The sequence below is a fragment of the Pseudomonadales bacterium genome, assembly GCA_024234215.1.
Classification (GTDB): Bacteria; Pseudomonadota; Gammaproteobacteria; order Pseudomonadales; family UBA5862; genus JACKOQ01.
Genome location: JACKOQ010000001.1, coordinates 737,014 through 852,356, shown reverse-complemented (window position 1 = coordinate 852,356; position 115,343 = coordinate 737,014). Strand labels below are relative to the sequence as shown.

The 115,343-nt window shown below is 62.9% G+C and carries 95 protein-coding genes, 4 tRNA genes and 3 pseudogenes (2 of these 102 only partly in view); 56 read left to right on the top strand and 46 right to left on the bottom strand.

Annotated features, from left to right (window positions below; translation table 11 throughout):
• The 8 genes from H7A13_04135 to H7A13_04100 form a co-directional block, all read right to left on the bottom strand.
• A protein-coding gene (locus H7A13_04135; GenBank protein MCP5332529.1) for a glycosyltransferase family 2 protein crosses the window boundary here: on the bottom strand, positions 1 to 657 show its 5' portion. The gene continues 411 nt to the left of window position 1, outside the view; 657 of the gene's 1,068 nt are visible here — the first part of the coding sequence; it begins with the start codon at positions 655 to 657; its stop codon lies beyond the left edge, outside the window.
• 6 nt (positions 658 to 663) lie between these two features.
• The gene (locus H7A13_04130; protein MCP5332528.1) at positions 664 to 1,911 is read right to left on the bottom strand and encodes a glycoside hydrolase family 99-like domain-containing protein; all 1,248 of its coding nucleotides are present in this window, start codon (positions 1,909 to 1,911) and stop codon (positions 664 to 666) included.
• Positions 1,912 to 1,959: 48 nt separating this feature from the next.
• Positions 1,960 to 3,168 carry a glycosyltransferase gene (locus H7A13_04125; GenBank protein ID MCP5332527.1) on the bottom strand — a complete coding sequence of 403 codons (1,209 nt, stop codon included), beginning with the start codon at positions 3,166 to 3,168 and terminating at the stop codon, positions 1,960 to 1,962.
• A 43-nt stretch (positions 3,169 to 3,211) separates the two neighbouring features.
• Positions 3,212 to 4,459 carry a glycoside hydrolase family 99-like domain-containing protein gene (locus H7A13_04120; GenBank protein MCP5332526.1) on the bottom strand — a complete coding sequence of 416 codons (1,248 nt, stop codon included), beginning with the start codon at positions 4,457 to 4,459 and terminating at the stop codon, positions 3,212 to 3,214.
• Positions 4,460 to 4,686: 227 nt separating this feature from the next.
• A complete protein-coding gene (locus H7A13_04115) occupies positions 4,687 to 5,529 on the bottom strand; it encodes an FkbM family methyltransferase (GenBank protein ID MCP5332525.1) in 843 nt (280 codons plus the stop codon).
• Positions 5,530 to 5,560: 31 nt separating this feature from the next.
• Positions 5,561 to 6,826 (bottom strand): ABC transporter ATP-binding protein, encoded by a 1,266-nt coding sequence (locus H7A13_04110; GenBank protein MCP5332524.1) that lies wholly within the window; start codon positions 6,824 to 6,826, stop codon positions 5,561 to 5,563.
• A gap of 12 nt (positions 6,827 to 6,838) precedes the next feature.
• The gene (locus H7A13_04105) at positions 6,839 to 7,657 is read right to left on the bottom strand and encodes an ABC transporter permease (GenBank protein MCP5332523.1); all 819 of its coding nucleotides are present in this window, start codon (positions 7,655 to 7,657) and stop codon (positions 6,839 to 6,841) included.
• Between the two features lie 150 nt (positions 7,658 to 7,807).
• Positions 7,808 to 9,073 (bottom strand): DEAD/DEAH box helicase, encoded by a 1,266-nt coding sequence (locus H7A13_04100; GenBank protein MCP5332522.1) that lies wholly within the window; start codon positions 9,071 to 9,073, stop codon positions 7,808 to 7,810.
• 224 nt (positions 9,074 to 9,297) lie between these two features.
• Here H7A13_04100 and H7A13_04095 point away from each other — a divergent pair, with 224 nt between their 5' ends.
• Positions 9,298 to 10,077, top strand: a complete 780-nt coding sequence (locus H7A13_04095) for an enoyl-CoA hydratase/isomerase family protein (GenBank protein MCP5332521.1) — start codon at positions 9,298 to 9,300, stop codon at positions 10,075 to 10,077.
• A gap of 11 nt (positions 10,078 to 10,088) precedes the next feature.
• On the opposite strand, the gene H7A13_04090 is transcribed toward H7A13_04095, so the two are convergent.
• Together H7A13_04090 and H7A13_04085 are read right to left on the bottom strand one after the other, a co-directional pair.
• Positions 10,089 to 10,781, bottom strand: a complete 693-nt coding sequence (locus H7A13_04090) for a DUF2470 domain-containing protein (GenBank protein MCP5332520.1) — start codon at positions 10,779 to 10,781, stop codon at positions 10,089 to 10,091.
• 49 nt (positions 10,782 to 10,830) lie between these two features.
• Complete coding sequence (locus H7A13_04085; protein ID MCP5332519.1) at positions 10,831 to 11,796, bottom strand: alpha/beta hydrolase; 966 nt, start codon at positions 11,794 to 11,796, stop codon at positions 10,831 to 10,833.
• A 230-nt stretch (positions 11,797 to 12,026) separates the two neighbouring features.
• On the opposite strand from H7A13_04085, the gene H7A13_04080 reads away from it, so the two are divergent.
• Entirely contained in the window at positions 12,027 to 13,925 is a 1,899-nt protein-coding gene (locus H7A13_04080) for an amidohydrolase family protein (protein ID MCP5332518.1), read from the top strand.
• A 55-nt stretch (positions 13,926 to 13,980) separates the two neighbouring features.
• Here H7A13_04080 and H7A13_04075 read toward each other — a convergent pair whose 3' ends face one another.
• From H7A13_04075 to H7A13_04060, 4 genes are all read right to left on the bottom strand, one after another.
• The gene (locus tag H7A13_04075) at positions 13,981 to 17,088 is read right to left on the bottom strand and encodes an efflux RND transporter permease subunit (GenBank protein ID MCP5332517.1); all 3,108 of its coding nucleotides are present in this window, start codon (positions 17,086 to 17,088) and stop codon (positions 13,981 to 13,983) included.
• Positions 17,085 to 18,188 carry an efflux RND transporter periplasmic adaptor subunit gene (locus H7A13_04070; GenBank protein MCP5332516.1) on the bottom strand — a complete coding sequence of 368 codons (1,104 nt, stop codon included), beginning with the start codon at positions 18,186 to 18,188 and terminating at the stop codon, positions 17,085 to 17,087. The genes H7A13_04075 and H7A13_04070 overlap by 4 nt, the downstream gene beginning before the upstream one ends.
• Positions 18,188 to 18,856: a TetR/AcrR family transcriptional regulator gene (locus tag H7A13_04065; protein ID MCP5332515.1), complete on the bottom strand. Its 669-nt coding sequence runs from the start codon at positions 18,854 to 18,856 to the stop codon at positions 18,188 to 18,190. The genes H7A13_04070 and H7A13_04065 overlap by 1 nt, the downstream gene beginning before the upstream one ends.
• A 212-nt stretch (positions 18,857 to 19,068) precedes the next feature.
• The gene (locus tag H7A13_04060; GenBank protein ID MCP5332514.1) at positions 19,069 to 21,075 is read right to left on the bottom strand and encodes a VWA domain-containing protein; all 2,007 of its coding nucleotides are present in this window, start codon (positions 21,073 to 21,075) and stop codon (positions 19,069 to 19,071) included.
• Between the two features lie 260 nt (positions 21,076 to 21,335).
• On the opposite strand from H7A13_04060, the gene H7A13_04055 reads away from it, so the two are divergent.
• The 3 genes from H7A13_04055 to H7A13_04045 all read left to right on the top strand — a co-directional run bounded on the left by H7A13_04055 (position 21,336) and on the right by H7A13_04045 (position 25,549).
• Positions 21,336 to 21,542, top strand: a complete 207-nt coding sequence (locus tag H7A13_04055) for a hypothetical protein (protein MCP5332513.1) — start codon at positions 21,336 to 21,338, stop codon at positions 21,540 to 21,542.
• A gap of 197 nt (positions 21,543 to 21,739) precedes the next feature.
• Positions 21,740 to 23,554 carry an EAL and GGDEF domain-containing protein gene (locus H7A13_04050; protein ID MCP5332512.1) on the top strand — a complete coding sequence of 605 codons (1,815 nt, stop codon included), beginning with the start codon at positions 21,740 to 21,742 and terminating at the stop codon, positions 23,552 to 23,554.
• A gap of 90 nt (positions 23,555 to 23,644) precedes the next feature.
• Entirely contained in the window at positions 23,645 to 25,549 is a 1,905-nt protein-coding gene (locus H7A13_04045) for an ATP-binding cassette domain-containing protein (GenBank protein MCP5332511.1), read from the top strand.
• A 36-nt stretch (positions 25,550 to 25,585) separates the two neighbouring features.
• Here H7A13_04045 and glgP read toward each other — a convergent pair whose 3' ends face one another.
• Entirely contained in the window at positions 25,586 to 27,292 is a 1,707-nt protein-coding gene (glgP, locus tag H7A13_04040) for an alpha-glucan family phosphorylase (GenBank protein ID MCP5332510.1), read from the bottom strand.
• A gap of 125 nt (positions 27,293 to 27,417) precedes the next feature.
• Here glgP and H7A13_04035 point away from each other — a divergent pair, with 125 nt between their 5' ends.
• The 5 genes and pseudogenes from H7A13_04035 (at position 27,418) to H7A13_04015 (ending at position 32,223) form a co-directional block, all read left to right on the top strand.
• Complete coding sequence (locus tag H7A13_04035) at positions 27,418 to 28,398, top strand: cation transporter (GenBank protein MCP5332509.1); 981 nt, start codon at positions 27,418 to 27,420, stop codon at positions 28,396 to 28,398.
• A 187-nt stretch (positions 28,399 to 28,585) separates the two neighbouring features.
• On the top strand, positions 28,586 to 30,253 hold the full coding sequence (ettA, locus tag H7A13_04030) for an energy-dependent translational throttle protein EttA (protein MCP5332508.1): 1,668 nt from the start codon (positions 28,586 to 28,588) through the stop codon (positions 30,251 to 30,253).
• A gap of 88 nt (positions 30,254 to 30,341) precedes the next feature.
• Entirely contained in the window at positions 30,342 to 30,980 is a 639-nt protein-coding gene (locus H7A13_04025) for a DedA family protein (GenBank protein MCP5332507.1), read from the top strand.
• A 114-nt stretch (positions 30,981 to 31,094) separates the two neighbouring features.
• Entirely contained in the window at positions 31,095 to 31,733 is a 639-nt protein-coding gene (locus H7A13_04020) for a glutathione S-transferase family protein (GenBank protein ID MCP5332506.1), read from the top strand.
• Positions 31,734 to 31,843: 110 nt separating this feature from the next.
• Positions 31,844 to 32,223 (top strand): annotated as a pseudogene (locus tag H7A13_04015) (TIGR02391 family protein).
• A 19-nt stretch (positions 32,224 to 32,242) separates the two neighbouring features.
• Here the strand turns inward: H7A13_04015 and H7A13_04010 are convergent.
• The 6 genes from H7A13_04010 to H7A13_03985 all read right to left on the bottom strand — a co-directional run bounded on the left by H7A13_04010 (position 32,243) and on the right by H7A13_03985 (position 38,678).
• Positions 32,243 to 33,802 carry a hypothetical protein gene (locus tag H7A13_04010; protein MCP5332505.1) on the bottom strand — a complete coding sequence of 520 codons (1,560 nt, stop codon included), beginning with the start codon at positions 33,800 to 33,802 and terminating at the stop codon, positions 32,243 to 32,245.
• A 272-nt stretch (positions 33,803 to 34,074) separates the two neighbouring features.
• A tRNA-Leu gene (locus H7A13_04005) sits at positions 34,075 to 34,161 on the bottom strand.
• 55 nt (positions 34,162 to 34,216) lie between these two features.
• Positions 34,217 to 34,290: transfer RNA gene (locus H7A13_04000), tRNA-Cys, on the bottom strand.
• Positions 34,291 to 34,391: 101 nt separating this feature from the next.
• Complete coding sequence (gene serB / locus H7A13_03995; GenBank protein ID MCP5332504.1) at positions 34,392 to 35,633, bottom strand: phosphoserine phosphatase SerB; 1,242 nt, start codon at positions 35,631 to 35,633, stop codon at positions 34,392 to 34,394.
• Positions 35,634 to 35,685: 52 nt separating this feature from the next.
• Positions 35,686 to 37,947, bottom strand: a complete 2,262-nt coding sequence (gene parC / locus H7A13_03990) for a DNA topoisomerase IV subunit A (protein MCP5332503.1) — start codon at positions 37,945 to 37,947, stop codon at positions 35,686 to 35,688.
• Positions 37,948 to 38,234: 287 nt separating this feature from the next.
• On the bottom strand, positions 38,235 to 38,678 hold the full coding sequence (locus H7A13_03985; protein ID MCP5332502.1) for a host attachment protein: 444 nt from the start codon (positions 38,676 to 38,678) through the stop codon (positions 38,235 to 38,237).
• A 229-nt stretch (positions 38,679 to 38,907) separates the two neighbouring features.
• Between H7A13_03985 and H7A13_03980 the strand changes: the two genes are divergently transcribed.
• The 11 genes from H7A13_03980 to H7A13_03930 all read left to right on the top strand — a co-directional run bounded on the left by H7A13_03980 (position 38,908) and on the right by H7A13_03930 (position 50,607).
• The gene (locus H7A13_03980) at positions 38,908 to 39,144 is read left to right on the top strand and encodes a BolA family transcriptional regulator (GenBank protein ID MCP5332501.1); all 237 of its coding nucleotides are present in this window, start codon (positions 38,908 to 38,910) and stop codon (positions 39,142 to 39,144) included.
• 48 nt (positions 39,145 to 39,192) lie between these two features.
• A complete protein-coding gene (gene murA / locus H7A13_03975; protein ID MCP5332500.1) occupies positions 39,193 to 40,455 on the top strand; it encodes a UDP-N-acetylglucosamine 1-carboxyvinyltransferase in 1,263 nt (420 codons plus the stop codon).
• A gap of 28 nt (positions 40,456 to 40,483) precedes the next feature.
• Positions 40,484 to 41,140 carry an ATP phosphoribosyltransferase gene (locus H7A13_03970; protein ID MCP5332499.1) on the top strand — a complete coding sequence of 219 codons (657 nt, stop codon included), beginning with the start codon at positions 40,484 to 40,486 and terminating at the stop codon, positions 41,138 to 41,140.
• Positions 41,137 to 42,465 (top strand): histidinol dehydrogenase, encoded by a 1,329-nt coding sequence (gene hisD / locus H7A13_03965; protein MCP5332498.1) that lies wholly within the window; start codon positions 41,137 to 41,139, stop codon positions 42,463 to 42,465. Before H7A13_03970 ends, hisD begins: the two co-directional genes overlap by 4 nt.
• Positions 42,466 to 42,491: 26 nt before the next feature.
• Positions 42,492 to 43,589, top strand: coding sequence for a histidinol-phosphate transaminase (locus H7A13_03960; protein ID MCP5332497.1), 1,098 nt, complete (start codon positions 42,492 to 42,494; stop codon positions 43,587 to 43,589).
• Positions 43,590 to 43,601: 12 nt separating this feature from the next.
• Positions 43,602 to 44,138, top strand: coding sequence for a DUF2058 domain-containing protein (locus H7A13_03955; GenBank protein ID MCP5332496.1), 537 nt, complete (start codon positions 43,602 to 43,604; stop codon positions 44,136 to 44,138).
• Positions 44,139 to 44,289: 151 nt separating this feature from the next.
• On the top strand, positions 44,290 to 45,918 hold the full coding sequence (locus H7A13_03950) for an NAD(P)/FAD-dependent oxidoreductase (protein ID MCP5332495.1): 1,629 nt from the start codon (positions 44,290 to 44,292) through the stop codon (positions 45,916 to 45,918).
• A 293-nt stretch (positions 45,919 to 46,211) separates the two neighbouring features.
• Complete coding sequence (locus H7A13_03945; protein ID MCP5332494.1) at positions 46,212 to 46,685, top strand: MarR family transcriptional regulator; 474 nt, start codon at positions 46,212 to 46,214, stop codon at positions 46,683 to 46,685.
• A complete protein-coding gene (locus H7A13_03940) occupies positions 46,678 to 47,784 on the top strand; it encodes an HlyD family secretion protein (protein ID MCP5332493.1) in 1,107 nt (368 codons plus the stop codon). Before H7A13_03945 ends, H7A13_03940 begins: the two co-directional genes overlap by 8 nt.
• A gap of 28 nt (positions 47,785 to 47,812) precedes the next feature.
• Positions 47,813 to 49,375, top strand: coding sequence for a DHA2 family efflux MFS transporter permease subunit (locus H7A13_03935; GenBank protein ID MCP5332492.1), 1,563 nt, complete (start codon positions 47,813 to 47,815; stop codon positions 49,373 to 49,375).
• A 38-nt stretch (positions 49,376 to 49,413) separates the two neighbouring features.
• Complete coding sequence (locus tag H7A13_03930; GenBank protein ID MCP5332491.1) at positions 49,414 to 50,607, top strand: NnrS family protein; 1,194 nt, start codon at positions 49,414 to 49,416, stop codon at positions 50,605 to 50,607.
• A 10-nt stretch (positions 50,608 to 50,617) separates the two neighbouring features.
• Here H7A13_03930 and murI read toward each other — a convergent pair whose 3' ends face one another.
• The 3 genes from murI to H7A13_03915 form a co-directional block, all read right to left on the bottom strand.
• Positions 50,618 to 51,481, bottom strand: coding sequence for a glutamate racemase (gene murI, locus H7A13_03925; protein ID MCP5332490.1), 864 nt, complete (start codon positions 51,479 to 51,481; stop codon positions 50,618 to 50,620).
• An 85-nt stretch (positions 51,482 to 51,566) separates the two neighbouring features.
• Entirely contained in the window at positions 51,567 to 52,652 is a 1,086-nt protein-coding gene (locus H7A13_03920; GenBank protein ID MCP5332489.1) for a Zn-dependent alcohol dehydrogenase, read from the bottom strand.
• A gap of 194 nt (positions 52,653 to 52,846) precedes the next feature.
• On the bottom strand, positions 52,847 to 53,473 hold the full coding sequence (locus H7A13_03915) for an outer membrane beta-barrel protein (GenBank protein MCP5332488.1): 627 nt from the start codon (positions 53,471 to 53,473) through the stop codon (positions 52,847 to 52,849).
• 419 nt (positions 53,474 to 53,892) lie between these two features.
• On the opposite strand from H7A13_03915, the gene H7A13_03910 reads away from it, so the two are divergent.
• From H7A13_03910 to H7A13_03900, 3 genes are all read left to right on the top strand, one after another.
• Complete coding sequence (locus H7A13_03910) at positions 53,893 to 54,693, top strand: UDP-2,3-diacylglucosamine diphosphatase (protein MCP5332487.1); 801 nt, start codon at positions 53,893 to 53,895, stop codon at positions 54,691 to 54,693.
• Positions 54,690 to 55,739 carry a glycosyltransferase family 1 protein gene (locus H7A13_03905; GenBank protein MCP5332486.1) on the top strand — a complete coding sequence of 350 codons (1,050 nt, stop codon included), beginning with the start codon at positions 54,690 to 54,692 and terminating at the stop codon, positions 55,737 to 55,739. Before H7A13_03910 ends, H7A13_03905 begins: the two co-directional genes overlap by 4 nt.
• An 84-nt stretch (positions 55,740 to 55,823) precedes the next feature.
• Positions 55,824 to 57,554: a proline--tRNA ligase gene (locus H7A13_03900; protein ID MCP5332485.1), complete on the top strand. Its 1,731-nt coding sequence runs from the start codon at positions 55,824 to 55,826 to the stop codon at positions 57,552 to 57,554.
• Positions 57,555 to 57,586: 32 nt separating this feature from the next.
• Here the strand turns inward: H7A13_03900 and H7A13_03895 are convergent.
• Positions 57,587 to 57,810: pseudogene (locus tag H7A13_03895) on the bottom strand (transposase family protein).
• Between the two features lie 44 nt (positions 57,811 to 57,854).
• Between H7A13_03895 and H7A13_03890 the strand changes: the two are divergent.
• Positions 57,855 to 58,517 carry a nitroreductase gene (locus tag H7A13_03890; GenBank protein ID MCP5332484.1) on the top strand — a complete coding sequence of 221 codons (663 nt, stop codon included), beginning with the start codon at positions 57,855 to 57,857 and terminating at the stop codon, positions 58,515 to 58,517.
• 37 nt (positions 58,518 to 58,554) lie between these two features.
• Complete coding sequence (locus H7A13_03885; protein MCP5332483.1) at positions 58,555 to 58,854, top strand: hypothetical protein; 300 nt, start codon at positions 58,555 to 58,557, stop codon at positions 58,852 to 58,854.
• A 7-nt stretch (positions 58,855 to 58,861) separates the two neighbouring features.
• Here H7A13_03885 and H7A13_03880 read toward each other — a convergent pair whose 3' ends face one another.
• Positions 58,862 to 60,541, bottom strand: coding sequence for a glutamine--tRNA ligase/YqeY domain fusion protein (locus tag H7A13_03880; GenBank protein ID MCP5332482.1), 1,680 nt, complete (start codon positions 60,539 to 60,541; stop codon positions 58,862 to 58,864).
• A gap of 217 nt (positions 60,542 to 60,758) precedes the next feature.
• Between H7A13_03880 and H7A13_03875 the strand changes: the two genes are divergently transcribed.
• Genes H7A13_03875 through H7A13_03865 form a run of 3 tightly spaced genes read left to right on the top strand, consistent with a single transcriptional unit; the run spans position 60,759 to position 63,941 of the window.
• The gene (locus H7A13_03875; GenBank protein MCP5332481.1) at positions 60,759 to 61,205 is read left to right on the top strand and encodes a MarR family transcriptional regulator; all 447 of its coding nucleotides are present in this window, start codon (positions 60,759 to 60,761) and stop codon (positions 61,203 to 61,205) included.
• Positions 61,202 to 62,344 carry an HlyD family secretion protein gene (locus tag H7A13_03870; GenBank protein ID MCP5332480.1) on the top strand — a complete coding sequence of 381 codons (1,143 nt, stop codon included), beginning with the start codon at positions 61,202 to 61,204 and terminating at the stop codon, positions 62,342 to 62,344. The genes H7A13_03875 and H7A13_03870 overlap by 4 nt, the downstream gene beginning before the upstream one ends.
• Positions 62,328 to 63,941, top strand: coding sequence for a DHA2 family efflux MFS transporter permease subunit (locus tag H7A13_03865; GenBank protein ID MCP5332479.1), 1,614 nt, complete (start codon positions 62,328 to 62,330; stop codon positions 63,939 to 63,941). The genes H7A13_03870 and H7A13_03865 overlap by 17 nt, the downstream gene beginning before the upstream one ends.
• Here H7A13_03865 and H7A13_03860 read toward each other — a convergent pair.
• The 5 genes from H7A13_03860 to H7A13_03840 all read right to left on the bottom strand — a co-directional run bounded on the left by H7A13_03860 (position 63,938) and on the right by H7A13_03840 (position 69,761).
• On the bottom strand, positions 63,938 to 66,289 hold the full coding sequence (locus H7A13_03860; protein ID MCP5332478.1) for a heavy metal translocating P-type ATPase: 2,352 nt from the start codon (positions 66,287 to 66,289) through the stop codon (positions 63,938 to 63,940). The two genes, H7A13_03865 and H7A13_03860, sit on opposite strands and share 4 nt — an antisense overlap.
• Before the next feature lie 32 nt (positions 66,290 to 66,321).
• Positions 66,322 to 67,278 carry a copper resistance protein B gene (locus tag H7A13_03855; protein MCP5332477.1) on the bottom strand — a complete coding sequence of 319 codons (957 nt, stop codon included), beginning with the start codon at positions 67,276 to 67,278 and terminating at the stop codon, positions 66,322 to 66,324.
• Entirely contained in the window at positions 67,275 to 68,975 is a 1,701-nt protein-coding gene (locus tag H7A13_03850) for a copper resistance system multicopper oxidase (GenBank protein ID MCP5332476.1), read from the bottom strand. The genes H7A13_03855 and H7A13_03850 overlap by 4 nt, the downstream gene beginning before the upstream one ends.
• A gap of 74 nt (positions 68,976 to 69,049) precedes the next feature.
• A complete protein-coding gene (locus H7A13_03845) occupies positions 69,050 to 69,451 on the bottom strand; it encodes a hypothetical protein (GenBank protein ID MCP5332475.1) in 402 nt (133 codons plus the stop codon).
• Between the two features lie 31 nt (positions 69,452 to 69,482).
• Positions 69,483 to 69,761, bottom strand: a complete 279-nt coding sequence (locus H7A13_03840) for a hypothetical protein (GenBank protein MCP5332474.1) — start codon at positions 69,759 to 69,761, stop codon at positions 69,483 to 69,485.
• 137 nt (positions 69,762 to 69,898) lie between these two features.
• On the opposite strand from H7A13_03840, the gene H7A13_03835 reads away from it, so the two are divergent.
• A complete protein-coding gene (locus H7A13_03835) occupies positions 69,899 to 70,888 on the top strand; it encodes a ribose-phosphate pyrophosphokinase (protein MCP5332473.1) in 990 nt (329 codons plus the stop codon).
• Between the two features lie 42 nt (positions 70,889 to 70,930).
• On the opposite strand, the gene H7A13_03830 is transcribed toward H7A13_03835, so the two are convergent.
• The 3 genes from H7A13_03830 to H7A13_03820 all read right to left on the bottom strand — a co-directional run bounded on the left by H7A13_03830 (position 70,931) and on the right by H7A13_03820 (position 73,467).
• Positions 70,931 to 71,965, bottom strand: coding sequence for a hypothetical protein (locus H7A13_03830; protein ID MCP5332472.1), 1,035 nt, complete (start codon positions 71,963 to 71,965; stop codon positions 70,931 to 70,933).
• A gap of 71 nt (positions 71,966 to 72,036) precedes the next feature.
• Positions 72,037 to 72,684, bottom strand: a complete 648-nt coding sequence (locus tag H7A13_03825) for a phosphoribosyl transferase (protein MCP5332471.1) — start codon at positions 72,682 to 72,684, stop codon at positions 72,037 to 72,039.
• A 288-nt stretch (positions 72,685 to 72,972) separates the two neighbouring features.
• Positions 72,973 to 73,467 carry a hypothetical protein gene (locus tag H7A13_03820; GenBank protein MCP5332470.1) on the bottom strand — a complete coding sequence of 165 codons (495 nt, stop codon included), beginning with the start codon at positions 73,465 to 73,467 and terminating at the stop codon, positions 72,973 to 72,975.
• 347 nt (positions 73,468 to 73,814) lie between these two features.
• Here H7A13_03820 and H7A13_03815 point away from each other — a divergent pair, with 347 nt between their 5' ends.
• From H7A13_03815 to pepN, 6 genes are all read left to right on the top strand, one after another.
• Entirely contained in the window at positions 73,815 to 75,059 is a 1,245-nt protein-coding gene (locus H7A13_03815; protein MCP5332469.1) for a hypothetical protein, read from the top strand.
• A gap of 111 nt (positions 75,060 to 75,170) precedes the next feature.
• A complete protein-coding gene (locus H7A13_03810) occupies positions 75,171 to 76,055 on the top strand; it encodes an NAD(+) kinase (protein ID MCP5332468.1) in 885 nt (294 codons plus the stop codon).
• Between the two features lie 15 nt (positions 76,056 to 76,070).
• Positions 76,071 to 77,048 carry a metallophosphoesterase gene (locus tag H7A13_03805; protein MCP5332467.1) on the top strand — a complete coding sequence of 326 codons (978 nt, stop codon included), beginning with the start codon at positions 76,071 to 76,073 and terminating at the stop codon, positions 77,046 to 77,048.
• Positions 77,041 to 77,907 carry a rhomboid family intramembrane serine protease gene (locus H7A13_03800; protein ID MCP5332466.1) on the top strand — a complete coding sequence of 289 codons (867 nt, stop codon included), beginning with the start codon at positions 77,041 to 77,043 and terminating at the stop codon, positions 77,905 to 77,907. The genes H7A13_03805 and H7A13_03800 overlap by 8 nt, the downstream gene beginning before the upstream one ends.
• 3 nt (positions 77,908 to 77,910) lie before the next feature.
• A complete protein-coding gene (locus H7A13_03795) occupies positions 77,911 to 78,183 on the top strand; it encodes a DUF1315 family protein (protein MCP5332465.1) in 273 nt (90 codons plus the stop codon).
• On the top strand, positions 78,180 to 80,849 hold the full coding sequence (gene pepN, locus H7A13_03790) for an aminopeptidase N (protein MCP5332464.1): 2,670 nt from the start codon (positions 78,180 to 78,182) through the stop codon (positions 80,847 to 80,849). Before H7A13_03795 ends, pepN begins: the two co-directional genes overlap by 4 nt.
• Before the next feature lie 5 nt (positions 80,850 to 80,854).
• Here the strand turns inward: pepN and H7A13_03785 are convergent, their stop codons facing one another.
• The 3 genes from H7A13_03785 to H7A13_03775 form a co-directional block, all read right to left on the bottom strand.
• Complete coding sequence (locus H7A13_03785) at positions 80,855 to 82,114, bottom strand: HDOD domain-containing protein (protein MCP5332463.1); 1,260 nt, start codon at positions 82,112 to 82,114, stop codon at positions 80,855 to 80,857.
• Positions 82,115 to 82,192: 78 nt separating this feature from the next.
• A complete protein-coding gene (locus tag H7A13_03780; GenBank protein MCP5332462.1) occupies positions 82,193 to 82,522 on the bottom strand; it encodes a PilZ domain-containing protein in 330 nt (109 codons plus the stop codon).
• Between the two features lie 56 nt (positions 82,523 to 82,578).
• Complete coding sequence (locus H7A13_03775; GenBank protein MCP5332461.1) at positions 82,579 to 84,999, bottom strand: DUF1631 domain-containing protein; 2,421 nt, start codon at positions 84,997 to 84,999, stop codon at positions 82,579 to 82,581.
• 187 nt (positions 85,000 to 85,186) lie between these two features.
• Between H7A13_03775 and H7A13_03770 the strand changes: the two genes are divergently transcribed.
• A complete protein-coding gene (locus H7A13_03770) occupies positions 85,187 to 85,666 on the top strand; it encodes an RDD family protein (GenBank protein MCP5332460.1) in 480 nt (159 codons plus the stop codon).
• Between the two features lie 3 nt (positions 85,667 to 85,669).
• Here the strand turns inward: H7A13_03770 and lptG are convergent, their stop codons facing one another.
• Together lptG and lptF are read right to left on the bottom strand one after the other, a co-directional pair.
• Positions 85,670 to 86,737 carry an LPS export ABC transporter permease LptG gene (gene lptG / locus H7A13_03765; GenBank protein MCP5332459.1) on the bottom strand — a complete coding sequence of 356 codons (1,068 nt, stop codon included), beginning with the start codon at positions 86,735 to 86,737 and terminating at the stop codon, positions 85,670 to 85,672.
• A complete protein-coding gene (gene lptF, locus H7A13_03760; GenBank protein ID MCP5332458.1) occupies positions 86,734 to 87,852 on the bottom strand; it encodes an LPS export ABC transporter permease LptF in 1,119 nt (372 codons plus the stop codon). The genes lptG and lptF overlap by 4 nt, the downstream gene beginning before the upstream one ends.
• Positions 87,853 to 87,999: 147 nt before the next feature.
• Between lptF and H7A13_03755 the strand changes: the two genes are divergently transcribed.
• Positions 88,000 to 89,505 carry a leucyl aminopeptidase gene (locus tag H7A13_03755; protein ID MCP5332457.1) on the top strand — a complete coding sequence of 502 codons (1,506 nt, stop codon included), beginning with the start codon at positions 88,000 to 88,002 and terminating at the stop codon, positions 89,503 to 89,505.
• Positions 89,502 to 89,957, top strand: coding sequence for a DNA polymerase III subunit chi (locus tag H7A13_03750; GenBank protein ID MCP5332456.1), 456 nt, complete (start codon positions 89,502 to 89,504; stop codon positions 89,955 to 89,957). Before H7A13_03755 ends, H7A13_03750 begins: the two co-directional genes overlap by 4 nt.
• Before the next feature lies 1 nt (position 89,958).
• On the opposite strand, the gene queD is transcribed toward H7A13_03750, so the two are convergent.
• Positions 89,959 to 90,315, bottom strand: coding sequence for a 6-carboxytetrahydropterin synthase QueD (gene queD, locus H7A13_03745; protein ID MCP5332455.1), 357 nt, complete (start codon positions 90,313 to 90,315; stop codon positions 89,959 to 89,961).
• A 160-nt stretch (positions 90,316 to 90,475) separates the two neighbouring features.
• On the opposite strand from queD, the gene H7A13_03740 reads away from it, so the two are divergent.
• The 4 genes from H7A13_03740 (at position 90,476) to H7A13_03725 (ending at position 91,381) form a co-directional block, all read left to right on the top strand.
• Positions 90,476 to 90,551 (top strand) — tRNA-Val (locus H7A13_03740).
• 15 nt (positions 90,552 to 90,566) lie between these two features.
• Positions 90,567 to 90,643, top strand: a tRNA-Asp gene (locus H7A13_03735).
• Positions 90,644 to 90,812: 169 nt separating this feature from the next.
• Positions 90,813 to 91,097, top strand: a complete 285-nt coding sequence (locus H7A13_03730) for a hypothetical protein (protein MCP5332454.1) — start codon at positions 90,813 to 90,815, stop codon at positions 91,095 to 91,097.
• Positions 91,085 to 91,381 carry a type II toxin-antitoxin system RelE/ParE family toxin gene (locus tag H7A13_03725; protein MCP5332453.1) on the top strand — a complete coding sequence of 99 codons (297 nt, stop codon included), beginning with the start codon at positions 91,085 to 91,087 and terminating at the stop codon, positions 91,379 to 91,381. Before H7A13_03730 ends, H7A13_03725 begins: the two co-directional genes overlap by 13 nt.
• Positions 91,382 to 91,505: 124 nt before the next feature.
• On the opposite strand, the gene tadA is transcribed toward H7A13_03725, so the two are convergent.
• On the bottom strand, positions 91,506 to 93,302 hold the full coding sequence (tadA, locus tag H7A13_03720; protein ID MCP5332452.1) for a Flp pilus assembly complex ATPase component TadA: 1,797 nt from the start codon (positions 93,300 to 93,302) through the stop codon (positions 91,506 to 91,508).
• A 137-nt stretch (positions 93,303 to 93,439) separates the two neighbouring features.
• Between tadA and argE the strand changes: the two genes are divergently transcribed.
• The 8 genes and pseudogenes from argE to H7A13_03680 all read left to right on the top strand — a co-directional run bounded on the left by argE (position 93,440) and on the right by H7A13_03680 (position 103,209).
• Positions 93,440 to 94,621 (top strand): acetylornithine deacetylase, encoded by a 1,182-nt coding sequence (gene argE / locus H7A13_03715; GenBank protein MCP5332451.1) that lies wholly within the window; start codon positions 93,440 to 93,442, stop codon positions 94,619 to 94,621.
• Positions 94,622 to 94,647: 26 nt separating this feature from the next.
• Positions 94,648 to 95,928, top strand: coding sequence for an amino-acid N-acetyltransferase (gene argA, locus H7A13_03710; protein ID MCP5332450.1), 1,281 nt, complete (start codon positions 94,648 to 94,650; stop codon positions 95,926 to 95,928).
• Positions 95,929 to 96,964: 1,036 nt separating this feature from the next.
• Positions 96,965 to 97,045: pseudogene (locus H7A13_03705) on the top strand (PEP-CTERM sorting domain-containing protein).
• A 151-nt stretch (positions 97,046 to 97,196) separates the two neighbouring features.
• Positions 97,197 to 98,846, top strand: a complete 1,650-nt coding sequence (locus H7A13_03700; GenBank protein MCP5332449.1) for a peptide ABC transporter substrate-binding protein — start codon at positions 97,197 to 97,199, stop codon at positions 98,844 to 98,846.
• Positions 98,847 to 98,902: 56 nt separating this feature from the next.
• Positions 98,903 to 99,835: an ABC transporter permease gene (locus H7A13_03695; GenBank protein ID MCP5332448.1), complete on the top strand. Its 933-nt coding sequence runs from the start codon at positions 98,903 to 98,905 to the stop codon at positions 99,833 to 99,835.
• A 3-nt stretch (positions 99,836 to 99,838) separates the two neighbouring features.
• Positions 99,839 to 101,230 (top strand): ABC transporter permease, encoded by a 1,392-nt coding sequence (locus H7A13_03690; GenBank protein MCP5332447.1) that lies wholly within the window; start codon positions 99,839 to 99,841, stop codon positions 101,228 to 101,230.
• 3 nt (positions 101,231 to 101,233) lie between these two features.
• Complete coding sequence (locus H7A13_03685) at positions 101,234 to 102,259, top strand: ABC transporter ATP-binding protein (protein MCP5332446.1); 1,026 nt, start codon at positions 101,234 to 101,236, stop codon at positions 102,257 to 102,259.
• Positions 102,259 to 103,209 carry an ATP-binding cassette domain-containing protein gene (locus H7A13_03680; GenBank protein ID MCP5332445.1) on the top strand — a complete coding sequence of 317 codons (951 nt, stop codon included), beginning with the start codon at positions 102,259 to 102,261 and terminating at the stop codon, positions 103,207 to 103,209. The genes H7A13_03685 and H7A13_03680 overlap by 1 nt, the downstream gene beginning before the upstream one ends.
• 3 nt (positions 103,210 to 103,212) lie before the next feature.
• Here the strand turns inward: H7A13_03680 and cmoB are convergent, their stop codons facing one another.
• Complete coding sequence (cmoB, locus tag H7A13_03675; protein ID MCP5332444.1) at positions 103,213 to 104,184, bottom strand: tRNA 5-methoxyuridine(34)/uridine 5-oxyacetic acid(34) synthase CmoB; 972 nt, start codon at positions 104,182 to 104,184, stop codon at positions 103,213 to 103,215.
• Between the two features lie 163 nt (positions 104,185 to 104,347).
• Between cmoB and H7A13_03670 the strand changes: the two genes are divergently transcribed.
• Positions 104,348 to 104,650, top strand: coding sequence for an EF-hand domain-containing protein (locus tag H7A13_03670; protein ID MCP5332443.1), 303 nt, complete (start codon positions 104,348 to 104,350; stop codon positions 104,648 to 104,650).
• 55 nt (positions 104,651 to 104,705) lie between these two features.
• On the opposite strand, the gene glgA is transcribed toward H7A13_03670, so the two are convergent.
• Positions 104,706 to 106,199 (bottom strand): glycogen synthase GlgA, encoded by a 1,494-nt coding sequence (gene glgA / locus H7A13_03665; GenBank protein ID MCP5332442.1) that lies wholly within the window; start codon positions 106,197 to 106,199, stop codon positions 104,706 to 104,708.
• A gap of 19 nt (positions 106,200 to 106,218) precedes the next feature.
• On the bottom strand, positions 106,219 to 108,384 hold the full coding sequence (gene glgB / locus H7A13_03660) for a 1,4-alpha-glucan branching protein GlgB (GenBank protein ID MCP5332441.1): 2,166 nt from the start codon (positions 108,382 to 108,384) through the stop codon (positions 106,219 to 106,221).
• On the opposite strand from glgB, the gene H7A13_03655 reads away from it, so the two are divergent.
• The 4 genes from H7A13_03655 (at position 108,283) to malQ (ending at position 113,146) form a co-directional block, all read left to right on the top strand.
• Entirely contained in the window at positions 108,283 to 108,528 is a 246-nt protein-coding gene (locus H7A13_03655; protein ID MCP5332440.1) for a hypothetical protein, read from the top strand. The two genes, glgB and H7A13_03655, sit on opposite strands and share 102 nt — an antisense overlap.
• 124 nt (positions 108,529 to 108,652) lie before the next feature.
• Positions 108,653 to 109,966, top strand: a complete 1,314-nt coding sequence (gene glgC / locus H7A13_03650; GenBank protein ID MCP5332439.1) for a glucose-1-phosphate adenylyltransferase — start codon at positions 108,653 to 108,655, stop codon at positions 109,964 to 109,966.
• Positions 109,956 to 111,671 carry a glycoside hydrolase gene (locus tag H7A13_03645; protein MCP5332438.1) on the top strand — a complete coding sequence of 572 codons (1,716 nt, stop codon included), beginning with the start codon at positions 109,956 to 109,958 and terminating at the stop codon, positions 111,669 to 111,671. The genes glgC and H7A13_03645 overlap by 11 nt, the downstream gene beginning before the upstream one ends.
• A gap of 11 nt (positions 111,672 to 111,682) precedes the next feature.
• Positions 111,683 to 113,146: a 4-alpha-glucanotransferase gene (gene malQ / locus H7A13_03640; protein ID MCP5332437.1), complete on the top strand. Its 1,464-nt coding sequence runs from the start codon at positions 111,683 to 111,685 to the stop codon at positions 113,144 to 113,146.
• Here malQ and H7A13_03635 read toward each other — a convergent pair whose 3' ends face one another.
• On the bottom strand, positions 113,147 to 114,436 hold the full coding sequence (locus H7A13_03635) for a hypothetical protein (GenBank protein ID MCP5332436.1): 1,290 nt from the start codon (positions 114,434 to 114,436) through the stop codon (positions 113,147 to 113,149). It lies immediately after the preceding gene.
• A 56-nt stretch (positions 114,437 to 114,492) separates the two neighbouring features.
• Positions 114,493 to 115,343: the 3' portion of a phosphoglycerate dehydrogenase gene (locus H7A13_03630; GenBank protein ID MCP5332435.1), read on the bottom strand. The gene runs 325 nt beyond the window's last position; 851 of the gene's 1,176 nt are visible here — the last part of the coding sequence; its start codon lies beyond the right edge, outside the window; the stop codon is at positions 114,493 to 114,495.

Here is a 115,343-nt window from a genome sequence, read left to right as displayed (position 1 = left end):
GGCACACAAAAAGCCGGCACGCTTGGCCCGACTGCAAAAATCGATCTCTTCATTGTTGAGAAAGAATCTTGGTTCGAGCAGGCCAACCTTCCTGAACACTTCGGCGCGGATGAACATGGCACAACCAATCACCCACTCGGTTTCGGTCAGCACATCGTACTGCCCACGGTCAATCTCACCGGCGCCATATTCATTGAAACTCAACGTCCGGCTATCCCAATATCCACCGGCATACCACAACCTGCGGCTGTCGGCATGATGGTAAATCTTTGCCCCGAAAACTCCGGCTTGCGGCATCTGTTGCGCAGCCCGGACAAATTCCGTAACAACGCCCGGATCAACGACAGTATCGTTATTGAGCAAAAAAATGAAATCTGCACCTGTTTCGAGCGCATGACGAATGGCGCCATTGTTGCCTTCTGCAAAACCAAGATTGGCATGGTTCTCGATTATTTTAACTTCTGGATGATATCGACCGATGGCTTCGACAGAACCATCGGTCGATCCGTTGTCTGCCACAACGACCTCAAAATTCGGATAGTCGACCCTTGCAATGGACTCCAAGCATTCCAGCGTATCATTTCGGCCATTCCAATTCAGAACGATGATGCAAACCAACGGTTGCATGACTTGCTGATCGCCTCTTGCCTGATCCATTGATGATCAGCTCACTCGAATTCTGAAAATCATCTTGATGATCTCGATCAAGCTTCGCAATTTTTGCAGCACTCCCCAATAAAACCGACGAAAAGCAGATTTTTTTTCTTCGCTCACGTCAGACTTGAGCGTGACAGATTCCTGACTGGACAGAGAAGCGGAAGGAGTTGCTTCCGTCAGCGCCTGCCGGGTTGCCTCCAGATAGGCACGTCCATGCTTGACATCGGGTTCGAGGTGGCAACCCTCTGCCCACTCATTCCATGCATTGATGAAAAGAACTCTCTCATCACCTTCGAATCTGGTCTTCGTCTGTCGCACCATGGTGCTCAGCCAATTCTTGTAGAGCTGAGGTGTTGATCCGATCAAGATACGCCCATCTTTTTTTCGTCTCGCCGTGTTGTCCCACATCGGGGTGACGCAACGGAATCGTTTGTATACAGGGCTGGCTCTCTTCATGCGTGATGCAGCAATGATCGGATAGCGCAACACCGTATGCTGATGAAAAGCTCTTGGAAGAATTCCCCATCTGCTCATCTTTCTGAAGATTGAACCAGAAAAAACAGCCTGTCCCACCTCTCGATTGTCCGGAGAAAACTCCATGGCGGCATCGAAACCGATATTCTTTGGATCAATATCAGCAACGAAATTTTCAACCCGGACCAGATACAACTCTCCAACTCCGGAGCGCCTTGCAACCTCCCGCCAAATTTCCGCTGTTCTGGCAGGGTTCGGCAAAAGCTCTGTTCGATAAACGAGAAGCAATGGCCGCCCATCGATCCGAATATAACGAGAATCGATAAGCGCTGGGATGAGACTTTCTATATGGGCACGGTCATCCTCTTCTGAATAGCGCTGCTCAAGGAGAATCTTTTTCGTTCCTCCATCCCACGCGCGCGACCAGTTCTCATTCGCCCAGCAGAGACAAAAAGGAAAGTCCGGCTTGCCACTTTGCAGCACTTCATTGAAAGGCCGTTCCAGAATGCGACGACCATTGAACCAGTAGTGATAGTAACAGAAGCCATGAATGCCATACTCTCTGGCCAAATCCGCCTGAGCCTGACGCGCCTCTGACAAGCGAAGATCATAAAAACCCAGATCGGCCGGGACATGTGGTTGATAGTGACCCGGGAAAAGCGGGTTTGCCTTGGCCACATTGGTCCATTCGGTGAATCCCCTGCCCCACCATTCGTCATTCTCTGGAATCGGGTGAAATTGTGGCAAATAGAGCGCTATTGCCCTGACATCACTGTTCATGAAACTCCAACTCTTTGCAGTCGAATCGGATTTTTCGAAAACCCGTGATCAAACATCTTTACTCCTGCTCAACTCCAGAAGTGCATCCTGCATCCCTTGGACATACTGACGCTCGGTGAAGCGCATCGACACCCGAATCCTTCCAGCTTCGCCGAACGCACTCCGCATGGCTGGATCGGCAAGCAACTTCAGCACAGCATTCGCCATGGCCGGTGGATCCTTGACATCGACGAGAAACCCATCTGAACCATCTTCAATGATCTCGGCGGGTCCGCCGCAACGCGTCGCAACCACTGGAGTTTCAACCGCCAGTGACTCGATTGCGGTCAAGCCAAAAGACTCCTGTTCCGAAGAGATCACCAACACATCGATTGCCGCAAGAAAAATGGCAATGTCGCCCTCCCATCTCCCGGCCAAGGTGACCCTGCCCGTCAGAGCCAGCGTCTCGATCTGATTGCGCAACGCCTGCACCAAGTGCTCTGCGCCAGTCCCGACAATGATGAAATGCACATCATCTCGATACTTCAGAACATTCGTCGCCGCCGCCAGAAATGTACGGTGATCCTTGCGTGGCTGGATGGCCCCCACGACGGCAACCCAGTGCTGCAAAGGATCGACTTTCAACCTCTGGGCAACTTCATCGCGAGCCCGCATCCGATTCTGTTTCGGTGGCAATTTGATGCCGTTGTAGACGATCGATGCCATCTCACGCAACCGTGGATAATCTGCTGCCACCGCACGGGAAGGAAACACCACATGGGTCGACAACCGCGCGATGATGGGCGCGTAGAAAGATACCGGCAACACCGGCAGCAATTCGCTGTTACCCGTGACCGGCTCATGAATATGCCAGAGATGGGGTTTTTTCATCATTCGCGCCGCAACCGCCCCTTCGATGCAAGTGACAGTGTTGGTGTAGATCAAATCAATGCCATGGCGCTCGATCAACCGCGCAATGGCCCAGGATCTCGCACGAAGACCACGCAGCATATGTGCGAGATACGACAAACGACCACGGCCTTTCATCATGTTGATACAGGGTGCCCAATGTTCCAGATGCTTTTCAAAAACGGGGATGCCCAGGTCGTGTACGGCATCGACCAAATCTCCTTTTCCAGGCACCAGCAGATAAGGTGAAAAATGCACCCGATCCAACCCTTGCAGCAGGGCCAGCAACATGCGCTGCGCTCCAAACAACGCAGCATCATGCGAAATAAAAAGAATATGTACTGGACTGCCGAATGAGATGGATTTCATGAATAAATCACCTTGCAGCGAAAATGGAGCCTGCAAAAAAAATTCATCTGCGCCATCGCCACAACAGAAGACGCAGAAGCTCCTTCTTCCTGACCCAACGCCTGCCAAGACGGGCTCGCCATTTCCAATACCCACTCTTCAACCACTCAGAGAAATCAGGAGTGGTGGACGCATTCGATTCGACAGGAGAAAAATGAACTGTCTGGCCAGCCTCAGTCAGTGCACGTCGCGTTGCCTTCAGATACTCATGGCCCCATTTCAGGTCAGGCTCCAAATGATTTCCTTCAGCCCACTCATTCCAGGCGTTGATGAAAACAACCCTTTCATCGCCTTTGAATCTCTTGGATGTTTGATTGCAAATAACTCTCAGCCAGCTTTCATAAAGCTCCGGAGTGGAATCAATCACGATCCGTGCGTTTTTCTTTCGACGAGCGCTGTTGTCCCACATCGGCGTTACGCAACGAAACCGCGTGAACTCAGCGACAGGACGAGATGCCATTCCTCTGGCGAGCGCCGGATAACTGACAATCCGTTGCTCCGCGTAGGCATGTGGAATGACCCCCATGCGACTCAGAATGCCAGCAGCGCCATGGTGAAAGATCCACTCTCCCATGTCATTCCCATCAGGCGCGAACTCCACGGCAGCATCAAATCCAATGGACGCCGGTGAAATGTTTTGAGAAAAACTTTCTACACGCACCAGGTATGGATCTCCGACCCCGGCCTTGATCGCAACTTCACGCCAGATTTCAGCAGTACGCGCTGGATCAGGCAACAATTCTGTGCGATATACCAAGAAAAGCGGTCGACCATTGATTCGGATATATCTTGGATCACGGAATGCGGGAATAAGGCTCTGAATATGCAGAAAATCATCTTCATGATTGTAATTCTGTCCGAGCAGGACATCGCGCTCTCCACCATCCCATACACGAGTCCAATTTTCATTGGCCCAGCAAAGACAGAAAGGAAAATCCGGCCTGCCACTTTGCAACACTTCATTGAAAGGCCGCTCCAGGATTCGACGACCATTGAACCAGTAGTGGTAGTAGCAGAAGCCATGAATGCCATATTCTCTGGCTAAATCTGCCTGCGCCTGGCGAGCCTCCGATAAGCGAAGATCATAAAAACCCAGATCAGCCGGAATATGCGGCTGATAATGACCAGGAAAGAGTGGTCTTGCCTTGGCTGTATTGGTCCATTCAGTGAACCCCTTCCCCCACCATTCGTCATTCTCTTTTACTGGATGGTATTGCGGTAAATAGAAGGCAATCGCTCTGATGTCACTGATCACGGCAATCTTTCTAGCCCCCGCATAAAAAATTACACTCCAAAATTATTTTAATAAACCACTGAAAAAAGGAAACACTGATTGACTCTTGCCCGCCATTCATGCGAAGACGAGAATCCAGCAACAACAATCGCCTGAATGCCCTCCTTTACGGGGACGACTAAATCAATGCCTCCTCAAACCATATTCTGAAGCATCCTGTCAGGCAGATATTTTCAAGAAAAAAATCATGAAAAAAACATGAATGCCTTGTAAGCCACTTTTCCGAAAAAAGAACCTCTGAATTTTTCATTCTCATCCATGGATTTCATTGCCGAATTCAAGCGCTCTCTCAACCTTGACATCTCTTTTTTCATAACCTCAATCCGGAAAATGACAAACTCATCAAACACATTCGGCGGAGCATAAAACGCCTCTCGAAAATGCAGATCCTCTTCACGCAAATAAAAACGATTAAGCCCATCAAAATAGACAAAAACATAGCCATTTTCCAAAAGCGCTGGTTCCCATTCGGAGAATGATGCAACAGGTGAGTTTGGTATCACTGATTCGACAAGAACCACACGGGGCCGATATAACCGCCAATCTCCACTTCTGATTACATCAACTTCAGCGCCTTCAACATCGATCTTGAGAAAATCAATGACGACCCCAACCGCATGATCGTCACAGATTTCTTTCAAGGTTTTGGTCGGAACAACAAGCTCAGAGACTTCAAACCCCTTCTCCGCATGCATTCGTGCATAGTCATCTCTGCTGGTGGAAAGCCCTGTGTTGTGAACATGATGAAATGCAAGTGACCCAGGACAACTGGAAATGGCCACGTTCAGATTGATGTCACGCGGTCTCTCGGCAAGAATTTTCCGATAATTATCTGGCAACGGCTCAACATTGATACCGCGCCAACCTTGATCGTAGAAATGGCGCGTCACCGAATCGATCGTTGCGTCCCAAACGCCGATGTCGATATAGAAGCCGCTACTCTGCCCTTTGAAAACCCTCTGCAGCATGACATCTTCGAAATTTTGCGCATAGCTGATCATCGGCGACATACATTCTTCACTTGACATTCCAGAAATCCTCTTGCAAAGACTTGCAACTTCATGCGCAAGCCTCTTCAGAATCATGCAGAACTGCCCAGTCACCACCCAGAGAAAGAAATCCCTGCCCAACCGTCCGACTCTGATTATATGCCCCTGTCACGACCTGAAAATGGCACAGATTTTCACCATAAAAGAGCGGTCGGTCAGCATCGGCCGTGGCAGCTCCGATTCTGAGCGCGTATGTCCCTGCGTACAAAGGAAAGCAAGCAATTCGATAAATGATCTGAAACAAGCCAGCAGGCACAGAGAGCGGACCCAATTTACTTGAACTGCTGTCATCATTGGCTATATAGAGAAGATCTGGTGTGTGCACACCCACACCAACCGCGAGATTTTCGATGACACTCTTTGCAGCGAATGAGAGCGTGATCGTGACTGCTTCTCCGTAGACCACCGCATCGGTTTCTTCTCCGTCGGCATTGGTGATCGACACTCGCTGCAGTTCGAGCTCTCCAGAGGAGAAGGTCGAACTCATGCCGCCACCCCGTGAGACCCGTCTGGCAGCTTCTTCCTTGACCTTCCTGTCGTTTTGCTCATAGAACAGGTTGCAGGCAACTTCCGGATCGCCATCATGGATCGCTCTGCCGTGGTCCATCAGGATCACCCGGGAACAGAGCCGCTCGACCTGACGAATATTGTGGCTGACCAGCAGCACCGTTCTGCCCTGGTTCTTGATCAGCTCTTCCATCCGGTCGAAGCATTTGCGCTGGAAGGCCAGATCACCCACCGCCAGCACCTCATCGACGATCAGAATTTCGGATTCGATGCTGGTGGCCACGGCAAAGGCCAGTTTGACCTGCATGCCGGAGCTGTAGCGCTTGACCGGGGTGTCGATGAAGGCTTCGATCTCGGCAAATTCGACGATCTCATCGAACTTCTGCGCAATCTCCTGTTTTGACATGCCCAGGATCGCGCCATTGAGGTAGACATTCTCGCGACCGGTGAAGTCGGGGACGAAACCGGCACCCACCTCGATCAGCGGCGCAATGCGCCCATTGATCTTGACCTCGCCATGGGTGGGTGTGCTGATTTTCGCCAGCATTTTCAATAGCGTGGACTTGCCGGCGCCGTTGTGACCGATGATGCCGACCACTTCACCCTGTTCGATCGAGAAGCTGACGTCATCCAGCGCCTTGAACAGTGGCCGCTCCGCCACCGGTCGGCCGATCAGGCGTGCGCCGGTGTTGAGCAGGGTCTGCTTGAGCCCCTCGACGGCGCCGAGACGGAACTCCTTGGTGAGATGATTGACTTCAATGGCTGGCATAGGGAGGAGCGCTCAGATCACGTCGGCGAAATGGCTTTCGGCGCGCTTGAAGTAAAGGTAGCTCAGCGGCAGCAGCAGGACGACCAGGATGGCGCCGGGGGTCATCGCGCCCAGATCCGGTGGCAACCCACGCAGCACGACATTCTGAAACGCATCGATGATGCCGGAGAGCGGGTTGAGGGTGTAGAGGGTGTAGAACGCGTCGGACCAGTCGCCGGCGGCCCGCTCTACCAGCAGCTTCTCCTTGACCAGGTGCAGTGGATAGATCACCGGTGAGCCATACATCAGCAGCGAGAGCAGCACCGGCAATGCCTGACCGACATCCCGGTAGTAGACGTTGATCGCAGCCCCGACGAAGGCGATGGTCAGTGCGGCCAGCATGGTATAGAAGATAATCAGCGGCGCCCACAGCAGATGGATGCTCGGCGTCATCTGATACCAGAGCATCAACCCGGCCAGGATGCAGAGGTTGATGCCCAATTCGACCAGCTTGGTGAGCACGGCGATGATCGGAAAGACCTCGCGCGGAAAGTAGATCTTTCTGATCAGCACGGTATTGCCAACGACACTGTTGACCCCTTCGGAGGCGGACTCCTGAAAGAAGGTCCAGGGAATCAGCGCGGCAAACACCAGGATCGGATAGGGAGTGCTGCCGCTGTCGATGCCGACGAAGCTTCTGACCAGCGTGAAGATCAGCATCAGCGTCACCGGCTTCAGCACCGCCCAGGCGATGCCGAGATAGGCCTGCTTGTAGCGCAGCGCGATGTTCTTCCACGCCAGCGTGGTCATCAATTCGCGGTAGTCGTAGAGGTTTTTGACGATGGCGAGCATAGCGCGTGCTTGAAATCCATGCGTAAAGCGGTGCCGACCATTCGGCAGCAACTTCAAGAATAGTCGAAAATTGCTTGCGGTTGCGTGAAACCGCGCTGGGCGCCAGTTGGGCCTGTGGCCTGCCACAGGCCCTTGGCCCAACCCGCCCGATCAGTCGGTGGCGGTCCGGTTGCGCTGCGCCTGGGGCCGCACTGGCTGCAGCAAGGCCTCTTCAGGCTGATGTGCATCGATCTTCAGGCCAAGCAGCTGTTCGATCTTGGGCAGTTCGAAGGCGTCATGCTCGCTGGCGAAGCTGATGGAGTGGCCGGTGGCGCCGGCCCGTCCGGTACGGCCGACGCGGTGGACGTAGTCCTCGGCCTCTTCGGGCAGATCGTAGTTGATGACCAGCGCGATGTCGTCGATGTGAATGCCGCGTCCAGCCACATCGGTGGCCACCATCACGTCGAGCTTGCCGGCCCGGAAGGCTTCGAGCGTCTTCAGCCGCTTGACCTGCGGCACATCGCCCGACAGCATCCCCACCTTCAGGCCGTGGCGTGCCAGCTTCTCCTCCAGATGGCGGGTGCGGTCACGCCGGTTGGCGAAGACGATGACGCGCTGCCCGGCAAAGCGGTGCAGCAGGTTGATCAGCACGGTGCTCTTCTGATGGTCGGCCAGCAGGTAGATCTCCTGCTTGACCGCACCCGCGTTCTGCGGACTGCGCACGGCCTCGATCCAGCGGGCATCGACCATCCACTGCTCGGCAAGCTGCATGATGTCGGCGTTCAGGGTGGCGCTGAACAGCAGCGTCTGGCGATGCTCCTTGCGTGGCGTCTGGCGGATGACGCGGCGAATCTGCGGCAGAAAGCCCATGTCGAGCATGCGGTCGGCCTCATCGAGCACCAGGATCTCGATCTGATCGAGAAAGATCTCCCGATTCTCGATGAAGTCGATCAACCGTCCCGGGGTGGCCACCACCAGATCGATCAGCCCCTGCTGCAGGGCAGCGCGCTGTCGCTGGTAATCCATTCCACCCACCAGCGCGGCGGTCCGAAGTCCAAGGTATCTGCCCAGTTGCTCGGCATCCTTGGCAATCTGCAACGCCAGCTCTCGCGTCGGCGCCAACACCAGTGCGCGCGGCTCGCCGCTGTAGCGCTCTTCATCGAGCGGATGGTTGATCAACCCGGCAAAGATGGTGATCAGAAAGGCCGCCGTCTTGCCGGTGCCGGTCTGGGCCTGACCGGCCACATCCAGTCCATGCAGGGTGTGGATCAGCGACTGCGCCTGAATCGGCGTGCAGTATTCAAAACCCGCCTCATCGATGGCACGCAGCAGTTGGGGTGGAATCAGCTCGAACTCGCTGAACCGGGTTTTTTCGGCACCATCGGCCGAGGATGGGGGCTGGGTGGATGATTCCGGGGGAGATGCCATGGATGTCAAAGGTCGATGCTCGATGCGATCAAACGGAAAAGAAAAAAGCAATGTGCGCCGATTGTAGCAAACCCTGTCGTCATTCCGCAGAGATGTGGTGGCGATGAGACAGGCCGTGGGCCGGTTTCGATTTGTTCGATATCGGGCTATTCTGCAACGGCCGGCACCGATCCACTGTGCATTCTGACCGGCAGGATCGCTCACAACATAAAAACAGGGAGATCGAATTCGCCATGGATTCCGCCGCCGTTCTGTTTTCCTTCGACGATGGGGTGGCCGAGATCACCCTGAACCGCCCCGACAACCGCAACAGCATGACCCCCGATCTGATTGCCGGTTTCGCTGATGCCATGGCACGACTGCTGGAGATCGAAGCCCAGGTGCGCTGCCTGATCATCACCGGGCGCGGCAGCAGTTTCTGTGCTGGGGGCGACTTCAGCGGCGACCGGGTGCAGCAGCAGTTGCCACATGAGCGGCTGCTGGCAACCTACCGCTCCTTTTTGCAGATTGCCGAACTGAAGATGCCGGTGATCGGCGCACTCAATGGCCACGCCATTGGCGGCGGCTTCGGGGTCGCGCTGATCTGCGATCTGCGCATTGCCAACCGCGATGCACTCTATGGCGCCAACTTTGCGCGGCTCGGCCTGCATTCGGGCATGTCGATCAGCTACATGCTGCCGAGAATCGTCGGCCTGCCCCGCGCGGCGGAACTGCTCTTCACCGGCAGGCGGATCAATGGCGCCGAGGCCGAACGGATCGGCCTGGTCAATGCCGCCGTCGAGGCCGAGCAGGTGCTGCCGCGCGCCCGTGCGCTGGCCCGTGAGATCGCCGTCTGTGCGCCGGTCGCGGTACGGATGATGAAGCGGTCGCTCTATCTGAACGCCCCCTGGGATCCGCAACGGGCCGCCGATTTCGAGGCCCACTGCCAGTCACGCACCTTTGAGACCGAAGATTCCAGGGAGGGCATCACCGCGCTGCTCGAGAAGCGCGAACCGCGCTTTCAGGGGCGCTGAGCGGCAGCGACTCAACCGGCGGTGGCCGCGCCATGGTCAGGTCCGGCCCCGGCTTCGGCCGACAGTCGCACTGTCTCCATCGCCACTTCACGGGTGCCGTCGCAGCATCTGGCGAACGGCAGATAGTGGACCTGCCCATCGGCACGCAGATGCATGCCCTCTGAGTCGAGCGCGATCAGTGCCACCTGTTGCGGCGCCACAGCGAAGAAGTGGCGGCACATGGCCTGCATCTGCTCGATGTGGTCTTCGTTCATGTGGTCGGTGATGTATTGCCGGTCGCCCTGCCAGCCTGCCATCGGCAGCAGCCACCGCTCGGCGGTGCCAGACACCTCGCCATCCAGCTCCACCGCCTGGGGCTCGAGCCGCCAGAGCCGACTGGCGGCATTCAACCGACCCGGAAAGAACGCTTCGAAGCGGACATGCAGTTCGGCATCACTCTGCGCAACCGGCGAGGCATTGCCCAGCAACCTGAGCAGTGTCGACCCTGTCTGACCCTGCAACGACACCGACCAACTGGCCGGTTGCGGATCGCCACCCCAATCGATCGTTGCATCCACCGCAAAGAGCGGCGATCCATCCTCCGCAAGGGCGCTGAAGCAGTGAAGGGTCTGCTCCCGTGCCGTAAAGACGACATCGGCTGCATCGTGCTGGCGTGCGCGCTGGCGCAACGAACGAAAGGTGGAATCACGCTCATGGCCATTCATTGGTGTGCTCCTTGTGAAGGGGTGAGCATCGGAGTGGGACAGGCACGACTCACAGCTGCGCCAGAAACTGGCTGACCCGCGCCATGGCCGACTTCGACTGGGGCAGTTCGGGGAACAGAATCTGGAAGTCATGCATCATCTGTGGCCAGAGTTCGAGCTCGACCTCACCCCCGGCATCGCGCAGATGCTGGGCAAAGCGGATGATCTGGTCGCGAAAAATCTCGGCCTCGCCACCGATGATCAACATCGGCGCCAGCGCCCTGAGGTCAGCATGCACTGGTGCCACCAGGGGATGGTCGGCATCCAGCTCTCCCATCGACAGGCGAATGGCGTCACGCAGCCAGTCGGCTTCGAGGATGTCGTAATCGAGATTGGTGATCATGCTACCGCCGGTGGCCAACGGGTGGACCCAAGGCGAGAACAGCAGTGCCGCGCGCGGCTGGGGTTGGGCCAGTTGCTTCAGTTGCAGCAGCAGTGCGCAGCTGAGCCCACCGCCGGCCGAATCGCCGGCAATGATGATCTGCTCCGGCTCATGGCCTTGATCGAGCAGCCACTGATAGGCGGCCAGGGCATCCTGCTGTGCTGCGGGAAAACGGTGCTCCGGCGCCAGACGGTAATCGACCGCCAACACCCGAATGCCATTTTCGACCGCGAGACGGGAAAGAAAAGGGCGAAACCCCTGCACCGAACCAAACAGATAGGCACCACCATGCAGGTAGAGCAGCACCCGCTGCGGCTGCCTGAGCCGATGCGGTTCGAACCATTCGGCGGCCATGTCACCGATCTGCTCGGCGCGGCGCTCCAGTTGGTCAGCCAGCGCAATCGGCTGGCTTCGGCGCGACTCCAGTTGCCGCCACTGTTGCGGATGGGCGGCGGCATAGCGCATCGCCTGCCGCAACACCGCCACCGTCATCTCGGTCCGCAGTGACCAGTCCGGCTGCGCCGCCCCCCGCAGTGGCCGCCGCAGCAGCACGCCCAATGCCGTGCCCAACAGTCGCAGAATCAGATACGGCATCGCGTTTCTCCGGTTTTTATTCTTCAAGCCCAAAGGATGCAGCCTATCGAACAGCGGGCCCTGTGGCCAGTGAACAGAACGGCCGCTTTGTCTGGCGGCACCTGCACCAGCGGCGTGGCTGCACACCCCGAAACACTTGGATGGCAACCTCCGCTCCGCTATGCTCCAACTCGGCCGAAAATGCGAATGCAGTCTTTCCTTCCACAATAACAACCCTGCAAGGAATGGCCATGGACACTCAACCCATCTGGGACACCCTGATCAGCGGTGCGCTGATCTTCGATGGCACCGGCACCCCGCCGCAGCGGATCGATCTGGCGATCAAGAATGGGCAAATCGCCGCCAAGGGCATCGATCTGCCCAGGACAGCGGCCGCGACCGTGATCGATGGCCAGGGCAAGTGGCTGATGCCGGGGCTGCTCGACATCCACACCCACTTCGACCTCGAAGTCGAGGTGGAGCCGGCGCTGACCGAGGCCGTCCGCCACGGCACCACCACCGTGGTGATGAGCAATTGCAGCCTTGGCCTGGCCTTCGGTGCCCTGACCAGCCCCGAGCGACCCGAGGAAAATCCGCTGATCGACTGCTTCGCCCGGGTCGAGAACATGCCCAAGCGGGTGCTCGAAAAGTGTCTGGATGGCGCCATCGACTGGCATGACAGTGGCAGCTATCTGCACCATCTCGAACAGTTGCCACTGGGGCCCAATGTCGCGCCGATGGTGCCGCACAGCATGCTGCGCATCGCGGTGATGGGGCTGGAGGGTTCGATCAGCCGGGAGCCGACCGCGGCCGAACTGCAACAGATGTGCGCCCTGGTCGAACAGGCGATGCAGCAGGGTTATGTCGGCTTTTCATCCGATGGCCTGCCGCTGCACTATCTGGCCAACGACCCGCACCGCAACGAAAAGATTCCGGCCCAGCACGCCACCTTGAAGGAGATCCGTGCATTGGCCGAGGTGGTGCGGCGCCACGATCGGGTCTGGCAGGCCACCCCCGACCCGGAGGATGGCCTCAAGACACTGGGCATCTTCGGTCTGACCTGCGGCCGCCTGCATGGCCGACCGCTGACGATGACCGCGACCGCGGCCATGGACATCGACTGCAACCAGTTCGCGCACCGCGGACTGCGCCTCTTCAGCCGGTTGCTCAACTCCAGACTGCTGCGCGGCGACTTCACCTTTCAGGCGCTGTCGGTCCCCTTCAAGGTCTTTGCCGACGGCGTCAGTTCGCCACTGCTGGAAGAGAAGCCCGCCTTTCGCGAGCTGATGGCGATCGATATCGAGGATGTCGAGCATCGCCAGCGGCTGCTGAACGACGCCGGCTATGTCGCGCGCTTCCGCCGCGACTGGCGCGCCGGCAAGGAGGGTTTCAACCTGAACCGGTTGCGCCACTGGCTGAAGATGGAGTCGACCACCTTCAGCCGCGAACTGGATGACATGGTCGTCGAGCGTGCGCCCATTGCGCTCTGGAGCGGGCAGCGACTGGGCGAGGTCTACCGCCGGTTGCGCAGCTATCAGCAGGGTGACCGACGCAGCGCAGCCAGCAGCGAAGAGGCCGGGTTCTTTGCCGCTGCGCCACCGATCAACGACGACGCCGACTTCATGCTGCACCTGCTGCGGCAGTTCGACCGCGCCCTGCGCTGGTATGTCATCACTGCCAACCAACGACCAGAGGTGCTGCGTGAGCTGCTGTTCGATCCGCAGACATTGCCCGGCTTCAACGACAGCGGCGCCCATCTGACCAACATGGCCTACTTCGATGGCAACCTCAGCACGCTGAAGATGGCCGCGCAGGAGTCACTCGACCAGGTGAGTCTGGCGGTCAAACGGCTGACGCGGGATCCGGCCCGACTGTTCCGCATGGAGGTTGGCACGCTGGAGATGGCCGCCCAGGCCGACCTGATACTGGTCGACCCGCAGGCACTGCTCGACTATGACAGCGATGCCGGGCTGACGATGATCCACCGCGAGGTCTTCGACCATCCGCAACTGGTCAACCGCTCCGATGGTGTGGTCGACAAGGTGTGGATCGCCGGAAAACTGGCGTGGGACGGGGCAACCTTCACCCCGGAGGTGGGCAAGGAGCGCTTCGGCCGGCTGATGACCGCCCGCGCTCAGGCGGCCGCCTGACGATCACAGCGGGCGGGTTGAAACCAGCCCGCCCGTTTTCTGCCGCCGGCTTCGGTCAGTGGCCTGCATCCAGCTCCTGCTTCTTCGGCACGGCGGCATAGGCACGCTGCATCCGCTGGTCACGGAACCGCAACCTGAAGTTCTCGACCAGCGAATACATCGCGGGCACCACCACCAGCGTCAGCAGCGTGGAGCTGATCATGCCGCCGATCACCGTCAGTGCCAGCGGCACGTTGGTTTCGGCGCCAACCCCACGGCTCACCGCTGCCGGCAACATCGCCAGAATCAGCGTCAGCGAGGTCATCACCACCGGCCGCATCCGGATCGGGCAGGCCATCCGCAGCGCCTCATCAACCCCCATGCCCCGATTCTCGCGGTACTGGTTGGTCAGATCGACCAGCAGGATCGAGTTCTTGGCCACCAGCCCGATCAGCAACACCATGCCGATCATCGAGTACATCACCAGTTCCGAATCGAACAGCCACAGCGCAAACAGCCCACCGACGATCGCCAGCGGCTGCGCCAACATCACGATCAGCGGCTGGATGAAGCCATTGAACTGGCTGGCCAGCACCATGTAGAGCAGCACCAGCGCCAGGACCAGCGCAAAACCAACCGCGTTGATGGCCTCGCCAAAGCTGCGCGCCTGTCCCTTCACATCGGTGCTGAAGCCCAGTGGCAGGGCGTCGGTTTCAACCTCGATCATCTCCAATGCCTGTGCCAGCGGCACCTTGGGTGTGATGTAGTAGGTGGCCGCGTATTTCAGGTTGAACTTGGAGAGCTTGGCGGGTCCAAGATTGGGCACGAACTCGGCAACGGTATCGGCCCTGACCAACTGGCCCGAACTGGTCCGCAGATAGAGCTTCTTCAGGTCGAGCGGTTGACCGATCTCCGACTCATTGGCCTTGATGCGGATGTCGTAACGCTCACCAGTACCGGCTGAGTCGTTGTAGAAAGCGATGTCCGCACCACCCAGCATCAGGTTGATGCTGGTGGCCACGTCACGCGCACTCAAGCCGAGACTGGTTGCACGCAGACGATCAACTTCCAGATTCATTTCGGGCAGGTCGTTTTGAAGATCCATGTCGACATTGCCCAGTTCCGGTTTCTGCTGCAGACGTTCATAGAGCGACGTGCCTTCGCGCACCAGGTCAGCGTAGTTGTTGGCACGCAGGACGATCTGAATCGGATCACTGCGCCCGCCGGGCATCGGGTTGGGAGGCACCACGAACGCCCGGATGCCGGCGATGGCAGCGAGATCTTTCTGCACCAGATTCTGCACTTCGAGTTGAGACAACTTGCGCTCATTCTTGGGCACCAGTCGAACCATTGCCATGCCTTCACTGCCCTGCATGCCAGTCATCAGACCAACACCGGAAAAGTGGTTCATCACCTCGGGATGTGAATCGAGCACCCTCCAGATCTCGGCCAATTTGCTCTCTGTGAATGAGACCGATGAACCGATCGGCGCCTTGAAGAAGACCATGAAACGACTCTCATCGACTTCCGGGTTGAACCCCTTGCCGATGTTCTTGAAGAAATAACCGCTCGAGGCCACCACCAAGGTGGCGATGCCCAACACCATCCAGCGGTGGTTCAGCGAGAAATCCAGCAACCGCTCGTAGCCGCGCTCACTCTTCTGAATCCAGCCCTCGTTGAAACGGGCAATGGGTCCCAGCTTGTGCTCGGCTTTCAGAAAGCGGGAGCAGAGCACTGGCGTCAGGGTCAGTGAAACAAAGAACGACGCCAGCACGCCGATCGTGGTCACCACGGCAAAGGACTGGAAGAACTTGCCGACCAGACCACTCATGAAGATCACCGGGCCAAAAATGCAGACCAGCGACAGACTGGCTGCCAGCACGGCAAAAAACACCTCATTGCTGCCTGAGATCGCCGAGGTGATCGGGTTCTTGTCGAGGGTGCTGCGGTGACGGTGGATGTTCTCCAGCACCACGATGGCGTCATCGACCACCACACCGATCAGCAGCAGCAGCGCCAACATCGTGAAGCTGTTGAAGGTGAAGTCGAAGAAGTACATCACCGCCACGGCCCCGAACAGGGAGACCGGAATGGCCAGCGATACGATCAGCGTCGAACGCCAGTCATGCAGGAAAACCAGCACCACCAGCGCGGCCAGCAAGGTGCCGTAAAAAATATGCTCGTTCAGGCTGCTGATGAGGCCACGCACGAAGAGTGAATCGTCGGTGGCGATGGTCACCTTCATGCCAGGCGGCAGCAGTGGCTCGACCTGCTCCTTGACCACCTTCTGCACCCTGTCGATGACCGCCACCATGTTGGCGTTGCTGACCTTGACGATGCCAAGTCCAGCCGTCTTCTGACCAATGAAGAAGCCCGACGAGCGCCGGTCAGCCACCCCATCGACGATGGTGGCCACATCCTTCAGCAGAATCGGCGCATCATTGCGGTAGCCGATCACCAGCTCATTCAACTCACGGAGGCTGTGGTACTCCTGATCGAGCTTGATCAGAAACTCCCGGTTCTCACCGACCATGAAACCACCCGGCGCCTGCAGGTGCTCATTGTTGAAGGCGCGGGTCAGATCCTGAGCGGTCACCCCCAGTGCCGCCATCCGCTCCAGATCGACGTTGACGCGGATGGTCCGCTCGTTGGAACCACCCAACTGAATGTTGCCAACGCCTTCGATGCCTTCGAGCTGCTTCTTGACCACATTCAGCGCATAGTCACCCAGCTGCTCCTGGGTCCGGTCACCCGACAGCACCACCCACATGATCGGGAAGGCGCCAAACTCGATCTTGCGCACAATTGGAATGTCCGCCTCACTTGGAAGCTGGTTGAGCACGGTGTTGACCTTGCTCTGCACTTCATTGAAGGCGACCTCCATGTCCTTGCTGGACTTGAAGAAGATCACCACGTTGGAGACGCTGGGGGTCGAGGAGGCCTCGATATAGTCGATGCCGGTCACACTGTTGACCGCCCCTTCGATGATCTTGCTGACACTGCTGTCGATGACGGTCGGATTGGCTCCCTTGAGGGTGGTGGTCACCGAAATGATCGGAAAATCGACATTCGGCCAGCGGTCGATGCCGATGCGGGTCAGACCGATGACGCCCACCAGTACGATGACCAGATTGAGCATGTAGGCCATCGCATAGCGTTTGATCGACAGTTCAGGCAGTGTCATGGCTTCGACTCCTTGATTCGTACCTTGGCCCCGTTGGTCAGGTAGTAGGCGCCCTCTTCCGCAACGGTATCACCCTCTTCGATGCCCGTGCGGATCTCGATGCGTCCCTTCTGCCAGACGCCAGTGGTCACCTGCCGCTGCTCGGCCACCCCATCCTTGATGACATAGACCACGGTGCCAGCGGGTCTTTGCACCACCGCCAGGTCGGAAACCATCAATGTCTGACGCTCCTCCAGCACCAGCACGCCATCGACACTGGCGCCGGGTCGCCAGTCGCCGGGATTGTCGACCTCGACAATCACATCGGCCGAGAGGTTCTGGGTGGCGATGTCGGGTCTGACTTCGGTCACCACACCGACCAGTTCACCATGCGCCTGAACACCCCCCTCCTCGACATTCAGGCTCAGCTTGACCTCGAGGCCCGGCTTCAGCCGGCTGGCGGTCTTTTCGGGAAATGGCAGGACGATCTGCAATTTCTGATGGGTCGTCAACTCGAAAAGCGGAGCGCCCGGCGCAACGAAATCACCCGGCGACACCAGCCGTCGCTGCACCTCGCCGGCAACCGGCGCAAACACCCGGGTCTTGTCGAGGTTGCGCTGCACGATGGCCAATCGCGCCGAAACCCCCTCGAGTTGCTGGGTCAGCACGCGCTTCTGTGCCTCGGCATCATCGAGCTGCGTCTTGGAGACGAAATTCTGCTTGCTCAGATCCTGCAGCCGCTTGACCTGGCGCTCCTGATTCTCGAGCTGGGCCTGCACCCGACGCACCTCGGCACTGCTGGCACGCAACTCGTTCTGATAGGCGGTGTCATCGATCTGCGCCAGCAGATCGCCCTTTTTGACACTGCGACCCACGTCGACATGCAAACGAACGACCTGTCCGGCCACCTCCGCAGCCACTTTCGGTTTGGCAGCAGTCTCGATGCGACCGAGTGACTTCTCGGTCACCTGAAGCATGCTCTTCTGAACTTTTGCCACCGTGATCAAGGTGGCCGGACGCTCGGTCTGTTCCGCCTTTTTCTCGGCCTCCTTGTTGGCGCAACCGGTGATCAGCAGCGGCAGGCTTGCCAGCGCAAGCGATAGCAGAATGGCTTTTTTCATTACGAGTTAAGTCCTTGACCCACATCAGAAGAGTTTGCCCCGGCAACAGCGGGGCGGTTGAGAATACCATTGAGCAGCACATCGACCACCATGGCGGAAAACATCTCCGGTTTTTTCGGATAGACGATGTCAGGCAGTCTGCTCAGAACGTCGCTGCCTTTCATGAACAGGATGTTGGCGCCGATGATCAACACCGCCAGCACCGATGGGTTGAGTTCGGCGCGAAACTCGCCGGTTTGCTGCCCCTCGCGCAACAGCGTCACCAGACGGGCGAAGTTGCAGTCGATCTCCTGCGCCGGAATCGCTTCACAATTCAGCTCGGACTGGAGGTTCTTTCCTGCCTCGAACAGCTCGCGGATCATCAGCTTGGAGTCGGCGGGGTTGTTCAGCAGATTGACCAGATGGCGAAGCACGAACCTGTGCAACATCTCCCGGTAGGAGCCCGCCTCTTCACAGCACCATTGCATGGCCTGGGTCGCATCGGCACAGGCCAGCTTCAGCACCTGGTAATAGAGCTGACTCTTTGAACTGAAATGGTGATAGATGTTGGCCTTGCTCACGCCGGCCTCATCCGCAATGGCGCTGATCGAGACGCTGGCATAGTCCTGTTCGGAAAAGAGCTTCCGCGCCGCATCGAGCACCCTGCGCTCGCCGCTTGGTTCACTCATCTGCAATCCGGAACCAAGGAGCGCTCAGACGAGCCAGACACTGCCAACGCCATCGATTTGACCTTCCTTGACCGAAGAAACAATCGCACAGAACAAGACACTGACCGATCGATCGGTCCGGATTATAGTGGCGGCAAGATCGCTTTTCCAACTCTTTTGAAATTCATCGCCGGGCGGAACGCGGGAAACTTCCAGCCAGCGCGCCGGAACAGTCAAGTGGATGGACGCTCTTCGTCGGCCAGAATCTCATCAACCAGCCTGTCGAGTTCATCCGCGTCGACCTGCTCCTTACCGGACTCCGCCACCTCCTCTGCTGCGTCCATCTCGGCATCGGCCTCGACCTCCACGGCAGACTCAGCACACCTGGCCGAAGACGCTTCGCGCGTGGCTTGGGCTTTGCGTCGCTCCTCGCGCTGTTTGACCGCGTCGGAAACCTCCTGCTGCGCGTCAGCGACACTCTTGCGATAACGCCGCCAGAAAAAGTAACCCACACCGCCGACAGCCAGAAAAAATACCCCTGCAGCAACTCCCATCTGCACCCGATTCGAGTGCGCTTCCTCAGCCGAGGCATCATCGGCCTCTGCAACCTCTTTTTCAGCATCCGCCTCGCCTGCCGAGCTCGCCGCCTCGATGAAAACGATCTCATCGGGATAGAGATTGAAAGGCGCACCCTGTCGGGTCTTGCCGCGCAGTTGCAGGGCGAGACGGTACTGACCGGCTTCGGGCAGTTCGGCGGGCAGCAGCTCGAGCTGCCAGCGACCCGTCCCCTGCTTGGGCAAATCGCGCACTTTGCCCTGATTGTGCGGCGGATGAACCATCACCTTGGCCTCGACCGTCCCCAGGTCGATCTCCGGATGACGCGCGGTCACCTCCAATCGGTAACCGCCCTTGGCATCCTTGGACTGCTCGAAGCGCACGCCGAAGGCATCGGCCGGCAGTTGCACCTCGGTCACATGATCGAGCCCCGGCGGTGCGAACTGGATTCGTTGCCGATATTGGCGGACAAAGCTTTTTCCATCGATCTTGAGCAGAAACTCGTAACTTCCAGGCAGATCAACACCGGTGACGCTGACCCCATAGATGCCGTCGGCCGGCGGCTGACCTGCACTCGCCAGTTGCCCGCTGTTCAGCAGGCGCTCGTTCTGGGAGAGTTGGGCAGTGATGGTCAGCAGGCGCAACAGATCGGCATCGGTCAGCGGTTTGCCCGCCTCTTCGAGCCAGAATCGGCCGTTGATCGGTGCCGCCTCGGCCAAGCTGCCCGGGATGCCATCGACCTTCAGTTGCAGATTGCTGACCACCCGCACCCGGTTGCCCGGGTCAGGATCGGACTGCAACACCCACTCCCCGGCCGCGGGCTTGCGCACCGTCACCAGGTCGTAGCCCCGGTCACGGTGCCAACTGACCGTCACCGGGTATTGTTGCGCCTCGTAGGCCGTGCCATCCGGCGCCAGCAGCCGCACCTGCGCATCGGCCTGCGCCGGATGCAGCGCCAGCAGCGTGAACTCCTCGATGGCACCGTCGACACTGAAACGGTTGTCGGCCAGTGGCAGCTCGGTGGCGGGTGCCGCCTGCTCCAGCGCCTGCAGAAACAGCTTCAACAACTCATCGGCGTGGTTGGCCGTGGCGCTGATGCCGCCGGTTGTCCGCGCCATCTGCTTGAGCAGCGCATGGTCAGCCTCGGCCGACAGGGCAATGGTGTGAATCGTCACGCCCGCCTGTTGATAGCGCGGCAGGATCTTCTCGATGATGCGTTGCCGCTCGGCCTGATTGCGTGCCGGATCCTTGCTGACATCGACGAGGCCATCGGTCAGAAAGATCAGATGAACCCGTCCCTTGGCGGTCGGTTGCTTCAGATCGTAACCCGCCTGCTCCAGCGCGGCGCCGATGTGGGTGAAGAGCCCGGATGAGTCGATCTTGCCGACTTGACGGCGCGCCAGTTCGCGCCAGGCACTGTCGACCTGCGCGTGCCTGACCAGCAGGTTGACCTGCTCGCCAAACAGCCAGATGCCGGCACGGCTGTTGGCCGGCAGCAGATCGATCAACAGGTTCGCCGCCGGAATGCGCAGAGTGTGCGGATCGTTCTTTTTCATGCTGCCCGAGATGTCGATGACCACCCGCACATCGACTGGCGGCTCCTGCGCTGCCAGCAGAAATGGTGGCAGCGTCAGCAGCAGTGCCGCCAGCAACCAGGCGGCTGTCCGACGACAGAAACCGATCATCCGTTCACTCTCCGTTGCACACCGTGATGGCACGAACAGTCGGCCACGCACTGTAAAAAGCACTCTTCTCAAGCCTAGCAGACTCTTTTCATTCTGCTTTCCAACCCGAAAACCGGAAAAAATCTGCAACAGCGCACAGTTCGGCTACGCTTGAGCTGAAGAATTTCTGTTGTTGTGGCTGGCAAGCGCAGCACCCTCACGCCCCAAGGCGGCGCCGCTGTTGCCTGTAGACATTGACCCGACATCGCGGAGGAGAAGAGATGCCGTCAACGACCGGACCCCGAAAGCTCTCCCTCAAGGAGGTGGAAGCGATCCGCCGCGTGGAGTCGCGCGGCATCCAGGTCGATTACCAGGCGATCACCGACCAGTTGCTGCGCAACCAGCATCTCGGCCAGCCGGAACAGCCGGTCTTTTCGGTGATCTACCGTGACTATTACCCTCGACTGCAACCCCTGAGAGGCGTCTGAACCACTCTCAATCGCACGCGGTTTCAACCCGTCACTCCTTGTCCGGATGCCCGCTTCGCCTTCCGGACACTCCACGCTCGCCCTGCTTCCTCCTGAAGCAATCGAGGGGTGCCAATCAACAGCCATCATGGAAATAAAAACGTCATAATTACTGCATAACATTCTGATTTTTATCGGTTAAGCAGTTCTCATTCCCGATGTCACCCTGGCCCCCCGAAGATATCCGCCGTCTCTGCCTCGAACTCGACAGCGTCCTGGCACAGCAGCGGCTCAACATTCTGTTTCAACCGATCGCATCGCTACGCGGTCGCACGGTCATGGGTTACGAGGCCTTGGTCCGTGGTCCTGCCGACAGCCCGCTGCACAATCCGCTGGTCCTGTTTGGCACTGCTGAACGGTGCGAGCGACTCTCCGAGCTGGATTTGCTGTGCCAACGGCTTGCCGCCAGCCGGTTTCTGGCCATGGGCCTTCCCGGCCAACTGTTCCTGAACATGGTGCCGAGCCTGTTGCTGGAGTCTCGGCATGATTCACGACATGCCATCGAGCAGTTGCGGGCCACCGGCCTGTCACCACAACGGGTGGTGCTGGAGCTGAGCGAGCGCTATCCGCTGGAGGATTCGGAAAGTCTGCGTCTGGCCCTGACCCCCTATCTGCAGGCGGGTTATCGGGTCGCCATCGACGATCTCGGGGCGGGCTATGCGAGCCTGCGTCTGTGGTCCGAGCTGCGTCCAGCCTATGTCAAGATCGATCAGCACTTCATCCGTGGTCTGGACGATGACCCGATCAAACGTGAATTCGTGCGCTCGATGGGCGAGATGGCGCGCAGCGCCGGCGCCCAAGTGGTGGCCGAAGGGGTGGAAACCGCCGGCGAATTCGGCGCATTGACCGAGCTTGGCATCGAACTGGCACAGGGCTACCACCTGGCGCGCCCGGTTGCCGAGCCACCGCTGACGCTGGCAGCCGGTCTGTTCGAGCGCGACCTGCCCCTGTTGCGTGACGCCTGGCGCTGGCAACGCGGCCAGACGGTGGGTGAGCTGGCTCGACCGAACCCGAGCATCACTCCCGACACCAGCATGGACGCCGTGGAGCTGATGTTCCGTCAGCGTCCCGATCTGAACACGCTGCCGGTGGTGGCTGACGGCAGGGTGGTGGGCATGATCCAGCGCATCACGTTCAACCATCTCTACTTCAGCCGCTACGGGCGCGAACTCTATGGCCGCAAGCCAGTCGCCTGGTTCATGCAGGGTGAACCCTTGACGGTCGAGCACGACCTGCAACTGGCCGATGTCAGCCGCCTGCTGACCGATGTGGTCGCTGACCAGGTCGAGCAGGAGTTCATCGTCGTCCATGAAGGCCACTACCTGGGCATGGTGCGCGTGCTCGATCTGCTGCGGCGCATCACCGACCTGCAGATGCGTGCCGCCCGCCACGCCAATCCGCTGACGCTGCTGCCCGGCAACGTCCCGGTCTACGAATGTGTCGCCGATCTGCTGCGCAGACAGACCTCCTTCGCCGTGGCCTATTGTGACATCGATCACTTCAAACCCTTCAATGACCTCCATGGCTACAGCCGTGGCGACGAGGTCATCAAGCGCCTGGCCGAACTGGCAGTGCAGCACTGCGACAGCGAACGTGACCTGATCGGCCATATCGGTGGCGATGATTTCGTCCTGGTGCTTTGCAGCGCAGATTGGCATGAACGCTGTGAACGACTGCTGAGCGCATTCAAAGAGGCCGCCCTGGAGTTCAGCAGCAGCGAAGAGCAGGCCGCGGGCGGCATCTGGAGCGAAGACCGGCGCGGTCAGAAACAGTTCTTTCCACTGCTCGGGCTGTCGATCGGCGTCGTGCTGCCCGATCCGGCCCGCTGCCACTCGCACCATGATGTCGCCGCACTGGCGGCCAAGGCCAAGCATCAGGCCAAACGGCGTCGCGGCGCTGCCGCAGACGGCGCCCTCTATGTCGATCGTCGGCGGGGTCCGGACAGCGTGCAGACAACTGCATCGCCCATGTGAAATCTGCCCTCTGACGACTGTTCGTGCTGTTGCAGTGGCGAGCGATTAGAATTGCCGCCCCACTCACCCGAGCAGACCGACACTCCCCGCATGGCCGAACTCCTGCTGCAACTGAGCAATGTCCAACTGACGGTCGGCCATCCGCCGCTGATCGACGGAGTCGACCTCGACATCCAGAACGGCGAGCGCATTGCGCTGATCGGGCGCAACGGTGCTGGAAAATCGACACTGATGAAGCTGGTGGCGGGGCTGATTCCACCCGACGATGGCCGCATCATCCAGGGCGACAACCTCAATCTCTCCTGGCTGGCCCAGGAGGTGCCGACCCGGTTGCAGGGCAGCGTCGCCGAGGTGGTGGCGCAGGGGTTCGGCGAGGTCAACCAGTGGTTCGACGCCCATCATCTTCTGCTGGCCAAACCGCGAATCACCGCCACCGAGCAGCAGGAGCTGGAGCGGCTGCAGGGGCTGCTCGATGCCCACGATGGCTGGCGGCTGGCGCAGCGCCTCGATGCGCTGCTCGATCGCATGGATCTGCGGGCCGATGCACAGATCGAAAACCTCTCTGGCGGCTTCAAGCGGCGGGTGCTGCTGGCGCGGGCGCTGATCAATGAGCCCAACCTGCTGCTGCTCGATGAGCCGACCAACCATCTGGACATCCGGCAGATCGACTGGCTGGAGCGGTTTCTGCTCGACTTCGCCGGCAGCGTGCTCTTCATCTCGCACGACCGTTCGCTGGTGCGCCGCCTCGCCACCCGCATCGTCGAGCTGGAGCGGGGCCGGCTCAGCAACTGGCCGGGCGACTACGACCGCTACCTGACCGGCCGCATGGCCGCCCTCGAAGAGGAGGAGCGGCGCAATGCCCTGTTCGACAAACGGCTGGCCGCCGAAGAGGTGTGGATTCGCCAGGGCATCAAGGCGCGGCGCACCCGCAACGAGGGCCGGGTGCGGGCGCTCGAGGCGATGCGCCGTGAGCGCGCGGCGCGGCGCAACCGCGATGGCACGGTCAACCTCAGGGTCGATGGCAGCCAGCGCTCTGGCCAACTGGTGATCGAGGCGCGCAATCTCAGCCATGGCTTTGCCGGCACGCCGCTGATACAGGGCTTTTCGACCCTGATCCAGCGTGGCGACAAGGTCGGCATCCTCGGGCCGAACGGCTGTGGCAAGAGCACGCTGATCAACCTGCTGCTCGGCCAGATCAGCCCCGATTCCGGCGAGGTTCGCCATGGCAGCCGGCTCGAGATCGCCTACTTCGACCAGTTGCGCGAAACACTCGACGAAGAGAGCAGCCTGATCGACGTGGTGGCACAGGGGCGCAGCAGCATCACCATCAACGGGCAGGAGAAGTCGGTGATGGGCTACCTGGGTGATTTTCTCTTTTCGCCGCGTCAGGTGCGTGCGCCGGTCAAGGCGCTGTCGGGCGGCGAGCGCAACCGGCTGCTGCTGGCGCGCCTGTTCACCCAACCGGCCAATGTGCTGGTGCTGGATGAACCCACCAACGACCTCGACACCGAAACATTGGAGATTCTGGAGAGCCTGCTGATCAACTACCCCGGCACGCTGCTGCTGGTGAGCCACGACCGGACCTTTCTCGACAATGTGGTGACCAGCCTGATCGCATTCGATGCCGATGGCGAACTCAGGGAGTATGTCGGCGGTTACAGCGACTATCTGCGCCAGTGTCCTGCCCTGCCGCCACAGCGGCAGGAGCGGGTCAAAGCCGCACCGGCACGGCAGCCTTCCGTCGCTGCGGCGGCCACCAGCCCTGCCAAGCTGAGCTACAAGGAGCAGCGGGAACTCGATGCATTGCCGGCACAGATCGACACGCTCGAAACCGAGCAGCGACAACTGCTGGCGTCGATGAACCAGCCCGGTTTCTATGCGCAGGACCCAGCCCTGATCACATCGACCAGCCAGCGCATCGAGCAGATAGCGCAGGCCCTGGAAGCCTGCTTCAGCCGCTGGGAGGCGCTCGAGCAGCGCAGCACGGGTCGCTGAAGCGGTGGCTGATCGACTCCCGGGAGTGAGGCAACCCTAGAGCACGTAGGCCTCCGAGGCATAGCGGCGCATCATGCGGTGACTGTTGAAATAGGCCGCATTCTTGCTGATCGCCCCCTTCATCACGGCGATCCAGGCGCTCTGCTCGCCTTCATAGCCGTAATAGAGCGGCAACACCACCTCCTCCAGCTTCTGATAGAGCGCCTCACTGTCGAAGCCGTTGGCTGGCTGCTCGGCACTGTCACCGATGCGCCAACCGGTCACCCCCTCGACACAGCCTTCGATCCACCAGCCATCGAGCACACTCAACTGTGGCACGCCGTTGAAGGCCGCCTTCATGCCACTGGTGCCGGAGGCCTCCAGCGGCCGCAGCGGGGTGTTGAGCCAGAGGTCACTGCCGGAGGTCAGCAGTTGTCCCAGCTCCATGTCGTAGTTGGGCAGAAAGGCGATCGGAATCTCATCCTCCAGCGCCTTGATCCATCCATGCAGCGCCTGAATCAGCCCTTTGCCCTCCTGATCGTGCGGATGCGCCTTGCCGGCCAGCACGATCTGCAACGGATAACTGCCGGCGATGGCACGCAGACGGGCGAGGTCGGAGAACAGCAGCGCCGGCCGCTTGTAGGCGGTCATGCGGCGGGCAAAGCCGATGATCGGCAGCTTGGGGTGAAACCTGACGCCGGTGAGCTGTACGATCCGGGCGATCAGCGCCGCCTTGGCCTCCTCATGCGCCGCCCAGATCTCGGCATCGGTGATCTGATCGGCGCGTGACAGCAGCTCGGGTTCATGACACCAGCCGGGCAGATGGTGGTCGTAGAGCCGCTGGAAGCTGGGTGCGGTCCAGGTCGCCGGATGCACGCCATTGGTCACCGCATGAATGCGATAGCCAGGAAAGTTCTGCCGCGACACCTCGGCATGGCGCTTGGCCACCCCGTTCACATACTCGCTGAGGTTGAGCGCCAGCCGGGTCATGTTGAGCTGCTGCTCGCCGGCCAGCTGCCTGAGCGTCGGCAGGTCGACCAGTGACCCCATGGTTGCCTCGACCAGGCCATAGTCGAACTTGTCGTGGCCGGCCTCGACCGGGGTGTGGGTGGTGAAGATGCAGAGATCGCGCACCTTGGGCAGGTCGTAACGCGGCTCGCCCGGACGCAGCTCCTCGGGCAGGTAGGCATCGCGCAGCATCAGCTCCAGCGCCAGAAAGGCCGAGTGGCCCTCGTTCATGTGGTGCTGGCGAATCTCGAAACCGAGCGCACGCAACATGCGCACGCCACCAAAGCCGAGCACCATCTCCTGCTTCAGACGGTAGGTCTCGTCGCCGCCATACAGATGGTCGGTGATCGCCCGGTCATCCGGGTGGTTCTCATCAAGCCGGGTGTCGAGCAGGATCACCGGCAGCCGGCCATCGATGCAGCCACCCAGCACATGGAGCCAGCCGCTGATCCACACCTGGCGGCCGGCGATGGTCAGTGCCACCTTGCTGTCGAGGCGACTGGCGAACCGCTCCGGCTCCCAGCCATCATCGCTTTCGCTCTGCCACCCCTCGGCATCGAGCTGCTGGCGGAAGTAGCCGTGACGACTCACCAGTGTCACCCCGACCATCGGCACCGACAGGTCGGCGGCCGAACGCAGGGTGTCGCCTGCCAGGATGCCCAAGCCCCCACTGTAGGTCTGTATGCCCTGCCCCAGCGCGATCTCCATCGAAAAATAGGCAGTGCGTGGGCGACGGGTGAATTCATGGTGCGGCATTGCGAGAGATCCTTTCGATCGAAGTCTGGTTGACTCTTTACTGTAGCGGTCGATGCGACCTTGCCATCATAAACGGCCGCACCGATCATATTGATGACAGCAACACCACTGCCGGAGTTCCGCCCATCAGCAGCGCGCACCACCATGGCCATGATCATGGCCACCACCATGCCCATCAGGATGTCCACAACCTGAAGCTGGCCTTCTTTCTCAACCTCGGCTTCGCCCTGCTGGAGCTGATCGGCGCGTTGCTGACCAACAGTCTGGCCGTTGCCTCCGACGCGCTGCACGATCTGGGCGACAGCCTTGCCCTGGGGCTGGCCTGGTTTCTCGGCCACCATGCCGAGCGCCGTCCCGACCAGCGCTACTCCTATGGCTACCGACGCTTTTCGCTGATGGGCGCCCTGATCAACTCCGCCATCCTGCTTGGCGGCTCGCTCTATCTTCTGTTGCAGGCGGTGCCACGACTGCTCGATCCACAGCCGGTGCATGCGCCGGGGATGATCCTGCTGGCGCTGCTCGGCATCGCCGTCAACGGCGCCGTGGCACTGCGGCTGCGCGGCGGCCGCGGGCTCAACAGCCAGGTGATCTCCTGGCACTTCATCGAAGATCTGCTCGGCTGGCTCGCCGTGCTGTGCGTCAGCATCCTGTTGCTTTTCAAGGAGTGGCCGATCCTCGATCCACTGTTGTCGATCGGCTTCACCCTGTTCATTCTGTACAACGTCCATGGCCTGTTCAAAAAGAGCGTCGCGCTGTTCCTGCAGGGTGTGCCCGACGAGATTTCGCTCGATGAAGTGCTCGATGCAATCCGCGCCATCGATCAGGTGGCTGATTGCCATCACACCCATGTCTGGTCGATGGATGGTGAACACCATGTCTTCAGCAGCCATCTGGTGCTGGAGAAAGACCTCAGCATCGACCAGGTGCTGGCACTGAAGGAGCAGGTGCGCACACTGGTGCTGCGCTTCGGCTTCAGCCACAGCACGGTGGAGCTGGAATATCCCGCCGAACAGTGCCGCATGGAACCGCTCGACCATGACCTCGCGCATCTGCCCGAGCATGGCCACAGCCACGCCCATGACCAGACGGCACCCAATCCATCCTGAATCAGCCTGCCACTGACCGACCGACCCGGTCGGTCGATCTGGGCAATCGGCAGCGCGCTGGATACACTGCGCAGCCAATCCCGCCGTGAACGGCGCCCTGCCGCAGCCACCATGCTGATCCGGTTCGGCACCGTCCCGGCCTGCCGCACCCCGGCCTTGTCAATTCAGCTCGGAGAACCGCCGCCCCATGGCCCAATACATCTACACCATGCAGCGCGTCAGCAAGGTCGTGCCGCCCAAGCGCGAGATTCTGCGCAACATCTCGCTGTCGTTCTTTCCGGGCGCCAAGATCGGCGTGCTGGGACTCAACGGCTCGGGCAAGTCGACACTGCTGCGGATCATGGCGGGCGTCGACAAGGAGTTCGACGGCGAGGCACGGCCGTTGGCCGGCACCCGGATCGGCTTTTTGCCGCAGGAGCCGGAACTCGACCCGGCCAAGGATGTGCGCGGCAATGTCGAGGAGGGCGTGAAGGAGACCAAGGCCCTGCTCGATCGCTTCAACGAGATCAGCAACGCCTTTGCCGACCCCGATGCCGACTTCGATACCCTGCTGGCCGAGCAGGCCGAGTTGCAGGACAAGATCGACGCCGCCGGCGCCTGGGAGCTCGACCGCACCCTGGACGTGGCCGCCGACGCACTGCGCCTGCCGCCATGGGAGGCCGATGTGACCAGGCTCTCCGGTGGCGAGAAGCGCCGCGTGGCGCTGTGCCGGCTGCTGCTCTCCAAACCGGACATGCTGCTGCTCGATGAGCCCACCAACCACCTCGACGCCGAATCGGTGGCCTGGCTCGAACGCTTTCTGCACGACTACCCCGGCACCGTCATTGCCGTCACCCACGACCGCTACTTTCTCGACAACGTCGCCAGCTGGATTCTGGAGCTCGACCGCGGTCACGGCATCCCCTGGGAAGGCAACTACTCCAGTTGGCTGGCGCAGAAAGAGAAGCGGCTGGAGCAGGAAGAAAAGCAGGAGTCAGCCCACCGCAAGGCGATGCAGGCCGAGCTCGAATGGGTGCGCAGCAATCCCAAGGGGCGCACCGCCAAGAGCAAGGCGCGGCTGGCCCGCTTCGACGAACTGGCCTCACAGGAGTTCCAGAAGCGCAACGAAACCCAGGATCTCTACATCCCGCCCGGACCCCGCCTTGGCGACCTGGTGATCAAGGGCGAAGGGCTGCGCAAGGCCTTTGGCGACCGGCTGCTGTTCGATGACCTGAACTTTCAACTGCCGCCGGGCGGCATCGTCGGCATCATCGGCCCCAACGGCGCCGGCAAGACCACGCTGTTCCGCATCCTGGCCGGTCAGGAGCAGCCCGACGCCGGCACGCTGAGGTTCGGTGAGACCCTGCAGCTCGCCTATGTCGACCAGAGCCGGCAGAGCCTCGATGACAAACATACAGTGTGGGAGGAGATCTCCGGCGGCCATGACATCCTGCGCGTCGGCAGCTACGAAACGCCATCACGCGCCTATGTCGGCCGCTTCAACTTCAAGGGCACCGACCAGCAGAAGCGGATCGGCGAACTGTCGGGCGGCGAGCGCAACCGGGTCCATCTGGCCAAGGTGCTCAAGAGCGGCGGCAACGTGCTGCTGCTCGACGAACCGACCAACGACCTCGACGTCGAGACCCTGCGGGCGCTCGAAGAGGCGCTGCTGACCTTTCCCGGCTGCGCCGTGGTCATCTCCCACGACCGCTGGTTCCTCGACCGCATCGCCACCCACATCCTCGCCTTCGAGGGCGACAGCAAGGTGGTCTGGTTCGAGGGCAACTACGCCGACTACGAGGCCGACCGCAAGCGCCGTCTCGGTGTCGACGCCGACCAGCCGCACCGCCTCAAATACCGGCCATTGAGCGCCTGATCACTGTCCGGCTGTCGCAGTCGACCGACCAGCGGCAGCCGGCCGTGCCAGCCACACCCCATTCACTTGCGTTGAGCAGCACCCCATGATCGAGCTGATCGATTTCATCCTGCATGTCGACCGTCACCTGATCGAATTCGTCCAGCAGTACGGCGCCTGGATCTACCTGCTGCTGTTCATGATCATCTTCGTCGAGACCGGACTCGTCATCATGCCGTTTCTGCCCGGTGACAGCCTGCTGTTCGCCGCCGGCGCGCTCAGCGCCACCGGCGCGCTGCACCCGGGGCTGCTCACCGGACTGCTGTTCGTCGCCGCGGTGCTCGGCGACAACCTCAACTACCTGATTGGCCGCCGCGCCGGCAAGGCGGTCTTCGAACGCGACTCGCGCTGGATTCGACGCGACTATCTGGAGCGAACCCAGCTTTTTTTCGACAAGCATGGCGGCAAGTCGGTGATCCTGGCCCGCTTCGTCCCGATCGTGCGCACCTTCACCCCCTTTCTGGCCGGTGTCGGCAAGATGCCCTACGGCGAGTTTCTCGCCTACAACCTGCTGGGCGGCGCATTGTGGGTCGCCGGCTTCGTGCTGCTCGGTTACTACTTCGGCAACCTGCCGATCATCCGCAGCAACTTCAGCCTGGTGATCTTTCTGATCATCGGCATCAGCCTGCTGCCCGCGCTGATCGAGGTGTGGCGCCAGCGCCGACCAGGCAAGCGCGCCAATCCATAGCACCCTTGCGCGCCTGCCGGAACCACACAGCATCCGTTACAATCGGGCGGTCGCCTGTCGGCAGTGAAATGGCTCACTGACCGACGGCGGCTCCACCCATAAGGAGAATCTCCCATGCTCAAGCTCTACGGCTTTGCGGTCAGCAACTACTACAACATCGTCAAACACTACCTGCTTGAAAAAGAGATTCCCTTCGAAGCCGTGACGGTCGCCCCGAGCCAGGAGCCTGCGCTGCTGGCCAAGAGCCCGATGGGCAAAGTGCCCTTCATCGAGACCGAACGGGGCATTCTCACCGAGACCAGCGTCATTCTCGACTACCTCGAAGCCTGCCATCCGCAGCCGGCGCTCTACCCCGCCGACCCCTTCGCGCGGGCCAGGATGCAGCAGATCATCAAGACCATCGAGCTCTACATCGAAGACCCGGCCCACCGCATGATCGGCGCGCTCTTCGGTCGCGAGGTGCCCGAATCGGTCAAGGAGAGCTCCACCGCACTGCTGCGCCGCGGCCTGCCGGCACTCGGACGCATCGCCTCACTCTCGCCCTACCTCTGCGGCAGCGAACTGACCGCCGCCGACATCTTTGCCTTCTACGCCCTGAAGCTGAGCGAAACCGCCTGCCGCCGCGTGCTCGATTGGGACATCATCGCCGAAGTGCCGGGCCTGGCCACGATGATGGAGAAGGTCGCCGAGCGCGACGTGACCAAGCGCGTGCTGGCCGACAACATCGCGGCGCTCAAGGCGATGAGCGGCTGAGCGCGCATTCGACAGACCATGGTCAGCGCCCTGGCCATGGTTTCTGTCCGCGTCATCCACATCCGAGGCATGATCTTCGGCTTCTGAACGGGCGCGTCATCCATGCGGAAATGCTGAACTACTGCCGCGCCGAGTTGCTGGACGAAAACTATTTCCATGCCGTGTTCGGGGCAATAGAAGGCATTGCGGAGCGGATTCGCCTGCTGTCGGGCTTGAACGGTGATGACGCTGATCTGGTGAACAAGGCATTCGCGGGCCAGCAGCCCGTTCTGGCCTTGGGATCACTCACCACCGCGTCCGAGAAGAGCGTGCAGAAAGGCTTTGCCAACTTGCTGATTGGGCTATTCGGTGCGGTGCGCAATCCGCTGGTCCATGCTCCAAAGACAGACTGGCCTATGTCCGAGCAGGATGCGCCGGACATCTTGACGCTGTATCGCTGATTCACCGGAAGCTGGATGGCGCCATGAGAGCTGGCGCTGTACCGCCATAAAGGAGAAGACACGATCGGTTTAATTCCTGTCGCCTCGTCCACGAATCCAGTCGTGATCGGGGACGATCAGCGGCCTAGCAAGGCCGCCTGTCCTCTGTGCCATACTTTGTTCATGCTGAGAAATCGAAAGCACAAGCATTTGGATGGCCGACCTGGCAACACGTAAAGCGCGTAATACTTCTTGGGTAAATGGTTCCCTTCGGTGATGTTCGATTCCAGGCGCTTGCCTGCTGTGCGCTGGGTCGCCAATGTCATGCAGTACCACGAATCGGTGCGTACCCGCATTACGGAGGTCCTTTTGAGAACGCAAGATGCCCGTGCTACCACCACAGTCCTCAGCAAGCTCTACCAAACCATAGAGGGCGCTGGCTCCCCCACGAATCGCCTTCTCCACCTTTTCGGCAAGTGGGTGCACGCCGGTGGTCTTGTCAGGTTTTCCCCGCCACAATTCCCCGAAGTAGACCTTGCCTGGTGGTTGCCCAAGCTCGAAGTAATGGTTCACCGTTACGGCGATCTTGTCGAGCAGATCGAGAGCCGTGCGTTGTGCCAAGATAAGTGCAGACGCATCTGGGCCGTAGGTAGCGTAATCAAGGGTGTCTCCAAATCGCCCCGTCGCTGGCCACGCATCTTCATCGGTAGCCCGCCATAGCAAGTCACGCGCGAGGATGAAATCGCTCTTCAGCATGTTGAACATGGCGAACACAGGCGGTGGCATACCGCCTGCACCCGATTCACGCTCCAGAATCCCAGGGAGCATTAGCCAGTCCAACTTGCCCACGGCGGGGTCGATGAGTTCGACGACTGGCGAAAGCGTCAGTCGTTCACGCTCGACCCAACTGATGAATGGATCTTGGTGCGGTGATCGCGATGGCAGATCTTCCATTTCGCTTGCGAACGCAGCGATCTGTTCCGCGGCCTGTGCGCCAGCGTATTGGATGACTCGATCCCGATGCTGATCCGCAATCTTGGCCAACATGATCGCCTCGATACGCGTAAGGTCTGAACAGCCACCTCGCTCATAAAGCCAAAGCAAATTACGGGCTGCTGAGCTTGCGGCTACTCCGTTCTGCGGATCAATTTCTAGTGCGGCAAGCCATCCATCATGGGCTTCACCAAGCCGAAAGCTACTGCTGAATTGGTTGGCGAGGTTCGTCCAAGCTTGAGTTCGCAGTGTTGGGTCTGCATCCACGTCCTGAGCCACTTTCCAAAAGCATCGTCGTGCTTCAGCACGGCGCTCTCTAGAGAACTCCTGATGATTCAACCAATTTTCATCGCGAGGCGGGAAACCTGTCGCAGCGACCAGTCCGTTGGCGAGGTTGTAGGTGATGTCAGCAGTTGGAAACAGGCCGTGAAGTTCACGAAACAGTGCGAGCCCTTCTTCAATCACATCCTGCTGTTGAGTCAATGTGCCACCATCTACCAAGATGGCTGCACGAAGACCCATTAGATTGAATCGCTCCTCTGTATCGAGATCGAGATTGATCTCGCGGGCCTGCTTCACCGCCTCGGCAGGATTGCTATTCAGCAAGGTATTCAGATGCGCGGATCGCTCGTGGAACCTGTCTAGCATTGTTGGCATAAAAGGGCTCCGCTGGCGCCATACGGCAGGGCATGGTTCCTAGTGGGGTCGGGTGAATCCAGCAACAGGGGTTTTCACTGCCGAAGAAATGCGCCTCGACGTGCGCTCCCAGCTCTCCATTGCTCGCCTGAAAGACCCGACTGCATCGGATACGCCAGCTCCGACAAAGCAGTCTATGAACGCATGCTGGGTGGGTTCGTATCAAGAGATCAAAGACTCAAGCACCGCGTGCAGGACGCGCAATCATCCAAAGGAAAGAGCGGCCTCCAATTTGGTGCCCGGGGCCGGGGTCGAACCGGCACGGCCTTGCGGCCGAGGGATTTTAAGTCCCTTGCGTCTACCTGTTTCGCCACCCGGGCGAGCTGCGGGCAGGCCGGCAACGGCCTGAAGGGAGCGGGGATGAACGGCAGAAATTGGAGGCTGGGGTCGGAATTGAACCGGCGTACGCGGAGTTGCAGTCCGCTGCATGACCACTCTGCCACCCAGCCAGAGGGGCGCCATTGTAATGACTTTTGGCTGGCTTGGGGAGTTTTGTCAGCCGGCGAATGGCATAAAAGTCCTGGTCCGGTAAACGAAGGCCGCCGCTCCCTCAATGCGGCGGTTGAGGCTGCTGCCAGAGCCGGTCGGTGTCGCGGTCACGAAAGCCGATCAGATAGAGGATGCCATCGAGGCCGAGTGTCGAGATCGACTGCTTGGCCGACTCCTTGACCATCGGCTTGGCACGAAAGGCGATGCCGAGGCCGGCCAGGTTCAGCATCGGCAGGTCGTTGGCGCCATCGCCGACGGCGATCACCTGATCGAGGCTGATCCGCTCCTGCGCGGCGATCTGCCGCAGCAGTTCGGCCTTGCGCAGCCCGTCGACCACCGGCGGCAGCACCCGGCCGGTGACCCGGCCATTTTCGATCTCCAGCTCATTGGCATGGACATGGTCGATGCCGAGCCGCTGCTGCAGCCAGCGACCGAAGTAGGTGAAGCCGCCGGAGAGGATCGCCGTCTTGTAGCCGAGTCGACGCAGGGTGTCGATCAGCCGCTGCGCTCCTTCGGTCAGCGGCAGTTGATCGGCCACTTCGGCCAGCACCGACTCCGGCAGCCCCTTGAGCAGCGCCACCCGGCGGGTGAAGCTGTCGGTGAAGTCGAGCTCGCCGCGCATCGCCCGCTCGGTGATCGCGGCCACCTCGGCCCCCACCCCGGCCCGTTTGGCCAGTTCGTCGATCACCTCGGCCTCGATCAGCGTCGAGTCCATGTCGAAGGCGACCAGCCGGCGGTTGCGGCGAAAGACGTTGTCCTCCTGAAAGGCGATGTCGACATCGAGCTCGTTGGCGATGGCCAGAAACTGCGCGCGCAGCCCCGGCAGATCGACCGCTTCGCCGCGCAGGGAGAGTTCGACGCAGGCCTGGGTGCGAGCGGGGTCGGCATCGAGTGCGATCCGTCCGGAGAGCCGGTTGATGCCGACGATGTTGAGCTCGTGGTCGCGGACGATGCGGGTGACCCGTGCCAGATGCAGGGCGCTGATCTTGCGCGCCAGCAACGTGACGATGTAGCGCGAGCGTGCCTGGTGCTCGACCCAGCGGCGGTAGTTGTCGAGCGAGACCGGCGTGAAGCGCACCTGCACGCCCAGTTCGTGCGCGCAGAACAGCACATCCTTCAGCACCGGCGACGATTCGGCGGCGGTGGGCAGCTCGATCAGCAGACCGAGCGACAGGGTGTCATGGATCACCGCCTGACCGATGTCGAGCAGTTGCACATCATAGGGGGCCAGCACCGCGGTGATCGCCGCGGTGATGCCGGGCTGGTCACTGCCCGAGAGGGTAATCAGCAGAATCTTTGCCACGTCTGACCGTCACTCCATGCAATTTGAAAAAGGCGCCGCAAACAGTCGCGGTTCAGCCACCGCGTGCCAGCCGTTCGATGCGCTCCACCCGTTGCAGACCGCGCGGCAGCTTCAGCCCACGCCGGCCGCGCTCGCCCTGATAGTGGATCAGATCCGCCGGGTTCAGCGTCAGATGGCGCTTGCCGGCATGGATCACCAGCCCATCCTGCGCGCCCAGCACTTCGGCCGCCAACAGGTACTCCTCGCGCTCCTGCGCCCGCTGTGCCGGAATCGCGATGAGTCGATTGCCCTTGCCGCGTGCCAGTCGCGGCAGCTCGGCCAGCGCGCAGATCAGCAGCCGGCCATCGTTGGTGACCAGCGCCAGCCGGTCGCTCTCCAGATCAGCCACCCGCCGCGGTGGCAACACCTGGGCGCCGGCCGGCAGCGTCAGCAGTGCCTTGCCGGCCCGGTTGCGGCTCAGCAGATCCTCATGACGGACGATGAAGCCGTAGCCGGCATCGGAAGCGATCAGCCATGTCTGCCCGGCTTCGCCCATCAACAGCGCGACGAACCGGCTGTTGGCGGGCGGCGCGAGTCGGCCGGTCAGCGGTTCACCCTGGCCCCGTGCCGAGGGCAGGCCATGGCTGGAGATGGCATAGACCCGACCGGTCGAATCGAGCAGGATCGACTCCTGCTGACTGCGTCCACGCACCGCTTGCAACAACCCGTCACCAGTACGGAACGACAATGCGGCCGGATCGATCTCATGCCCCTTGGCCGCGCGAATCCAGCCATTGCTGGAAAGAATCACCGTGATCGGCTCATTCGGCAGCAGCGCCTCTTCATCGAGCTGGCGGGCCGCCCCACGGGCCACGAGCGGCGAACGGCGGGCATCGCCGTAGCGCTCGGCATCGCGCTCGATCTCGTCACGAATCAACCGGGTCAGCAGCGTCTCGGAACCGAGCAGGGCCTGCAGGTGGTCGCGCTCTTCGGCCAGCGCGGCCTGTTCGCCGCGGATCTTCATCTCTTCGAGCCTGGCCAGGTGGCGCAGCCGCAGCTCCAGAATCGCCTCGGCCTGCCGCTCACTGAGCGCAAAACGGGCGATCAGTGCCGGTTTGGGCTCATCCTCGTTGCGGATGATGCGGATCACCTCATCGATGTTGAGGAAAGCGATCAAAAGCCCCTCGAGCACATGCAGCCGCTCCAGCACCCGCTCCAACCGGTGGTTGAGCCGACGCCGCACGGTGTCGCGACGGAACTGCAGCCAGTCACCGAGCAGCTGCCTGATGTCCATCACCTGCGGCCGGCCATCCAGGCCGATCAGGTTGAAGTTGACCCGAACGCTGCGCTCCAGATCGGTGGTGGCAAACAGGTGGTTCATCAGCGCATCGACCTCGACCCGCCCAGAACGCAGCACCAGCACCAGCCGGGTCGGGTTTTCATGGTCCGATTCATCGCGCAGATCGACCACCATCGGCAGCTTGCGCGCCTGCATCTGCTCGGCAATCTGCTCCATCACCCGGCTGCCCGACACTTGATGGGGCAATGCCTTGATGATGACCTCGCCCTCCTCCTGTTCGTAACGGCTGCGCAGGCGCACGCTGCCGCGCCCTTCGCTGTAGATTTTGCGCAGCTCATCGGGCGGAGTGATGATCTCCGCCTCGGTGGGGAAATCCGGCCCGGGAATCAGCTCGCAGAGCGTCTCGATGGCGGTATCGGGTTCATCGAGCAGCCGCACGCAGGCCGCAGCCACCTCGCGCAGGTTGTGCGGCGGAATGTCGGTGGTCATCCCCACCGCAATGCCACTGGCACCATTGAGCAGCAGGTTGGGCAGCCGGGCCGGCAATCGCGCCGGCTCCTCCAGCGTGCCATCGAAATTGGGCAACCAGTCGACCGTGCCCTGCTCCAGCTCACCCAGCAGCAGCTCGGCATAGGCGGTCAGGCGTGCCTCGGTGTAGCGCATCGCGGCGAACGACTTGGGGTCATCGGTCGAGCCCCAGTTGCCCTGCCCATCGACCAGCGGATAGCGGTAGGCAAAGGGCTGCGCCATCAGCACCATCGCCTCGTAACAGGCGCTGTCGCCATGGGGATGGAACTTGCCGATCACATCGCCGATCGTGCGCGCCGACTTCTTGAACTTGGCGCCACTGGCCAGCCCCAGTTCCGACATCGCATAGATGATGCGCCGCTGCACCGGCTTCATGCCATCACACAGATGCGGCAGGGCACGGTCGAGAATCACATACATCGAATAGTCGAGGTAGGCGCGCTCGGTATAGAGGCGCAAATCGACCTGCTCGCTGCCATCCTCGCTGAAGGTGGTGGTGAAATCCATCGGGTCAGAGGCCTCGTCGCCGGTCAGGCGGAATCGGTTGAACTGCACTGCATCGCTTCGGACATCTCAGACGCTGTCGGCACCTCGTGAGCGCATCCAGGGTCCGAAAAGATCACAAAGCAGGCAATTCTCGCCGTTTGCGCCACGGCAGGTCAAAGGCCGGGGCGCCACCGCTGGCAAAGGATCGGATTGAACAGACAAACCAGGCAGATGCCCGCGGGCGTCACCAGCGAAACAATGGAGGGTGCCACCCCGGCCTGCACCAGGGCGGCTGCAACACGATGCCTTTACTGAGCGAGGCGCTCTGACAGGTGGCTGCGAATCTGTTCGGCGGAGGCCGTCGCCAGATTCTTGTCCAGCTCGGCCACGACCAGTGCCCGCAGGGCCGCGCCCATCTGCTGACGCAGCAGACCGAGAAAATCCGGTGCCGCAATGACCACCAGCCGCTCCAGCTGCTGCTGTGCCCGGCCCTGTTCCAGCCGTTGGCAGAGCTGCCGGGCAAACAGCTCGGCCTCCTTCTCCTTGGCACTGGTGGCTGACGGCGCGGCATGGGTGCCGGGCTGTCCCTTGTCACTGAGCTTGCCGGCATGGTCGCTGACCAGCTCGCTCTCCTTGAGGCGGGACTGTGGATGCACCAGACTCTCCAGCTCCTGCAGTGGCGCCACTCGGTTCTGCAGCGTGAAAATGCGGGCGCGGCTGCGCTCGGCAACCAGAATCCAGGTGGTGGTCATAACTCGCTCTCCTGTTCGGCAGGCTTGATGTCGGATTCGCGGCAGGTCAGCGCCGCTCTTTCATGGTATGTCCGATGGGTGGACCTGAACAGCGCAAAAACCGCGCTGCCATTGCCCCGCGTCAATCCGGCACGAAATCGGCCGCTGGAGCGCGCCGGCCGCTCGCCTTCGACACCCGCTTTCTATACCATTCCACCCCCATTCTTCACTTTCGATCGGTGACAGCGCGATGCAACTGGACGAGATCAAGGCACTCATCGAGACCGGGCTTCCCGGCAGCCAGGCACAGGTCGATGGCGACGGCTACCACTTTCAGGTGGTGGTGACCTGGGATCGGTTCAGCGGCATGAGCCCGGTCAAGCGGCAGCAGCAGGTCTATGGCTGCCTGCAGGCCAACATCGCCTCGGGTGCGCTGCATGCGATCAGCATGAAAACCTACACCCCGGATGAACAGCAGCGCGCCTGAAACCGCCGCCCGATCCATTCAGATTTCCGCAATGAAACAAGAGGCATCGTGGACAAGTTGATCATTACCGGCGGGGTGCGCCTCGACGGAGAAATCCGCATTTCCGGCGCCAAGAACTCGGCGCTGCCGATTCTGGCCGCGACCCTGCTGTGTGACGAGAAGATGGAGATCGGCAATCTGCCCCATCTGCACGACATCACCACGATGATCGAGCTGCTCGGCTGCATGGGGGTCGAGGTGATGCTCGATGAGCAGATGCGGGTCGAGATCAACACCCGCACCCTGCACACCCCCAGTGCCCCCTATGAACTGGTCAAGACCATGCGCGCCTCGATTCTGGTGCTGGGGCCGCTGCTGGCCCGCCATGGGCAGGCCGAGGTGTCACTGCCCGGTGGTTGCGCCATCGGCAGCCGTCCGGTCGACATGCACATCCGTGGCCTCGAGACGATGGGCGCGCAGATCGACCTCGAAGGGGGCTACATCAAGGCCCGGGTCGACGGACGCCTTAAAGGTGCCCACATCTTCATGGACATGGTCACGGTCACCGGCACCGAAAACGTGCTGATGGCGGCGGTGCTCGCCGAGGGGCGAACAGTGATCGAAAACGCCGCCCGCGAGCCCGAAGTGGTCGATCTGGCAAACTGCCTGAATGCGATGGGGGCCAAAGTCAGCGGCCAGGGCAGTGACACCCTGGTCATCGAAGGGGTGGAGCGGTTGCACGGCTGCCGCTTCGATGTCATGCCCGATCGGATCGAGACCGGCACCTATCTGGTGGCCGCCGCAGCAACCGGTGGGCGGATCCGACTGAAAGACACCGCACCGGTGATTCTCGAAGCGGTTCTGCACAAGCTCGAAGAGGCCGGTGCGGCCATCGAGACCGGGCCGAACTGGATCCAGCTCGACATGAAGGGGGAGCGGCCACGGGCGGTCAATCTGCGCACCGCCCCCTATCCGGCCTTCCCGACCGACATGCAGGCGCAGTTCACGGTGCTCAATTCAATCGCCCGCGGCACCGGCACCATCATCGAGACCGTCTTCGAGAACCGCTTCATGCATGTGCATGAGCTGAACCGGCTGGGCGCCAACATCGCACTCGAAGGCAATACCGCCATCGTCAGTGGGGTCGACCACCTGCGCGCGGCGCCGGTGATGGCGACCGACCTGCGCGCCTCGGCCTCACTGGTGCTGGCGGGTCTGGTGGCGAGCGGGCAGACCGAGGTCGAACGCATCTACCACATCGACCGCGGCTATGAGTGCATCGAAGAGAAACTGCTTCAGCTCGGCGCCCAGATCAGGCGCGTCGCCGCCTGAGACCCGTTTGCCGTATTCGAGCCATCACATGAGCCCACTGACCATCGCCCTCACCAAGGGCCGCATCCTCGACGAATGCCTGCCGCTGTTGCGGGCCGCCGGCATCGAGCCGCTCGACTCGATCGCCGAGAGCCGCAAGCTGATCTTCGCCACCAACCAGCCCGGCGTGCGGCTGCTGGTGATGCGCGGTACCGATGTGCCGACCTATGTGCGGCATGGCGCGGCCGACCTCGGCGTGGCCGGCAAGGACATGCTGCTCGAACAGGGCAGCAGCGGACTCTACGAACCACTCGACCTCGGCATTGCCCGCTGCCGGCTGATGACGGCCGGCCCGGTGGTCGCGCCCCCCCGGCGTGGCCGGCTGCGGGTGGCCACCAAGTTCGTCAACGTGGCCAAGCGCTTCTATGGCGAACGCGGTGAACAGGTCGAGCTGATCAAACTCTACGGCGGCATGGAGCTGGCGCCGCTGGTCGGACTGGCCGACCAGATCGTCGACATCGTCGACACCGGCAAGACGTTGCAGGCCAACGGGCTGGCACCGCTGGAACTGATCGCCGACATCAGCTCGCGGCTGATCGTCAACAAGGCGTCGATGAAGGTCAAGCACCGCGCGGTCAGCGCGCTGATCGAGCAGCTTTCCGCCGCGGTGGCCGATCGCAACCGCCTCCAGGCGGGTCAGCCATGACGAACCCGACGCTGATCACCCGGATCGACAGCCGCGCCACCGACTTCATGCAGCAGCTCGACAGCCGGCTCGGCTTCGAGATGGAGGAGGATCTGCTCCACACCAATCAGGTGCGCAGCCTGATCGAGCAGGTGCGACGCGAAGGCGATGCGGCTCTGCTGGCGCTGACCCAGCGCTTCGATCGCCACCCCGCGCAAACGATGGCTGCACTGGAGCTCGACTGCGGCAGGCTCGATGCCCAGCTGCAAAACCTGCCCGCCGCGGGCGTGGCGGCACTGCAACATGCCGCCCAACGCATTCGCGCCTTTCACGCGCTGCAACGGCAGCCGAGCTGGCGCATCGAGGATGAAGCCGGCTTCACGCTGGGGCAGGAGGTGCGCCCGCTCGATCGGGTCGGGGTCTACGTCCCGGGTGGCCGGGCCGCCTACCCCTCCTCGGTGCTGATGAATGTGATTCCGGCCAAGGTGGCTGGCGTCGGCGAGATCATCATGGTCAGCCCGACGCCCGATGGCACCCTCAACCCCTGGGTGCTGGCCGCGGCCGCGATCGCCGGCGTCGACCGGCTCTTCACCATCGGTGGCGCCCAGGCGGTCGCCGCGCTGGCCTACGGCACGGCCAGCGTGCCGCGGGTCGACAAGATCGTCGGTCCCGGCAACCGCTATGTCGCCACCGCCAAACGGCTGCTCTATGGCCAGGTCGGCATCGACATGATCGCCGGTCCTTCCGAAGTGCTGATTCTCTGCGATGGCAAGACCCCAGCGGAGTGGGTGGTGATGGACCTGTTCGCCCAGGCCGAACATGACGAAGAGGCGCAATCGATCCTGATCTGCCCCGATGCGGCCTACCTCGATCGGGTCACCGACACCATGGCCCGACTGCTGCCGGCACAGCCACGCGCCGCCATCATCGCCGCCGCACTGCAAAAACGCGGCCTGCTGCTGCAGGTGACCGACCTGCAACAGGGGGTCGAGCTGATCAACCACATTGCACCGGAACATCTGGAGCTGTCGGTCGCCGACCCCGAAGCACTGCTGCCATCGATTCGCCATGCCGGCGCCATCTTTCTTGGCCGCCATGCCTGCGAATCGCTCGGCGACTACTGCGCCGGCCCCAACCATGTGCTGCCCACCTCCGGCACCGCCCGCTTCTCCTCGCCGCTCGGGGTCTACGACTTCCAGAAGCGCAGCTCGATCATCGGCTGCTCCTCGCAGGCCGCCGCGCGGCTCGCCGACACCGCCATCACCCTGGCCCGTCTCGAAGGGCTGGAAGCCCACGCCGCCGCTGCCGAATGCCGGCTGCGCGAACCGGGGAGCACGACGCCATGACCGAGCCGTCGCCACCACCTGAAGAACTGCACACCCGCATCGAACAGTGGATCCGGCCCGAACTGCGCTCGCTCGCCCCCTATCATGTCGCCGATGCCAGCGGCTGCATCAAGCTCGATGCGATGGAGAACCCCTACCCCTGGCCCGGCACACTCACCACGGCCTGGCTCGAACGGCTGCGCAGCGTCGAACTCAACCGCTACCCCGATCCGCAGGGCAGCGCCGTCAAGCAGGCGCTGCGGCGGCACTTCGCCATTGCCGAGCACCATGCGCTGCTGCTGGGCAATGGCTCCGATGAGCTGATCCTGCTGCTGGCACTGCTGTTCGGTGGCACCGGTCACTGCCTGCTGGCACCCGAGCCGGGCTTCGTGATGTACAGCCTGATCGCCCGTCAGGCCGGCATGGCCTATTGCGGCGTTGCATTGACCGAGCAGTTCGAACTCGACCGCACCGCGATGCTGGCGGCGATTGCCGAGCGCCAGCCGGCAGTGATCTTCATCGCCCAGCCGAACAACCCGACCGGCAACCTCTTCGACCCGGCCACGCTGCGGGCCGTCATCGAGGCGGCACCCGGCGTCGTGGTGATCGACGAGGCCTACTGCGCCTTCACCGACACCCAGCATCTGCCACTGCTCGATGAGTTTCCGCACCTGCTGGTGATGCGCACCCTCTCCAAGATCGGTCTGGCCGGACTGCGGCTTGGATTGCTGATCGGCGCTCCGGCGCTGATCGAACGGCTCGACAGCCTGCGGCTGCCCTACAACATCAACAGCCTGACCCAGGCCAGCGCCTGCTTTGCCCTCGAACATGCGTCGCTGCTGACCGAACAGAGCCAACAGTTGCGCCGCGAACGCAGCCGCCTGTTCGCCGCGCTGCAGAGCCTGCCCGGCATCACCCCCTATGCCAGCGAGGCCAACTTCATCCTGCTGCGGGTGCCGGCTGGCGAGGCGCCCCGGTTGCAGCGGCTGCTGAAGGCGCGTCACCGCATCCTGATCAAATGTCTGGATGGCGGCCATCCCCTGCTGCGCGACTGCCTGCGCATCACCGTCGGCACACCTGCCGAGAATGACGCCCTGCTGGACGCGCTGACCCAACTGCTCTGCGAACCACCCTCCAACGCCTGAGGCACGCACACGATGGTCAGCCCACTGCAAGAACAGCTGCTCAAGGCGGGACTGGTCAACAGCAACCAGGTCAAGAAGGCCGCCAAGGAGAAGTACCAGGCCAGCCAGCAGCCGGGCAACGCCGACCCGACGGCGGAACAGATCCGGCAGGCACAGCAGCAGAAGGCCGAAAGCGACCGGCAACGCAACCTCGAACAGCAGCAGGCGCGCGAGCAGAAGGCTCTGGCCGCCCAGATTCGCCAGTTGATCGAGACCCAGAGGATCGACCGCAGCGGTGGCACGGTCAGTCACCAGTTCGTCGACCATGGCAAGATCAAGAAGATCGTGCTGCACGCGCAGCAGCGCGAGCAGTTGATTCGCGGCACGCTGGCCGTGGTCCGGCTCGACGAGCGCCATGAGCTGGTGCCGGTCGGCACGGCGCAGAAAATCGCCCAGCGCGATCCGGGCGTTGTCGTGGTGCTGAACGCGCCGCCCAGCAGCGCTGCGGAGGACGCGAATGAGACCGACCCCTACGCCGACCACCCGATTCCCGATGACCTGATGTGGTGACCGGTCGCGTCAGACGGCTGGCTGCCCTGTCGCTTTGGTGGTAGTTTGCGCCTGCTTGACATGGATCAAATGCCGACATCCCGCCTGGCAGCTAGCCTGTCCGGCGGGCCGTCTGCCCACTCAATAATAATCATGAACGGAGTCGAATCTCATGGCCACCGCCGTCAAACTTGAACCTGCCGAACAGTATGACGCCATCGTCATCGGCGCCGGTATTGCCGGCATGTACCAACTGATCAAACTGCGCGAGCTGGGCTGCTCGGTGCGGGTGTTCGAGACCGGCGATGGTGTCGGCGGCACCTGGTACTGGAACCGCTATCCTGGCGCACGCTTCGACTCCGAGAGCTACAGCTACGGCTACTCATTTTCCGAAGAGCTGCTGCAGGAGTGGGAATGGAGTGAGCACTTCTCGCCCCAGTCAGAGACGCTGCGCTATCTCAACCATGTCGCCGACAAGTTCGATCTGCGCCGGGACATCCGGTTCAACACCCGGGTCACCGCGGCCCACTACAGCGAAGCGGACAGCTGCTGGACCGTCACCACCGACACCGGCACCCAGGCCCGTGCACGCTTTCTGATCACCGCGGTCGGTCCGCTCTCGGCAGCGACCCTGCCAGCGATCGAGGGCATCGACAGCTTCAAGGGCGAATCCTGCCACACCGCAAACTGGCCGCACCACGAGGTCGACTTCACCGGCAAGCGGGTGGCGGTGATCGGCACCGGCGCCACCGGCGTGCAGGTGATCCAGGAGGTGGCCAAGAGCGCGAAGCAGCTCACCGTCTTCCAGCGCCGTCCCAACTGGTGCACGCCACTCAACAACCGTCCGATCACGCCCGAGGAGCAGCGCCAGATCAAGGCGAGCTACCCGCAAATCTTCCAGCAGTGCCGTGAGACCAACGGCTGCTTCCTGCACAAGTCCGATCCGCGCAGCGCGCTCGAAGTGTCACCCGAGGAGCGTGAAGCCTTTTTCGAGCACCTCTACCAGCAGCCCGGCTTCGCCATCTGGATCGGCAACTTCATGGACATCCTGATGACGCCCGAGGCCAACAGGACCATCAGCGACTTCATCGCCAAAAAGATTCGCCAGCGGGTCAAGGATCCAAAGACCGCCGAAAAACTGATTCCGACCGACCATGGCTTCGGCACCCGCCGGGTGCCGCAGGAGACCCACTACTACGAGGTCTACAACCAGCCGAACGTCGAACTGGTCTCGCTGATCGAAACACCGATCGAGCGCATCACCCCCCAGGGCATCAAGACCAGCGACCGCGAGCGTGAATTCGACATCATCATCTACGCCACCGGCTTCGATGCGATCACCGGCGCGCTCGACCGCATCGACATCCGCGGCGTCGGCGGTCTCAAACTGAAGGACAAATGGCAGGATGGCCCGCGCACCTACCTCGGGTTGCAGAGCGTCGGCTTCCCCAATCTGTTCACGCTGGTCGGACCGCACAACACCGCCACCCTCTGCAACATCCCGCGCTGCATCGAACAGAATGTCGAGTGGGTCTCCGGAGTGATTGGCCACCTGCGCAGCCACCAGTTGCAGAGCGTCGTCCCCAGCGAAGAGGCCGAGCGGAGCTGGACCCAGCATGTCAACGAGATTGCCGAATACACGCTGTTCACCAAGGTCAACTCCTGGTTCACCGGCGTCAACACCAATGTGCCGGGCAAGGACAAGCCACGCATCGTCGTCTATGTCGGCGGCGCCCCGGCCTACCGCGAGCGGTGCGACCAGGAGAGTGCCAACGGCTATCCGGGCTTTGTGCTGCAATAGCCGGGTGGGCTGAGCGCTCCTTGGCGCTTTGCATGGCACGGCCACCGCACGGGGCGCAGTGCTGCCCCTGCCCGGCCGCTCTCCGGCAGCCTCCGCATCGGCCAGAACGGACTGCATGGCCGACGGGCGCCCGAGGCTCGCTGGGCTGGCGTCACACGACATTCAGTTCCATCCACCTTGCGGATGAAATTGCATATTGACACCTTCGGCTGCGGTTTCCAGAATTAGCACGCTACTAATTTGCTTGCTATCTGTCTGGATCTGCAAGCACATGGATGGTCAGAACAATAACAATGCAAGAAAGCTCCTCGGCCCGTGAACTGTTCGGATTCAAGCTGGTACATCTGGCCCGCTGCTGGCGCATGCGGCTCGATCAGCAGTTGAAGCACACCGGCCTGACCCAGTCGAAGTGGAACGCGCTGGTCTACCTGACCCGCGGCGGCGATGGCCTGTTGCAGAAGGATCTCGCCCGCTACATCGGCATCGAGGGTCCAACCTTGGTCAGACTGCTCGATGACCTGCAACGACAGGGGCTGATCGAACGTCGCTCCACCCACCGCGACCGCCGCGGCAAGACCATCCACCTCACCGATGCCGCCTATCCGGTGCTCACCGAATTCCATCAAGCCGCCGAAGCGTTGCGCGCGCAACTGCTCGATGGCGTTTCGGAACAGGAGATGGCGCTGTGCATCGACCTGTTCGAGCGTCTGCTGCACAACCTGAACACCATCAAACCCGCCAAGGAGCAATCCAACCATCATGAATGACGCCAGCTCCGCCACGCTCACGCCAACCCAGGGTCGACGCACCCTGCTGCTGGGACTCTTTGCCGTCGCCTGTCTGATCGGAGCCGGTTACTGGCTCTACCAGCGCTACACCCATGTCTACATCTCCGATGCACGCATCGGTGCCAGCATGGTGTCGGTTTCGAGCCGTGCTCCGGGTTGGGTCACCGATCTGATGGTCAGTGCCAGCGACCGGGTGAAGAAGGATCAGCCGCTGCTCACGCTGGATGCCCGTGACACCACACTGCGTCTGCGCGAGATCGAAGCGCAGATCGCCATCGCCGAAACCGACCTCGCCCGGCAGAAACTGGAGCACGACCTGCTCGATCGGCAAACCACCAACCGTCTGGATGCGGCCCGCTCCCGACAGGAGGCGGTGCAGACCACGCTGGCCACCGCCCAATCCAACTACAACTTCGCCAAGAGCGAGCTGGAGCGTGCCCGCACACTGCGCCAGCAGCGGCTGCTGGCCGAACGCGAGTGGGACAGCAAGCAGACCGCGCTCGACACCGCCCGCCAGGCCGTCGAGCGCAGTCGGGCCGAACTGGCCGCTGCCCATTCGACTCTGCTGGAGGCCGAGGCCAGCCGCGACCAGTTGCGGCAACTGGAGCAGACCATCCTCCGAACCCAGCACCAACTGGAGCAGTTGCAGGCCAACCGCCAGCGCCAGCAGATCGACCTCGATGACCGCACCGTTCTGAGCCCGATCGACGGGGTGATCGACGAGACCTTCACCCACGATGGGGAGTTCATCGGCACCGGACAGCGCATCCTGCTGATGCATGCCCCTGATCAGATCTGGGTCGATGCCAACATCAAGGAGACCGACCTCGACCACCTCAAGCTCGGCCAGCAGGCGCGCATCACCGTCGATGGCTATCCGGAGCTGGCGCCCGAAGGCAAGGTGGTCCGCATCGGCAATGCCGCCATCAGCCAGTTTGCGCTGCTGCCCAACGCCAACCCCAGCGGCAACTTCACCAAGATCACCCAGCGCATTCCGATCCGCATCGCCGTCGATCAGGTCGAAGGTGATCTGCTGCGCCCCGGCATGATGGTGGAGGTTGCGATTGAAGTCCGCTGAGGGTCGCCACCCGGTCCCGACCGGCCTGATGGCCGGCCCCAGGATATTGGCGCTGTTTGCCGAATATGGCCCCAGCTACCGCTGGTATGCCGTCTTCACGGTGATGCTCGCCTCCTTCACCACGCTGCTGACCGGCACCATCATCAATGTCGCGATCCCCGACATCATGGGGACCTTCGGCATGAGCAGTGATCAGGCGCAGTGGGTCTCGACCGGCTATCTGGCGGCCACCACCGGCTTCATGCTGCTGACTGCCTGGGCGGTCGAAGCCTATGGGATGCGCTTCACCTATCTGGCGGCGATGGGCATCTTCCTGGTCGGGTCACTGATGGGCGGCTTTGCGCCCACTGCGGAGGTGATGATCGTCTCCCGAATCGTGCAGGGCATCGCCGGCGGCCTGATGGGACCGCTGTCGATGCTGCTGATCACCCAGGTGTTCCCGCTCGACAAGCGCGGCATGGCGATGGGCATCTTCAGTGTCGGCGTGGTATTGGCCCCGGCCATGGGGCCGACGATCGGTGGACTGCTGGTCGACACCTTCAGTTGGCATTACGTCTTCCACATCCAGGTGCCGCTGTCACTGCTGTCGTTTCCGCTCGGCATTCTCTTCATGCCGGCACGCGAGGGCAGCGGGCCGCGCACTCCGTTCGACTGGAACGGACTGGTGTTGCTGGCGATCTTCGTCTTCACGCTGCTGACCGCACTGGCCAACGGTCAGCGTTATGGCTGGAACTCCGACTACATTCTGACCCTGCTGGCGGTTTCGCTGGTCTCGGGCGTTGCCTTCATCGCCTGGGAGCACCACTCCCCCCATCCGATGCTCAATCTGGAGATTTTTCGCGAACCCCGTTTTGCCGCTGCGGCCGGCATCTCCTTCATCCTTGGCGCCGGGCTGTTTGGCTCGACCTATCTGGTGCCACTGTTCCTGCAGACCGTGGCCGGGGTCACGCCAACCACCTCCGGACTGCTGCTGATGCCGGCTGGCCTCGCCATGGCCGCGCTCAACCCGGTCAGTGGTTTCCTCAGCGACAAGATCGATGCGCGGCTGATGATCTGGTTCGGCCTCTTCACCTTCTCGGTTTCGTCGCTGCTGCTCGCCAACATCGACATCAACACCTCCTTCTTCACGCTGATCTGGTGGGTGCTGATCGGCCGGGTCGGTCTGGCGGCGATCTTTCCCAGCCTCAACTCCGGCGCACTGCGGGTGCTGCCGTTCCGGTTGATGAGCCAGGGTTCAGGAGCAACCAACTTCATCCGCCAACTGGGTGGCGCCTTTGGCGTCAACCTGCTGACCGTCGCCCTGCAGGATCGCATCAGCTTTTACTATGACGCCTTTGCCACCACCCAGACCAGCGGCAATGTGGTCACCCTCGAACTGCTGAACAAGGTGCGTGCGCTGCTGGCCGCCAACGGCCTCCCCGAGGCACAGCAGTTGCCTGCGGCGATCGGATACCTCGGCCAGATGATCGGCAGCCAGGCGGCCACCTTCGCCTACCGCGACACCTTCCTCGGCATCACCCTGATCTTTCTGCTGACCATGCTGCCCACTGCACTGCTCAAGCTTGACATGCCCGGCCGCGTGGCGCGATAACGACTGCACACCGCTGTTCTCCCACCCAGGGGGTGTCGATGAAAATCGCACTGCAAGAGGCTCCAGCACCACAGCCACCGCGCCTGGCACTGTTCGAGCTGGGTTTTCGCCCCTTTTTCGCCTTGGCCGGCATCGCCGCGGTGGTGCAACTGCTGCTGTGGCTGACCATGCTGCAATTCCACTGGCCCGCCAGCGCTGGCTACTACCCAACCCTCGGCTGGCATGTCCATGAGATGCTGTTCGGCTATGCCGTGGCGGTGGTGGCCGGCTTTCTGCTGACCGCGGTGCGCAACTGGACCGGTCGCCCGACCCCGGTCCGCTGGCCACTGGCCGCGCTGGCGCTGCTGTGGCTGGCAGGCCGACTGCTGCCCTGGTGCGACACCCTGCTGCCACACTGGCTGATCGCGCTGACCGATCTGGCCTTTCTGCCGCTGCTGGCCACTGTCATCGCCATTCCGCTGCTGCAGGACCGCAAGCCGCACAACCTGGTGTTTCCACCGCTGTTGCTGCTGATGGCCGCTGCCAACCTGCTGATCCATGGCGAGCGGCTGGCCGACTGGCCAGGCAGCAGCCTGATCGGCCAGCGGCTGATGGTCGATCTGCTGGTGCTGCTGCTGGTGATCTTTGGCGGACGGGTGATTCCGCTCTTCAGCCGCAACGCCCTGCCCGGCATGCAGCCAGTGCATCGGGAGTGGGTCGAACGCGGCGCCCTCTGGAGCAGTTGGCTCTTCGCCCTGCTGCATCCGCTGCCGCTGCCCTCGTGGCTGCTGGCGACGCTGGCCGGCAGCGCGGCACTGCTGCATGGCATGCGGCTGGCCGGTTGGCATGACCGCCGCATCTGGCGGCAACCGATGCTCTGGGTGCTGCATCTGGGCTACGGCGCGATCAGCATCGGCTATCTGCTCAGTGCGGTCAGCCTGCTCGGCGGCCTCTCCAGTTCCGCCGCCAGCCACACGCTGACCGTGGGCGCCATCGGCCTGCTGACACTGGGCATGATGAGCCGGGTCGCGCTCGGCCACAGCGGACGCCTGATCGCCGCCGCGCCGTTGACCCAGGTCGCCTTCATGCTGCTGGCCAGCGCCGCCCTGTTGCGGGTCATCGTGGCCGCCTGTGGGCTCGACTCCCGCTGGCTGCTGCTTTCCGGTCTGCTGTGGAGCAGCGCCTTCGCGGCATTTGTCGTGGTCTATCTGCCGATTCTGCTGCGGCCACGCATCGATGGCCGTCCCGGCTGAGGTGTGCCGCTCAGAGGCTGCGGGTGATCGGCGACCGATCGGCCGGCAGATCGAGGGAGGCTGACTCCAAAACCATGGCATCGCCCAGATCGGCCATCCAGTGCCGCAACTGCTGCTGCAACCGCAGCGGATCACCACTGGTGTGCAGCGCCAATTCGCCGCTGTCGCGGGCATCGACCCGCAACAACCGTTCCTGCGACAGACGGCGCTCCAGCTCCCGCGCAACGGCTTCGGCCGTGTCCAGCAACACCACGTCGGGCCCGACCAGCGCGCGAATCTCTTCGGCCACCAGCGGATAGTGGGTGCAGCCGAGCACCAGGGTGTCGATGCCGGCATCGAGCAGTGGCGCGATCCGCTCGGCCAGCAGTGCCCGGATCAGCGCGCGCGACTGGTTGGACTCGATCGCCTCGACCAGACCCGGACAGGGCTGCACCAGCACCCGGTGACCCTGTGCGTGCTGTGCGATCAGCCCGGCCAGGCGCGTCCCTTCCGCCGTGGCTGGCGTGGCCAGCACCCCGATGACGCCGCTGCGGGTCAGCGCGGCCGCCGGCTTGATGGCCGGCTCGAGCGCGATGATCGGCACCGCGAAACGCTGGCGCAGCGTCACGGCCGCCGCGCTGGTGGCGGTGTTGCAGGCCACGACGATCGCCTTGGCCCCCTGCGCCAGCAGCAGTTCGCACAGCGCCAGCGAACGCGCCACGATCCAGTCGGCGGATTTCTCACCGTAGGGCATGTGCAGGGTGTCGGCCAGATAGAGCAGCGACTCGGCCGGCAGCCGCCGGCGCACCGCCTGCAACACCGTCAGGCCACCGATGCCGGAATCGAACAGGGCGATCGGCGCCGGAGCGGGTGGGTGTGCAGGGTCAATGGACATGGCAAAAACGGTTCAGGGTCACCTCAACGCAGATGGGCCGGATCACCGGCCCATCTTGCGCATGCTGCATCCAGCGATGCGACACTCAATGGTCGAACACGATCACATTGCGCGCCGTTTCACCGGTCTTAAGTGCGGCCAGCGATTCGTTCACCTCGCTGAGCTTGACCCGCCGCGCCACCATCTCGTCGAGGTGGAGCTTGCCGGCCATGTAGAAGTCGATGAAGCGCGGCATGTCGATGCGGAAGCGGTTGGAGCCCATGATGGAGCCCTGGATCTTCTTCTCGGTCAGCAGCTCGGCGCCATGCAGCTCGATCATCACCCCGACCGGGATCATGCCGATGATGGTGGCGGCACCGCCACGACGCAGCATCTTGAACGCCTGCTCGGCAGTGGCCTTCAGACCGATCGCCTCGAAGGAGTAGTGCACCCCGCCGCCGGTCATCTCGATGACCCGGGCCACCGCGTCGCCATCCTTCGGATTGACCACATCGGTGGCACCGAAGCGCTTGGCCAGCTCCAGCTTGGCCGGCTGCATGTCGATGGCGATGATGCGTCCGGCGCCGGCGATGGCGGCGCCATTGATCGCCGACAGCCCGACGCCACCGCAACCGATCACCGCCACCGTCGAGCCCGGCTCGACCTTGGCGGTGTGGATCACCGCACCGACACCGGTGGTGACACCGCAACCGATCAGCGCGGCACGGTCGAGCGGCATGTCCTTGCGAATCTTCACCAGCGCATGTTCATGCACCACCATCTGCTCGGCGAAGGAGGAGAGGTTGAGGAACTGGAAGATCGGCTTGCCATCCTGACTGAACGGCTGCGGCCCCATCGGCGAACGGCGCACCTCCGGATTCTGGCAGCGCGACATGTGGCCGGAGAGGCAATCCTCGCAATGGCCACAGAAGACCGACAGGCAGGTGATGACATGGTCACCGGGCTGCACATAGGTCACGTCGGAACCGACCGCCTCGACCACCCCGGACGACTCATGCCCCATGATTACCGGCAATGGATAAGGGTAGTGGCCGTCGATGAAATGCAGGTCACTGTGACACACCCCGGCGGCCGCAGTGCGGATCAGCACCTCGCGCGGACCCGGCTTGTTGATCTGCACCTCTTCGATCGAGAGTGGCTTGCCCACCTCACGCATGATGGCTGCTTTCATCGTGACTCCTCTTGTCGTTTTATTGATTCGGGTCGAATTCGTCGGCATCTGACAGGCACACTGGCCCGTGCGATGGTCGCACGGCGCAGCAACTTTAGCCGGTTCGGTGTCCGATGTCATCGGCACGCGCGGCCACGCCGCCCATAAAAAAGGCCCACTGTACTGAACAGTGGGCCTTGCTGAAGCAGGATCAATCAGTACCGGTAGCCGACGCTGAAAATTCCCGAGTTCGCGCTGGCCTTGACCTTGTACTGGTCGCCAACGCTGTCGACAAAGGATTCCGAACCCAGATCGAGCCACTGCGCCTCGGCCTGCAGGTAGAGATTCGGCGTGACGAAGGTCCTGATGCCAAACCCATAGCCGATGCCATCGTAATCCAGCTCGACCGGTGGAGTCCCACTGCTGTCCTTACCTTCAAAATCCATCCAGTGATAGCCCAGTTTGGCAAACACGGCGGTGTTCGCAGTCACTGCGAAGAGCGGTTGGAGGTAGACCGAGTAGTGCGTGTCAAACTCATTGTCATACATGCCGCTGCTGCCCTTACCTTGGCCAGCCTGGATGTTGTTGAGATCGTAGGTGGCGCCCACCGCAACGGCCCACTGTGGATCGAGTTGGAAGCTGTAGGCGATGTCGAGCAGGCCAACCGTCGAGGTCTGTGCATCGGTAAAGGTGTCACCTGCGGTGAAATCGGTGACTTCCAATTCACTGCCAACGGCAGCCAGACCCAGTCCGGCCGAAAAACCAGCGAAGTTATCCGAGGCAAAGGCTGAGGAGGAGAGGGCGAGCGTGGCGGCGGCCACAAGACCCAGTTTGCTGTTCATGCTTTTTCCTTTCATCGTATTCTCCCTCGATCGAGGTAATGGAACGGTTCTTCGTTTCAAAATTCTGCCATCGACAACAGATCGACGACGCAAAAAATATAGACCTCATGCCGGGCAGAGTCAACGGTGTTTTTTTATTAATTTTTCATGAAGATACTCAATAAACCTTCCTTGACATATTAGAAATTTGTGCTCTGTTTCACCCTATCGGGAAGGGCAAACAGGCCTGAACCGCCGTTGAAACCCGAGGAAATTGGCGGACGCAACCGCCCACTTCGGAAGCATGAAAAAAGCAGACTCACCCCCGCGGACTGTCTATTTTTTTAACCTGATCAGCGATAAAAAAGAGCGTTCGTCGTTAATCAATCGGTCACAAAAACCCCGAAGACTGGCCGCAACTCATCTCGCAGGAGGTTTGCATGTCGCCAGCATCACTCCGGGCCCGTCACTACCGCACTGTATGGATTTCCGATGTCCACCTCGGCTTTTCCGGCTGTCAGGCGGACTTTCTGCTCGATTTTCTGCACCACGTCACCTGCGACCGGCTCTATCTGGTCGGTGACATCATCGACTTCTGGCAGATGCGACGCGGCCTCTACTGGCCGCAAAGCCACAACAACGTGGTGCGCACGCTGCTCGGCAAGGCCAAGCATGGCACCGAGGTGATCTACGTGCCCGGCAACCACGACGAACTGCTGCGCGAGCATGATGGCCTGCAGATGGGCAACGTCGCCATTCAGGGCCGGGTGGTGCACCAGACCGCCGATGGCCGCCGCCTGCTGGTGATGCATGGCGACGAGTTCGACAGCGTGGTGCAGTGCAGCCGACTGCTGGCACTGGCCGGCAGCCAGGCCTACGCGCTGCTGCTGCGTGCCAACCGGCTGGTCAACTTCGTGCGCAGCAGATGTGGACTGCCCTACTGGTCGCTGGCCGGCCATCTGAAGCACAGGGTCAAGAATGCGGTCAACTTCATCTCCAACTTCGAATCGGCGGTGGCGCTGGCAGCACGCCGGCACGATGTCGATGGCGTGGTCTGCGGCCACATTCACCGCGCCGAAATCAGCATGATCGGCGAGGTGCTCTATCTGAACTGCGGCGACTGGGTCGAGAGCTGCACCGCGCTGGTCGAGCATGATGATGGCAAGATCGAACTGCTGCACTGGTCCGACCAGCAGCATGCACTGAAGGCCGAAACCGCGCTGCCGGCGCTGGCGGCATGAGGATCGTCATCGTCTCGGATGCCTGGGAGCCGCAGATCAACGGCGTCGTCACCACGCTCCGGCGCACCTGCGCGGAGCTGGCCACGCTCGGCCACACGGCCGAGGTGATCGGTCCCGACCGCTTCCGCACCCTGCCCTGCCCCGGTTACCGGTCGATTCGCCTGGCGCTCTGGCCCGGCCCACGCCTGGCACGGCTGCTCGATGAGCTGGCGCCGGATGCCATCCACATCGCCACCGAAGGGCCGCTGGGATTGGCGGCCCGCCACCACTGCCTGCGGCACGGCTTCAGCTTCACCACCGCCTACCACACCCAGTTCCCGGAGTATCTGGCGCTGCGCACGCCGATTCCGCTGCGCTGGAGCTACGCTGCCGTGCGCCGCTTTCACGCCGCGGCCGCGCGCACCATGGTGGCCACCGCCTCGCAGCAGGCGGTGCTGGAACAGCATGGCTTCACCCACCTGGTGCGCTGGAGCCGTGGCGTCGACACCGCGCTGTTCCGGCCCGGCGTCAAGGACTTTCTGCAGCTGCCGCGACCGATCGCGATCTATGTGGGGCGGGTGGCGGTCGAGAAGAACCTCGACGCCTTTCTCGAACTCGACCTGCCGGGCAGCAAGGTCGTGGTCGGCGACGGCCCGGCATTGGCCGACCTGCGCGAGCGCCATCCCGACGCACACTTCACCGGCTTCAAGCAGGGCGAGGAGTTGGTCCGGCATCTGGCAGCGGCAGATGTCTTCGTCTTTCCGAGCCGCACCGACACCTTCGGCCTGGTGCTGCTGGAGGCGATGGCCTGCGGCGTGCCGGTGGCCGCCTACCCGGTGACCGGTCCGCTGGATGTGGTGCAGCCCGGCGTGACCGGCGTGCTGCATGAAGATCTCGCCCTCGCCATACCGCAGGCGCTGCAACTCGACCCGGCGGCCTGCGTCGCCCAGGCCAAAGCCTGCTCGTGGCGCAACGCGACGCTGCAATTCCTCAACAACCTGACCCCGCTGCGACAGCCGGCAGCCGCCACGCCACCGGAGTCGGCGCCGGATGGCCACTGCCATTGAGCGGCGCTGCGCTTTCATTGAACTGTCCTGTCCGCCATCGCTTTCGTAGAATGGCCCGTTTCATCCATTGCTACGGAGCGACCCATGCGCGCCAGCCAGATATTGGTTTCCACCCTCAGAGAGACGCCGGCCGATGCCGAGGTGATCAGCCATCAGCTGATGCTGCGTGCCGGACTGGTGCGCAAGCTCGCCTCCGGCCTCTACAGCTGGCTGCCGATGGGGCTGCGGGTGCTGCGCAAGGTGGAGCGGATCGTCCGCGAGGAGATGGACCGCTCCGGCGCCCAGGAGCTGCTGATGCCGGTGGTGCAGCCAGCCGAGCTGTGGCAGGAGTCGGGCCGCTGGGAGCAGTATGGCGCCGAACTGCTGCGCATCCAGGACCGTCACCAGCGCGACTTCTGCCTGGGGCCGACCCACGAAGAGGTGATCACCGACCTGATCCGCAACGAGATCAAGAGCTACCGGCAGCTCCCGGCCAACTTCTATCAGATCCAGACCAAGTTCCGCGACGAGGTGCGCCCCCGTTTCGGCATCATGCGCTCGCGCGAGTTCATCATGAAGGATGCCTACTCCTTTCATGCCGACAGCGCATCACTGCAGGCCACCTACGCACTGATGCACCAGACCTACTCACGCATCTTCACCCGGCTGGGACTGCAATTTCGTGCCGTGCTGGCCGACACCGGCAGCATCGGTGGCAGCGCCTCGCACGAGTTCCATGTGCTGGCCAGCTCCGGCGAAGATGAGATTGCCTTCAGCAGCGACAGCGACTACGCCGCCAATGTCGAACTGGCCGAAGCCGTCGCCGTGCCGCCCGCGCAGCAGTTGCCGGCAGCGGCACTGAGCCGCATCGCCACCCCCGGCCAGTCGAGCATCGCCGAGCTCTGCCAGTTCCTCGGCGTGGCGCCGAGTCGGACCGTCAAGACCCTGGTGGTCGAGGGCGAAGCCACCTCGGACGAACAGCCCGCCCCGCTGGTGGCGCTGGTGCTGCGCGGCGACCACCGCCTCTCCGAGATCAAGGCCGCCAAACTGCCTGGCGTCGCCGCACCGCTGACGCTGGCCAGCGAGGCGCGCATCCGCGCACTGCTCGGCTGCGGACCCGGCTCGATCGGCCCGATCGGACTGCCGATCACCACCCTGGTCGACCGCTCGGCCGCCCTGCTCGACAGCTTCGTCTGCGGCGCCAACGAAGACGGCCACCACCTGAGCGGCGCCAACTGGCAGCGCGACTGCCCCGGCATCACCCTCGTCGACCTGCGCCGTGTCGAAGAGGGCGACCCCAGCCCCGATGGCCGGGGCCGACTGCTGATCAAACGCGGCATCGAGGTCGGCCACATCTTTCAGCTCGGCACCAAGTACAGCGCGGCGATGAACGCCAGCGTGCTCGACCCCAATGGCCGCGCCATCGTCATGGAGATGGGCTGCTACGGCATCGGCGTCTCCCGCGTCGTGGCCGCCGCCATCGAACAGAACCACGACGCGCGCGGCATCCTCTGGCCACAGGCCATCGCCCCGTTCGCGGTCGCGCTGATTCCGCTCAACTATCAGAAGTCCGAAGCGGTGCGGCAACTGACCGACCGCCTCTACGCCCAGCTCGCTGAACTGGGGGTCGAGGTGCTGCTCGATGACCGCAACGAGCGCCCCGGTGTCAAACTCGCCGACTGTGAACTGATCGGCCTGCCGCACCGCATCGTCATCGGTGACCGTGGCCTGGCCCAGGGGGTCGTCGAATGCCAGCACCGCGACGCCCCAAGCGCCACCGAACTGCCTCCGGAACAGGCGGTGAACTGGCTGATGCAGCGGCTGGCGGCGGGCTGAACTGGCACTGATCGAAATGGCATGCGCAGGAGATGCACGCATTGCTCCTTCAGTGTCCGGATGACCCGTTCCACCATGCCGTTCTGCTGTGGTCAGTGGGCGTGATGAATTCCTGTTGCAGGCCACGGCTGCGCACCAGTCGCGTGTGACGCCGGCTGGTGAAGACCAGATCATTGTCCGAGTGCAGCAGGAGCGGCGCCGGTATCCGGCCCAAGGCGCGGAAGCGGATGATGAGCGCCTGCTCCAGTGCTACCATGGGCCACCAGCCAATAATCAATAAAATCTCATGGAGACCCGCTCATGGACTTTTCCGAGGTGATTGCCCAGCGCTACAGCGTGCGCGCCTTTCGGCCTGACCCCCTGCCCCGCGCATTGATCGAGCGCATTCTGGGCGATGCGCTCAAGTCGGCCTCCTGGTGCAACACCCAACCATGGCAGGTGATCATCACCGAAGGGGCGGGGACCGACCGCTTTCGCGAGGCGCTGTGGTCCCATGTCAATTCTGGCAAGGGCGCCAACCCGGACATTCCGTTTCCGGTCAAGTACCACGGCGCCCACTACGACCGCCGCAAGACCTGCGCGATGCAGCTCTATGCCAGCCTCGGCATTGCCGATGGCGATCGGCAGGCCTCCTTCGCACAGACGCTGAAGAACTTTCGGCTGTTCGAGGCGCCGCATGTGATGATCGTGACCAGCCACGAGTCGTTGGGCAGCTATGGTGCACTGGATTGCGGGCTCTTCGTTCAGAGTTTTCTGCTGAGCGCCACCAATCAGGGGGTGGGCACCATCGCCCAGGCTGCCATTGCCGCCTACAGCGACTTCATTCGTGAGCACTTCGCGATTGCGCCCGAGCAGCGCATCCTCTGCGGCGTCTCCTTCGGTTACGCCGATCCGAGCCATCCGGCCAACCAGTTCCGCACCGAGCGCGCCACCCTCGAGGAGCTGGTGCGCTGGGAGGGCTAGACTTTCTGGCAAGAAGATTCGTCGAGGTCAGGTCGACATGATCCGCATCGATGCACCCGGGCCGATCCGCACACCGGTCGAGAACAACGCCCCCACCGAAAACCGCCGGGTGAACCCGGTCGAACCGGTCCGCTTCTATCTGACCGATGAAGGTGAGCGGCGCATCGACCGCCGGCGCCAGCCGGATCGCCGGATCAGCGCACAGGATCGGCGCATGCTGAATGTCGGCCAGCGCGCCAACAACGGTCGCCGCATCCGCAAGGATCGGCGCCGCTCTGCATTGCCACGGCCGACCCCGCAGGGCCGTCGCGGCCAGTTGATCGACACGCAGGCATAGCGCGCAGTCAGCGCCCTGCCGGCTGATCGATCCTGGCGAAGGAGTCCTTGAGCGCCACGGTGCGGTTGAAGATCAGCCGCTGCGGCTGGCTGTCGGGGTCGAGACAGAAGTAGCCCTCGCGCTCGAACTGGTAGCCCTGCCCGACCTGCGCCGTGGCCAGTTCGGGCTCGACAAAGCCCTGCACGATGGTGAGCGAATCGGGATTGAGGCTGTCGAGAAAGTTGTCGGCCGCGGCCGGATTGGCGTCGACGAAGAGCCGCTGGTAGAGCCGCAGTTCGGCGGCGATGGCATGGCTCGCCTCGACCCAGTGGATCACCCCCTTCACCTTGCGTCCTTCGGGGGCCTTGCCCAGGGTCTGCGGATCATGGCTGCAGCGCAGTTCGCGAATCTCGCCGCTGTCGTCACGCAGCACCTGGTCGCAGCGAATCACATAGCCATGGCGCAGTCGCACCTCGCCACCGCTGACCAGCCGCTTGAACTCCTTGCCCGCCGTTTCACGAAAGTCGGCCCGATCGATGTAGATCTCTCGCCCGAAAGGGAGCTTGCGGCTGCCCAGCGCTTCGTGCTGCGGATGGTTGGGTACCTGCAGCCACTCGATCTGATCCGGGTAGTTTTCGATCACCAGCTTGAGCGGATCGAGCACCGCCATCCGCCGTGGCGCGTTGTGATCGAGGTCATCACGGATGCAGCTTTCGAGCAGCTCCATCTCCACGCTGTTGTCGGCCTTGGTGACGCCGATGCGCCGGCAGAAGTCGCGAATGGCGGCCGGGGTGTAGCCACGCCGCCGCAGGCCGGCGATGGTGGGCAGGCGCGGGTCGTCCCAGCCGCTGACCTTGCCCTCTTCGACCAGCTGCTGCAGCTTGCGCTTGCTGGTCAGGGTGTATTGCAGGTCGAGGCGCGAGAATTCGATCTGCTGCGGATGGCACGGCACACTGAGATGATCGAGAAACCAGTCGTAGAGCGGTCGATGGTCCTCGAATTCGAGGGTACAGAGGGAGTGGGTGATCCCTTCGAGCGCGTCCGAGATGCAATGGGTGTAGTCGTACATCGGGTAGATGCACCAGGCGTCGCCGGTCTGATGGTGGCTGGCGTGGCGCACGCGATAGATGACCGGATCGCGCAGGTTGATGTTGGGCGAGGCCATGTCGATCTTGGCGCGCAGCACCCGCTCGCCGTCGGCAAATTCACCGGCGCGCATCCGCCGCAGCAGATCGAGATTCTCCTCGATGCTGCGTGAGCGATCGGGGCTGTCGCGGCCGGGCTCGGTCAGGGTGCCGCGGTGGCTGCGCATCTCTTCACTCGACAGGCTGTCGACATAGGCCAACCCCTTGCCGACCAGCTCCTCGGCATACCCATAGAGTTGCTCGAAGTAGTCCGAGGCAAAGCGGACCGGACCGTGCCAGTCGAAGCCGAGCCACTTCACGTCACGCTGGATTGCCTCGACATATTCCAGCTCCTCCTTGCAGGGGTTGGTGTCGTCGAAGCGCAGATGGCAGCGTCCGCCCGGATAGTCTTCAGCCAGTCCGAAGTTGAGGCAGATCGATTTGGCGTGGCCAATGTGCAGGTAACCGTTGGGCTCCGGAGGAAAGCGGGTCACCAGTTGCCCGCCATTGGCGCCACGCGCCAGATCGGCCTCGACGATCTGGCGGATGAAGTGGTTGGGGCGGTGGGTGATCTGCTCACTCATCTGGCGTCAAGTCCTTGAATGGAAATGGGTTGGTGCATGGATGCCTCCGCTTTCGGTTCTGTACATCCGCGCTCATGGCCATTATACGAGATGGCATCCATCCGGGCAGGCACGCCTGACTCAACGGCTGCATGAAAATGGCGTTGCAATCAGCTCTATCAATGACTAGACTTCTTACGGTTGGTAAGCTAACCATTTATTTTGTTATCTATTAGCCATGCCATCTTCTACCGACGACATCGACCGCTTCGTCTCGCTGCTCACCGAGACTTCGAGCCTCTGGCGGCTTCACCTCAGCCAGCGCATCAAACCCACCGGCATCAGTGCCGCGCAGTGGCGGGTGCTGTCGAACATCAAACGCGCACGCGAACCGCTGACCCAGAGCGATCTGGCCGGGCGGGTCGGCATCGAGGCCGCCACCCTGGTCTCGCTGCTCGATCGCCTTGAAGCGGCCGAATGGGTGGAGCGGCGGCCCCATCCGCAGGATCGCCGCTTCAAGACCGTTCACCTGCGCGACAAGGCGCTGCCGATTCTGGCTGAGCTGGAAATCATCGCCGCGCAACTGCGCCGCGAACTGCTCGGTGAGATCGATCCGCAGGAGCTGCGCATCGGCACCGAACTGCTGCGCAAGATTCAACTGAAAATGGAGCCGAAAAACCGATGAACGCCAACCTTGGCCAGACCCTGCAACTCGAGGCCTCCGCACCCAAAAAGCCCTCTTTGATGAAAAAACCCATTGTGCGGGCAGCGCTGACCATCGCGCTGCTGGGTGCGCTGATCTTTTTCGGCCAATGGATTTATCACCGCTCGACCCATGTCTATGAGATCGATGCCCGCCTTCGCTCGACGCTCTACATCGTCAGCAGCGAATTGCCGGGACGGCTGGAGAGCTTTCCGCTCGATGAGGGCATGACGGTGAACGAAGGCCAGATGGTGGCCAAGCTCGATTCGACCAGGGCGGAGCTGCTGCTCAGCGAGCTGTCGCTCGAATTGCAGAAGCTCGATGCCCAGATCGAAGAGATGGAGACCTCGAAGCAGGTGCTGCAACATCAGCTCGAGAGCCGGATGCAAAGTGCCGGTGCCAACGTCGATGCCGCCGGCGCCTCGGTCAAGGAGGCGGAGCTGAGCAAGAAGCAGGCCGAGGATGAGCTGCGTCGAACCGTCTCGCTGGCCGCGCAGAAGCTGGTCTCGCAACGGCAGTTGGAACAGGCGCAGACCGCAGCCAAGCAGGCGGCCGAGAACCTCAATGTGGTCAGGGCCAAGGCCACCTCGTCATCGGCGGCACTCTCCGAAAGCCGGGCCAACGCCGCCCAGGTCGATGTGCTGGAGAAGCAGATCCAGCGGCTGCGGGTCAACCGTGAAAGCATTCAGGTACAGCGGGAGCGGCAGGCCAGCGAAGTGAAAAAGCACACCATCACCAGCCCGGTAACTGGCGTGGTCGATCAGACCTTCGTCAACGAGGGTGAATATGTCGCCCCCGGCCAGCGCTTTGCGCTGGTGCATGACAGCCGCGATGTCTGGATCAACGCCAACATCAAGGAGACCGAAGTCCAGAAGATCAGGCAGGGGCAGCCGGTCATCATCACCGTCGATGCCTATCCGGGACGCACCTTCAGTGGCAAGGTGCTGCTGGTCGGCAGCGCGGCCACCAGCCAGTTCGCACTGATTCCCAGCCCCAACCCCAGCGGCAACTTCACCAAGATCACCCAGCGCATTCCGGTCAAGATCAGCGTCGAGCAGCAGGATGGCCTGCTCAAGCCGGGGATGATGGTCGAGGTGGACATCGATGTCTCGAACCGTTGATTCGCTGTTCCTGAAGTATGGTCCCGCCTACCGCTGGCTGGCCACGGCGACGGTCATCAGTGGCACGCTGACCACCGCGCTCTCCACCACCATCGTCAACGTGGTGATTCCCGACATCATGGGCATCTTCGGCGTCGGCCAGGACAAAGGGCAGTGGATGTCGACCGCCTTTCTGGCCGCCAACACCGCCTCGATGCTGGTCAACGCCTGGTGCGTGCATGCCTATGGCCAGCGCAAGACCTTCATCGCGGCCATGCTCTTTTTCATCTTCGGCTCGATACTCGGTGGCCTGGGGCAGGACATCAACACGCTGATTCTGGCACGCGTCATTCAGGGGGCCGCCGCGGGTCTGCTGCAACCGCTGACGATGCAGATGATGTTCCGGGTCTTTCCCGAGGATCAGCGCGGCAACGCCATGGGCTACTTCGGCATCGGTGTCATTCTGGCGCCGGCCTTCGGTCCGACACTGGGCGGGGTGCTGGCCGACAACTTCAACTGGCGGGCAGTGTTCTTCGTCGCGCCAACCGTGGGCATTCTGGCGATTGCCATGGCTGCGGTTTTTCTCCCCGATCGGGAGGATGAGGGCCCAGCTCGCCGCTTCGACTGGACCGGACTTGCTCTGCTCTGCACCTTTCTGCTGACGGTGCTGACCGCACTGTCGAATGGCCAGCGCGAAGGGTGGTACAGCGACTACATCGTCACGCTGTTCAGCGTCGGCTTCGTCAGCGCCGCGGCCTTTCTGTGGTGGGAACTCAACTCCGACCGCCCGCTGCTGCAACTGCGCGTCTACAGCTATCCGGGCTTTGCCTCCGCCGCCGGCGTCTCGATCATCTATGGCATCGGCCTGTTCGGCTCGACCTACATCTTTCCGCTGTTCGTGCAGTTGCAGCTCGGCTACACCCCGACCCTCTCAGGCTTGATGCTGATGCCGGCCGGTCTGGTGATGGGCATGCTGTTTCTGCCGATGGGACGGCTCTCCGACCATGTGCGTCCGCATTACATGATTCTCGCCGGCTTCGTGATCTTCGCGCTGTCGAGCCTGCTGCTCTACGACGCCGATGTCGACACCACCTTCTGGACAATGGCGTCGATGATCATGCTCGGCCGCATCGGCCTCACCTTCATCATGCCGGCGGTCAGCGTCGGTGGCATGGGGTCATTGCCGCCCCATCTGATGGGACAGGGCAGCGGCGCGATCAACTTCACCCGCCAACTGGGCGGCGCCTTCGGTGTCAACCTGCTGTCGGTCTACATGAGCGCACGCACCGACCTCTATGCCGACTTTCTGGCCGCCACCCAGATACCCGACAACAGCACCACCCAGGCACTGATCCGCTCGATGGCGCAACTCTATGCGCAGTCGGGCGTCTCGGAGGCGCACCAGAACGCCGGTGCGGTGCAGTATCTGGCACAGGTGGTCGCGGCCAAGGCGTCGATGTTCGCCTTTCGCGATGCCTTCATCGTCGTCGGCATCGTCTTTCTGCTCGGCATCATCCCGGCACTGGTGCTGGGCCGCTTCTGCAAGCCGCGCGGCCAGCGGATACCGATGGATGGCGAGGAGGCCGACGCGGAGCTGCCCGCCGGCTCGACGCACTAGATTCGCGCGCGCTTCAACCGCAACGCATTGCTCACCACCGACACCGAGCTGAAGCTCATCGCCGCCGCCGCAATCATCGGCGACAGCAAAAGGCCGGTGAAGGGGTAGAGCAATCCGGCGGCAATCGGCACCCCCAGCGCGTTGTAGACAAAGGCGAACAGCAGGTTCTGCCGCATGTTGCCGAGGGTGGCCAGCGACAGCCGCCGCGCGGTCTCGATGCCGCGCAGATCGCCCTTGACCAGCGTGCAGTGGGCACTGCTCATCGCCACGTCGGTGCCGCTGCCCATCGCGATGCCGACATTGGCCTGTGCCAGCGCCGGCGCATCGTTGATGCCATCGCCGGCCATGGCGACGATCTGCCCCTCGGCCTGCAATCTGGCCACCAGCTCTGCCTTCTGCTGTGGCTTGACCTCGCCATGCACCTCGTCGATCCCCAGTGCCCGCCCCACCGCCCGCGCCGTGGTGAGGCCATCGCCGCTGGCCATGATGATGCGCAAGCCGCCAGCGCGCAGTGCCCGCAGGGCTTCGGCGGTGGTGCCCTTGATCGGATCGATCACCGCAATCAGCCCGGCCAACCGGCCTGCCACACCGACAAAGATCACCGTCGCCCCCTCGACGCGCAGTGCCTCGGCCTGCTGGGCCAGCGGCTGCCAGTCGATGGCGGCCTCGCTCATCAGTGCACCGTTGCCCAGCACGACCGGCTGCCCATCGACCTGGCCGCGCACACCGATGCCGGATGAAGATTCGAACTGCTCCGGCTTGCTGAGCGGCAGGTCACGCCGTCGCGCCTCCGCCACGATGCTGGCGGCCAGTGGATGCTCGCTGCCCTGATCGAGGCTGGCAGCGATGCGCAGCAGTTCAGACTCGCTCCATCCGGCACAGGCCACAGCCTGGTGGAAGACCGGCCTGCCCTCGGTCAGTGTACCGGTCTTGTCGACGATCAACGTGTCGACCTTGCCCATCAGTTCGATTGCGGCCGCATCACGGAACAGCACCCCCTGGGTGGCGCCCCGGCCGGTGGCGACCATCACCGACATCGGCGTCGCCAGCCCGAGCGCGCAGGGGCAGGCGATGATCAGCACCGCCACTGCATTGATCAAGCCATGGATCCAGCTCGGCTGTGGTCCGAACAGACCCCAGCCCAGCAGCGTCAGCAGCGCGACCGCCATCACTCCCAGCACAAAGTAGCCCGCCACCTGGTCGGCCAGCCGCTGCATCGGAGCACGGGAGCGTTGCGCCTGTGCCACCATCTGCACGATCTGTGACAGCACCGTCTCGATCCCGACCTTCTCGGCGCGCATCACCAGTGCCCCGCCACCATTGAGGGTGGCACCGATCAGTCGGTCGCCCACCCGCTTGCTGACCGGGATCGGTTCACCGGTCAGCATCGACTCATCGACGGCGCTCTCCCCTTCGACCACCAGGCCATCCACCGGCACCTTCTCACCCGGCCGAACCCGCAGCAGATCGCCGCGCTGCACCCGGGTCAGCGCCACCTCCTCCTCACCGCCATCACTGCGCAGGCGACGCGCGCTCTTCGGCGCCAGCCCCAGCAGCGCCTTGATTGCCGCACCGGTCTGCGCACGGGCCTTCAGTTCCAGCAGTTGACCGAACAATGTCAGCGAGATGATCACCGCTGCCGCTTCGAAATAGAGCGCGACCCGGCCATGCATCTGGAACGAGGCCGGGAACAGGCCCGGCAGCAGCAGTGCCGTGAGGCTGTAAAGGTAGGCGGCACCGGTACCGAGACTGATCAGCGTCCACATGTTGAGGCTGCGCTGTCGAACCGACTGGATGCCACGCACGAAAAAGGGGCCGCCGGCCCATGCCACCACCGGCGTCGCCAGCAGCAGCTCGACCCAGCCCTGCATCGAGCCCAGCAGCGGCTGCAACAGCTCTCCCGACATCGAGATGACGGCCACCAACAGACTCGATGGCAAGGTCCACCAGAAACGGCGGCGAAAATCGGTCAGCTCCGGATTTTCACCCTCATCGAGCGTCGGCAGCAGCGGTTCGAGGGCCATGCCGCACTTCGGACAACTGCCAGGGCCGATCTGCGACACCTCCGGATGCATCGGACAGCCGTACTCGACATCGAGCGGCATCGCCTCGGCGGGCAGCGCGACGGGATGCAGGTAGCGCTGCGGATCGGCGTCGAACCGCTCCTTGCAGCGCGCACCGCAGAAGCGGTACTCCTGACCGGCATGACGGCTGCGGTGTGGCGAGTCGGGCTTGACGCTCATGCCGCACACCGGGTCCCGATCCGCCGCCGCTGCCTCTGTGTCCTGACCGCAGCAGCCTCCCGCGTGGCGAGCGGCCGAAGCCGCCGGATCGTCATGCTGTGTCATCTCGAGCCCCCCTGTGGTCGATGCCAACGTCTTCAGAACCAGAACCGCACTCCGCCAACCCAGCGCCATTCGCTGGTGGCATCACCGGCACTGTGCGCCAGATCGGCGCTCTGCCCAAACTTTCCGCTCCACTCGACACCCAGATAGGGCGCAAGCTGCCGGCTGAACTCATAACGCAGCCGCAGACCCAGCACCCCTTCGGCAAGGCCGCTGCCCAGACCGCGCGCGGGGTCATCCTGGCCATAGAGGTTGAACTCGACCCGCGGCTGCAGGATCGCCCGCTGCGTCAACAGCAACTCATATTCGCTGCCAAGACGCAGCGCACTGCGGCCACCGCTGCCGAGATAGGCCGCCACATCGAGCTCGAACCAGTAGGGCGCCAGCCCATGCAGGCCCAGCGCCAGCCACTGGCGCTCCGGCCCTGCACCACTGTCATGGCGCAGTCCCAGCTGCCGGTCCCAGAACGGGGCGACCGCATGGCTCCAGAGCAGCTCGCTGCGCGCCTCCTGCAGCGTGCCGCTGCTGTGCTCACCTTCGGCCTTCAACCAGAGCCGATCATAGCTGCCGCCCCACCAGGCCTGCGCGTCGTAGGCCGTGCCGGTGTGATCGCGCCCATCGGCCCGCTCCAGCCGATCGATGCGCAGCACCGAGAAGCGGTGCGAGTCGGCCATGTGCGAGTGCTGCCGGCCCTCCAGCAGATAGGGGCCGGAATCGAGCCGGTAGCCATTCGAGTAGGCATCGGGATCACGCCCCTCGCGGGCGGAATCGCCACTGCCGTGGTCCATGCTGCCGTGGTCCATGCTGCCGTGGTCCATCCGGCTGTGGTCGATCGTCTTTGCCGGCGGCTCTTCGATCGCATGAGGGTGCGCATGACCAGCGGTCTCGGCCGCAGCCTGCCTGGTCAGTGCCAGTACGGCCGTCAGCAGCAGCGGTTTCAACCACCCTGCGGGATGAAACGCACTTTTCTTTTCATTGCTCAGAGGGTTCATGCCACCACCACCTCGCGGAACATGCCGCTGTCCATGTGGAACATCAGGTGGCAGTGCCAGGCCCAGCGTCCCAGTGCATCGGCCGTCACCAGAAAGCTGATCCGCTGCGCCGGCTGCACGGCAAAGGTGTGGCGGCGAAGCTGAACGGCTCCGGCTGGGCTCTCCAGTTCGCTCCACATGCCATGCAGATGCATCGGATGGGTCATCATGGTGTCGTTGTGCAGGATCACCCGCAGCCGCTCGCCGTGGCGGAAATGCACCGGCGTCGATTGGCCGTACTCGACGCCATCGAACGACCAGCTGTAGCGCTCCATGTTGCCGGTCAGGTGCAGCTCGATCTCGCGGTCGGCCATTCGCCGATCGAGCACGCCCTCCAGGCTGTGCAGATCGGCCAGCGTCAGGACGCGGCGACCATTGTTGCGCAGCCCCACGCCGGGATCGTCCAGATTGCTGCGTGCCCTGTCGACCCGCATGTCGGTCCCCGGGCCATGTTCGCTGCGGGCATGGTGCGCCGGCCTGCCGCCATGCATGTCGCCCATCATGTCCGTCATCGACAGCCATTCGACCGGATCGAGCGCCGGCACCGGGGCGGTCAGGCCCGGCCGCGTCGCCAGCGTGGCACGGGCAAAGCCCGAGCGGTCCATCGACTGGGCGAAGAGCGTATAGACATCATCGCGTGGGGCGACGATGACGTCATAGGTTTCACCGGGCCCGAACCGCAGCTCATCGACGGTGACCGGTTCGACATTCTGGCCATCGACCTGCACCACCGTCAGCGGCAGTCCGGGGATGCGCAGATCGTAAAAGGTCATGGCACTGCCGTTGATCAGCCGCAGCCGCAGCCGCTCGCCGGGGCGGAACAGCCCGGTCCAGTTGTCCGCTGGCGTCATGCCGTTGATCAGGTAGCGGTAGGTGTGGGCTGAAATGTCGGCCAGATCGGTCGGGTTCATCCGCATCTGCTGCCACATCTGGCGGCGTTCGATGGCGGCCGACCAGCCGGCGCTGGAGAGATCGCGCACGAAGTCGGCCAGCGTCGGCTGGTTGAAGTTGTAGTAGTCGCTCTGCACCTTCAGCCGCTTCAGCAGCTGCATCGGCTCCTCGTCGCTCCAGTCGGACAGCAGCAGCACGAGGTCACGGTCGGCCTGAATCCGCTCACCCTCGATCGGATCGATGATGATGGCGCCATACAGGCCGCGCTGCTCCTGCATGCCGGAGTGGGAGTGGTACCAGTAGGTGCCGCTCTGTGCCACCTTGAAGCGATAGGTGAAGGTGCCGCCAGGCGGGATGCCCGGAAAACTGATGCCCGGCACGCCATCCATCTGATAGGGCAGCAGGATGCCATGCCAGTGGATCGAGCTCTCTTCGGCCAGACGGTTGTAGACGCGAAGGGTGACCGTATCGCCCTCACGCCAGCGCAGCGTCGGCGCCGGCAGCGCGCCATTGATGGTGGTGGCCAGCCGCGGATGGCCGGTGAAGTTGACCGGTGTCTCGGCAATGGTGAGATCGAATTGGGTGCCGCGCAGCTCCCTCGGGGTGGCGCTGGCCACTGCCGAAGCCGTGAACTCCGCTCCAGGGTCGGCCTGGCCGAACCGCGGCGCCAGACCACAGACTCCCGCCGCCAACCCGACACCAATCCCCTGCACCAGGCGACGGCGCCGCCAATCGAACCCGGCAGGGGGACTCTTTCTGGATGACATCTTTGACTCCAAATCGCATGGTCGACAGCCGCCTCCGCACAGATGCGGATGACGGCAGTGGCAAGCTCAGGAGTTCAGCTGATCGGGGGCCTGAAAGGTGGCCGCCCATGGGCCGGCAATGGCACGGTCCGCTGGAGTGCAGGGCTGAAGTTTGCAATGCGCACCCGCGCGGAGAGCGCCTGATGACCCGGCAGCGCAGTCAGACCGCCGCACAGACCGTGCAGGCAACCACACCCGAGGCCACTGCCTCCCGCAGGGATGCCGTGATGACCGCAGTGGCGATTCGCCGCCATCTCCTGGTCGTTGGCACTGCTCTGCCCACTCTGTTCGTGCGCCAGTGAATTGACCCATTCGGCGTGCTGTCGGGGTGCAGCCACTGCCAGAAGCAGACCCAGCAGTGCCAGCAGCACCAACCGGCGCCGCGTCGAATGGCCCGGCAACGGCGCCTTGACTGACTCCGACCAGAACCTGTTCATGCTTCAACCACACGCTCGCGGCGGCAACGGATCAATCAACCTTTTCAAAAAGGTGGTAGGTCTCGGGAATGTACTGATCCACCGCCGTGCCAACATAGTGGTAGCTGACCGGAATGCCATCGCCGGAACGGTAGAGGTGGAAGGTGCGACGCTGCTTGGGCCCCTGGCGACTGATGTCGACCTCGACCCACATGAACACCTTCTTGTTGGGGACCAGAAATTCGACCCAGCGCACCTGGGCGTCATGCGGCAGATCGACGTGGAAGGGTTGATCGGTCATTGGCACTTCATATTTGTGCATGGTCTTCATGGGCGGCACTACTCTGTACGGGCGAAATATTCCACAACCTGGCAATCGCCAGCAGTCTAATCAATAGTTGATCGCGGCGAAACTTTGATGGAGGCTACAGTCACACCCCTCTGATATCAGATTTTGGATGAAAATACGTGACTAACCCATTGTCCATATTCGATCTCGACTCCAACTCCTCGCTTGCTTTCGCAACGGCTTCGGCGCTCGGAGCTCCGCTTTCGGCCTGGGAAGAGCGCCAATTCGAGGATGGCGAGCACAAGGCCAGACCCCTCGAAAGCGTCCGTGGCCACCATGTCGTGCTGCTGCAATCGCTCTACAGCGATGCGGCTCATTCGGTGAATGACCGCCTGGTCAGAGAGCTGTTCTTTGTCGCTGCACTCAAGGATGCCGGCGCCACCGAAGTGACCGTCGTCGCACCCTACCTCGCCTATGCACGCAAGGACCGCAGGAGCAAGCCGCGCGATCCGGTCACCAATCGCTATGTGGCCCAACTGTTCGAAGCGGTGGGAAGTGATCGACTGCTGACCATCGACGTCCACAATCTGGCCGCCTACCAGAATGCCTTTCGCATTCCGACCGAACACCTCGAAGCCAAGAGCCTGTTCGTCGACCACTTCGCCACCCTGCTGGAGGGAAATGCCTGCATCCTCTCGCCCGATGTCGGCGGTGTGAAACGGGCCGAGGCGCTGCGTCGCTCTTTGAGTCGCCGCCTCGGACGTGAGCTGAACAGCGCCTTCATGCAGAAATGGCGCAGCCGTGGCGAACTGAGCGGCGAACGGCTGGTCGGCGATGTCGCCGGGCAGGAGGTGGTGATCATCGATGATCTGATCGCATCAGGGGCCACCCTGCTGCGCACCATCGAGGCCGCAGAGCGGGCTGGCGCGCGCCGGATCCATGCTGCCGCGACCCATGCGCTGTGGGCCGGCAAGAGCCATGCACTGCTCGATCATCCCGCCCTCACCACCCTGGTGGTCACCGACACCCTGCCACTGCTCCAGCGCGCCAATCCAGTGCTGCAGCAGCGCGTCGAGCTGCTTTCGGTGGCGCCGCTGCTGGCCGAGGCGATCGGGCGGATTCACCGGCGCGAGTCGCTGACCGAGCTGTGGCTCGATGCCGAGACATGACACCGGTTCATGCAGACGGCTGCCAACCCGGCCTCCGGTCGATCAACCAAAAGCTTCCGGCTGCCGCAGGACCCGCGCGGCTTGCTGCAGATAAAACCGGGCACGCTCCCGCCACTTTGCACCATCTCCGGGTTTGCGCTGCGGCTGATCCAGATGACGGATGGCGAGACGGCTCCAGAGCAGCGCACGATAGCCGTGGTAAAAATCGACCAGATGGTCAGGCACCGGATCCTGCTCGATGGCCTGATATTCGGCCAGCAGCGTCCGGCCAAAATCGGGCTCGCCCAGCCGAAGACATTCGAGGTCGAGCAGGCTCAGCTCGTCGATCGGATCGAGCCAACGCAGTTCACGGCTGAATTCGAGGCAGTCGATGACCAACGGCTGGCCATCGATCAGGTAGACATGCTCGGGACGCAGATCACCATGCCCCTCGACGATCCGCCGCTGGCGACTGCGGGCCTGCAGCGTTTCACCGTGCTGGTCGATGTAGGCCAGCAGACGGCCATGCAACTGCTCGATCCATTGCCGTGACAGAGGGTAGTCTCCGGCAATCAGCGCCTGCTGGTTGTGCTCGATCCGCTCGCGAAAGTGCGCCACATACCCGGCCGCACCATGCGGTGATTTTTCCGCCTGTCGATAGAAGTCCCCCAATCGTCGCACCAGCATTTCGACCGCGTCAGGCGGAATGGCCCCAGCGAGAATCAACTGGTCGAGACTGCGCGCCCTAGGCAGCCGGCGCATCATCACCAGGTAATCCAGCGTCTGCCCCTCCCCATCGATCCGGCACAGCCCCGCGCTGCTCAGTGTCAGCCTGACCACATCGAGGTAGACCTCGGCCGCCAACCGCCGGTTGAGCCGCAGCTCCGTCTCGCAATTGAGCCGCCGCCGCGCCAAGGTGGAAAAATCGAACAGCGGCTCGCGCAACGGCTTTTTGAGCTTGTAGACCCGTTCCGGTGTCAGAAACAGCCAGGACATGCGGGTCTCCACCACTTCGATGACGCTCTGCGCCGGCAGCGCATGGGTGTGCGGATCGCGCAGCAACGCGACCTTTTCCGCCAAAGTGAGGGTGGACGTCATGCGGTCACCGCTCCGCGCCACTCACTCTCACTCACGGATGCCATGAATTCCGACTCAACAGCCCCGGCGTGTCAGGACGGCGCCGCAGGAGCGGCCTGCTTGAGCAGTTCAATCACATCCTGGTCACTCAACTGGGAGAAATCATCGTAATAGGCGCCTACCGCACCAAGGTAGTGCTCCGCAATCTCCACCGCCACCACCTGCGACACCATCCTGGCCAGACGTCTGGCCGTGTCGGCCGGCACCACCGGCACGGCGACCACCAACTCCTGCGCACCCCGCGCCTTGGCATCCTGAATGGCCGCCTCCATCGTGAGCCCAGTGGCAATGCCATCATCGACCAGAATCACCGCCTTGCCCTCGAGCGCACAGGGCGAACGCTCACCCAGATAGCAGCGCCGACGACGCAGGGCCTCCTGCTGCGCACGCGCGACGGCCTGCTCGAACCAGCCAGGATCAAGGCCGGCCACCTCCACGCTGTTGATGGCCCGCGCGCCGCTTTCGACCACTGCCGCCACGGCATATTCCGGATTGTGGGGATGGCCGATCTTGCGCGGAATGATCAGGTCGAGCGGCATCCGGAGTCTTGGCGCCACCACCGCGGCCAGCGGCACTCCTCCACGCGGCAGCGCCAGCACCACACCAGTACGGCCAATCCACGGCGCAAGCCGCTGCGCCAGCACTTCGCCCGCATGTCGACGATCACGAAAACGGACCATGGCTCACTCCCGCGACAGCCTGTTCGCTCTGCTCCCAAAGGCATGCGAACCAGTTTGCCGCCAACGGACTCGGCTGTCGATGCCTTCCACGGCTCTCCTCGAACCGTCGCGGAGCGTGACGGTCAAGCCACCGTCATTGCGCTGCCAAAGCGTCCCAATCTTCTTGCACAGGCAGTGAAGTGAAGCAGGCACGATTTGATTCTCGAAAAAAACGCCCTGAAATTCAGGGCGTTTTTTCTCCAACGCTGTCTGATCCCTCTCAAGACCAGACAGCCTGGCTGCGAAGCCTCATGCGCGGCGGCGACGCGCGAAACCGACCAGACCCAGCATCGCCGAACCCAGCAACAGAACCGGTGCGGGGAGCGGCACGGCAGTCAGCCCAACCGCACCTATGTAGCTGCCGATGGGGAAAAAGCCAGTACCGGTGGTTCCGGTCACCGAAATGCTGTACATGCCGGGGCTCAACACGATGGAGGGCCCCAGCAGAACAGGCGACAGCAATGGCAACGGGGAAGGAACTGAGGCAAAAGGAGTTCCCGAGATATCGGCGCTCAGCGAAGCGATGCCGAAGATTCCGGCAAAGCCGCTAACCAGCTTGCCTGTCTCGGTCACTTCGAATTTCCAAGTATCGGCAATGCTGCCAAACGCGATACTGATATCAAGCTCAGTATCACCCACCCCGAGTTTCCCCAGGTCGATGGTGGCGGCATGGCTGTTGAGAGAGAACACCGCGCTGGCCACCATCAGCAGGGCCATTGCGAAACGTTTGGGTATCATTTTCATACATCACTCCTTGGGTTCCGGGTTGAGGTCAGCAGTCAGTTACGACAGCAAATTGAAAAATGCAAACATTAGGCCAATATGCTTTATTCGTTCTGGATCAAGCTATTGAAAAAATCCAGCTCCGCGCCAAAATCAAAACTGTAAAAAATCTTGACACTCTTCTGTCTGAAACACGGCGACTGCCTCCTGCTGGTGCGTCCGGTCATGGCACCACCACCGGGCAGCCACCACCGACAGTGCTGATTGTGCCAAGCTCGTCACAACGTGCCAAGCCAATGCCCCACTATACTTCGACAGGGCGCCTCCTCTATTGCAGATGACATGATCAAACCAAGGCAAATTCCTGCATGAACCCCGCAACGGCACTGCGCGCTGAGGCGGTGCTCTTTTTCGAGCACGGCGCACTGTGCAGAACGATGCTGAAAGTCGAATTCGACGCACTGCTCGACCAGGTGGTGGGCGTTGCCGATTTTGCCGGCCAGATGATCGACGCCGCCTACGTCACCATTCTGCCGGGTCTGGTGATCGAAACCGTGGTGCTGTTCAGGATCGGCTTCGATGACGATGGCTATGCCGATCGCCAATGGGATCTGCCGCTTGAGCAGCTTCTTCACTATGCGGAACCGGTCGCCATCACTGATCAGACCAACCTGCGTCTCAGCAGCCTCAACCACTGTCCGCTGCCATGGCTCCAGACCCACCTGTGGGAACCCGACCTCCAGCGTGAACACAATGTGCTGGTGCAGATTCACGAGGCAATCAGCCGGAACCGGCTGGGCCTCGCCTTTGCGGACGAACCCTCCAGACCGCTTTCTTCCGCCACCTTCGCACAACACGCGAACTCCATCGGCACGGCCGGATTCGACACGCAGGCCATCGAACAGCGTCATCAGCAGGAGATCCACGCTCTGCGCAAGGCGCATCAGCAGGCGCTTGACGAGTTGAGCGAAGAGATCGATCGCTACGCCCGCTCGCTGGAAGAGGAGCTGACCAACAATCTCGTTCTGAAGAAGCAACTGCACAACCAACAGGTCGAAACAAAAAGGCTCTCCCCGGCAAACAGACCGCATCAAGCAGAACCACAGGAGCAAGCCCCACACCTTGGTGTGGCACAAGCCGGTAACACGACTCGACTCGCCGCACTCGATGAAGCCTTCAGACTCCAGGAGGTGGAGCTCTGTTATGCGCGCGAGCACCGCAACCGTCTCGAAGCCGAACTGGCCAAGTTGCAGCAGGAGCGCGCTGACTGGGCCGGGCAAAGCGCCGATGGTTTGCTGGCCAGACTGCAGGCACTGGGGGTCGCCCTGATCGCCTACCATCCAGGCGCTGGCCACTTCAATCTGGCCCTCGCCACGATTCCTGACTATCTGGCCAACCCGCAGGCCCAGGCAGCACAGCGTTGTCAGGTGAGCGAAACACACTATCGACTCTGGCTCGATCATTACCAGAATCCACGCTGCAACGCAGTTCAGGCCGGTGGCAAGCGCTGCGAGCAGCCCGTGGCGCCTGTGCAGGCACCCGCCCATTTCACCACCGGCCTCAGTGATCGCTGCCCGCTCCATCGGCATGATCGCCTGCGCGTGCAGGGTTAGGCTCACACACCATCCACGCCCCGCGCGTGGCCCTGCGTCGAGCACTGTTTCTGGACGGAAACGGCCGGCGGCACCATAATCAGCCACTCTTTTTGTCATGATGGATGCTCAATGGAGCAGTTTCGCAATGTCGGGCTGATTGGCAGGCTCGAAAGCCCCGGCGTGATCGAAACCCTGAAAACGCTCAAGGAGTTTCTGGTCGCTGAAGGCTATCGAGTCATCCTTGAAGAGAGCACCGCCGCCGAATTCATCGACCATGGCCTGCAGGTGAGCCATCTGCGCCTGCTGGGCGAAATCTGCGATCTGGCGATCGTGGTGGGGGGAGATGGCAGCATCCTCGGCGCCGCCCGCGCACTGGCCCGACACAAGGTGCCGGTATTGGGCATCAACCGGGGCCGACTGGGATTCCTCACCGACATCTCTCCCGACGAAGTGCCTGCCAAAATCACCGATGTACTGGCCGGCAAGTACATCATGGAGAGCCGCTTTCTGCTCGATGCCCAGTTGCAGCGCAATGGCGAACCGGTCAACAGCGGCCGCGCGCTGAACGATGTCGTGCTCCACCCGGGGCAGGCGACACGAATGATCGAGTTCGAGCTCTACATCGAGGGCCAGTTCGTCTACAGCCAGCGTTCGGATGGGCTGATCGTCGCCACGCCAACCGGTTCGACCGCCTACGCCCTGTCGGCGGGTGGGCCGATCATGCATCCGACACTCGACGCCATCGCGCTGGTGCCGATGTTCGCCCACACCCTCAGCAGCCGGCCGATCGTGGTGGGTGGGTCAAGCGAGATCAAGATCGTTCTGGGGGTGGAGAACCGCTTCAACCTGCAGATCAGTTGCGATGGCCAGGACCACCTGATCGCGGCGCCTGGCGATGTGCTCTATGTACAGAAATACCCACACAAGCTGCGCCTGATCCACCCGCTCAGCCACAATTTCTACGAAATCTGCCGCAGCAAGCTGGGCTGGGGCAATCTGCTGGAGCGCACATGAATCATCGGTGCCGCCATGGCTGACGCTCCCGGTGGCTACGACCTGATCGGCGATGTGCATGGCTGCGCGCTGACCCTGTTCCACCTGCTGGAGAAGCTGGGCTACCAAAAGCGCGCCGGCGTCTACCGCCACCCCAGCCGCCAGCTGATTCTGACCGGCGATCTGATCGACCGCGGTCCGCGCATCCGCGAGGCGCTGCACCAAGTGCGCGACATGGTCGAGGCCGGTGCCGCGCAGATGGTGATGGGCAACCATGAGTACCACGCGCTCTGTCATTGCACGCCGGCCAAGGCGGGCAGTCCGCATCCATATCTGCGCGAACACAGCCCGCGCCACCAGGCGGTCATCGAGGCGACGCTGGAGCAGTTCGCCAACCACCATGCCGACTGGCACGCCTTTCTCGACTGGTTCCTGACGCTGCCGCTGTTTCTGGAGCTGCCCGGCTGCCGCGTCGTGCATGCCTGCTGGGACCATGCGCTGATCGATCAATTCCGGCAGCAACATGGTGGCAACCGACTGACCGCCGACCTGCTGCAGCAGTCGGTGGCGCGCAACAGCTTCGTCTACCGCCTGGTCAACCGCCTGTTGCATGGGCTGATACTGCCGCTGCCGGATGGCGACAGCATCACCGGCCATGATGGCATCGCCCGCAGCCACTTCCGGGCCAAATTCTGGGAGGAGGATCCGGCCAGCTATGCCGATCTGCTGTTCCAGCCCGATCTGCTGCCGGTCGAGGTGGCGCAGCGCATGATTTCGCAGGAGCACCGCGCCCGGCTGCTGCACTACCGCGCCGACGAACCGCCACTGTTCATCGGCCACTACTGGCGCACCGGCGTGCCGGAGACCATCCGTCCCAACCTCGCCTGCCTCGACTACAGCGCAGTCAAATCAGGCAAGCTGGTCTGCTATCGCTTCGATGGCGAAACCCGGCTCGATTCGGCCAAGTTCGTCTGGCAGACGATGGAACTCGATCAGCCACGCAGACATGCATAAGGCGCTCGAAATCAGCCATCCTGCCAACCTCCGCGGCTTCAGCCGATTGCTGCACAGCCATGGCATCGAACACCGCATCGTCGAGGAGCGCGGCCATCAGGTGCTGTGGGTCAGCGAGGCCGGCCAGATCGAACAGGCCACTGCGCTCTATCGCCGTTTTCTGGCCGACCCCAGCCTCCAGCATCGGGCCGCACCCGCTGTCGTAGCCAACGATTCCGAGTGGTGGCTGGCCTGGCTGCGAGCCCCGGTGACGCTGACACTGGTTGCCACCACAGTCGGTGTGACCGGTCTGCTCTGGCTCACCGACAGCACCACTTTGCTGGGCTGGCTCACCTTTTACGACCTGACCCAGATCGGCCCCTACGCCATTCTGAATCCAGCCGTGGCCAGCCAACCCTGGCGCCTGCTGACTCCGATCTTTCTGCACTTCGGGCTTTTGCACCTGGTCTTCAACATGCTCTGGCTGGCCGAACTGGGACGGCGCATCGAGTGGGCACAGGGGGGCAAGGTTCTGCTGCTGCTGGTGGTGGTGCTCGGGCTGATCTCCAACTGCGCTCAGGCCTGGGTCGCGCGGGAGAGTCTCTTCGGCGGCATGTCCGGGGTGATCTTCGGTCTGTTCGGCTACTGCTGGCTGTGGGAGCGGTTCCGCAAGACCCGGCTGTTCGCCCTGCCCCGGGGCGTCATCGGCTTTTTGCTGATCTGGCTGGCACTCGGCTACAGCAACATTCTGACCATGGCCGGTTTCGGTTCGATTGCCAACACCGCCCATGCCTCCGGCCTGCTGGCCGGACTGCTGGTGGCGGCCATTGCGCTGATCGCAACGGCAAGCCCCCCTCGACAACGCAGAGAGAAGGAGTGATCGGTGAATCTGCCGCAACTGGTCGACACGCTCGATGAAGCCACCTATCAGCGACTGAAACAGTCGATCGAGACCGGTCGCTGGCCCGATGGCCGGCTGCTGAGCAGCGAACAGCGCGAGAACAGTCTGTTGCTGCTGATCGCCTATGAGACCCGCCACCTGCCCACAGAGGCACGCACCGGCTACCTTCCGCCGAAATCGGACTGCGACCCGACTCCGGGCGACAGCGCCGCACCCCTTGTCATCCGCCACCGCGACGAGACCCACAGCAGATGAACCATCCCGCCCCTCAACCCGTGCTGCTGAGCGACTACCGCCCGCCCGCGTTTTTGATCGATCATACCCGGCTGCATTTCGATCTCGATCCGGTCGCCACCGAGGTCACTGCCGAATTGACGATGCGCCGCAATCCGGCGGCGCAGGCCACCGACCGGCTGCGGCTCGATGGTGTCGAGCTCGAACTCTGTTCGGTGACGCTGGAGGGTCAACCACTGTCACCGCAGCAGTATCGTCAGGATGCCGAGTCACTGACGATCAGCGGCGTGCCGGAGGCATTCACACTGCGGCTGGTGACCCGCATCCACCCCGCCGACAACAGCGCGCTGGAAGGGCTCTACCTCTCGCAAGGGCGCCTCTGCACCCAGTGCGAGGCCGAGGGCTTTCGCAAGATCACCTACTACCTCGACCGCCCCGACGTGATGTCGCGCTTCTCCACCACCCTGGTTGGTGATGCAGAACGTTTTCCGGTGCTGCTGTCGAACGGCAATCCGGTGGCTCATGGCAGCCTCGCCGATGGCCGCCACTGGGTCACCTGGGATGATCCCTTCAGAAAACCCTGCTATCTCTTCGCGCTGGTGGCGGGACGGCTCGATCACCACGAGTCACAGTTCCACACCCGCTCCGGACGCACGGTGCAACTGCGCATCCACGTCGAACCCAAGGATCTCGACAAGTGCGCCCATGCGATGGCTTCACTGCAACAGGCCATGGCCTGGGATGAGCAGCACTACGGATGCGAGTACGACCTCGACCAGTACAACATCGTGGCCATCGACGACTTCAACATGGGTGCGATGGAGAACAAGGGGCTCAACATCTTCAACACCTCCTGTGTGCTCGCCCATCCTCAGACCACCACCGATGCCGCCTTTGCCCGGGTTGCAGCAGTGGTGGCCCACGAATATTTCCACAACTGGTCGGGCAATCGGGTCACCTGCCGCGACTGGTTCCAGTTGAGTCTCAAGGAGGGCTTCACGGTCTTTCGCGACCAGCAGTTCTCCGCCGACCTCGGCTCCGCGACCGTGAAGCGGATCGAGGATGTCAACCTGCTGCGCACGGTGCAGTTTGCCGAAGACAGCGGCCCGATGGCCCATCCGATCCGCCCCGACAGCTACCTGGAGATCTCCAACTTCTACACCCCGACCGTTTATGAAAAGGGTGCCGAGGTGGTGCGGATGCTGCACCAGTTGCTGGGACCGCAGCGATTTCGCCGTGGCTGCGACCACTACTTCAGCCAGCACGATGGCGAAGCCGTCACCACCGACCATTTCGTCAGCGCGATGGAGGCGGCCAACGATGTCGACCTGAGTCAGTTCCGCCGCTGGTACAGCCAGGCTGGCACGCCGATCGTGCGGGTCGAGGATGCCTACGATGCCGAATCCAGGCGCTACACCCTCACCATCAGCCAGTCGACCCCCTCGACACCGGGACAACCGGGCGAAGCCAAGCAGCCGCTGGTCATTCCGCTGAGTCTGGCCCTCTATGACGGTCAGGGTCGGGAGATGCCACTGCAGTGCGATGACGAAGCCGACGCGGCCACCACCCAGCGGGTCTTCGCCATCACTGAATCCCGACAGCAGCTACGATTCCGCAATGTCGCCGAGCGTCCCACACCGTCACTGCTGCGCGGCTTCTCGGCGCCGGTCAGGCTCGAGTATGACTACAGTCGCGATGCATTGCGCTTTCTCGCCCGCCATGACAGCGACGGTTTCAACCGCTGGGAGGCGATGCAGCGGCTGATGGTGCTCTGCGTACAGGAGCAGATCGCCAGCCATCTGCGCACCGAGACAACCCCTTTCACCGCTGATCTGATCGAAACCGTGCAGGCACTGCTCGATGATCAGCAGTTGACGCCGGCCGAACTGGCCAGGATGGTGCAACTGCCGAGCGAGGCCTACCTGAGTGGACTCGCCGAGCCAATCGAAGTCGAGGCGATTCATGCCGCCCGCCGTGGCTGGCAGAGGGAACTCGGCCAGCAACTCATTGGCCGCTGGCAGCAACTCTTCGAGGCGAACCGCCCGGCACCGCCCTATCGCGCCGATGCCGAACAGAGCGGTCGCCGCGCGCTGCGCGCGGTGGCACTGGAGTATCTGGCGGCCGCCGACGTCTCTGGGGCCGAGGAGGCGAGCCGACTCTACTTCGCCGCCGACAACATGACCGAAGCACTCAGCGGCCTGCGCACACTGCTGCACAGCCCCTATCCAGAACTCGAGGCGCTGCGCGAGCAAGCTTTATCCCACTTCTATCAGCGCTGGCAGCATGAGCCGCTGGTGGTCGACCAATGGTTGGCACTGCAGGCCACGGCGCCACGACCGGAGACCCTGCAACGGGTCGAGACGCTGCTGATGCATCCCGCTTTCGACCTCCGCAACCCGAACAAGAGCCGGGCGCTGATCGGCAGCTTTGCCGGTCAGAACCCGATCCAGTTCCATCGCACCGATGGCCGCGGTTACCGTTTTCTGGTCGATCAGGTCCTGCGCATCGACCCGCTCAACCCACAGATCGCCGCCCGGCTGGTGCTGCCGCTGACGCGGTGGAAAAAGTACGGGACGACACGGCAGACGACCATGCGAGCGGAGCTGGCGCGCATCGCCGAGGGTACGACACTCTCAAGGGATCTGCTCGAGGTGGTCAGCAAGAGCCTGGCCAGCGAAGCGGTCTGATCTGATCAGGCCAGCAGCAGTTGTCTGGCCTCGTCGACCTGCTCGCTGGCCTCGTCCAGAATCTTGAGCAACCCGGCGCTGGTCAGCCCCTGGTTGCTCAGCTTGCGGTAGGCCGGCAGCGTCTGGATGTCGGGCAGTTGCGGATAGTCGGGATGACCACGCAGCAGGTGCACCTGTGCCAGCACCACCAGATCGGCATAGGTCAGTTGTGCGCCATTGTCGGCGGACCAGCTTTCACACTTCTGACAGGCCTCGACCATCGCTGCCGGGAAATCCCACTTCTGCAGGATCAGCACGCTGACCCGCCGGCCAAACTCATGGATCACGCTTTCAAGCCGCTCCGGCGTGGCGGTGATGTCGGGATAGTGCTCGGCATGGCTGATGATGGCCAACACGCCGATGTCGTGCAGCAGACCGGTCAGCAGCGCCTGTTCGGGATTGAGCCCCCGGTTGAGGCGGGCCAGCACGAAACAGGTCGCGGCCACCTCGACACTGTGCTGCCACAGCGCCATCAATCGCTGCTTCAGCAAGGGTTGATCACTGGTGAAGAGCTCGCGCACCGCAAAACTGGTGACGATCTGCTTGGTCGACTGCATCCCCAGACGCACGATGGCCTGCGTCAGGGTCTCGAAATGTGACTGCCCACGGTAAAGCGGGCTGTTGGAAATCCGCAGCAACTTGGCGGCAATGGCCGGATCGGAGGCAGCCGCCTTGGCCACCATCTCGGCATTGCTCTGCTCGCTGTCGATCATCTCGCGGATGCGCAGCGCCACCACCGGCAAGGTCGGCAGCGCCAGCGCGTCATTTTTCAAATCTTCATAGATGTCGAAATAGAGGCTGCCGGTCGTTGCATCCTGCTGCACCTCGATCCTGGCCAGCTCATTCGCGGTCTGTACCGAGAACTCGACCTGCATCGCCGGTTCCGGTTCCTTCGCCGGCCGCAACAGGTTGGGCGCCACCCACAGGAAGCGAACCGGCGTCAATGCCACCACCCGGTACATGCTTGGACGCAGCCGTGCGATCGGCAATGCGGCGCTTTCGCTGCCGCTCTTGATGACCGACCTGCGACCATCGCGCGCCTCCAGCGCCAGAGTGCCTTCGACGAGAAACAGCTCCCCTCGTTCGGTGCTGCCAAGATTCAGCAGGACCGTTTTGGCGGGCGCCGAGCGCAGTGAAAGCTGATCGCTCAGCGCACTCAACCATGCATCGTCGCAACTGCTGAAGGACGAGAACAATTTCAACTGTTCGGGCAAGACCCGTTCCATCGTTGCAGTGCTCATAACCACCGATTCACTTTATAACCTGATCAAATCACAAACCGTGCCATCAATGGCCGTCGCCCTTCAGAACTTCGCCGCCGACTCCAGCAGCAAAACCAGATCATCGTCGGCAATATCGATGAGCTGAAAACCAGTGTAGTACTGGCTGCCTTCGGCATTCTGACTCCAGAGCGCATCAGCCCCCAGATGGATGTGGGTTTTTCCCGCCACAGGCGTTGTCAACTCCAGACGCAGCCGATAGAGCCGATCGGTCACGACCGGCCGGTCACCCGCCACCATCACCCCCCCTTGCGAGACATTGACCACGACACCCATTCTGCTGCCATCGCCGCGGTCGATCACCTGGAGTTCTTGATCCAGGGTGATTCTTGGAGATTTTCTCAACTCATCCATTCAGATTCCCCACGAAAAGACCGCTCTGTCCAATCTGCAAACATGGAGCAAGCCGCTCAGACTGCACCGGCCCTCCGACGCAACCGCCTGGAGAGCAGGTCATGAATGGTGCTCATCGCACGGTCGATCAGTGGCTCCTCGGCTTGGCGGATCACCTTGGCATCGCCACTCAACAGACTGTTGGCCAGCGAAATCAGCGACCTCACTCCGACCTGCTTGCCGTTTTGATCGACAAACATGTAACGCGATGTCAGAGGACTGAACCAAGAGAGTTTGCCGCGCTTTTTGTCACCCTGGGCATTGATGGTGAATTCAAACCAGGTGCCGAAGGGCACTTTGCGCAGCTCGGCAATGGCTTGCTGCAGCTCAGGTGAAAGATTGCCCGTCGAACTGGCCTCTGCCGCCCGCACTCTGTTGCGCTGACCAGGCGGTTTTTCAGCAACTGGCTGCTGTACTGCGACCTGCTCGGCGCGCGCCTCCAACGCACGGCTCTGCGCCGCGGCCAGTTCACGCAGCAGCTGTTTCGCTTCGCCCTGATACCCCCCCAGCAGCACAAACCCCTGCTGAATGGCTTCGTTCAACTCGGGAAGCTGCCGACGCAACGCACTCTTTTCCTCCTCGCTCACCTTGGGCGTGACGCTCCAGATGACATCATCGACCACCTTCAGCGTGTTGTGCCAGCTTGCACTCTCCGTTCCCTTGCGCAGCAGCGTGAAGACCAGAATGTCGACCCACGGCTGCTCAAGAAAACGGGTGACCGCCTCGGGCAGATCATGGCCCTCGGTGCGGCTCATCACCTCCTGCACCGCGCGGTTGCGGGCCGTGCGCAACTTCTCCTGCCCCTGCAATGTCTCCATCGCCCGCTTTTCGGCCAGGTCGGCGCGCTTTTCCAGCTTTTCGATGAACTGATTGAAATCAGCCAGGACCTCGTCGAACAGTTCGATCTCCAGCGTATATTCGAGCAGGATGCGGTCCACGATCGAACGCATCTTGGCAAACACGCCATGCTCCTGATCATCATCGATCAACCAATGTCCACCCGCCTTGGCCATTGCATTCAACAGCCGCCGAGCCGGATGGCTGGAGCGGGTGAAAAACTGTCGATCGAGCAGCGCCACCTTCAGGAAGGGGGTGTGCAGATGGCTCAACAGCGCCTTCACCGAATCGGGCAGATTCTCGTCGTTGAGCATGTACTCGAACAGCATGCCGACCAGGTCGATCAGGTCGGCATCGACCGTAGCGACCTGCCTCACCTCTCCGGCAATGCTGTTGAGCTTCTCGACCTGCTCCAGCAGCTGGCGCTTGACTGCTTCGACCGTCAGCAGTTGCGCATGGTCGACCTGAGCGGCAGATTGATACTGGTGATGCTGAATCTGATCGACCGTCTGCGCCAATTGGTGAGGCGTGTAACTGGCACCATCGCCCACCAGTGCCACGCCATCCGGGCGCATCGACCCCATGCTGCGCAGCGATGGCGCCGACATCAACGGCGGCGCTCCTGCCATGGCCGCTGATTGCCCCCCACCGGGCACCGCAGCCATCGCGGAAGACACGAATTGCACTGCGGGCATCGGCACCCCGCCTGTCGAATAGGCCAGTGCCGGATCCATTGCCGGGTGCGCAGCAGCCCCGGTCATCATCGCCATGGGCTCCGGGACCAAGGGTACCGGCTGCGCCAGCATCGACTGAACCTGGGCAAACAGCTCCGACGGCGATGTGGGACGGGCATCGAAACCGGAGGGCTGCGACACCCGCTCCTGAAGCGAATCAGATGCCTCAGCGCTCTCTTCGGTCGATGGCCGCTGCGAACTGCCGCTCGTTCCATGCAGACGGCGGACTTCAAAAGCCAGATTCGGCAGAATGTCCGCCTCGATCAGCAGGTCGTTGCAGCGGTCATACAGCCGGCCCAGCCTCTCGAGCACCTCGGTGCCGAAGGATTTCAAAACCAGTTGCCTGATCTCTTCGGAAAGATTGAGCAAGCGGACAGCACCACGGCAAGCCTCTCCGAGCCGCTCCGGGCCAAAGGGGTTGTCACACTCTTCGAGCTTTCGGCCCTGCGATAGGAGTGCCAGGCGCTGATTCAGGGCATGGATCGACTGATGGAACTGCGCATTGGCGCTTTGAACCATGTTGCCAATGATGATCTCTTCATTGAGCACATGTTCATCCACCAGTGACAGGCCACCGCCGGTCGCAGCCGGTCGCCCACCGATCGGCGGCAGTGGCTGATTGCGCGCAAACCGGTTGATCTGTTCGCTCACCCCCTCCAGAAAGTGCTCCGTTACCATCGGCCAGCGGAAACGAATCTCTCGCAAGTCATCAAAAACGGCGGCCTGCTCCTGGTTGCTGCGCGCCTGTTCGGCTTTTTCAAAGACCTTCTCTTCGATCTGTTCAAAGGTGCGCTGCACCGCTGAGGTGACCTGGCTGATCACCTCACTGCGCAATTGATCGATGAGTTGACGCTGGCTGAAGTGCATGACCAATCGCCCCAAAACCTCTCGTCTCGCTGCAGGCCTATTTACAGTGGCCAACTATAACATCCTTGCGGTTCCAGCAAGGCCGAAGACTCGACCCGAATGCCAACCGTCGGCGGCTTTTTTCGCCGATCGCAATTTTGCTACCATGCGGCGCCTCGACGACCCGCTCAGGAATCCCGGAACAGCAATGCCTCCCTCTTCCTATCCCCCGGCAGGGCTGCTGCGCCGCCTGGGCGCGATGCTCTACGACACGCTGCTGGTCGTTGCGCTGCTGATGTGTATCACTGCTGCCTACATCTTCATTGCGCTGCAACTGCAGGGCGATACGCTGGCCGCCGGCAAGGTGGCGGCGCGGGGGGCGCTCTATCAGAGCATTCTGCTGATTTCGACCTTCGGCTTTTTTGCCTATTTCTGGACCCGACATGGACAGACCCTCGGCATGCAGGCCTGGCGTCTGCGCATTCAGAACAGCGATGGCTCGACCATCAGGCTGCCCCAAGCGGTACTGCGCTTCTTTGGGGCACTGTTTTCGCTGCTCTGTCTCGGATTGGGCTATGGCTGGATGCTGGTCGACCGCGACCGGATGACCTGGCATGACCGGCTGTCATCTTCGCTGGTGGTCCAACTGCCCAAGCCGGAGAAGAAGAGGAAAAAGCGCGGCGGATAGCGTTCAGCCAGCGCGCCTCAACCAACGCAACGCAAACAGCAGACAGAGCAATGGTGGCAGTGCCGCCGCCCAGATCGGCGAAAACTGAAACACGATGCTGGCCGGCCCCAGGATGTTCTGGGCGAAATGAAACACCACGCCTACCGCAATCCCGGCAAAGACCCGCGTCTCCATCGTCAATTCGCGCAGCGGCCCGAAAACGAACGAAATTCCAATCAGCACCAGCGCCAGGGTTGCCGCCGGCTGAAACAGCCGCTTCCAGAATGCCAGCCAGTGCGGCGCCGACTCCAGCCGCTGCTGATCGAGGTGAACGGCATAGCGGTAGAGCTCGATGGCCGAAAGTCGATCCGGTTTCAGTGCCAGCACCTGCAGCAGCGCCGGAGTGAAGGTGCTTGGCCAAGCCTGTTGTGCCAGCTGCTCGCTCTGACTCTGCTCCGCCGTCAGCCAGGTGGCGGCCACCTGGTCGAGCTGCCATCGCCCCTCGGCGTAGGAGGCCCGTTGCGCATGACTGAGACGAACCAACTGGCGCTCCTGATCGAACTGGTAACGGGTCACACCCAGCAGGTCGCCCTGCGCGGTGATGGCACTGAAGTAGACGAAATCAGGACCATCACGCAACCAGGTCCCCTCGCCCGCACGCCCAAGGCCGTCGCCATTGAGCTGCGCTCGCCAGTTCTGTGCGGCCTGTTCGGCAGCCGGGGCCACCCACTCTCCCAGCAGGGTCGTCGCCACCATGAACAGCAATACCGGACGGCAGGCCGACCAGGCGATTCCCCAATTCGAGACACCCGCGCTGCCCATCACCACCAATTCACTCTGCCGGGCCAGGTTGCCCAGCCCGATCAGCACGCCGATCAGCAGACAGAACGGCGTCACCTCGTACAGTTGCCTGGGCGAGGTCATGGCCACGAAGAGCAATGCATCACTCAAATGGTAGTTTTCACTGAGATCTTCCATCTCCCCCAGCAACGCAAACAGCAGGTCGAGCCCGGCGATCACCAGAATGACGACCAGAGTGGTCTGCGTCAGCTGCCTGAACAGATAGCGGTTGAAACAGCTCAGCCTGCTCATCGGGTTGCTCTGGCTCGGCCACTTTGAAGAAAAGCGCGCCCGCTCCCGAGCAGACTCATCCATACACCGGCAGCGAGAAACAGCCCATGCACTGCCCAGATCACCATCGGCGGCAGTTTGCCCCGCTCGGCCGCCAGATCACGCAGCGTGGTGAGCAGAATCAGATAGGTGAAGTAGATCAGCATGGCGGGCAAAAAGCGGGCGAAGCGACCCTGTCGTGGATCAACTCGCGACAAGGGCAGGGCGATCAGTACCATGATCGGTGCCATCAGTGGGGGGGAAAGACGCCAGAGCAGTGTGGCCGCGGCGCTGGCTTCGTGGCTGTCGAACAACTGCGCCGTGGGGATCGAATCAAGCTTGCGGACCTGATATTCGCCAGTGGCAGTGGCGATGCGCAGCCCCAGTTCGGCAAAGTCGGTCACGCGCATCTGTGGTTCACCCGGCCAGCCTTGGTAGCGGGTCCCGGCCTGCAGATGCAGATAACGCTGCTCGGTGGCCGGGTCGTAGTCGAGTCGGCCAGCGGTGGCGACCACCACCACCGGTGCATCATCGACTGCACCCCTGTGCTGCGAGACATCGGCAAGGCGTTCAGCCACGAACACTTCGCGCAGATCTCCGTTTTCGCTCTGGCCGATGTAGATCACCCGTCCGCTGTGGGGGTCAGTCTGAAAGCGGCCACTGGTCAATGCATCGAACTGATTGCTGGCCAACTGCCGATGCAGCAGCTGCTCGGCCTTGGCAGCACCCCAGGGGTTGTACAGCAGCGTGACGGCGGCGGTCGCCACCATCGTCAGCAGTGCCGGCAACAGGGTGTAGAGCAGCAACCGCCGTTCGCTGAAGCCGCAGGCGGCCAGCGCGGTCATCTCGCGATCGACATGAAGCCGGCCATAGGTGAGCAGCACACCGAGAAAAAACCCGAGCGGCAGCACCACCTCGAGCACACCGGGAATGCGGTAACCGATCATCGCGAACAGCAGATCGGGCGCCAGCTTGCCACTGGCGGCATCGGCCAGATAGCGGCTCAGACGGCTGCTGATCACCACCAGCAGCAGAATCGAGCTGATCGCGACAGTGGCGCCAACCAGTTGCCGGAATAGATAGCGAAGTAGAATCAAAAGAGGCGTCGCACTGCCAGAGTGGTCGAAGAGCCGCCATTCTACACTGCATGGATTCAAGACGCTTGTTGGCGCCCGGAGGCTCGATTAGCATTGGTCGCCCTCGATACCATCCAGCCGTTTTCTCTTCCTCCTCCTGGAGTACCCATGGAATACAAGATCACCAAAGCCGCTCCGGAGCAGCAAGCCGCCGGCATGCTGGTTCTCGGTCTGCTGCCAAAACTGCAACCCAGTGCGGCAATCAAGCGGCTTCCACCACAGACCCAGGAGTGGATCGGCGCCATACTGAAACAGGGTGATCTGCCCGACAAGGCCGGCAAGAGCCTGCTGCTGCATCAGGTGCCCGGACTCAAGGCCGAACGGCTGTTGCTGCTGGCGCAGGGCGAAAAGGCGCAGATCAGCGCCAGGGATTTTCTGTCGATCATCAGAAGCGTGATCGGCCAAGCCAAGGCGACCACCGCCAAAAGCCTGCTGTGGAGCCTCGACGGCCTCGAGGTGGCGGGACATGATCAAGCCTGGATGGTGCGGCAGATCATCCTCGGTGCCGAAACGGCCCGCTACCAATACCAGGCCACCAAGGGCAGCAACAAGCCCGATGACAAGCAGAAATTGAAAAAAATCACGCTGCAACGCAGCGACCTGATCAGTCCATCGCAGTGCGAACAGTTGATCAATCAGAGCAGCGCGATGGCCCATGGCGTTGCCCTGGCCAGGGAGCTCGGCAACCTCCCGCCCAACCTCTGCACCCCCAGTTACCTCGCCGACCAAGCCAAGCAATTGGCACAGGCGCACGATGCGCTGTCACTCAAGGTGCTCAATGCCAAGGAGATGAAAGCCCTGGGAATGGGCGCCCTGCTGGCGGTCGCAGCCGGCAGCGCACAACCGCCCAAATTGATCATTCTCGAATATCGGGGCGCCACCGAAGACAGCGCCCCCCATGTGCTGGTCGGCAAGGGCATCACCTTCGACAGTGGCGGCATCAGCCTCAAACCCGGCGCAGCCATGGACGAGATGAAGTTCGACATGTGCGGCGCCGCCAGTGTGCTGGGCGTGATGCAGGCCATCGCCGAACTGAAGGCACCCATCAACCTGGTCGGCATCATCGCCGCCAGCGAGAACCTGCCCAGTGGCACTGCCCTCAAGCCGGGCGATGTCATCACCAGCCTCTCCGGCAAGACCATCGAAGTGCTCAACACCGATGCCGAAGGGCGTCTGGTCCTGTGTGATGCCCTCACCTATGCCGAACGCTACAACCCCAAGGCGGTGATCGACATCGCCACCCTGACCGGCGCCTGCGTCGTGGCGCTCGGCCACCATGCCAGCGGCCTGTTCAGCAACGATCAGGCGCTGACCGCAGCCCTGACCGCCAGCGGCGAAGCCACCCACGACCGGCTCTGGTCACTGCCATTGTGGAAAGAGTACGAAGAAGCGCTGGAGAGCAACTTCGCCGACCTGGCCAACGTCGGTGGCCGCTCGGCTGGCAGCATCACCGCCGCCTGCTTTCTCTCCCGCTTCACCGAGAAGTATCCCTGGGCCCACATCGACATCGCCGGTACCGCCTGGATCAGCGGTGGCAAAGAGAAGGGAGCGACCGGGCGCCCAGTGCCTGCCCTGCTCCACTACCTGCTGGATCAGGCGGAAGCGCAGCCCTGACGGTGTCCACCCAGGTCGACTTCTACCTGCTGGCCGAGGGCAGCCCGCATGCCCGCGACCTGTTCGTCTGTCGTCTGGTGGAGAAAGCCCATCGCCTCGGCCACGCCATCCTGCTGCTGATCAGCGATCAACCGCAGCGGGCAAAGCTCGACGCACTGCTGTGGAGTTTTCGGGCCGAGAGCTTTCTGCCGCATGGCGAGCAGATGGCCGATGAGGGGCAGCGAATCTTCCTCGACGACCGCATCCGGCTCGATCGCTGCGACGACCTGCTGATCAACCTGACCGATGCACTGCCCGGCGGCTTTGTCGGCTTCAACCGCGTGGCCGAAATCGTCACCAGCGATCCACTCCAGCGTGAGCTGTCGCGGCAACGGTTTCGCGCCTATCGGCAGGCTGGCATCCAGCCGGTCACCCACGACCTCACCGGCGAAACCAGACCCCAGCCGCGCTGAATCAGACGCCGCTGTAAATGCAGCCCGACGTGCAGGTCTCCTGCAGCTCGACGCGACACAGCGCCGGCAGCAGCGGCTTCAGCCGCTGCCAGATCCAGATCGCCAACTGCTCGCTGGTCGGATTCTCCAGCCCCGGAATCTCATTCAGATAGTTGTGATCGAGCTGCGCATAAAGCGGCGCAAAGCGTGCCTTGATCTCGGCAAAATCGATCAGCCAGCCGCTGACTGGATCGGGCCTCCCCTCCACCACGACGCGCACCCGGAACGAGTGCCCATGCAGCCGCCCGCATTTGTGCCCGGCAGGCACCGCCGGCAGCCGATGCGCCGCTTCGAAAACAAACTCTTTGTAGATCTCCATCGTCCAGCCCAGCAAAAGGGCGGCGATTATACAGTCGCGCCCGGCTGCCCTCTACGTTTCCGATCCGACCAGCCTCTTCGCTCATATTCGCTCATAACAGCCGAAGCTCCAATTGACAGAGAGGTGATTTTCCGTAGAATGCCCCTCTTCTTGCGCTGCTGGGTGGATAGCTCAGTTGGTAGAGCGTCGCCCTTACAAGGCGAATGTCGGGGGTTCGAATCCCTCTCCACCCACCAAGCGCGCACCGTTCCGGAGCGGTAGTTCAGTTGGTCAGAATACCGGCCTGTCACGCCGGGGGTCGCGGGTTCGAGCCCCGTCCGCTCCGCCAACCACGTCAAAAGCCCGCAAGCAGTTCACGCTTGCGGGCTTTTTCGTTTGCCGCACTGGGCCACTCCAGCAGCGCCGCACGATGCACACTGCGGGCAGTGGCGCCGGACCAATCTGTCGCGATTTCCCAAGCGATGTTACCATGGTGACACCTTCCCTGAGGCCCGGCCATGTCTACGACGTCATTAAAAATCCCTGATGATGTAAAGCAGCTTGCTGTCGCTGCCGCCAAGCAGCAAGGCATCACCCCGCATGCGTTCATGGTTGATGCAATCCGCACCGCTGCTGCAAATGCGCAAAGGCGGGCACGGTTCGTGACCGATGCAATCGCTTCGCGAGAAGAAGCCATCAAATCTGGCGAGGGATACGCATCTGAGGATGTTCATGCTTATCTGCAAGCCCGCGCACAAGGCAAGTCTCTCCCCAAGCCAAGAGCCCACTCTTGGCGCGCGTGATCTACACCGCGCGAGCGCTGGCTGATCTTGATCGACTCACTGACTTTCTCGTCGAGGCTGATCCAGAAAGCGCTGTACAGACGGTGGGGCTCATCACCGAAGCGATGCAAGTCCTGGCAAACCATCCACTGATCGGACGCCCTGCGGAGCAGGCGTTGCGAGAGCTTGTCATCTCTCGCGGCAAGTCTGGTTACCTTGCGTTATACAGCCACGAGGTGGAGCAGGACATCGTTCTTGTTCTTGCCATCCGGCATCAGCGCGAAGCTGGCCATGTACCGGAGTAATGACGAATCGCAAAGGGAAAGGAAAAATGGACTCAGACTCGAACTGTTTTCCTCCGCCCACCAGAATCAGGCACGCACCCAACACCCCCTTTGCTGATCAGAGGAGCAGCCTGCGCTCCCGGTCTCAGCCGCGCATCTCGTTGGGCGTGACCCGCAGCACCTCGGCGACGGTGGTGAGGCCGGCCGCCACCTTGCGGGCGCCGGAGAGGCGCAGCGTGTGCATCCCCTCGCGCAGTCCCATGTGGCGCAGGGCGGTCAGGTCGCACTGGGCGGTGATCTGCTCTCTGACCAGATCGCTCAGCGTCAGAATTTCGTAGATGCCTTCACGGCCGAGAAAACCGGTTTCGCGGCACTCCAGACAGCCGACCGGCACGCACATCCGCGCCGGTGGATTGACCTTGAAGGGGTGGATCAGTGCCTGCCAGGCGTCGAGATCGAGCGGTTCGGCCCGTTTGCAGTGCGGACAGAGTATCCGCACCAGCCGCTGGGCCATGACGCCAATCAGCGTCGCCTTGACCAGGTAGGGCGGCACGCCCAGCTCGAGCAGGCGGGTGACGGCGGTGGGGGCGTCGTTGGTGTGCAGCGTCGACAGCACCAGGTGGCCGGTCAGCGCGGCCTGGATCGCCATCTCGGCGGTTTCGAGGTCACGGATCTCGCCGATCATGATGATGTCCGGATCCTGCCGCAGCAGCGCACGGACGCCGGAGGCGAAGCTGAGGTCGATGTTGTGCTGCACCTGCATCTGGTTGAAGGTGGGCTCGATCATCTCGATCGGATCTTCGATGGTGCAGAGGTTGACCTGGGGGGTGGCGAGGCGCTTGAGGCTGGAGTAGAGGGTGGTGGTCTTGCCCGAACCGGTCGGGCCGGTGACCAGCACGATGCCGTTCGGCTGGTTGATCATCCCCTCCCAGCGGGTGAAATCGTCGGCGGTGAGCCCAAGCTGGGCGAAGCTGCGCAGCAGCACTTCGGGGTCGAAGATGCGCAGCACCATCTTTTCGCCAAAGGCGGTCGGTAGCGTGGAGATGCGCAGCTCGACCTCGTTGCCGGCCGGGGCGCGGGTCTTCAGCCGGCCATCCTGCGGCTTGCGTTTTTCGGCGACGTTGAGCCGCCCGAGCGCCTTGAGCCGGCTGGTGACGGCAGCGGTGACCGCGCTGGGGAATTGATAGACGGTGTGCAGCACGCCATCGATGCGAAAGCGCAGGTTGCCGACGTCGCGGCGCGGCTCGATGTGGATGTCGCTGGCGCGCTGGTCGAAGGCATATTGCAGCAGCCAGTCGACGATGTTGACGATGTGCTGGTCGTTGGCATCGGGCGATTTCAGTTGGCCGATTTCGAGCAGCTGTTCGAGGTTGCCAAGGCCCGGATGGCTCGGCCCGGCGCCGCGCGCCGAGGCGCTGTTGACCGAGCGCGCCAGCGTGTAGAGCTCGACCGACAGCCGCTCGATCTCTTCGGGGTTGGCCACCACCCGGCGAATCGGCTTGCGCAGCACATGGGCGAGGTCGGGCTCCCAGCCCTGCACCAGCGGCTGGGCGCTGGCCACCACCACCTCCTGCGGCTGGACCTCGACCGCCAGAATCTGGTGGCGCTGCGAGAAGGCGAACGACATCACCTCGGTGATGGCCGCCACATCGATCTTCAGCGGATCGATGTGGTAGTACTGCTGGTCGGGAATCTGCTGCGCCAGCCACTGCGTCAAGGTCTCCAGATCGAGCGTCCGGCCACTCTGCTGCGCATCGCCATACTGCTGGCGGGCAATCCAGACCAGCGGATGCAGCGCCACGGCAGCCTGATCGCGCGGTTTGCCGAGCGCCTGCTCGAAGTCGGACCGGCTGAGCCGACCCTGCGCCTGCAATGCTTCGAGCAGCCGGCGCAGATCGAGCTTCCGGTCGGCCGACTGCGACAGCGATTCACTCGACTTCATGGGCACGGGACCTTGCAATGATGAGGGCATGAGCGGGCAGCTTAACCAATGAGCCTGCTGCAAGTGTAGCGCCGCGGCGCATGGACCGCCCGCACCAAACTGGGCAGAATGGCGACATCCATCGGCCGGAATCCACCATGCGCCTGCGCCACCTGCCCTCACTCACCGAACAGCTCGCGCAACTGGTCGCCACCCCGTCGGTCAGCGCCACCAGCGCGGCGCATGACCTCGGCAATGGCGCGGTGATCGAGCTGCTGGCCGACTGGCTCGACCGCCTCGGCTTTGCCATCGAAGTGACCGAGGCCGGCCGCGGTCCCGGCGGCGCCGCCAAGCGCAACCTGATCGCCACCCTCGGCAGCGGTCCCGGCGGCCTGGTGCTGGCCGGCCACACCGACACCGTGCCCTGCGACCCTGAACTGTGGCGCTCCGATCCGTTCCGGCTGACCGAGCGCGAAGGCCGTCTGCATGGCCTGGGCAGCTGCGACATGAAGGGCTTCTTTCCGCTGGCGATCGAGGCCGCACGCCAGTTTGCCGGGCAGAAGCTGAACGCGCCGCTGATCATTCTCGCCACCGCCGACGAAGAGAGCAGCATGTGCGGCGCCCGCCAACTGGTCGCGCTGGGTCGGCCGCGCGGCCGCCACGCGGTGATCGGCGAACCGACTGGCCTGCGGCCGGTGCGGCTGCACAAGGGCATCACCATGGAGTCGGTGCGGGTGGTCGGTCAGGCCGGCCACTCCTCCGATCCGGCGCTGGGGCGCAATGCGATCGAAGGGATGCAGCAGGTGATCACGCTGCTGCTCGAGCTGCGCGATGAGCTGGGCGCGCAGTTCCACAACTCGGCCTTCGCGGTGCCGACGCCGACGCTCAACCTCGGCTGCATCCATGGCGGCGACAACCCCAACCGCATCTGCGGCGACTGCGAGTTGCAGTTCGACCTGCGCCTGCTGCCAGGCATGCAGATCGACACCGTGCGGCAGATGATCGGCGAGCGGCTCGACCGGCTGAGCCGGCAGCTCGGCATGCCGATCGACTTTCAGCCGCTGTTCCCCGGTCTGCCCGCCTTCGAGACCGCCGCCGACGCCGGGCTGGTGCGACTGCTGGAGCGGCTCACCGGCCACGCCAGCGAGGCGGTCGCCTTCGGCACCGAGGCGCCCTTTCTGACCGAACTGGGGCTGGAGACGGTGGTGTTCGGCCCCGGCGAGATCGACTGCGCCCACAAGCCCGATGAGTTCCTGGCGCTGGATGCCATCCGCCCCTGCGTCGACCTGCTCACCGATCTGATCGGCCAGCTCTGTCTGGCCCCCGCCACCACCCGCTGAAGAGAGAGGCCGTGAACGGCAGCGACATCGACTATGTAAAGTGGTTCCGCCACTCATCGCCCTACATCAATGCCCACCGCGGCCGCACCTTCGTGCTGATGCTGAGCGGCGAGACCGTCGCCCACGCCAACTTCATCCACATCGTGCAGGACATCGCCCTGCTGAACAGCCTCGGCGTGCGGCTGGTGATCGTCCATGGCGCGCGACCGCAGATCGAGGCGGCGCTCGAACAGCGCGGCCTGCGCAGCCAGTTCCATGACCACCTGCGCATCACCACCCTCGAGCTGCTCGAAGCGGTGAAGCAGGCGGTTGGCATTCTGCGCAGCGAGATCGAGGCGCTGCTGTCGCAGTCATCGCAGCAGCGGCTGCGGCTCGGCGTCATCAGCGGCAACTTCGTCACTGCCAAGCCGCATGGCGTGCATGACGGCATCGACTTTCACCACACCGGCGAGGTGCGCGGCATCGACCATGCAGCGATTCACCGCCATCTGGCAGCGGGCGAGGTGGTGCTGCTGTCGCCGCTCGGCTACTCGCCGACCGGCGAAATCTTCAACCTCTCGTTCGAGCAGGTGGCCGCCGAAACCGCCATCGCGCTGCGCGCCGACAAGCTGATCGCCTACAGCGAAAAACCGGGCGTGCTCGACCGCGACGGCCAGTTGCTGCGCGAACTGACGCCGAGCGAGATTCGCCAGCGGCTCGATGACGCCAGCCTGACATCGAGCCCGGCGCTGCGTGGCTGCCTGCACGCCTCCAGCGCCGGCGTGCAGCGCAGCCACCTCATCGGCTTTGGCGAGGATGGCGCGCTGCTGCGCGAACTCTTCACCCGCGACGGCGCCGGCACGCTGATCAGCCATGAGCGTTACGAGAAGATTCGCCCGGCCCTGATCGACGATGTCGCCGGCATCATCGAGCTGATCCGCCCGCTCGAAGAGGATGGCACCCTGCTGCGCCGCTCGCGCGAGCGGCTCGAAGAGGAGATCGGCCAGTTCAGCGTCATCGACCGCGATGGCAGCGTCATCGGCTGCGCCGCGCTCTACCCCTTCAGTGATGGCCACAGCGGCGAACTGGCCTGCGTCGTCGTCCACCCCGACTACCGCAGCGGCGAACGCGGCGACCTGCTGCTCGAGCAGATCGAAAAGCGCGCCCGCCAGCAGGGCATCGCCCGGCTCTTCGTCCTCACCACCCGCACCGCCCACTGGTTCCGCGAGCGCGGCTTTGTCCCGGCCACCGTCGACGACCTGCCGGATGAGAAGCGCTCGCTCTACAACTACCAGCGCAACTCGCAGGTCTACTGCAAGGGGTTGTAGGCAGGGTTGCCCGGATCACTCCCTGCTGAAATTCGACCCGGGCGTGGTGCGCTGCAACAGCCCACCGCCTGTCAACATATTTTACACTTTGCTTAAGACACCACCTCAAAAAACCTTATGAGTCTTGAAATTTTTAACACAACATATTGTAATAAAAAAGAAAAATAACCATTTTATTCAGTGTGGCACGGTTAGTGCTTATATGACTGCTGAGTGCGGTACGGTGGCAAATCAAACCTGATGACATCGTGGCCTCTCTTGGGCGGGATCCATTCCCAGAGTCAAGTAACTGAGGAGCAAAAAAATGGTAATCAAAAAAGCAGCACTGTCGCTTTCGGCCATGCTGATTGCAGCCCCTGCAATGGCCGGCGTGATGTTCACGAATGGCGGTTTCGAAAATGGCAACCTGGATGGCTGGCAGTTCTCGTCAGACGGCGGAACGGCAAGCTACGTCTCCGCCACCGCTGGCGCCACCTCCTTTGCCTCGTCAGGCAATGGTGGTCTCTCTTCGAATCTGGTGACTCCGGGCGCCGATCCAATCGTCGGCATCAACCGGACCTACGGCGGCAGCTACGGCGTGCGTACGGGTGACTCACTGGCCTGGGGCTATTCCGGCGGCGGCACGATCTACAACCGCATTCGCCAAACGGCCACGGTGGCCGCCGAAGCCGATGGCTCGGCCGGTTTCCTCTACTTTGCCTGGGCAGCGGTGGAAGAGATCTCTGGCCATTCCACGACTTCGACGCCGTTCTTTCAGGTCTCGGTACGCAACAACACCCAGAGCAGCTCCATTTACAATGTGCAGCACTATGAAACCGATGGCGGCGCCTGGGTCACTGCCGGCGGCTGGAAATACAGCGCCAACAGCAACCCGAGTGACCCGCTCGGCTGGAACGTGGTGGGGCTGGACCTCGCCGCACTCGGCGTGAATGTCGGTGATTCGCTGACGCTGGAAGCCATCGCGCGTGACTGCACCCCTTCGGCACATGCGATGTATGTCTATCTGGATGGTTTTGGAGGCACACCACCCGTCCAGGGCGTGCCCGAGCCCGCCAGCCTGGCGCTGATGGGTCTGGGTCTGGCCGGCATCGGCATGGCCCGACGCAAGAAAGCCTGATCCTCTCAGGTTTGCCCAAAAGGCCGGCGCCATGGCGCCGGCCTTTTTGTTTGCGCCCTCCACAACGGCTGCGACAGAACATTGGCCGGGCCGCCCTGTGGCCTGTCGCCCGAGGATCGTTCAATATGCGCGCTGGTTCTGCTGTGAGCGCATGATGTCGAAAAGAGAGCAGTTGCCACCCCCGCGGGTGTTGATCAAGGCCATGCTGGCCCCCCTCTGGCTGCTGTGCTGCACGCTGCTGGCGCCGCTGGCGATGGCCGATGCGGTCGATGCTGCCCGGCAGAAGATCACGCTGCTGCTGGGGCAGGAGCCGCCGTCGCTGAACAGCATCAAGGCGACCGACCAGGTGAGCTTCTTCATTCTCGGCCACACCCACGAGGGGCTGCTGCGCTACGACGCGCAGGGCCAACTGGTCGGCGGCGTGGCCCGCGACTGGAAGCTGGATGAACGCAGCGCCACCTTCTGGCTGCGCGACGACGCGCGCTGGAGCGATGGCCAACCGGTGACCGCGCATGATTTCGTCTTTGCCTGGCAGCGGGTGGTCGATCCGGCCATGGCCTCCGAGTATGCCTCGATCCTCTATCCGATCAAAAACGCCAAGGCGATCAGCGAGGGCAGGCTGCCGCCGGAGCAGCTCGGCGTGCGGGCGCTCGATGAGCGGACGCTGCAGGTCGATCTGGAGCAGCCGACCGCCTACTTTCTGCAGCTCACCGCCTTTGGCGTCTACCTGCCGATTCGCGAGGATTTCTACCGCGCCCAGGGCACCCGCTACGGGGCGGAGCAGGATCGGCTGCTCTACAACGGCCCGTTCCGGCTGGCGCGCTGGGTGCACGGTGCCCGGCTGACGCTGGTGAAGAACGAGCAGTACTGGAACCGGGCGCAGACCGTGCTCAACGAGATCGACCTGCCCTATGTCACCTCCGATTCGACGGCGGCCTACAACCTGTTCAAGGACAACAAGGTGGCGCTGGTCGGCCTCAGTGCCGAGGAGCTGAATGACGCACTGAGGCAGCGGGTGAAGATTCGCATCTTTCCGGCCGGGTCGCTGTTCTACCTGGAGTTCAACCACCGCGCCGGGCGCATCACCGGCAACCGCCATTTCCGTCGGGCGATCCAGCGGGTGGCCGATCCGCAGGAGCTGGTCAACCGCGTGGTCGGTGTGCCTGGCACGCTGCCGGGGCGGTCGCTGTTTCCGGTGTGGATCAAGGGGGTGAATGGGAGTTTTCGCAAGGAGTTTCCCGCCCCCAGGGTGACAATCGACCCGAACCAGGCGCGGCAGGAGCTGGAGCTGGCCCGACAGCAGCTCGGGCTCGAGCGCTTTCCGCCACTGGTCTATCTGACCGGCGACTCACCGACGGCCGCCAAGCAGGGCGAGTACCTGCAGAACCTGCTGCGCACCCAACTGGGGTTGGAGCTGAAGATCGACAAGCAGATCTTCAAGCAGCGGCTGGCGAAGATGCTGGCTGGAGAGTTCGATCTGGTGGCCGCCGGCTGGGGCCCCGATTATGATGACATCATGACCTTCGGCGACCTCTTTGCTTCCTGGAACATCAACAACCGTGGCCGCTATGCCAACCCGGACTACGACCACTGGGTGGCGGTGGCGCGCGATGCCACCGATCCACGGCTGCGAATGGAGGCGATGGCGGCGCTGCAGCGGCTGGTGATCGAGGATGCGGTGATCATTCCGCAATATGAGAGCGGCAGCGTCTACCTGCAGCACCGCCAGTTGAAGGGGGTGGTGCGGCGGGTGATCGGCACCGACCCCGACTTCACCCAGGCACGGGTGGTGGCGCCATGATCGAAGCCGCGCTGCCGACCCCGGTTCACCCGCTCGCCAGGCGCAGGGGCTGAACCATGCACCGCTATCTGCTGCGACGTCTGGTCGAAGGGGTGATCACCGTCTGGTTCATCGCCACCGCCACCTTCTTCGCGATGCATCTGGTGCCGGGCGATCCACTGCTGAACGACAAGGCGGTGCCGAAGGAGATTCGCGCCAACCTCGAACAGCACTACGGACTCGACCAGCCGCTGCCGGTGCAGTACCTGCGCTATCTCGGGCAGATGGTGCGCGGTGACTTCGGCATCTCGTTCACCCAGAAGAACCGCGCGGTCAACGACATCATCCGCGAGCACTTTCCGGTCTCGGCCAGCCTGGGACTGGTCGCGCTCGCCATCGCCGCCGCCGGCGGCATCCTGTGGGGCGCGCTGACCGCCCGCTACCGCGGCCGCTGGCCCGACGCGCTGATCATGCTCGGCGTGATCGTGGCAATCTCGGTGCCGGGTTTCGTGGTGGCGGCACTGGCGCAACTGGCGATCGTCGAGCTGAATCGGCTGGCCGGCCGGTCACTGCTGCCGGTGGCCGGCTGGGGCGAGTGGCGCCACTTCATCGTGCCGGCGCTGGTGCTGGGGCTCGGCACCATGGCCTATCTGACCCGGCTGATGCGCTCGTCGATGCTGGAGGTGATCCATGCCGACTACATCCGCACCGCCCGCGCCAAGGGGCTCGGCGAGGCGCGCATCTTCTTTCGCCACCAGTTGCGCAACGCGATCCTGCCGGTGATCACGGTGCTCGGCCCGGCGGTGGCCGCGATCACCACCGGCGGCTTCGTCATCGAACTGGTGTTTGCGATTCCCGGCCTCGGCCGCTACTTCGTGCAGGCGGTGCAGCAGCTCGACTACACGGTGATCATGGGCACCACGGTCTTCTATGGCGCCTTTCTGGTCTTCATGGTGATTGCGATCGACATCCTCTACGGCTTCATCGATCCACGGATCCGGGTGGGCTGACGGATGGCCGGTCCGCTTGCCGCCGACGACTTTCTGCCGCTGCCGCCACAGCCGGCGATGGAGCGCGCGGTGCGCCCATCACGCTCCTACTGGCAGGATGGCTGGCGGCGGTTGCGCCAGAACCGCAGCGCCTTTGCCGCCTTGGGGCTGGTGCTCGGCCTGCTGCTGTTCGCGCTCGCCGGCCCACTGCTGTGGCCGGTCGATCCGGCCGCACAGGATCTGGAGCAGTTGTCACGGCCACCAACCCTCGGCGAGCGCGCGCTGCTGGTCGACCTCTCCAGTGAGTGGAGCGGCACTCCGGCCGCCGAATCAGAAGTGGGCGCCCCGCTGCCTGCGGCCCGGCTGGGCAGAAGCAGTGCATTGAGCGTGGTCGGCAGCCCCACCAGCCAGTCGGTGCGGTTGCAGTGGCAGGCGGTACCGGGGGCGCGCGGTTACATCCTCTACCGCACCGACCACCCGCCGATGGAGGGCGACGACCTGGGGCTGCCGCTGGTGCGCATCATCGGCGGCAGCGAGGTGAGCCATGAGGATCGGCTCAACCCGCAACCTGGCCGCCACTACTACAGCGTGGTGGCCACCGACGGCGTCGACGAGGCCGATGGTTATCGAACCCTGGCGGTCGAGGTGCAGCTCGGTCTCACGCTCGATGAGGCCCGGCGGCGCGGCCATGAATTGCCGGCTGGCGCCAGCGTGACCCTGGCGCCCCACCCGCTCGGCACCGACTACCTGGGGCGCGACCTGCTGGCACGGCTGATCCATGGTGCGCGCATCTCGCTCTTCATCGGTCTGACCGCGCCGCTGCTGTCGATCGTGATCGGTGCCTTTTATGGCGGCGTGGCCGGCTATCTGGGCGGCCGGACCGATGCATTGCTGATGCGCTTTGCCGACTTCGTGGTGGCGCTGCCCTTTCTGCTGTTCATGATCCTGTTCCGCATCGGCTTCGGCATCGGCCCCGGCGAGAGCGGCATCGCGCCGCTGCTGCTGGCGATGGTGCTGCTCGGCTGGCCCGGCACCGCGCGGCTGGTGCGCGGGCAGATCCTGCGGATTCGCGAAGAGGGCTATGTGCAGGCAGCACGGCTGATGGGGGCTGGAACCCCCTATCTGGTGCTGCGCCACATGCTGCCCAACACCATGGGGGTGATTCTGGTGTCGCTGACCTTTGCCGTGCCCTCGGCGATCTTCACCGAGGCCTTTCTGTCGTTCATCGGCATGGGCGTGGCACCGCCGACGCCATCCTGGGGCTCGATGTGCAACGATGGCATCAAGACCATGCTGACCCATCCGCACGAGCTGCTGTTCCCGGCACTGGTGATCAGCCTGACCGTGCTGGCCTTCAACCTGCTGGGCGACGGCCTGCGCGATGCGCTCGACGCCCGTCTGCGCGGCCGGGAGTGAGCGATGGCTGAACGGCTGCTCGAGGTGACCGATCTCGCCGTCGACTTTGCCAGCGATGGCGGCCGGGTGCAGGCGGTGCGCGGCGTCGATTTCGGCGTCGAGGCCGGCAGGACGCTGGCGATCGTCGGCGAGTCGGGTTGCGGCAAGTCGGTCACGGTGCAGGCGCTGATGGGGCTGGTGCCGATGCCGCCGGGTCGCATCCTGCGCGGTTCGGCCCGCTTTTTCGGCGAGGATCTGCTCACCCTTGCACCGCGCCGCGCCAACGCGCTGCGCGGCGCCCGCATCGGCATGGTGTTTCAGGATCCGATGACCTCGATGAACCCGACCATGCGGGTGGGCGATCAGATCGCCGAAACCCTGCGGCTGCACCGTGGTCTGAGCCCGGCTGCTGCCACGCGTCAGGCGGTCGAGCTGCTGGAGCAGTGCCGCATCCCCGATCCGCAGCGGCGCGCCCGCAACTACCCCTTCGAGTTCTCCGGCGGCATGTTGCAGCGGGCGATGATCGCGATGGCGATCGCCTGCCAGCCGGCACTGCTGATCGCCGACGAGCCGACCACCGCGCTCGATGTCACCATTCAGGCGCAGATTCTGCGGCTGTTGCAGGCGTTGCAGGCCCGCACCGGCATGGCGATGATCCTGATCACCCATGACCTCGGCGTGGTCGCCCGCATGGCCGACGAGGTGGCGGTGATGTATGCCGGCCGCATCGTCGAGCGCGGCAGCGTCGAGTCGATCTTCCGCCGCCCGGCCCACCCCTACACGCTGGGGTTGCAGCAGGCGATGCCCGATCCGGCAAGCCGCGCGCCACTGCGGGCGATTGCCGGTGCGCCACCCGACCTGTTCCAGCCGCCCACCGGCTGCGGCTACCACCCGCGCTGCCCTCATGCACTGCGCATCTGCCAGCGCGAGGAGCCGCCGCTGCAACCGCTCGACGCCGATGTCAGCGCCCGCTGCTGGCTGCACCATCCGCAGGCGCCTGCCGTCGCGCCACTCCATCAGCCGCTGCGCGACGACCAAGGATCACCCTGATGGCCCTGCTCGAAGTCCGCGACCTCAGCCGCTGGTTCGATCTGGAACGCCAGCGCCGCCTGCTGGCGGTCGATCGGGTGTCGCTGACGCTGCAACCGGACGAAGTGGTCGGGCTGGTGGGCGAGAGTGGCTCCGGCAAATCGACCCTCGGCCGCTGCCTGATCGGGCTGCTGGAGAAGAGTGCCGGCGAGGTCTGGTTCGACGGCGAACGGCTGCCGGCGCGCTACCGTACCGAGGATTTTCGCCGCCATGGCAGCGCGATGCGGATGATCTTCCAGGACCCCTACTCCTCGCTCAATCCGCGCATGACGGTGCTGGAGATCGTCGGCGAGGGGCTGCGCCTGCAGGGCGAACGCGACCGTGGTCGCATTCGTGACCAGGTGGCGCACTGGCTGCAACGGGTCGGGCTGTCGGCCGAGCAGATGGGCCGCTACCCGCATGAGTTCTCCGGCGGCCAGCGGCAGCGCATCGGCATCGCCCGCGCGCTGATCAGCCGCCCCCGTTTCGTGGTCTGTGACGAGCCGATCTCCGCGCTCGATGTCTCGGTGCAGGCGCAGGTGGTCAACCTGCTGGCAGCGCTGCGCGCCGAAATGGGCCTGACCCTGCTGTTCATCGCCCATGACCTGTCGATGGTACGCCACCTCTGCGACCGGGTCGCGGTGATGTACCTGGGCCAACTGGTCGAGCTGGGGCCGACCGAGCAGCTCTTCAGCCAGCCACGCCACCCCTACAGCCGGCTGCTGATCGAATCCAACCCGATTGCCGACCCGCAACGTGAGCGGGCACGGCAGCTTCCGCTGATCCAGGGCGAGATGCCCTCACCGATCGATCTGCCCCCCGGCTGCCGCTTTGCCGGTCGCTGCCCACAGGCGCTGCCGATCTGCCACCGCGAGCCGCCGGTGGCGCGCCCGGTCGATCCGCACCACTGGCGCGCCTGCCACCTCGACTGAGGCTCAGCGGCGCGCCACTAAGAGCGCACGCCGTGGCCGCGGATGGCCCTCGATGGTCAGCGTGGTGTCGGCAGGGTCGAGAAAGTCGGCCAGCGATTCGAAGCGCATCCAGTCGGTGCGCCGCTGTTCGTTGTGATCGGTCAGCGAGACATCGACCAGTTCGACATCACGAAAACCGCAGCGTCCAAGCAGGTTGCCCAGCGCCGCGACACTGGGAATGAACCAGACGTTGCGCATCTTGGCATAGCGCCCCGGCGGCAGCAGCAGGGTCTGCCGATCACCCTCCACCACCAGAGTCTCCAGCAGCAACTGCCCGCCGGGACGCAGCAGCTGCCGCAGCCGCTCCAGATGCTCGACCGGCGAGCGGCGGTGGTAGAGCACCCCCATCGACAGCACGATGTCAAAGTTCGCCTCACCCTCGGGCAGCGCCTCCAGCGCCAGCGGCAACACCCAGGCGGTGCGCCGAGGAAGGTAACGCGCCACCGCCCAATATTGCAGCGTGAACAGCAGCCCCGGATCGATGCCGACCACCAGCTCGGCACCGGCCAGCGCCAGCCGCCAACTGTAGTAGCCATTGCCGCAGCCGACATCGAGCACACGACGGCCCACCAGCGGGTCGATGGCACGCTCGATGCGCGCCCACTTCAATTGGCAGCGCCACTCGCTGTCGACCTCGACGCCAAACAGATTGAACGGCCCCTTGCGCCAGGGATGCAGCGCCAGCGGGCCACTGCGTAGCCGTTCGGTTTCGGCGGGCGACAGCGGCTGCGGGCTGCTCAGGCTGACGGCGCCCCGGTCGATGCCGAGCTGCGCTGACTCCACCGCTGGCAGATTCTCGACCGCTGCCTGCCAGCGCGGCAGATCCCCATGGCGCGCAGCGTGCCACTGTGCCGCGGTGGCCTGCTCGATGGCGCCACACCCGTCCGCCGGCAGAGCACGCGCCAGCGGCGCCCACAGCTTTTCGTAGTCGATCAAGGCCAGACCTCCGCCGCAAAAAAGCGGGCAATTTACCAGAGCAGGCCCGGCAACGGCGTCAACCCGGCACCGGCTCGCCCGTTATTGCCCTTGCAGCAGGGCTCAATCCTGCTGCAAGGGTGACAACACCCATCGACGCTTCAATCCACCACCGGAGAAGACCATGCGTATCAAACCCCTGCTGCTTTCGACCTCACTGATCTGTGCACTGACCGCGCCGGTCTGGGCCATGTCCCACGGTGACGAAGGCGGCCCCGACCATCAGATGATGTGGAAGCAGATGGACAGCGACGGCGACAACCGCATCAGCAAGGCCGAGTTCACCAAATCGACCGAAGCGCGGTTCGACAAGGCCGATGCCAACCACGATGGCTACATCGACCAGAGCGAACGGGACAAGATGAGAGAGAAGATGCACGAGCGGATGGAGAAGATGCGGGAAAAGCACAGCAAGATGCCCGAATGAAGAGAGCCTCCTGCACACTGGGTCGCGGCAGGATGCACTGCCGCGACCTTGAGCCTCACTGCGGCGCGAGCATCCGCCGATAGAGCGCGAGGTAGTCGGCCGAGCTGCGCTGCCAGGAGAAATCGGCCGCCATCGCCGAGCGCATCAGTTGTTGCCAGCGCGCCGGTTGATGATAGAGCGCCAGCGCCCGCTCCAGCGTGGCACGCAGTGCCGGACCGCTGGCGAAGTCGAAACAGAAGCCGTTGCCCTCGGTTGCCGCATCGGCATCGATGACGGTGTCGGCCAGCCCACCCACCCGCCGCACCAGCGGCAGGGTGCCATAGCGCAGGCTGTAGAGCTGGTTGAGTCCGCACGGCTCGAAACGTGACGGCATCACGAAGAGGTCGGCACCGGCCTCGATCTGGTGCGCCAGCGGCTCGTCATAGCCGGCCACCACTGCCAGGCGGTCGGGATGGCGGCGCGCGCAACCCAGCAGCAGCTCGGTGTAGTGCGGGTCGCCATTGCCGAGCACCACCAGCCGCAGCGGCTGCGTCATCAGCCAGGGCAGGATCTCCAGCAGCAGATCGATGCCCTTCTGCTCGACCAACCGCGTCACCATCGCCAGCAGTGGCAGCTCATCGTCGGCGGGCAGACCCATGCGCCGCAGCAGAGCGACCTTGTCGAGCCGCTTGCCGCTCAGCTCATCGGCGCTGTAGTGGTGCGGAATCAGCGGATCGGTCGCCGGATTCCACACCTGCGCATCGATGCCGTTGAGGATGCCGACCAGCACACCCTGCCGCGCCCGCAGCAGGCCATCGAGACCGCAGCCATAGGCGAAGGTGGTGATCTCGCGCGCATAGGTGGGGCTGACGGTACTGATCCAGTCAGAGCAATTGATGCCGGCCTTGATGAAGGAGAGCTGACCGTAGTACTCCACCCCCTCGATCGACCAGGCCGACTCCGGCAGGTCGAGCAGGTTGAACTGCGCCCGGCTGAACAGCCCCTGATAGGCCAGATTGTGGATGGTGAACAGCAGCCGCGGACGAAACGGGAAGGGTTGCAGAAACAGCGCGGTGAGTGCGCTCTGCCAGTCGTTCAGATGGACGATGTCGGGCCGCCAGCCCAGCCCGAGCTGATCGATCGCCAGCAGCGCCGCCACCCGGCAGAACAGCGCAAAACGTTCGGCATTGTCCGGCCAATCCTGGCCAGCGGCATCCTGATAGGGGCCACCCTCGCGGGCGAAATATTCCGGCACATCGACCAGCCAGAGGATCACCTCGCTGTCGGCCAGCCGGCCCTCCAGCAGTCTGACTTCGACCTCACCGCAGCGGCCATGGGCCAGCGTGAAGCGGGCCCGCTCGAGCAGTGCGCCGCTCTGCCGCTTGACCCCGGCGTAGGCCGGCAGCAGCAGATGGAGCCGCTGCCCCAGCTGCGTCAGGGCGATCGGCAGGCTGCCGGCGACATCGGCCAGACCGCCGGTCTTGATCAGTGGATGGGCTTCACTGGCGACAAACAGCACATCGAGCGCGGCAGGCGGTTTTTTGCGCGGGCGTGCCTTGGCCTTGGCCATCTTTACGGGTCCTTGATTCTCATGCGAGTCTCAGAACGATGCCAGCCAGTGGCGGCAAGGTCAACCGCAGCGACACCGGCCGCCCCATCCAGGCGACCGGCTCGGTCACCACCTGACCATTGCCGAGGTCGGAGCCGCCATAGTGGCGGGAGTTGGAGTTGAACAGCTCCCGGTAGCTGCCGGCAGCGGGCACGCCGACCCGGTAATCTTCGCGCACCACCGGCGTGAAGTTGAGCAGCACCAGCAACCAGCCCTGATCGCTCTTGCGCAGGAACGACAGCACCGACTGGGTGCTGTCATGGCAGTCGATCCATTCGAAGCCACTGCTGTCGAAATCGTGCCGATGCAGCGCCGGTTCGTTGCGGTAAAGCCGGTTGAGATCGGCCACCAGCCGCTGCACCCCCTGATGAAAGGGGTACTGCAACAGGTACCACTCCAGTTCGCGGTCATGGTTCCACTCCCGCCCCTGGGCAATGTCATTGGTCATGAAGTTGAGCTTCTTGCCCGGCTGGGTGAACTGATAGGTCAGCAGCAGCCGCAGGCTGGCGAACCGCTGCCACTCATCGCCCGGCATCTTGTAGAGCAGCGAACGTTTGCCATGCACCACTTCATCATGCGAGAAAGGCAGGATGAAGTTCTCGGTGAAGGCGTAGAGCAGGCCGAAGGTGAGCTTGTCGTGGTGGTAGAGGCGGTGGATCGGATCCTTGCCGATGTAGTCGAGCGTGTCGTTCATCCAGCCCATGTTCCACTTCATGCTGAAGCCCAGACCGCCGAGATGGACCGGCCGCGACACCATCGGCCAGGCGGTCGACTCCTCGGCCATCATCAGCACGCCGGGGAAACGCTCATGGACCACCCCGTTGAGGTGCTTGAGAAAGTCGATCGCTTCGAGGTTCTCGTTGCCGCCATGGATATTGGGCAGCCAGTCATCGGGCTGGCGTGAATAGTCGAGGTAGAGCATCGACGCCACCGCATCGACCCGCAGGCCGTCGATGTGGAACTCCTCGATCCAGTACAGGGCGCTGCTGAGCAGAAAGTTGCGCACCTCGTTGCGGCCATAGTCGAAGATCAGTGTGCCCCAGTCACGGTGTTCGCCCCGCCGTGGATCGGCATGTTCATAGAGGTTGCTGCCATCGAACCATGCCAGTGCATGGCCATCGCGCGGAAAGTGCGCCGGCACCCAGTCGAGCAGCACACCGATGCCATGACGGTGGCACAGATCGACCAGGTAACGCAGCTCGTCCGGTTCGCCAAAGCGGCGGGTCGGGCAGAAGTAGCCGGTGCTCTGATAGCCCCATGAGCCATCGAAGGGGTGTTCGGTGATCGGCAGCAGTTGCAGATGGGTGTAGCCCTGCTGCGCGATGTAATCGACCAGACCATGGGCCAGATCGCGGTAGTTCAGAAAGTGTCCCGCCTCGTCACGGCGCCAGGAGCCGAGATGCACCTCGTAGATCGACAGCGGCGCATGCAGCCAGTCATGCCGCTGTCGCTGATCGAGCCACTGTGCATCCTGCCACTGATGGCGGCTGGCCTCACGGACCACGCTGGCGGTGGCGGGTCGCAACTCGCTGCCCTGGGCATAGGGATCGCTCTTGAGCAGAATGGCGCCATTGCGGGCGCGAATCTCGAACTTGTAGTGCAGGCCGGCAGCCAGCCCGGGAATGAACAGCTCCCACACCCCGGATGCACCACGACAGCGCAGCGGATGGTGGCGGCCATCCCACGCATTGTGATCGCCAACCACACTGACCCGCTCGGCATTGGGCGCCCACACCGCGAAGAACACCCCGCTGATGCCATCGATCTCGCGACAGTGTGCACCGAGAAAGCGGTAGGCATGCCAATGCTTGCCGGCGGCAAACAGCGCCAGATCAAACTCCAGCAGCTGCGGTCCAAAGCTGTAGGGGTCATGGGCCTCATGCTCGACACCCCAGCGGTCGACCCAGCGCAACAGGTAATGTTTCGGTAATGTGTCGGCACTACCCTGCCAACTGAACAGGTCGCTCCGCCCCAGCCGCTCCAGTGGCTCTTGCGCACCGTTTGAGGTCACAATATGGACCGAACGCGCACCAGGAAGGTGAACATGCACCACCTTGAGATCACCCCGTGGATGGCAGCCAAGATAACCGAAAGGATCGTGATGGCGGGCCTCGATGATGCGCCGCTGGGTTTCATCGAGCACCATGGAAACGGGCGGCGAAACAGAAGAAGACGAAGGAGTCATGTCAACGACCTGGCTGAACTGAACTGCTGGAGCAGTGCATTGAAGCAGAAAAGCGCACCACGGAAAAACCGATGCCGCAGTGCGATCAAACCCGCTGCCGGATGACGCTACCACCTCGCCGCAGTGCAAAACTGGAATAAGCCCTGCATAACTCTGGCCAAGGCGCCTTTGGATGGATGCACGACCGGCCACTGAATCGCCAACGCCAATGAACCCCGGAGCCGACCGCATGGAAACCACCAAACCGACTGCCAAGGGCAAAAAACGCAGCAGCTCACCGACCGCGCCCCGCCGTTTCGTCAGCCGCATCACCGGTGAGACCCTGGCGCTGGTGCTGGCCGGCGGCAGCGGTTCGCGGCTGCACAACCTGACCCGCTGGCATGCCAAGCCGGCGATCCCTTTTGGCGGCAAGTACCGCACCATCGACTTTTCGCTCTCCAACTGCGTCAACTCCGATGTGCGTCGCATCGGCATCCTGACCCAGTACAAATCACATTCACTGATCAACCACGTGCAGAAGGGCTGGAGCTTTCTGCGCGCCGAGATGAACGAGTTCATCGAGCTGCTGCCGGCCCAGCAGCGCATCCATGACTCCTGGTACAAGGGCACCGCCGATGCGATCTATCAGAATCTCGACATCATCCGGCTGCACAATCCCGAATATGTGCTGATCCTGGCCGGTGACCACATCTACAAGATGGATTACGGCCTGCTGATCGCCCAGCATGTGGAGCGCGAGGCCGACATGACCGTCTGCTGCATCGAAACCTCGCTGGCCGAAGCAAGCGAATTCGGCGTCATGTCGATCGGTGCCGACGAACGCATCATCGGCTTCCAGGAGAAACCGAAGCACCCGATCCCGATGCCCGGTTCACCCGACAAGGCATTGGTCTCGATGGGCATCTATGTGTTCAACACCGGGTTTCTCTATGAGCAGCTGATCAAGGATGCCGAGACACCCCGCTCCAGCCACGACTTCGGCAAGGACATCATCCCCTCGGCCATCGACCGCTACCGGGTCTTCGCCTATCCGTTCCGTGACGTCGAAAATGGCGAGCAGGCCTACTGGCGCGACGTCGGCACGGTCGATGCGTTCTGGCAGGCCAACATGGAGCTGCTCGATGTCACCCCACCGCTGAACCTCTACGACCAGGAGTGGCCGATCTGGACCCATCAGGAGCAGCTGCCCCCCTCCAAGTTCGTCTTCGACGATGACGATGGCCGCCGCGGCATGGCGGTCGATTCGATGGTGTCGGCCGGCTGCATCGTCTCCGGTGCACTGGTGCGCCGCTCGCTGCTGTTCAACAATGTCCGCGTCAACGCCTACAGCGAACTGAACCAGTGCGTGGTGCTGCCCCGGGCCGTGATCGGCCAGCACTGCCGGCTGACCCGGGCGATCATCGATCAGGAGTGCATCATTCCCGATGGCACCGTCATCGGGGAAGATGCCAAGGAGGATGCCCGCCGCTTCCACCTCTCGCCCGAGGGGATCGTGCTGGTCTCTCCCGAGATGCTCGGGCAGGAGGTGCGTCATGTCCGCTGAATCCTTCACGCCGGTGGTGCTGATGTGGCACATGCATCAGCCCCACTACCGACCGCTCAACGCCAGCGCCTTCCGCCAGCCCTGGAGCTACCTGCACGCGATCAAGGATTACGTCGACATGGCGGCGATCCTCGAGCAGACCCCCGGTGCGCGCAGCGTGGTCAACTTCGCCCCGGTGCTGCTCGAACAGATCGACGCCTATGGAGAGCAGATCGAGAGTTTCCTGGCCGGAAATGGCGAGATCGCCGATCCGCTGCTCGCCGCCCTGGCCAGTGAGCAACTGCCCAGCGATGGCGAAAGCCGACTGCTGCTGACCAGCCAGTCGCTGCGCGCCAACGAACAGCGGCTGATCCAGCGCTTTGCACCCTTCGGCCAACTGGCCGCACTGGCGCGCCACCTGCTCGCCCACCCCGGTCAGGTCGGCTACCTGCATGATCAGTTCCTGTGGGATCTGCTGGTCTGGTACCACCTGGCCTGGCTGGGTGAGACGGTGCGCCGCGGCGATTCGCGCATCACCGCACTGATGGAGCAGGGCAACCACTACAGCCTGGCGCAGCGCCGGCTGCTGCTGTCGATCATCGGCGAACTGGTGCAGAGCGTGATTCCGCGCTACCGCGCCCTGGCCGAAGGGGGCCAGATCGAGCTGGCGATGTCGCCCTATGGCCATCCGATCCTGCCACTGCTGCTCGACATCGATTCGGCCCGCGAGGCGATGCCCACGGCCACCCTGCCCACTGCCGACCACTATCCCGGCGGCGCCGAGCGGGCGCGCTGGCATCTGCGGCATGGCATCGAGACCTTCAGCCGTTACTTTGGCATGATCCCGATCGGCTGCTGGCCCTCCGAAGGGGCGGTCAGCGACGCCACGCTGCAACTGCTGGCCGCCGCGGGCTTCCGCTGGGCCGCCACCGGCGAATCGGTGCTGCGTCACAGCCTGACCGCAGCGGGCCGTATGGGTGACGCCTGCATCCACCATCCCTACCGGGTCGATGGCATCGACATCGCCTGCTTCTTTCGCGATGACCAGCTCTCGGACGCCATCGGTTTCAAATACGCCAACTGGCACGGCGACGATGCCGCCGCCGATCTGGTGCAGCATCTGGAGAACATCGCCGCGGCCTGTGGCAATGATCCGAGTCGGGTGATCAGCATCATTCTCGATGGCGAGAATGCCTGGGAGTACTACCCCAACAACGGCTACTACTTTCTGACCGCGCTCTACCAGAAACTGGCGCAGCATCCGACGCTGCGCCTGACCACCTTCGGCAACCTGGTGAAGAACCGGCCGAAGCGCCCACCTCCCGATCGCAGTCTGCAACTGCCCAGCCTGGTGGCCGGCAGCTGGGTCTATGGCACCTTCTCGACCTGGATCGGCAGTCCGGACAAGAACCGCGGCTGGGAGCTGCTGATCGAGGCCAAGCAGCAGTTCGATCGGGTGATCGCCGCCGGCACGCTCTCGGCCGAACAGCAACAGGCCGCCGAACAGCAATTGGCACTCTGTGAGGGCTCCGACTGGTTCTGGTGGTTTGGCGACTACAACTCGGCCGAATCGGTCAGCGACTTCGAGCGGCTGTTCCGCGAGCATCTGGTCAGCCTCTATCAGACACTGATGATCGAGCCGCCCCAAAGCCTGACCCAGGTGATCTCCAAGGGCGGTGGCGCGCCGGAGCAGGGCGGCACCATGCGCCGAGGCAGCGAAACGTGAGTGCCGACTGCATGGATGCGCCTGGCAACCCCGGTTCACCCCTGGCCCGACGCCGCTCCGGCGTGCTGCTGCATCTGACCTCGCTGCCAGGCAGCCAAGGGTGCGGCACCTTGGGCGAGGCGGCCTGCCGCTTCGTCGACTTTCTCGCCGAATCGGGTTTTGGCGTCTGGCAGATGCTGCCGCTGGGGCCGACCCATGACGACGGTTCACCCTATCTCTGCCTGTCGGCCCATGCCGGCAATCCGCGGCTGATCGACCTGCAGGCGCTGGTGCAGCATGGTTGGCTCGACAGTGACCTGACCTCCACGGAATCCCCGTTGCTTCGCGCCTGGCTGCGGTTCAAGGCCACCGCCAGTCCGACCGAACAGACCGAGTTCGAACAGTTCCGGAACAGCGCTGCCGGCTGGCTGCCCGACTATGCGCTGTTCATGGCGCTGCGCAGCCACTTCAACGACCACTCCTGGGTGCACTGGCCGACACCGCTGCGCCAGCGTGATCCGGCTGCGCTGAAACAGGCTCGGCACCACCATGCCGACGCGATCGAGGCCATCTGTTTCGAGCAGTTCCTGTTCGACAGCCAGTGGCGACAGCTGCACCGCCATGCCCGGGAGCGCGGCGTGGCGCTGTTCGGCGACATTCCGATTTTCGTCGACCACAACAGCGCCGATGTCTGGGCCCACCAGCGGCAGTTCGACCTCGATGCCGACGGCAATCCACGCGTCGTCGCCGGGGTGCCGCCCGACTACTTCTCGGCCACCGGCCAGCGCTGGGGCAACCCGCTGTTCCGCTGGGAGGAGATGGAAGCCGACGGTTTTTCCTGGTGGCAAGGCCGGGTCGCCACCCAGATGCGCTACTTCGACCTGCTGCGCATCGACCACTTTCGCGGCTTCGAGGCCTGCTGGGAGATTCCGGCCGATGAGCCCACCGCGATGGTCGGCCGCTGGGCCCCGGCGCGCGGGGAGGCACTGTTCCAGAGCCTGATCGAGCGCCACGGCACGCTGCCCTGGGTGGCCGAGGATCTCGGCACCATCACGCCCGAAGTGGAGCGGTTGATGGCCCGGTTCGACTTTCCGGGCATGAAGATTCTGCAATTCGCCTTCGACGGCGGCGCCGACAACCCCTATCTGCCGCACAACCATCGCCAGCAGAGCGTGGTCTACACCGGCACCCACGACAACGACACCAGCCTTGGCTGGTATCAGGGGCTGACGCCCACGCTTCAAGAACGGGTCGATGAGTATCTGGGCCGACCGGGCGAGGCGATGCCGTGGCCTCTGCTGCGCGCCGCGCTGGCCTCGGTGGCGCGGCTGGCGATCATCCCGATGCAGGATCTGCTCGGTCTCGACTCGGCACACCGCATGAACCAACCCGGCACCGTCGAAGGCAACTGGCGCTGGCGTTTCGCCTGGAGCGACCTTCCGGCCGACCTGAGCGAACGGCTGCGCCGCCTCAACCAGCTCTACGGCCGCGGCTGATCAAGCCTCCGAAGCTGGGTTCGCCCGCGCGTCGAGCTGCCAGAATTCGTTTTCATTGATGATGCCGAGCGACGCTGCCCGCTGCGCATCGAGCCGCCCCCAGGCGGTGGCGCGCCGCAACCGGGCGCGCAGATGACGATCGGTGGCGCGATCGGCCATGTAGTCACCTTCGCCGCGCCCGATCATGGTGGCGCCGGAGCCGCTGGCGACACTGCGCTGGTAGAGCTCGATCTCGGCAATGTCCTGATCGAGCTGCGCCTGCGAACAGGCACCCTGGTAGGCCGCCAGCACCATCAGCAGCTGGCCGGGATGGCCGACCCACTTGCCCGACATGCCCAGTCGAATGCCGTGGCAGGCATCCTGGTAGGCCTCTTTCAGCGCATTCAGCACCTTGAGCTTGTTCGCCTGCTGCTGGGCCAGGCTGAGCCCCTCGCCGCGATGCAACGGGGTCGGATAGTTGAGGGTCATGTTGTCGATGGCGGGCACATTGACGGCTCCGGCGACGTTGACGATCACCTGCCGCGCCCAGTCGCAGCTCGGATGGTCGTTGCGCAGCTCGGGCAGATTGACGTCGGCCGCATAGTCGGCAATGCCCCAGATGATGCCGGTCAGCCGTGGCGTCACCGCCTTGACCAGTTCAGGCAGTTGCGCCAGCGCGTAGCCCGATTCGACCAGAAATTGCAGCTTGATCCGCTGCTCCGGCAATCCCAGCAGATGCTCGATCTCACCCAGCCGCTCATTCAGCCACACCAGCTCGTTGGGATGCTCCACCTTCGGCCAGATGAGGCCATCGATCGGATAGTGCTCGACACGCTCGCTGGCCACCGCCGGCAGCACCTCGAACAGGTCGTCGATGCAGCCATCGAGCGTCAGGCCGGCCGGGCGAAAGAAGGCCAGCGTCGAACCCCAGTTCGCCTGCGAAAAACAGCGGATGGCGCCCGCACGCGCCTTGCGGGCCGACTCGGCATCGAGCGCAACCGCATCCTCGCAATCGACCATCACCAGCGGGGTGTGGCAGTCGGGCTGCTCGATCAGCCCGCGCAGCGCCGACAGCGGTGCACCGGCATGGTCGGCCAGCTCCGCCGGGCTGATGTCGAACTTCTGCAACAGCTTGCGCGCCGCTGCCAACCCCTGGATCGCCTTCTCCGGTGTGCCGCTGGCCGGCGTGGTGAAGTGCGCCTGCTGGCACCAGTACTTCAGTGGCATCTCCGCCGTGGCCATGCGCCGTTCGCGCAGCAGCTGCTCGCGACTCTGTCGGGCCCGGTCGGCCAGTTGCCTGATCAGCGTCATCTTCGCGGCTCTCCATCGCATTCAGAAGATTCAGGGCAGCACCGGCCACCCCAGGATTAGCCCGGAATCACCCTCAGATCGATCACCCCTTCGACCGCACGGATCGCCGGCAGCAGTGCCGGCGGAATCTCGCACTCGACATCGATCAGGTTGTAGGCGATCTCGTCACGGCTCTTGTTGAGCATGTCGAGCACATTCAGGTTGTGATCGGCCAGCAGTGACAGCACCTTGCCGAGGATCTTCGGCACATTGCGGTTCGAGAAGGCCAGCCGGCAGCCACCGTTGCGCTCCAGCACCAGCGTGGGAAAGTTGACCGAATTGCGGATGTTGCCGGTCTCCAGATAATCGATCAGTTGATCGGCCGCCATCACCGCACAATTCTCCTCGGCCTCCAGCGTGCTGGCCCCCAGATGCGGCAGCAGCAGCACATCACTTCGACCCATCAGCAGCGGATGCGGAAAGTCGGCGACATACTGGCGCAGATAACCACTGTCGAGAAACTTCACCACCGCCGATTCATCCACCACCCCTTCGCGCGCGAAGTTGAGCAGCACCGCGCCCTTCTTGCAGTAGGCCAGCGTCTCTTCGCGCAGCAGGTTGCGGGTATTCTCCAGCAGCGGAACATGCAGCGAGACATAGTCGGAACGGGCCAGCAGTGATGCCAGATTGTCCATCTTCTGCACCTGGTTCGGCACCCGCCAGGCGGCTTCGACCGACAGCGCCGGGTCATAACCCAGCACCGTCATTCCCAGATGCAGCGCGGCGTCGGTCAGCCGTGAACCGATCGCGCCCAACCCCACCACGCCGAGTGTCCGTCCGGCCAGCTCCTGCCCGGCAAAACGCTTCTTCTCCTGTTCCAGGGTCGCGTTCAGCGCCGCCACATCGGTCATGCCGGCCAGCGTCTCGA

Coding starts and splice junctions, on each gene's coding strand:
- H7A13_04130 (MCP5332528.1), bottom strand. CDS start 1,911: ATGAACAGTGATGTCAGGGCAATAGCGCTCTATTTGCCACAATTTCAC.
- H7A13_04125 (MCP5332527.1), bottom strand. CDS start 3,168: ATGAAATCCATCTCATTCGGCAGTCCAGTACATATTCTTTTTATTTCG.
- H7A13_04115 (MCP5332525.1), bottom strand. CDS start 5,529: ATGTCAAGTGAAGAATGTATGTCGCCGATGATCAGCTATGCGCAAAAT.
- H7A13_04110 (MCP5332524.1), bottom strand. CDS start 6,826: ATGCCAGCCATTGAAGTCAATCATCTCACCAAGGAGTTCCGTCTCGGC.
- H7A13_04105 (MCP5332523.1), bottom strand. CDS start 7,657: ATGCTCGCCATCGTCAAAAACCTCTACGACTACCGCGAATTGATGACC.
- H7A13_04095 (MCP5332521.1), top strand. CDS start 9,298: ATGGATTCCGCCGCCGTTCTGTTTTCCTTCGACGATGGGGTGGCCGAG.
- H7A13_04090 (MCP5332520.1), bottom strand. CDS start 10,781: ATGAATGGCCATGAGCGTGATTCCACCTTTCGTTCGTTGCGCCAGCGC.
- H7A13_04085 (MCP5332519.1), bottom strand. CDS start 11,796: ATGCCGTATCTGATTCTGCGACTGTTGGGCACGGCATTGGGCGTGCTG.
- H7A13_04080 (MCP5332518.1), top strand. CDS start 12,027: ATGGACACTCAACCCATCTGGGACACCCTGATCAGCGGTGCGCTGATC.
- H7A13_04075 (MCP5332517.1), bottom strand. CDS start 17,088: ATGACACTGCCTGAACTGTCGATCAAACGCTATGCGATGGCCTACATG.
- H7A13_04070 (MCP5332516.1), bottom strand. CDS start 18,188: ATGAAAAAAGCCATTCTGCTATCGCTTGCGCTGGCAAGCCTGCCGCTG.
- H7A13_04065 (MCP5332515.1), bottom strand. CDS start 18,856: ATGAGTGAACCAAGCGGCGAGCGCAGGGTGCTCGATGCGGCGCGGAAG.
- H7A13_04060 (MCP5332514.1), bottom strand. CDS start 21,075: ATGATCGGTTTCTGTCGTCGGACAGCCGCCTGGTTGCTGGCGGCACTG.
- H7A13_04055 (MCP5332513.1), top strand. CDS start 21,336: ATGCCGTCAACGACCGGACCCCGAAAGCTCTCCCTCAAGGAGGTGGAA.
- H7A13_04050 (MCP5332512.1), top strand. CDS start 21,740: ATGTCACCCTGGCCCCCCGAAGATATCCGCCGTCTCTGCCTCGAACTC.
- H7A13_04045 (MCP5332511.1), top strand. CDS start 23,645: ATGGCCGAACTCCTGCTGCAACTGAGCAATGTCCAACTGACGGTCGGC.
- glgP (MCP5332510.1), bottom strand. CDS start 27,292: ATGCCGCACCATGAATTCACCCGTCGCCCACGCACTGCCTATTTTTCG.
- ettA (MCP5332508.1), top strand. CDS start 28,586: ATGGCCCAATACATCTACACCATGCAGCGCGTCAGCAAGGTCGTGCCG.
- H7A13_04020 (MCP5332506.1), top strand. CDS start 31,095: ATGCTCAAGCTCTACGGCTTTGCGGTCAGCAACTACTACAACATCGTC.
- H7A13_04010 (MCP5332505.1), bottom strand. CDS start 33,802: ATGCCAACAATGCTAGACAGGTTCCACGAGCGATCCGCGCATCTGAAT.
- parC (MCP5332503.1), bottom strand. CDS start 37,947: ATGGATTTCACCACCACCTTCAGCGAGGATGGCAGCGAGCAGGTCGAT.
- H7A13_03985 (MCP5332502.1), bottom strand. CDS start 38,678: ATGACCACCACCTGGATTCTGGTTGCCGAGCGCAGCCGCGCCCGCATT.
- H7A13_03980 (MCP5332501.1), top strand. CDS start 38,908: ATGCAACTGGACGAGATCAAGGCACTCATCGAGACCGGGCTTCCCGGC.
- H7A13_03970 (MCP5332499.1), top strand. CDS start 40,484: ATGAGCCCACTGACCATCGCCCTCACCAAGGGCCGCATCCTCGACGAA.
- hisD (MCP5332498.1), top strand. CDS start 41,137: ATGACGAACCCGACGCTGATCACCCGGATCGACAGCCGCGCCACCGAC.
- H7A13_03955 (MCP5332496.1), top strand. CDS start 43,602: ATGGTCAGCCCACTGCAAGAACAGCTGCTCAAGGCGGGACTGGTCAAC.
- H7A13_03950 (MCP5332495.1), top strand. CDS start 44,290: ATGGCCACCGCCGTCAAACTTGAACCTGCCGAACAGTATGACGCCATC.
- H7A13_03945 (MCP5332494.1), top strand. CDS start 46,212: ATGCAAGAAAGCTCCTCGGCCCGTGAACTGTTCGGATTCAAGCTGGTA.
- H7A13_03940 (MCP5332493.1), top strand. CDS start 46,678: ATGAATGACGCCAGCTCCGCCACGCTCACGCCAACCCAGGGTCGACGC.
- H7A13_03935 (MCP5332492.1), top strand. CDS start 47,813: ATGGCCGGCCCCAGGATATTGGCGCTGTTTGCCGAATATGGCCCCAGC.
- H7A13_03930 (MCP5332491.1), top strand. CDS start 49,414: ATGAAAATCGCACTGCAAGAGGCTCCAGCACCACAGCCACCGCGCCTG.
- murI (MCP5332490.1), bottom strand. CDS start 51,481: ATGTCCATTGACCCTGCACACCCACCCGCTCCGGCGCCGATCGCCCTG.
- H7A13_03920 (MCP5332489.1), bottom strand. CDS start 52,652: ATGAAAGCAGCCATCATGCGTGAGGTGGGCAAGCCACTCTCGATCGAA.
- H7A13_03915 (MCP5332488.1), bottom strand. CDS start 53,473: ATGAACAGCAAACTGGGTCTTGTGGCCGCCGCCACGCTCGCCCTCTCC.
- H7A13_03910 (MCP5332487.1), top strand. CDS start 53,893: ATGTCGCCAGCATCACTCCGGGCCCGTCACTACCGCACTGTATGGATT.
- H7A13_03905 (MCP5332486.1), top strand. CDS start 54,690: ATGAGGATCGTCATCGTCTCGGATGCCTGGGAGCCGCAGATCAACGGC.
- H7A13_03900 (MCP5332485.1), top strand. CDS start 55,824: ATGCGCGCCAGCCAGATATTGGTTTCCACCCTCAGAGAGACGCCGGCC.
- H7A13_03890 (MCP5332484.1), top strand. CDS start 57,855: ATGGACTTTTCCGAGGTGATTGCCCAGCGCTACAGCGTGCGCGCCTTT.
- H7A13_03885 (MCP5332483.1), top strand. CDS start 58,555: ATGATCCGCATCGATGCACCCGGGCCGATCCGCACACCGGTCGAGAAC.
- H7A13_03880 (MCP5332482.1), bottom strand. CDS start 60,541: ATGAGTGAGCAGATCACCCACCGCCCCAACCACTTCATCCGCCAGATC.
- H7A13_03875 (MCP5332481.1), top strand. CDS start 60,759: ATGCCATCTTCTACCGACGACATCGACCGCTTCGTCTCGCTGCTCACC.
- H7A13_03870 (MCP5332480.1), top strand. CDS start 61,202: ATGAACGCCAACCTTGGCCAGACCCTGCAACTCGAGGCCTCCGCACCC.
- H7A13_03865 (MCP5332479.1), top strand. CDS start 62,328: ATGTCTCGAACCGTTGATTCGCTGTTCCTGAAGTATGGTCCCGCCTAC.
- H7A13_03860 (MCP5332478.1), bottom strand. CDS start 66,289: ATGACACAGCATGACGATCCGGCGGCTTCGGCCGCTCGCCACGCGGGA.
- H7A13_03855 (MCP5332477.1), bottom strand. CDS start 67,278: ATGAACCCTCTGAGCAATGAAAAGAAAAGTGCGTTTCATCCCGCAGGG.
- H7A13_03850 (MCP5332476.1), bottom strand. CDS start 68,975: ATGTCATCCAGAAAGAGTCCCCCTGCCGGGTTCGATTGGCGGCGCCGT.
- H7A13_03845 (MCP5332475.1), bottom strand. CDS start 69,451: ATGAACAGGTTCTGGTCGGAGTCAGTCAAGGCGCCGTTGCCGGGCCAT.
- H7A13_03840 (MCP5332474.1), bottom strand. CDS start 69,761: ATGAAGACCATGCACAAATATGAAGTGCCAATGACCGATCAACCCTTC.
- H7A13_03830 (MCP5332472.1), bottom strand. CDS start 71,965: ATGACGTCCACCCTCACTTTGGCGGAAAAGGTCGCGTTGCTGCGCGAT.
- H7A13_03825 (MCP5332471.1), bottom strand. CDS start 72,684: ATGGTCCGTTTTCGTGATCGTCGACATGCGGGCGAAGTGCTGGCGCAG.
- H7A13_03820 (MCP5332470.1), bottom strand. CDS start 73,467: ATGAAAATGATACCCAAACGTTTCGCAATGGCCCTGCTGATGGTGGCC.
- H7A13_03815 (MCP5332469.1), top strand. CDS start 73,815: ATGAACCCCGCAACGGCACTGCGCGCTGAGGCGGTGCTCTTTTTCGAG.
- H7A13_03810 (MCP5332468.1), top strand. CDS start 75,171: ATGGAGCAGTTTCGCAATGTCGGGCTGATTGGCAGGCTCGAAAGCCCC.
- H7A13_03805 (MCP5332467.1), top strand. CDS start 76,071: ATGGCTGACGCTCCCGGTGGCTACGACCTGATCGGCGATGTGCATGGC.
- H7A13_03800 (MCP5332466.1), top strand. CDS start 77,041: ATGCATAAGGCGCTCGAAATCAGCCATCCTGCCAACCTCCGCGGCTTC.
- pepN (MCP5332464.1), top strand. CDS start 78,180: ATGAACCATCCCGCCCCTCAACCCGTGCTGCTGAGCGACTACCGCCCG.
- H7A13_03785 (MCP5332463.1), bottom strand. CDS start 82,114: ATGGAACGGGTCTTGCCCGAACAGTTGAAATTGTTCTCGTCCTTCAGC.
- H7A13_03780 (MCP5332462.1), bottom strand. CDS start 82,522: ATGGATGAGTTGAGAAAATCTCCAAGAATCACCCTGGATCAAGAACTC.
- H7A13_03775 (MCP5332461.1), bottom strand. CDS start 84,999: ATGCACTTCAGCCAGCGTCAACTCATCGATCAATTGCGCAGTGAGGTG.
- H7A13_03770 (MCP5332460.1), top strand. CDS start 85,187: ATGCCTCCCTCTTCCTATCCCCCGGCAGGGCTGCTGCGCCGCCTGGGC.
- lptG (MCP5332459.1), bottom strand. CDS start 86,737: ATGAGCAGGCTGAGCTGTTTCAACCGCTATCTGTTCAGGCAGCTGACG.
- H7A13_03755 (MCP5332457.1), top strand. CDS start 88,000: ATGGAATACAAGATCACCAAAGCCGCTCCGGAGCAGCAAGCCGCCGGC.
- queD (MCP5332455.1), bottom strand. CDS start 90,315: ATGGAGATCTACAAAGAGTTTGTTTTCGAAGCGGCGCATCGGCTGCCG.
- H7A13_03730 (MCP5332454.1), top strand. CDS start 90,813: ATGTCTACGACGTCATTAAAAATCCCTGATGATGTAAAGCAGCTTGCT.
- tadA (MCP5332452.1), bottom strand. CDS start 93,302: ATGAAGTCGAGTGAATCGCTGTCGCAGTCGGCCGACCGGAAGCTCGAT.
- argE (MCP5332451.1), top strand. CDS start 93,440: ATGCGCCTGCGCCACCTGCCCTCACTCACCGAACAGCTCGCGCAACTG.
- H7A13_03700 (MCP5332449.1), top strand. CDS start 97,197: ATGATGTCGAAAAGAGAGCAGTTGCCACCCCCGCGGGTGTTGATCAAG.
- H7A13_03695 (MCP5332448.1), top strand. CDS start 98,903: ATGCACCGCTATCTGCTGCGACGTCTGGTCGAAGGGGTGATCACCGTC.
- H7A13_03690 (MCP5332447.1), top strand. CDS start 99,839: ATGGCCGGTCCGCTTGCCGCCGACGACTTTCTGCCGCTGCCGCCACAG.
- H7A13_03685 (MCP5332446.1), top strand. CDS start 101,234: ATGGCTGAACGGCTGCTCGAGGTGACCGATCTCGCCGTCGACTTTGCC.
- H7A13_03680 (MCP5332445.1), top strand. CDS start 102,259: ATGGCCCTGCTCGAAGTCCGCGACCTCAGCCGCTGGTTCGATCTGGAA.
- H7A13_03670 (MCP5332443.1), top strand. CDS start 104,348: ATGCGTATCAAACCCCTGCTGCTTTCGACCTCACTGATCTGTGCACTG.
- glgA (MCP5332442.1), bottom strand. CDS start 106,199: ATGGCCAAGGCCAAGGCACGCCCGCGCAAAAAACCGCCTGCCGCGCTC.
- H7A13_03655 (MCP5332440.1), top strand. CDS start 108,283: ATGCACCACCTTGAGATCACCCCGTGGATGGCAGCCAAGATAACCGAA.
- glgB (MCP5332441.1), bottom strand. CDS start 108,384: ATGGTGCTCGATGAAACCCAGCGGCGCATCATCGAGGCCCGCCATCAC.
- glgC (MCP5332439.1), top strand. CDS start 108,653: ATGGAAACCACCAAACCGACTGCCAAGGGCAAAAAACGCAGCAGCTCA.
- H7A13_03645 (MCP5332438.1), top strand. CDS start 109,956: ATGTCCGCTGAATCCTTCACGCCGGTGGTGCTGATGTGGCACATGCAT.
- malQ (MCP5332437.1), top strand. CDS start 111,683: ATGGATGCGCCTGGCAACCCCGGTTCACCCCTGGCCCGACGCCGCTCC.
- H7A13_03635 (MCP5332436.1), bottom strand. CDS start 114,436: ATGACGCTGATCAGGCAACTGGCCGACCGGGCCCGACAGAGTCGCGAG.